At 55.4% G+C, this 112,168-nt stretch carries 112 protein-coding genes, 1 tRNA gene, 1 CRISPR repeat array and 1 riboswitch (2 of these 115 running past the window's edge); of the genes, 49 read left to right on the forward strand and 64 right to left on the reverse strand.

Annotated features, from left to right (window positions below):
- The 3 genes in view from hydD to hydB are tightly spaced (at most 10 nt apart) and all read right to left on the reverse strand, a layout consistent with a single transcriptional unit that may run on beyond the window.
- Nucleotides 1-187, reverse strand: partial view of an NADPH-dependent hydrogenase/sulfhydrogenase 1 subunit delta gene (gene hydD / locus CS910_RS06785; RefSeq protein ID WP_099210546.1) — the 5' portion only. The gene continues 608 nt to the left of window position 1, outside the view; 187 of the gene's 795 nt are visible here — the first part of the coding sequence; its start codon is at nt 185-187; its stop codon lies beyond the left edge, outside the window.
- Between the two features lie 10 nt (nt 188-197).
- Nucleotides 198-1,082, reverse strand: coding sequence for an NADPH-dependent hydrogenase/sulfhydrogenase 1 subunit gamma (hydG, locus tag CS910_RS06790; protein WP_099210549.1), 885 nt, complete (start codon nt 1,080-1,082; stop codon nt 198-200).
- Nucleotides 1,079-2,182, reverse strand: coding sequence for an NADPH-dependent hydrogenase/sulfhydrogenase 1 subunit beta (hydB, locus tag CS910_RS06795; protein ID WP_099210551.1), 1,104 nt, complete (start codon nt 2,180-2,182; stop codon nt 1,079-1,081). The genes hydG and hydB overlap by 4 nt, the downstream gene beginning before the upstream one ends.
- A 225-nt stretch (nt 2,183-2,407) precedes the next feature.
- Between hydB and CS910_RS06800 the strand changes: the two genes are divergently transcribed.
- The 3 genes from CS910_RS06800 to CS910_RS06810 are packed head-to-tail and all read left to right on the forward strand — an operon-like array spanning nt 2,408 to nt 5,159.
- Nucleotides 2,408-3,553: a DUF5711 family protein gene (locus tag CS910_RS06800; RefSeq protein WP_223211975.1), complete on the forward strand. Its 1,146-nt coding sequence runs from the start codon at nt 2,408-2,410 to the stop codon at nt 3,551-3,553.
- On the forward strand, nt 3,535-4,452 hold the full coding sequence (locus CS910_RS06805; protein WP_099210555.1) for an ABC transporter ATP-binding protein: 918 nt from the start codon (nt 3,535-3,537) through the stop codon (nt 4,450-4,452). Before CS910_RS06800 ends, CS910_RS06805 begins: the two co-directional genes overlap by 19 nt.
- Nucleotides 4,440-5,159 (forward strand): ABC transporter permease, encoded by a 720-nt coding sequence (locus tag CS910_RS06810; protein WP_099210557.1) that lies wholly within the window; start codon nt 4,440-4,442, stop codon nt 5,157-5,159. The genes CS910_RS06805 and CS910_RS06810 overlap by 13 nt, the downstream gene beginning before the upstream one ends.
- Here CS910_RS06810 and CS910_RS11980 read toward each other — a convergent pair.
- From CS910_RS11980 to CS910_RS06830, 5 genes are all read right to left on the reverse strand, one after another.
- The gene (locus tag CS910_RS11980; protein WP_173866232.1) at nt 5,134-5,307 is read right to left on the reverse strand and encodes a hypothetical protein; all 174 of its coding nucleotides are present in this window, start codon (nt 5,305-5,307) and stop codon (nt 5,134-5,136) included. The genes CS910_RS06810 and CS910_RS11980 overlap by 26 nt on opposite strands.
- A gap of 38 nt (nt 5,308-5,345) precedes the next feature.
- Complete coding sequence (locus CS910_RS06815) at nt 5,346-7,238, reverse strand: ABC transporter substrate-binding protein (RefSeq protein ID WP_099210559.1); 1,893 nt, start codon at nt 7,236-7,238, stop codon at nt 5,346-5,348.
- 80 nt (nt 7,239-7,318) lie between these two features.
- Complete coding sequence (locus CS910_RS06820; RefSeq protein ID WP_099210561.1) at nt 7,319-7,885, reverse strand: CBS domain-containing protein; 567 nt, start codon at nt 7,883-7,885, stop codon at nt 7,319-7,321.
- A 257-nt stretch (nt 7,886-8,142) separates the two neighbouring features.
- A complete protein-coding gene (locus CS910_RS06825) occupies nt 8,143-9,009 on the reverse strand; it encodes a DMT family transporter (RefSeq protein ID WP_099210563.1) in 867 nt (288 codons plus the stop codon).
- Nucleotides 9,010-9,168: 159 nt separating this feature from the next.
- Nucleotides 9,169-10,905: a DUF2226 domain-containing protein gene (locus tag CS910_RS06830; protein ID WP_317450601.1), complete on the reverse strand. Its 1,737-nt coding sequence runs from the start codon at nt 10,903-10,905 to the stop codon at nt 9,169-9,171.
- 105 nt (nt 10,906-11,010) lie between these two features.
- Here CS910_RS06830 and CS910_RS06835 point away from each other — a divergent pair, with 105 nt between their 5' ends.
- Complete coding sequence (locus CS910_RS06835; protein WP_099210567.1) at nt 11,011-12,474, forward strand: DHH family phosphoesterase; 1,464 nt, start codon at nt 11,011-11,013, stop codon at nt 12,472-12,474.
- On the opposite strand, the gene CS910_RS06840 is transcribed toward CS910_RS06835, so the two are convergent.
- The 5 genes from CS910_RS06840 to CS910_RS06860 are packed head-to-tail and all read right to left on the reverse strand — an operon-like array spanning nt 12,471 to nt 15,090.
- Nucleotides 12,471-12,680 (reverse strand): PRC-barrel domain-containing protein, encoded by a 210-nt coding sequence (locus CS910_RS06840; protein WP_099210569.1) that lies wholly within the window; start codon nt 12,678-12,680, stop codon nt 12,471-12,473. The two genes, CS910_RS06835 and CS910_RS06840, sit on opposite strands and share 4 nt — an antisense overlap.
- Before the next feature lie 44 nt (nt 12,681-12,724).
- A complete protein-coding gene (locus tag CS910_RS06845) occupies nt 12,725-13,267 on the reverse strand; it encodes a hypothetical protein (protein ID WP_099210571.1) in 543 nt (180 codons plus the stop codon).
- Nucleotides 13,264-13,899: a DUF120 domain-containing protein gene (locus tag CS910_RS06850; RefSeq protein WP_099210573.1), complete on the reverse strand. Its 636-nt coding sequence runs from the start codon at nt 13,897-13,899 to the stop codon at nt 13,264-13,266. Before CS910_RS06850 ends, CS910_RS06845 begins: the two co-directional genes overlap by 4 nt.
- Entirely contained in the window at nt 13,896-14,477 is a 582-nt protein-coding gene (locus CS910_RS06855; protein ID WP_099210575.1) for an endonuclease V, read from the reverse strand. Before CS910_RS06855 ends, CS910_RS06850 begins: the two co-directional genes overlap by 4 nt.
- On the reverse strand, nt 14,470-15,090 hold the full coding sequence (locus CS910_RS06860) for a translin family protein (RefSeq protein ID WP_099210577.1): 621 nt from the start codon (nt 15,088-15,090) through the stop codon (nt 14,470-14,472). The genes CS910_RS06855 and CS910_RS06860 overlap by 8 nt, the downstream gene beginning before the upstream one ends.
- A gap of 327 nt (nt 15,091-15,417) precedes the next feature.
- Between CS910_RS06860 and CS910_RS06865 the strand changes: the two genes are divergently transcribed.
- Entirely contained in the window at nt 15,418-16,635 is a 1,218-nt protein-coding gene (locus CS910_RS06865) for a methionine adenosyltransferase (RefSeq protein ID WP_099210579.1), read from the forward strand.
- 45 nt (nt 16,636-16,680) lie between these two features.
- On the opposite strand, the gene CS910_RS06870 is transcribed toward CS910_RS06865, so the two are convergent.
- Nucleotides 16,681-16,893, reverse strand: a complete 213-nt coding sequence (locus CS910_RS06870; protein ID WP_099210581.1) for a hypothetical protein — start codon at nt 16,891-16,893, stop codon at nt 16,681-16,683.
- Nucleotides 16,894-17,022: 129 nt separating this feature from the next.
- Here CS910_RS06870 and CS910_RS06875 point away from each other — a divergent pair, with 129 nt between their 5' ends.
- Nucleotides 17,023-17,679: a metallophosphoesterase gene (locus tag CS910_RS06875; RefSeq protein WP_099210583.1), complete on the forward strand. Its 657-nt coding sequence runs from the start codon at nt 17,023-17,025 to the stop codon at nt 17,677-17,679.
- Here CS910_RS06875 and CS910_RS06880 read toward each other — a convergent pair.
- The 3 genes from CS910_RS06880 to proS all read right to left on the reverse strand — a co-directional run bounded on the left by CS910_RS06880 (nt 17,676) and on the right by proS (nt 22,025).
- Complete coding sequence (locus CS910_RS06880; RefSeq protein WP_099210585.1) at nt 17,676-18,845, reverse strand: pyridoxal phosphate-dependent aminotransferase; 1,170 nt, start codon at nt 18,843-18,845, stop codon at nt 17,676-17,678. The two genes, CS910_RS06875 and CS910_RS06880, sit on opposite strands and share 4 nt — an antisense overlap.
- Nucleotides 18,846-18,944: 99 nt before the next feature.
- On the reverse strand, nt 18,945-20,549 hold the full coding sequence (locus CS910_RS06885) for a carbamoyltransferase family protein (protein ID WP_099210587.1): 1,605 nt from the start codon (nt 20,547-20,549) through the stop codon (nt 18,945-18,947).
- 24 nt (nt 20,550-20,573) lie between these two features.
- Nucleotides 20,574-22,025, reverse strand: a complete 1,452-nt coding sequence (proS, locus tag CS910_RS06890; RefSeq protein WP_099210589.1) for a proline--tRNA ligase — start codon at nt 22,023-22,025, stop codon at nt 20,574-20,576.
- Nucleotides 22,026-22,143: 118 nt separating this feature from the next.
- Between proS and CS910_RS06895 the strand changes: the two genes are divergently transcribed.
- The 9 genes from CS910_RS06895 (at nt 22,144) to CS910_RS12055 (ending at nt 30,097) form a co-directional block, all read left to right on the forward strand.
- Nucleotides 22,144-23,145, forward strand: coding sequence for a 2-hydroxyacid dehydrogenase (locus tag CS910_RS06895; protein WP_099210591.1), 1,002 nt, complete (start codon nt 22,144-22,146; stop codon nt 23,143-23,145).
- Between the two features lie 10 nt (nt 23,146-23,155).
- Nucleotides 23,156-24,151 (forward strand): M42 family metallopeptidase, encoded by a 996-nt coding sequence (locus CS910_RS06900; RefSeq protein ID WP_099210593.1) that lies wholly within the window; start codon nt 23,156-23,158, stop codon nt 24,149-24,151.
- Nucleotides 24,152-24,178: 27 nt separating this feature from the next.
- On the forward strand, nt 24,179-24,943 hold the full coding sequence (locus tag CS910_RS06905; protein WP_099212459.1) for a sulfite exporter TauE/SafE family protein: 765 nt from the start codon (nt 24,179-24,181) through the stop codon (nt 24,941-24,943).
- Nucleotides 24,944-24,974: 31 nt separating this feature from the next.
- Complete coding sequence (locus CS910_RS06910) at nt 24,975-25,727, forward strand: sulfite exporter TauE/SafE family protein (RefSeq protein ID WP_099210595.1); 753 nt, start codon at nt 24,975-24,977, stop codon at nt 25,725-25,727.
- A 4-nt stretch (nt 25,728-25,731) separates the two neighbouring features.
- Nucleotides 25,732-26,004 carry a hypothetical protein gene (locus CS910_RS06915; RefSeq protein WP_099210597.1) on the forward strand — a complete coding sequence of 91 codons (273 nt, stop codon included), beginning with the start codon at nt 25,732-25,734 and terminating at the stop codon, nt 26,002-26,004.
- Between the two features lie 55 nt (nt 26,005-26,059).
- Nucleotides 26,060-27,214 carry a hypothetical protein gene (locus tag CS910_RS06920; RefSeq protein ID WP_145955376.1) on the forward strand — a complete coding sequence of 385 codons (1,155 nt, stop codon included), beginning with the start codon at nt 26,060-26,062 and terminating at the stop codon, nt 27,212-27,214.
- 24 nt (nt 27,215-27,238) lie between these two features.
- On the forward strand, nt 27,239-28,072 hold the full coding sequence (locus CS910_RS06925) for a helix-turn-helix transcriptional regulator (protein WP_099210601.1): 834 nt from the start codon (nt 27,239-27,241) through the stop codon (nt 28,070-28,072).
- Between the two features lie 133 nt (nt 28,073-28,205).
- Nucleotides 28,206-29,102, forward strand: a complete 897-nt coding sequence (locus tag CS910_RS06930) for a hypothetical protein (protein WP_099210603.1) — start codon at nt 28,206-28,208, stop codon at nt 29,100-29,102.
- Between the two features lie 2 nt (nt 29,103-29,104).
- Nucleotides 29,105-30,097, forward strand: a complete 993-nt coding sequence (locus CS910_RS12055; protein WP_223211939.1) for a helix-turn-helix transcriptional regulator — start codon at nt 29,105-29,107, stop codon at nt 30,095-30,097.
- Between the two features lie 158 nt (nt 30,098-30,255).
- Here the strand turns inward: CS910_RS12055 and metG are convergent, their stop codons facing one another.
- The 10 genes from metG to CS910_RS06980 all read right to left on the reverse strand — a co-directional run bounded on the left by metG (nt 30,256) and on the right by CS910_RS06980 (nt 45,902).
- Entirely contained in the window at nt 30,256-32,475 is a 2,220-nt protein-coding gene (gene metG / locus CS910_RS06940) for a methionine--tRNA ligase (protein ID WP_099210605.1), read from the reverse strand.
- Nucleotides 32,476-33,050: 575 nt separating this feature from the next.
- A CRISPR array of direct repeats spans nt 33,051-34,773; the repeat unit is 30 nt; unit sequence GTTGCAATAAGACTCGAGGAGAATTGAAAG.
- A 115-nt stretch (nt 34,774-34,888) separates the two neighbouring features.
- Nucleotides 34,889-35,905, reverse strand: a complete 1,017-nt coding sequence (locus CS910_RS06945; RefSeq protein ID WP_099210607.1) for a M42 family metallopeptidase — start codon at nt 35,903-35,905, stop codon at nt 34,889-34,891.
- Between the two features lie 45 nt (nt 35,906-35,950).
- Nucleotides 35,951-36,448, reverse strand: a complete 498-nt coding sequence (locus tag CS910_RS06950; protein ID WP_099210609.1) for a hypothetical protein — start codon at nt 36,446-36,448, stop codon at nt 35,951-35,953.
- 3 nt (nt 36,449-36,451) lie between these two features.
- Entirely contained in the window at nt 36,452-39,004 is a 2,553-nt protein-coding gene (locus CS910_RS06955; RefSeq protein ID WP_099210611.1) for a hypothetical protein, read from the reverse strand.
- A 33-nt stretch (nt 39,005-39,037) separates the two neighbouring features.
- A complete protein-coding gene (locus tag CS910_RS06960; protein ID WP_099210613.1) occupies nt 39,038-39,487 on the reverse strand; it encodes a hypothetical protein in 450 nt (149 codons plus the stop codon).
- A 5-nt stretch (nt 39,488-39,492) separates the two neighbouring features.
- The gene (locus tag CS910_RS06965; RefSeq protein WP_099210615.1) at nt 39,493-40,047 is read right to left on the reverse strand and encodes a hypothetical protein; all 555 of its coding nucleotides are present in this window, start codon (nt 40,045-40,047) and stop codon (nt 39,493-39,495) included.
- A gap of 96 nt (nt 40,048-40,143) precedes the next feature.
- Complete coding sequence (locus tag CS910_RS06970) at nt 40,144-41,022, reverse strand: AEC family transporter (RefSeq protein ID WP_099210617.1); 879 nt, start codon at nt 41,020-41,022, stop codon at nt 40,144-40,146.
- A gap of 89 nt (nt 41,023-41,111) precedes the next feature.
- Entirely contained in the window at nt 41,112-41,564 is a 453-nt protein-coding gene (locus tag CS910_RS06975; RefSeq protein WP_099210619.1) for a type II toxin-antitoxin system VapC family toxin, read from the reverse strand.
- Nucleotides 41,552-41,725 (reverse strand): hypothetical protein, encoded by a 174-nt coding sequence (locus CS910_RS11900; RefSeq protein ID WP_158523821.1) that lies wholly within the window; start codon nt 41,723-41,725, stop codon nt 41,552-41,554. The genes CS910_RS06975 and CS910_RS11900 overlap by 13 nt, the downstream gene beginning before the upstream one ends.
- Before the next feature lie 118 nt (nt 41,726-41,843).
- Nucleotides 41,844-45,902 (reverse strand): MMPL family transporter, encoded by a 4,059-nt coding sequence (locus tag CS910_RS06980; protein WP_099210621.1) that lies wholly within the window; start codon nt 45,900-45,902, stop codon nt 41,844-41,846.
- A 100-nt stretch (nt 45,903-46,002) separates the two neighbouring features.
- On the opposite strand from CS910_RS06980, the gene CS910_RS06985 reads away from it, so the two are divergent.
- The 8 genes from CS910_RS06985 (at nt 46,003) to CS910_RS07020 (ending at nt 51,814) form a co-directional block, all read left to right on the forward strand.
- Nucleotides 46,003-46,494, forward strand: a complete 492-nt coding sequence (locus tag CS910_RS06985; RefSeq protein ID WP_099210623.1) for a PadR family transcriptional regulator — start codon at nt 46,003-46,005, stop codon at nt 46,492-46,494.
- A 117-nt stretch (nt 46,495-46,611) separates the two neighbouring features.
- On the forward strand, nt 46,612-47,022 hold the full coding sequence (locus CS910_RS06990) for an ArsR/SmtB family transcription factor (protein WP_014121890.1): 411 nt from the start codon (nt 46,612-46,614) through the stop codon (nt 47,020-47,022).
- Entirely contained in the window at nt 47,019-48,308 is a 1,290-nt protein-coding gene (locus CS910_RS06995; protein ID WP_099210625.1) for a hypothetical protein, read from the forward strand. The genes CS910_RS06990 and CS910_RS06995 overlap by 4 nt, the downstream gene beginning before the upstream one ends.
- 81 nt (nt 48,309-48,389) lie before the next feature.
- Nucleotides 48,390-49,046, forward strand: a complete 657-nt coding sequence (locus tag CS910_RS07000; protein WP_099210627.1) for a DUF4097 family beta strand repeat-containing protein — start codon at nt 48,390-48,392, stop codon at nt 49,044-49,046.
- On the forward strand, nt 49,036-49,692 hold the full coding sequence (locus CS910_RS07005) for a DUF4097 family beta strand repeat-containing protein (protein WP_173866277.1): 657 nt from the start codon (nt 49,036-49,038) through the stop codon (nt 49,690-49,692). The genes CS910_RS07000 and CS910_RS07005 overlap by 11 nt, the downstream gene beginning before the upstream one ends.
- A gap of 61 nt (nt 49,693-49,753) precedes the next feature.
- Nucleotides 49,754-51,022, forward strand: coding sequence for an MFS transporter (locus tag CS910_RS07010; RefSeq protein ID WP_099210629.1), 1,269 nt, complete (start codon nt 49,754-49,756; stop codon nt 51,020-51,022).
- Between the two features lie 53 nt (nt 51,023-51,075).
- Entirely contained in the window at nt 51,076-51,444 is a 369-nt protein-coding gene (locus tag CS910_RS07015; RefSeq protein WP_042689568.1) for a roadblock/LC7 domain-containing protein, read from the forward strand.
- Between the two features lie 10 nt (nt 51,445-51,454).
- Entirely contained in the window at nt 51,455-51,814 is a 360-nt protein-coding gene (locus CS910_RS07020; RefSeq protein WP_099210631.1) for a hypothetical protein, read from the forward strand.
- On the opposite strand, the gene CS910_RS07025 is transcribed toward CS910_RS07020, so the two are convergent.
- On the reverse strand, nt 51,807-52,322 hold the full coding sequence (locus tag CS910_RS07025) for a cob(I)yrinic acid a,c-diamide adenosyltransferase (protein WP_099210633.1): 516 nt from the start codon (nt 52,320-52,322) through the stop codon (nt 51,807-51,809). The genes CS910_RS07020 and CS910_RS07025 overlap by 8 nt on opposite strands.
- A gap of 89 nt (nt 52,323-52,411) precedes the next feature.
- On the opposite strand from CS910_RS07025, the gene CS910_RS07030 reads away from it, so the two are divergent.
- On the forward strand, nt 52,412-54,265 hold the full coding sequence (locus CS910_RS07030) for a DUF4350 domain-containing protein (protein WP_099210635.1): 1,854 nt from the start codon (nt 52,412-52,414) through the stop codon (nt 54,263-54,265).
- A 14-nt stretch (nt 54,266-54,279) separates the two neighbouring features.
- Here CS910_RS07030 and CS910_RS07035 read toward each other — a convergent pair whose 3' ends face one another.
- The 3 genes from CS910_RS07035 to CS910_RS07045 form a co-directional block, all read right to left on the reverse strand.
- Nucleotides 54,280-55,107, reverse strand: coding sequence for a translation initiation factor eIF-2B alpha/beta/delta subunit family protein (locus tag CS910_RS07035; protein WP_099210637.1), 828 nt, complete (start codon nt 55,105-55,107; stop codon nt 54,280-54,282).
- A 9-nt stretch (nt 55,108-55,116) separates the two neighbouring features.
- Nucleotides 55,117-55,815 carry an RAD55 family ATPase gene (locus CS910_RS07040; protein ID WP_099210639.1) on the reverse strand — a complete coding sequence of 233 codons (699 nt, stop codon included), beginning with the start codon at nt 55,813-55,815 and terminating at the stop codon, nt 55,117-55,119.
- A gap of 130 nt (nt 55,816-55,945) precedes the next feature.
- Nucleotides 55,946-57,793: a prolyl oligopeptidase family serine peptidase gene (locus tag CS910_RS07045; protein WP_099210641.1), complete on the reverse strand. Its 1,848-nt coding sequence runs from the start codon at nt 57,791-57,793 to the stop codon at nt 55,946-55,948.
- A gap of 98 nt (nt 57,794-57,891) precedes the next feature.
- On the opposite strand from CS910_RS07045, the gene ribD reads away from it, so the two are divergent.
- The 10 genes from ribD to CS910_RS07095 all read left to right on the forward strand — a co-directional run bounded on the left by ribD (nt 57,892) and on the right by CS910_RS07095 (nt 67,394).
- Nucleotides 57,892-58,974 (forward strand): bifunctional diaminohydroxyphosphoribosylaminopyrimidine deaminase/5-amino-6-(5-phosphoribosylamino)uracil reductase RibD, encoded by a 1,083-nt coding sequence (ribD, locus tag CS910_RS07050; protein ID WP_099210643.1) that lies wholly within the window; start codon nt 57,892-57,894, stop codon nt 58,972-58,974.
- On the forward strand, nt 58,955-59,521 hold the full coding sequence (locus CS910_RS07055) for a riboflavin synthase (RefSeq protein WP_099210645.1): 567 nt from the start codon (nt 58,955-58,957) through the stop codon (nt 59,519-59,521). Before ribD ends, CS910_RS07055 begins: the two co-directional genes overlap by 20 nt.
- An 82-nt stretch (nt 59,522-59,603) precedes the next feature.
- Nucleotides 59,604-61,055, forward strand: a complete 1,452-nt coding sequence (locus CS910_RS11985; RefSeq protein WP_223211940.1) for a hypothetical protein — start codon at nt 59,604-59,606, stop codon at nt 61,053-61,055.
- 10 nt (nt 61,056-61,065) lie between these two features.
- Entirely contained in the window at nt 61,066-61,692 is a 627-nt protein-coding gene (locus CS910_RS07065; RefSeq protein WP_099210647.1) for a hypothetical protein, read from the forward strand.
- Between the two features lie 52 nt (nt 61,693-61,744).
- Nucleotides 61,745-61,999 (forward strand): hypothetical protein, encoded by a 255-nt coding sequence (locus tag CS910_RS07070; protein ID WP_223211941.1) that lies wholly within the window; start codon nt 61,745-61,747, stop codon nt 61,997-61,999.
- Nucleotides 62,000-62,009: 10 nt separating this feature from the next.
- The gene (locus tag CS910_RS07075; RefSeq protein ID WP_099210651.1) at nt 62,010-62,660 is read left to right on the forward strand and encodes a hypothetical protein; all 651 of its coding nucleotides are present in this window, start codon (nt 62,010-62,012) and stop codon (nt 62,658-62,660) included.
- A 120-nt stretch (nt 62,661-62,780) separates the two neighbouring features.
- Entirely contained in the window at nt 62,781-63,410 is a 630-nt protein-coding gene (locus tag CS910_RS07080) for a hypothetical protein (RefSeq protein WP_099210653.1), read from the forward strand.
- 274 nt (nt 63,411-63,684) lie between these two features.
- A complete protein-coding gene (locus CS910_RS07085) occupies nt 63,685-64,845 on the forward strand; it encodes a bifunctional 3,4-dihydroxy-2-butanone-4-phosphate synthase/GTP cyclohydrolase II (protein ID WP_099212466.1) in 1,161 nt (386 codons plus the stop codon).
- 12 nt (nt 64,846-64,857) lie between these two features.
- Nucleotides 64,858-65,331, forward strand: coding sequence for a 6,7-dimethyl-8-ribityllumazine synthase (gene ribH, locus CS910_RS07090; protein WP_099210655.1), 474 nt, complete (start codon nt 64,858-64,860; stop codon nt 65,329-65,331).
- Nucleotides 65,332-65,447: 116 nt separating this feature from the next.
- Nucleotides 65,448-67,394: a hypothetical protein gene (locus CS910_RS07095; RefSeq protein WP_145955378.1), complete on the forward strand. Its 1,947-nt coding sequence runs from the start codon at nt 65,448-65,450 to the stop codon at nt 67,392-67,394.
- On the opposite strand, the gene CS910_RS07100 is transcribed toward CS910_RS07095, so the two are convergent.
- Genes CS910_RS07100 through thiC form a run of 4 tightly spaced genes read right to left on the reverse strand, consistent with a single transcriptional unit; the run spans nt 67,382 to nt 70,836 of the window.
- Entirely contained in the window at nt 67,382-67,966 is a 585-nt protein-coding gene (locus CS910_RS07100) for an IMP cyclohydrolase (protein ID WP_099210659.1), read from the reverse strand. The genes CS910_RS07095 and CS910_RS07100 overlap by 13 nt on opposite strands.
- A complete protein-coding gene (locus CS910_RS07105) occupies nt 67,963-68,895 on the reverse strand; it encodes a formate--phosphoribosylaminoimidazolecarboxamide ligase (RefSeq protein WP_099210661.1) in 933 nt (310 codons plus the stop codon). Before CS910_RS07105 ends, CS910_RS07100 begins: the two co-directional genes overlap by 4 nt.
- Nucleotides 68,892-69,551: a phosphoribosylaminoimidazolesuccinocarboxamide synthase gene (locus CS910_RS07110; protein ID WP_099210663.1), complete on the reverse strand. Its 660-nt coding sequence runs from the start codon at nt 69,549-69,551 to the stop codon at nt 68,892-68,894. Before CS910_RS07110 ends, CS910_RS07105 begins: the two co-directional genes overlap by 4 nt.
- A gap of 4 nt (nt 69,552-69,555) precedes the next feature.
- Nucleotides 69,556-70,836, reverse strand: coding sequence for a phosphomethylpyrimidine synthase ThiC (gene thiC / locus CS910_RS07115; RefSeq protein WP_099210665.1), 1,281 nt, complete (start codon nt 70,834-70,836; stop codon nt 69,556-69,558).
- A 92-nt stretch (nt 70,837-70,928) separates the two neighbouring features.
- On the opposite strand from thiC, the gene CS910_RS07120 reads away from it, so the two are divergent.
- The 3 genes from CS910_RS07120 to CS910_RS07130 are packed head-to-tail and all read left to right on the forward strand — an operon-like array spanning nt 70,929 to nt 74,922.
- Nucleotides 70,929-71,681 carry a sulfide-dependent adenosine diphosphate thiazole synthase gene (locus tag CS910_RS07120; RefSeq protein WP_099212468.1) on the forward strand — a complete coding sequence of 251 codons (753 nt, stop codon included), beginning with the start codon at nt 70,929-70,931 and terminating at the stop codon, nt 71,679-71,681.
- A gap of 4 nt (nt 71,682-71,685) precedes the next feature.
- Nucleotides 71,686-72,969 (forward strand): bifunctional hydroxymethylpyrimidine kinase/phosphomethylpyrimidine kinase, encoded by a 1,284-nt coding sequence (gene thiD, locus CS910_RS07125; RefSeq protein WP_099210667.1) that lies wholly within the window; start codon nt 71,686-71,688, stop codon nt 72,967-72,969.
- A gap of 39 nt (nt 72,970-73,008) precedes the next feature.
- Entirely contained in the window at nt 73,009-74,922 is a 1,914-nt protein-coding gene (locus tag CS910_RS07130; RefSeq protein WP_099210669.1) for an ATP-binding cassette domain-containing protein, read from the forward strand.
- Here CS910_RS07130 and mrtA read toward each other — a convergent pair.
- The 3 genes from mrtA to CS910_RS07145 are packed head-to-tail and all read right to left on the reverse strand — an operon-like array spanning nt 74,890 to nt 77,447.
- Nucleotides 74,890-75,480 (reverse strand): CPBP family archaeomyxosortase MrtA, encoded by a 591-nt coding sequence (mrtA, locus tag CS910_RS07135; protein ID WP_099210671.1) that lies wholly within the window; start codon nt 75,478-75,480, stop codon nt 74,890-74,892. The two genes, CS910_RS07130 and mrtA, sit on opposite strands and share 33 nt — an antisense overlap.
- A gap of 3 nt (nt 75,481-75,483) precedes the next feature.
- A complete protein-coding gene (locus tag CS910_RS07140; RefSeq protein WP_099210673.1) occupies nt 75,484-76,386 on the reverse strand; it encodes a hypothetical protein in 903 nt (300 codons plus the stop codon).
- A 41-nt stretch (nt 76,387-76,427) separates the two neighbouring features.
- Complete coding sequence (locus CS910_RS07145; RefSeq protein WP_099210675.1) at nt 76,428-77,447, reverse strand: FKBP-type peptidyl-prolyl cis-trans isomerase; 1,020 nt, start codon at nt 77,445-77,447, stop codon at nt 76,428-76,430.
- Between the two features lie 111 nt (nt 77,448-77,558).
- Between CS910_RS07145 and cysS the strand changes: the two genes are divergently transcribed.
- Entirely contained in the window at nt 77,559-78,989 is a 1,431-nt protein-coding gene (cysS, locus tag CS910_RS07150; RefSeq protein ID WP_099210677.1) for a cysteine--tRNA ligase, read from the forward strand.
- Between the two features lie 29 nt (nt 78,990-79,018).
- Here cysS and CS910_RS07155 read toward each other — a convergent pair whose 3' ends face one another.
- Nucleotides 79,019-81,478, reverse strand: coding sequence for a hypothetical protein (locus CS910_RS07155; protein WP_099210679.1), 2,460 nt, complete (start codon nt 81,476-81,478; stop codon nt 79,019-79,021).
- 94 nt (nt 81,479-81,572) lie between these two features.
- Between CS910_RS07155 and CS910_RS12160 the strand changes: the two genes are divergently transcribed.
- The gene (locus CS910_RS12160) at nt 81,573-81,698 is read left to right on the forward strand and encodes a hypothetical protein (protein WP_262926568.1); all 126 of its coding nucleotides are present in this window, start codon (nt 81,573-81,575) and stop codon (nt 81,696-81,698) included.
- Nucleotides 81,699-81,903: 205 nt separating this feature from the next.
- Here CS910_RS12160 and CS910_RS07160 read toward each other — a convergent pair whose 3' ends face one another.
- The 5 genes from CS910_RS07160 to CS910_RS07180 all read right to left on the reverse strand — a co-directional run bounded on the left by CS910_RS07160 (nt 81,904) and on the right by CS910_RS07180 (nt 85,986).
- The gene (locus tag CS910_RS07160; protein ID WP_145955379.1) at nt 81,904-82,482 is read right to left on the reverse strand and encodes a hypothetical protein; all 579 of its coding nucleotides are present in this window, start codon (nt 82,480-82,482) and stop codon (nt 81,904-81,906) included.
- Between the two features lie 121 nt (nt 82,483-82,603).
- Nucleotides 82,604-83,590: an SPFH domain-containing protein gene (locus CS910_RS07165; protein WP_099210683.1), complete on the reverse strand. Its 987-nt coding sequence runs from the start codon at nt 83,588-83,590 to the stop codon at nt 82,604-82,606.
- A gap of 1 nt (nt 83,591) precedes the next feature.
- Complete coding sequence (locus CS910_RS07170; RefSeq protein ID WP_099210685.1) at nt 83,592-84,086, reverse strand: hypothetical protein; 495 nt, start codon at nt 84,084-84,086, stop codon at nt 83,592-83,594.
- 9 nt (nt 84,087-84,095) lie between these two features.
- The gene (locus CS910_RS07175; protein WP_042689426.1) at nt 84,096-84,992 is read right to left on the reverse strand and encodes a zinc ribbon domain-containing protein; all 897 of its coding nucleotides are present in this window, start codon (nt 84,990-84,992) and stop codon (nt 84,096-84,098) included.
- A 1-nt stretch (nt 84,993) separates the two neighbouring features.
- Complete coding sequence (locus tag CS910_RS07180) at nt 84,994-85,986, reverse strand: hypothetical protein (protein WP_317450606.1); 993 nt, start codon at nt 85,984-85,986, stop codon at nt 84,994-84,996.
- Between the two features lie 192 nt (nt 85,987-86,178).
- Between CS910_RS07180 and CS910_RS07185 the strand changes: the two genes are divergently transcribed.
- From CS910_RS07185 to CS910_RS07195, 3 genes are read left to right on the forward strand one after another with little or no spacing between them, the layout of a single operon-like run.
- Entirely contained in the window at nt 86,179-86,493 is a 315-nt protein-coding gene (locus tag CS910_RS07185) for a hypothetical protein (RefSeq protein WP_099210689.1), read from the forward strand.
- Nucleotides 86,490-87,284: a hypothetical protein gene (locus CS910_RS07190; protein WP_099210691.1), complete on the forward strand. Its 795-nt coding sequence runs from the start codon at nt 86,490-86,492 to the stop codon at nt 87,282-87,284. Before CS910_RS07185 ends, CS910_RS07190 begins: the two co-directional genes overlap by 4 nt.
- Before the next feature lies 1 nt (nt 87,285).
- The gene (locus CS910_RS07195; RefSeq protein ID WP_099210693.1) at nt 87,286-88,059 is read left to right on the forward strand and encodes an oxygen-binding di-iron domain-containing protein; all 774 of its coding nucleotides are present in this window, start codon (nt 87,286-87,288) and stop codon (nt 88,057-88,059) included.
- Here CS910_RS07195 and CS910_RS07200 read toward each other — a convergent pair.
- The 3 genes from CS910_RS07200 to serK all read right to left on the reverse strand — a co-directional run bounded on the left by CS910_RS07200 (nt 88,047) and on the right by serK (nt 90,078).
- Nucleotides 88,047-88,712 carry an HAD family hydrolase gene (locus tag CS910_RS07200; RefSeq protein ID WP_099210695.1) on the reverse strand — a complete coding sequence of 222 codons (666 nt, stop codon included), beginning with the start codon at nt 88,710-88,712 and terminating at the stop codon, nt 88,047-88,049. The genes CS910_RS07195 and CS910_RS07200 overlap by 13 nt on opposite strands.
- A gap of 40 nt (nt 88,713-88,752) precedes the next feature.
- Nucleotides 88,753-89,184, reverse strand: a complete 432-nt coding sequence (locus tag CS910_RS07205; protein WP_099210697.1) for a DUF835 domain-containing protein — start codon at nt 89,182-89,184, stop codon at nt 88,753-88,755.
- A gap of 165 nt (nt 89,185-89,349) precedes the next feature.
- Nucleotides 89,350-90,078, reverse strand: coding sequence for an L-serine kinase SerK (gene serK / locus CS910_RS07210; protein ID WP_099210699.1), 729 nt, complete (start codon nt 90,076-90,078; stop codon nt 89,350-89,352).
- A gap of 163 nt (nt 90,079-90,241) precedes the next feature.
- Here serK and CS910_RS07215 point away from each other — a divergent pair, with 163 nt between their 5' ends.
- The 4 genes from CS910_RS07215 (at nt 90,242) to CS910_RS12060 (ending at nt 93,233) form a co-directional block, all read left to right on the forward strand.
- A complete protein-coding gene (locus CS910_RS07215; protein WP_099210701.1) occupies nt 90,242-91,387 on the forward strand; it encodes a DUF763 domain-containing protein in 1,146 nt (381 codons plus the stop codon).
- 72 nt (nt 91,388-91,459) lie between these two features.
- Nucleotides 91,460-92,587, forward strand: a complete 1,128-nt coding sequence (locus CS910_RS07220) for a DUF2079 domain-containing protein (protein WP_099210703.1) — start codon at nt 91,460-91,462, stop codon at nt 92,585-92,587.
- 164 nt (nt 92,588-92,751) lie between these two features.
- The gene (locus tag CS910_RS07225; RefSeq protein WP_099210706.1) at nt 92,752-92,952 is read left to right on the forward strand and encodes a t26-17p; all 201 of its coding nucleotides are present in this window, start codon (nt 92,752-92,754) and stop codon (nt 92,950-92,952) included.
- On the forward strand, nt 92,949-93,233 hold the full coding sequence (locus tag CS910_RS12060) for a hypothetical protein (protein WP_223211942.1): 285 nt from the start codon (nt 92,949-92,951) through the stop codon (nt 93,231-93,233). The genes CS910_RS07225 and CS910_RS12060 overlap by 4 nt, the downstream gene beginning before the upstream one ends.
- A 639-nt stretch (nt 93,234-93,872) precedes the next feature.
- On the opposite strand, the gene CS910_RS07235 is transcribed toward CS910_RS12060, so the two are convergent.
- Nucleotides 93,873-93,950: transfer RNA gene (locus CS910_RS07235), tRNA-Glu, on the reverse strand.
- An 87-nt stretch (nt 93,951-94,037) separates the two neighbouring features.
- Here CS910_RS07235 and trm10 point away from each other — a divergent pair.
- Nucleotides 94,038-95,147 carry a tRNA (guanine(9)-/adenine(9)-N1)-methyltransferase gene (trm10, locus tag CS910_RS07240; RefSeq protein ID WP_099212470.1) on the forward strand — a complete coding sequence of 370 codons (1,110 nt, stop codon included), beginning with the start codon at nt 94,038-94,040 and terminating at the stop codon, nt 95,145-95,147.
- Nucleotides 95,148-95,180: 33 nt separating this feature from the next.
- On the opposite strand, the gene CS910_RS07245 is transcribed toward trm10, so the two are convergent.
- Entirely contained in the window at nt 95,181-95,768 is a 588-nt protein-coding gene (locus CS910_RS07245) for a ferritin family protein (protein WP_099210708.1), read from the reverse strand.
- Nucleotides 95,769-95,878: 110 nt separating this feature from the next.
- On the opposite strand from CS910_RS07245, the gene CS910_RS07250 reads away from it, so the two are divergent.
- A complete protein-coding gene (locus CS910_RS07250; RefSeq protein WP_099210710.1) occupies nt 95,879-96,259 on the forward strand; it encodes a hypothetical protein in 381 nt (126 codons plus the stop codon).
- A gap of 48 nt (nt 96,260-96,307) precedes the next feature.
- Here the strand turns inward: CS910_RS07250 and CS910_RS07255 are convergent, their stop codons facing one another.
- The 10 genes from CS910_RS07255 to CS910_RS07300 all read right to left on the reverse strand — a co-directional run bounded on the left by CS910_RS07255 (nt 96,308) and on the right by CS910_RS07300 (nt 107,269).
- Entirely contained in the window at nt 96,308-98,128 is a 1,821-nt protein-coding gene (locus CS910_RS07255; RefSeq protein WP_099210712.1) for a proton-conducting transporter transmembrane domain-containing protein, read from the reverse strand.
- Nucleotides 98,125-98,730 carry an NADH-quinone oxidoreductase subunit B family protein gene (locus CS910_RS07260; RefSeq protein WP_099210714.1) on the reverse strand — a complete coding sequence of 202 codons (606 nt, stop codon included), beginning with the start codon at nt 98,728-98,730 and terminating at the stop codon, nt 98,125-98,127. Before CS910_RS07260 ends, CS910_RS07255 begins: the two co-directional genes overlap by 4 nt.
- A complete protein-coding gene (locus CS910_RS07265; protein WP_099210716.1) occupies nt 98,730-99,935 on the reverse strand; it encodes an NADH-quinone oxidoreductase subunit D-related protein in 1,206 nt (401 codons plus the stop codon). The genes CS910_RS07260 and CS910_RS07265 overlap by 1 nt, the downstream gene beginning before the upstream one ends.
- A complete protein-coding gene (locus CS910_RS07270) occupies nt 99,932-101,290 on the reverse strand; it encodes a proton-conducting transporter transmembrane domain-containing protein (protein WP_099210718.1) in 1,359 nt (452 codons plus the stop codon). Before CS910_RS07270 ends, CS910_RS07265 begins: the two co-directional genes overlap by 4 nt.
- 4 nt (nt 101,291-101,294) lie before the next feature.
- On the reverse strand, nt 101,295-101,912 hold the full coding sequence (locus CS910_RS07275; RefSeq protein ID WP_099210720.1) for a hydrogenase: 618 nt from the start codon (nt 101,910-101,912) through the stop codon (nt 101,295-101,297).
- Nucleotides 101,909-102,868: a respiratory chain complex I subunit 1 family protein gene (locus CS910_RS07280; protein ID WP_099210723.1), complete on the reverse strand. Its 960-nt coding sequence runs from the start codon at nt 102,866-102,868 to the stop codon at nt 101,909-101,911. Before CS910_RS07280 ends, CS910_RS07275 begins: the two co-directional genes overlap by 4 nt.
- A gap of 21 nt (nt 102,869-102,889) precedes the next feature.
- Nucleotides 102,890-102,954, reverse strand: a riboswitch (Fluoride riboswitch).
- A 52-nt stretch (nt 102,955-103,006) separates the two neighbouring features.
- Nucleotides 103,007-103,249, reverse strand: a complete 243-nt coding sequence (locus tag CS910_RS07285; protein WP_099210725.1) for a hypothetical protein — start codon at nt 103,247-103,249, stop codon at nt 103,007-103,009.
- Nucleotides 103,227-103,406 carry a hypothetical protein gene (locus tag CS910_RS07290; RefSeq protein WP_099210727.1) on the reverse strand — a complete coding sequence of 60 codons (180 nt, stop codon included), beginning with the start codon at nt 103,404-103,406 and terminating at the stop codon, nt 103,227-103,229. The genes CS910_RS07285 and CS910_RS07290 overlap by 23 nt, the downstream gene beginning before the upstream one ends.
- Before the next feature lie 46 nt (nt 103,407-103,452).
- On the reverse strand, nt 103,453-106,119 hold the full coding sequence (locus tag CS910_RS07295; RefSeq protein ID WP_099210729.1) for a valine--tRNA ligase: 2,667 nt from the start codon (nt 106,117-106,119) through the stop codon (nt 103,453-103,455).
- Nucleotides 106,120-106,123: 4 nt separating this feature from the next.
- On the reverse strand, nt 106,124-107,269 hold the full coding sequence (locus CS910_RS07300) for an MFS transporter (RefSeq protein ID WP_223211943.1): 1,146 nt from the start codon (nt 107,267-107,269) through the stop codon (nt 106,124-106,126).
- 122 nt (nt 107,270-107,391) lie between these two features.
- Between CS910_RS07300 and CS910_RS07305 the strand changes: the two genes are divergently transcribed.
- A complete protein-coding gene (locus tag CS910_RS07305; RefSeq protein WP_099210731.1) occupies nt 107,392-107,589 on the forward strand; it encodes a hypothetical protein in 198 nt (65 codons plus the stop codon).
- A gap of 434 nt (nt 107,590-108,023) precedes the next feature.
- Here CS910_RS07305 and CS910_RS07310 read toward each other — a convergent pair whose 3' ends face one another.
- From CS910_RS07310 to CS910_RS07330, 5 genes are all read right to left on the reverse strand, one after another.
- The gene (locus CS910_RS07310) at nt 108,024-108,689 is read right to left on the reverse strand and encodes a hypothetical protein (protein ID WP_145955380.1); all 666 of its coding nucleotides are present in this window, start codon (nt 108,687-108,689) and stop codon (nt 108,024-108,026) included.
- Nucleotides 108,690-108,732: 43 nt separating this feature from the next.
- Nucleotides 108,733-109,680, reverse strand: a complete 948-nt coding sequence (locus tag CS910_RS07315; RefSeq protein ID WP_145955381.1) for a hypothetical protein — start codon at nt 109,678-109,680, stop codon at nt 108,733-108,735.
- Nucleotides 109,681-109,834: 154 nt separating this feature from the next.
- Nucleotides 109,835-110,581, reverse strand: a complete 747-nt coding sequence (locus CS910_RS07320; RefSeq protein WP_099210737.1) for a class I SAM-dependent methyltransferase — start codon at nt 110,579-110,581, stop codon at nt 109,835-109,837.
- Nucleotides 110,582-110,611: 30 nt separating this feature from the next.
- A complete protein-coding gene (locus tag CS910_RS07325) occupies nt 110,612-111,586 on the reverse strand; it encodes an aminotransferase class I/II-fold pyridoxal phosphate-dependent enzyme (protein WP_099210739.1) in 975 nt (324 codons plus the stop codon).
- Nucleotides 111,587-111,702: 116 nt separating this feature from the next.
- Nucleotides 111,703-112,168 carry the 3' portion of a hypothetical protein gene (locus tag CS910_RS07330; RefSeq protein ID WP_099210741.1) on the reverse strand. 113 nt of this gene lie beyond the right edge of the window, so the window shows 466 of its 579 coding nt (coding positions 114-579); its start codon lies beyond the right edge, outside the window — the gene reads right to left on this strand; its stop codon occupies nt 111,703-111,705.

Raw genomic sequence — 112,168 nt, forward strand, 5'->3', positions numbered from 1 at the left:
CGCTACCCTCGATGAACGCGATATCGACGGGCTCGTCCTCGACGCTGTTCCTGTCGAGCATGTACCAGCAGACTATCTCGGCCCTTGGAAGGAGCTTGAGCAGTTCGTCCATCATCGCCAGCTGGAGCTGACAGCCGTAACAGCTCGTTAGAGCGTAAAACCCAATCCTGACTTTCTTCTCCTCCATCGCCACCACCTCAGTCCAGCAGGCCGGGCGTTGATATTATGTCGAAGTAGCCAAAGACCGGGCCATCTTTGCAGATGTACTTCCAGCTCGTGCTCGTTCCGGCAACGCAGTGGCCACATTTTCCTATTCCGCACTTCATTTTCCTCTCCAGCGTCACGTAGATGTTCTCCGGCCTGTAACCGTAGTTGATGAGCGACTCGAAGACCGACTTGTACATCCTTGGCGGACCGCAGATAGCCACTGCCGTCTTCTTCGGGTTGGTGTTGGCCTCGACTATGAACTTCTGGGGCCTTCCGTGCCTTCCTGGCCAGTCGGGGTCTCTGGTTACGCTCTGGATTATCTTGACGTTCTCAGCCTCCGCCAGGTCCTTCATGGCTTCAAGCTCCTTGTAGAAGAGCAGGTCCTTTCCGTAGCGGGCGGTGTTGATGAAGGTTATGTTACCGTACTTCCAGCGGTTGTCCATCGCGTAGAGGAAGACGCTCCTCAGCGGTGCCGTTCCGAGACCCGCCGCTATGAGGAGCAGGTCCATGCCCTCCCAGTCGTCAACGGGGAAGCCGTTGCCGTAGGGACCGCGGACGAGAACTGTATCGCCCGGCTGCAGTTTGTGGACGACGGTGGTGACCCTTCCGGCCTTCCTGATGCACAGCTCGAAGAAGCCCTTCCTCATAGGTGAGGAGCAGATGCTTATTGGAACCTCTCCGACTCCCGGAATCGTGAGCTGGACGAACTGGCCGGGCTTGAACGTCCAGGTCTCGGCTATCTCGGGGTCCTCGAAGCGGAAGAGGAAGAGCTTCTCCGTATCGGTGAGCCTGTAAACCTTGAGAACCTTAGCCCTGTGGAGGGCGTAGGGGTTATCGTCGGGCATCATAATCTCCTTGGGAACTACCTCGCTCATACGTCCTCACCCCTTATGTTTTCGGCGTAGGCGAAGCCCTTCTTCGGTATCTCCTCGGCTATCTTGGCCGGGCAGGAGCGCTCCTCAAGGCCGAGGATGACGCGCAGGTTGCGAACGAAGCTTATGCCGGCCGGACAAAATGCGGTACAGCGACCGCAACCGACGCAGAAGCTTAACCCGAGCTTCTCGTTGTAGGAGTTCTTACAGAGGTAGCGGTTCATGAAGCGGTCCTTTTTGGTGGGCCTGAAGTTGTGGCCACCGGCAACGAGGCCGTGGCTCCTGAACTGGCAGGAATCCCAGCGCCTCTCGCGGTAGCCGGTTACGCCGTCGAGGTTGACTATGTCCTGCACCTCGTAGCAGCGGCAGGTCGGGCAGGTCGTGTTGCAGATTCCGCAGGCGAGGCACTTCTCGGCCTCTTCCTCCCACATAGGGTGCTCCATCTCAAGCTCGAGCAGGTAGCGCAGGTCTCCCCAGTCCTCGTGGTACTTAAACGCTTGACTCCTCTTCCTCTCGAACTCCCTGAAGGCGCAGATGTCTTCGGTGGTGACCTCCTCGAAGAGCTTGATGTTCTTGTCAACTATCCTGTGTCCCTTGGGCGAGCCAACGCGGACCAGCCAGCCGTCGGGGAGCTCGTGGAAGAACAGGTCGAAGCCGTCATCGGCAAAATCCGTCTCGCGGAGGTTGCAGAAGCAGTACTCGTCCGGCATACAGCTGATTCCTATTATGATTCCCTTCTCCCTGCGAACCTTGTAGTACTTGTCGGGGAGCTCGTCGAGGTAAACGGTGTCGAGTATCTTGAGTCCAAAGATGTCGCAGGCGTGAACTCCAAAGAGCACGAAGGGCTCGACGTCCTCGATGGTCTCTCTGTATTCAGGCTTGCTGAGGTCGAACTCGAAGAGCTTCTCCCTGGGCTTGAAGAAGAACTTCTTCGGGGGCATTATAGTCCTGTTGTAGTGGAACTCCACCTTCCTGACGTCATCAACTTCGCGGAAGTCGTAGAACTTCTCCGATATCTTGACCGGGGCGTAGAGCTTGCCCCACTCCTTGAGCCTTTCAAGGAAGGCGTAGGTGTTTTCCCTTGGCAACTTAACGTATCTCAACCCCCACCACCTCCGATGAACATAAACATACACACGACCATTTTTGTTCCCTCAATAGGGACTTACCCGGAGCCTAAAAAAGCGTTTTTAAACCCGAGAATTCTAAACCAAAGGTTTACATCGTTTGTTTAGCCTAACGAGAGAAGAAAACAAAAGTGCTTTAGCTTAGACGCGTGCACCAGAAAGCTTTTTATTAGGCTGTCCGAACGAATGCCGGTGTGGGAGATGAAGACCCGAACGCTCGCTGCAATCGCGCTCATCCTGTTGGTTCAGCCTCACGTTCTCGCCCTTCAGCCGTCTCATCTCTGGAGCTACTCGGATACCTGCGCCGTGTTCTCGATGGCAATCAACGGGAACGGGACAATCGGCCTCGCCTTCGGCTACTACGCGGAGCTGTTGAGTCCCAACGGAAAACTCCTCTGGAAAGCGCCGACGCGTGGAATAGCATACTCCTCGGCGCTCTCCGAGGGCGGTATACTCCTAATCGGAACCGAAGGCAGGTGGCTTCAGGCTTTCAAGGGCGGAAAGGTCCTCTGGGAGAGGGAACTGAAAAACGCCGTCGTTAGCGTTTCAATCTCTCAGAACGGTAGCCTCGCCGTCGCAGGCGACGCTTCGGGGTGGGTTTACCTGCTTCGGAATGGGAAGCTCGCGTGGGAAAAGCGCGTTGGGAACTACACATGGAGCGTTTTGCTTCAGAACGATACTGTTTTTGCCGGCTCCGATTCGGGGCTCTACTCCTTCTCGGTCTCTGGGAAACTCCTATGGCGCGATAATCTCGGCCCAGTAAGGAAAGTCCTAACGGCCAAAAATGAAGTTTTAGCCCTCGTTGTTCCCCAGTCGGAATCGTGGAGCGGGGTTGTTGCTTATTCACCTAATGGAAAGGTTCTCTGGGAGAAGAAATTCAACGGCTACGCGAGGGCCATCTCAACCGACGGAAAGAGCGTTGCGGTTGCCGGAAACTTCGGCAACGTTACACTGCTCGACCTCGATGGAAGGGCTATCTACTCCGTCCCGCTGATTGGTTACGCCTACGACGTTGCAACGATGAATAACTATACGGTTGTCAGTTACGGAAAGACCGCTGAGCTGATTTCTCCGAACGGAACTGTTGTTTGGTTCGAACGCTTCAATGGGACGGCCTATCACGTCGCGTTCTCGCCGAGGGGCTACTTCCTCACCGAGTACGGCTCCCACGACGTCCAGAACTGCTACAGCGTCATAGAGGCGTGGGCCCTTGCGGGGGTCTCACCGACAACGCCCGCAACCCAAACCTCAACCCGTGAAAGCTTCGGCTTCAACCCGTACGTTGGCGCCTTCCTTACCCTGGCGGTCGTTCTCATGGGGGTCCTGCTATGGCGGAAGCGGTCGTAGCCAACAACCTCGTCAAGCGCTACGGCGATTTCGAGGCAGTAAGGGGAATCAGCTTCAAGGTCAAGAGGGGAGAGGCATTCGCCTTACTCGGTCCTAACGGGGCGGGAAAGACAACCACCGTTAGAATGCTGACGACCCTGACCTCAATAACCTCCGGTGAGGCCTACGTGAACGGCTTCAACGTCAAGACCGAGAGGCTCGCGGTGAGGCGCTCGATAGGCCTCGTTCCGGACGTTTCAAACCTCTACGACGAGCTGACCGTTAGGGAAAACCTGCTCTTCATGGCAAAGCTCTACGACGCCCCCCGTGAGAGGGTCGATGAGCTGATAAGGGAGTTCGAGCTTCCTGCCGATAAGAAGTTCGGCAGGCTGAGCACGGGCTTCAAGAGAAGGGTCACGATAGCCTCGGCCCTCGTCCACGAGCCGGAAGTGCTCTTCCTCGACGAGCCGACGAACGGCCTGGACGTTCACTCCGCGAGGGCCGTTAGGGCCCTAATCCGCGCCCTGAACAGGCGGGGGATGACGGTCTTCATAACGACCCACAACATGGTTGAGGCCGAGACGATTCCCCAGAGGATAGCGATAATGAGAGACGGAAGGATAGTCGCCGAGGGTAAGAGGAGCGAGCTCGCGAAGTTAGTGGGGAGAAAAACCGTCGTCAGACTCTCGGTCGAGCCCCTGAGCTCCTCCCTTCTGAGGGCCCTTGAACGTTACAATCCTTCCTTCGAGGAGGGGAAGCTCGTCTTCGAGGTTGATGATGTTGACGGCTTTCTGGGGGAGCTGTGCTCTCTCAAGTCTGAGCTCGGCTTCAGGGTTACCTCCCTGTGCACCGAGATTCCCGGAATTGAAGACGTTTTCGTCGAGCTGACTAAGTGCCCGTGTGGGGGGTGTCCCCTTTGAAGGTTCTGACAATAGCGGAGAAGGAGCTGAGGGAGTACCTGCTGAAACCCGGTTCAATAAGCTGGGGTGTCGTTTTTCCGCTCGTCTTCACGCTGGCCTTTGCGGTGCGCTTCGGCGACGTTGACCACCTCGCCCCCGGCCTTCTTTCCATCTCGGTCCTCTTTGGCACGACGTCATTCGTTTCCTCCTCCGTAATCTTCGAGAGAAGACTGAGGACGTTTGAAAGGCTCCTCGTTGCGCCCGTGAGCTACCTTGAGATTGTCCTCGCAAAGGTTCTGACAGGTTCCCTCTTCGGGCTCTTCGTCGGCCTCGTGAGCCTGCTCTTCCTGGGGTTCTTCATGGCCTACCCAATCTGGAGCACTCCTCTCCTCGCGGTCTATCTTGTTCTCACGGCCGTCGCCTTCTCCGCCCTTGGCCTCTATGTTTCCCTCGTCGTTGAGAACCCGATAAACGCGATGACGTGGCTCAACCTGATAAGACTGCCCATGATGTTCACGAGCGGGGCGATAGTTTCGCTCCTCCTCTTCCCGAGATGGTTTCTGGTTATTGGCCTGCTCACGCCGATGACGTACTCCGTTGACGGCCTGCGCTTCGCGATGCTCCACTACTACGACGTCGTCAACCCGCTCTACTCTCTCTTCGTCCTGCTCCTGCTTGCGATGGTCTTCGTTTACCTCTCGGTCACGAGGATTGAGCGCCTTTACTGAACCTGAGGGCGAAGAACAGAATTACCATGAAAACGGTTATATACTCGCTCCAGACGAAGGGGACGACGCCGACCACGCCGAGGGTGAAGATTACCGCGAGGATTATCACGACGACGAGCAGAACCCTGTAGACCATTTTCCTCTCCATGCCATCACCGGAAAAGAAAAGGGAACGGAGCTTAAAAATTAGCCGGTCGCGTTGGCCGTCGTGTTGGTGGAGCAGACGAGGGGTTGCGGCTGGTACTTGAAGAGCTCTGGGTGAAGCAGTTCTGCCATCTCTTTGATTGCCAGCACAATCCTCGGGCTTGGCCTCTGGAAGACGTTGGGGTCGCTCACGGTGTAGACCTTTCCGGCCTTTGCCGCCTTTATCGTCGAGAGCGGGCCTGAGCAGAATATCTTCGGGTCAACGTAGGCCGAGGCTATAATCACCACGTCGGGGTTTCTCGCTACAACCTCTTCCTCGCTCACGGCCTTCCAGCCGGTAACGTCCTCGAAGGCGTTCTTACCGCCGGCAATCCGGATTATGCTGTCGGCGAAGGTGTCCTTTCCGGCTATCCAGTAGCCGTTGTAGGTGCTGACGAGGTACATCACGCTCGGCCTGCTCGCGTTGGCGACGAGCCCCTCGATGTAGCTTATCTGGGCCTTCATCTCCGCCACGACGAGGGAAGCCTGCTCCTCCCTGTTGAGAACCTTTCCGAGGAGTTCAACCTGCTGGTAGATTCCATCGATGCTCTTCGGGTCGACGATTACCACCGGTGCAATCTTCTCGAGGTCCTCAAGGAACCCCTTCTTGTAGAAGACCGCGCTGTCGGCTATGATTAAATCCGGCTTGAGCTTTGCAATCTCTTCAAGGTTCGCGTAGGCTCCGTAGCCACCGACCTTGGTGATGTTCTTAACCGCCGGGGGCCAGTCTGCGTACTTCGTGACGCCAACGAGCTTGTCACCGGCTCCGAGGTAGAATATCGTCTCGGTGATGCTCGGGGCGAGTGAGACAATCCTCTGGGGCTCCTTCGGGATTGTGACGGTCCTGTTGGCCATGTCCTTAATCGTGAGCGGGTACCTGGTCTTGAAGGCGTCGGGGTGGAGGATTCTTGCCATGGTCTCGATTCCGCGGATTAGCCTCGGGCTCGGGTGGATAAGGTCGTTCTCGTTCTCAATCATGTAAACATGGCCGTTCTTCACCGCGTTGGTTCCGGCGAAGAGCTTGTAGGCTTCCTCGACGGTCATACCGCAGTGGGGGGTGAGTATTATGACGTCCGGGTTCCTTGCGAGAACCTCCTCAAGGCTGACCTGAGGCCAGTTCTTGGTGTCGTTGAAGATGTTCACACCACCGGCGATGCTGATGACGTCGCTTATGAAGGTGTTTCCGCCGGCGGTCATGAGGGGCTTGTTCCAGACGACGTAGAAGACCTTGACCTTCGGCTGGTCCTTCATGAGCTCCTTCATTGCATCGACCTTGGCGTTGAACTCGTCGATGACCTCTTTGGCCTTATCTTCCCTGTTGAAGACCTTGCCGAGGAGCTCTATCGCCCTGGGTATCTCGTCGAGGCTCTTGGGGGCCACGATTATAACCGGCGCAATCTTCTCGAGGTCCTCAAGGTAGCCCTTCTTGTAGAGGACGGCGTTGTCGGCTATAATCAGGTCGGGCTTGAGGCTCGCTATCTTCTCAAGGCTTGCGTAGGCTCCGTAGCCACCGACGGAAGTTATGTTCTTAACGGCTGGAGGCCAGTCCTCGTAACCGGTGTCTCCGACGACCCTATCGAGAAGGCCGAGGTAGTAGAGGTCCTCTGTAATTGCCGGTGCGAGGGAAACGACGCGCTTGGGTTCCCCCTTGATTGTAACCGTCCTGTTCGCGAAGTCCTTGACCGTTATCGGGTAGTAGCTCTTCTCCATCTGGGCCGTGTTTGAAGTCGTCGTTGAGGTCGAGGTTTGGAGGCTCGTCGTTGAGCTGGTCGGTGTGGCGCTAGATATGGCCGAGGGGGATGAGGTGGGACTCGTACTTCCATTTGAGGCGATACAGCCCGTCGCTACAACGGCCCCAAGCAAAAGCAGGACGACGAAGAGTGCGGTTTTCTTCATGGTTATCACCTGGACGTTTTGTCCGGATTAAATGTCCAGGGATGTTGAGAAGGAGGGGTTTTTAAAGTTGTGGGAGGGACTCAAGTCCGGCCGACTCTGAAGAGGTCAACCCTCGTGATGATTCCGACTATCTTGCCCTCCCTGTTCTGGACGAGAACCGCCGGGTTGTCCTCGAGGAGGTATTTAACAACCTCCAAATCCTCGTCCTCGTTGACTATCGGGAAGGGCTCCTCCATTACCTCCATGACCTTGCAATCGTAGATGTCCTCGTATTCGAGGCTCTGCCTCACGAGGGTTCTCTCTGTTACAGAGCCAACCACCTTGTTTCCAGAAACGACGGGAATCTGGGAGATGTTGTGCTCGTTCATCAGCTTGATGACCTTCTCAACCTTCTCGTAGGGCTTGACGAAGATTACGGGTGAGGACATAACGTCCTTCGCTCGAGGCTGGGCCTTCTTGCACTCAAGGAGGGCCTGGAGGATTCGATTCAGCGTTGAGAGCCTCGGGTCAACTTTACCGGCCTCGAGCTTCGCTATGTAAGCCTGCGTTACGCCGGCTTTTCTGGCGAGCTCCTCCTGCGTTATGCCGAGCTCCTTTCGAATTCGCTTGATTTCCCTGGGGTCAATCGGCCGGGGGATGACCACCATAAATAACCACCGGTTATTAAACCGGCTAAGGGGTTATAAGCCTTCCTCAGAAGGGCGTCGAATTGTGGGCCGGGCACAGAGGCCCGCGCTCATTCGCTCACGCGGGTGGATGCTCCCGGCCCTGTGGGCTCGGCGTGAGCACGCTCCGCTCATCGAACCCGACTGCCTCGCGGAGGCGGGAAAACCGAGCCCGTGCGAGGAGACGAATTGTCCCCTCGCTGTCGGCGGTTAAGAATAGGACGGGGGACTTAAAAGCTTTAGCCGATGGATATGAGAATCACGCCGAGGACCGCTAAGATGAGTCCCTCGAATATCCTCGCGTTCGGCTTCTCCTTCAGCAGGAGAACCGCGAGCAGGGACGCTATTATCGGGTTTATTGCCGAGACGGGAGCGGCTATCGGCGAGCCAACGAGGGAGACCGAGTAGACGAAGAGGTACTGGCCGAGGATTAGGCCGAGAACCGCCGCACCGACGAGAACTAGGGCTTCCCTCCTGCTTATCCTCCTCACCTCCTCCCCGTATCTCGGGAGGAAAACCGAGACCCCAAGGGCCGCGAAGACCATTCTAACTCCCGCCAGCTGGAGCGATGGTATGCTCTTCGTCAGGTAGTCCATTATCGTTATGGCGACGCTCCACGAGATTGGAGCCACGAAGGCGAAGATGAAGCCGAGCCTGTCGGCGTGCTCCTCTTCCTCGGCCCTCTTGACGATTATTATCGCCAGAACGACGAGAACTGCTCCGATGATTACGTGGGGCTTGACGCTCCTGCCGAGGAAGAGCATCGCCCACAGGATTGCCCAGAGCGGGTATGTTGAGGTTATGGGCACGGTCCTCGAGACGCCCATCCTCTTCAGGGCGTTAAAGTAGAAGTAGTCGCCGATAACGAAGCCGAACTGGGCGGATATAAAGGCTAAGATGAGCAACCTTGCGGGGAGCTTAAAGACGCTCAGGTTTCCTGTGAGCGCGAATATGAGCAGGAAGAGAGTTGAGGCGACGTAGAGCCTGAATATGTTGGCCCCTATGGGGGAGAGCCTTCTCAGCCCTACCCTGACGAGTATTGTTGATGAGGCCCATGAGAAGGCCGACGCGAGGGCGAGGAGGACTCCGAGGATTAGCGTTTGCATGGTTCTCGCTCACGGTGAAGCCTTAAAAAATTAGCGCTTTAACGTTTAGATGAAAGTATGAAAAAGGCCTTAATAATCACGCGCCAACTATCGGCGATGATGACCTCGGCAGGGCTGACGTCAGGATGATGACGATCTTGAGTGCTGAAAATAGAAAGGTCAGCGGAGAATTACGTTAACGTTCCTTGGCCTTATTGCAACGCTGTATTCGCTTGAGACATCGCGGATTATCCTGTGTATTGTCTCGGTTATGTCCTTCTTTATCCTATCGTCGGAGACGCCGGAGTAGGCGCCGAAAAGACCACCGACACTTTCCTTGACGAAAGAGGCCTCGATATCAACGTAGACCGTAGAGCCCTGAATCTCGTGGTTGAGCTTGAGCCACTTGAAGGTGACCCTGGGGATGAGTTTGAGCTCGGCATGAACCCTGTTTTTGAGGGCTTCTATCGCCGGTTCTATCCTGCTTCTCAGCAGGGTCTCCTCGGCCTCCTTCTTTTTCACTTCAGTTAGCGGGGCAAGCTCGTCTATTCCTGCCTCCTTTAGGAGCTTTTCAACTTCCTTCTCAAGGAGTTCCTTCTTGGCTAGTATCTCGGCTGCCTTTCCACTTGCCACGGGCTTCTTCGTGGACACCGGCCTGGTTATCGGCTTTTCCACCAGCTCGAGCTCAACGTTATGAACCGTGATGTAGCGGTTTATTGAGCTTGATAGCTGTTTGGCGTGTCTGCTGAGGATTGTCCTGATGGTCTTCTCTGTTGTGGGCTTATCGAAGGGACTCTCGACGGCTATTGAAAGGTTTATTTCGAGCTCCCTTCTCCCCTTCACGTCAAAGTACGCCTTGTTAACCTTAATTCCCGCGGTTTCAAGCTCTTTGACGACGGTCCTCGCGAAGTTGCTGAAGTACGGCCAGACGTCTTCAAGGACCGAAAGCTGAATCCTTCCATCCTTCGTTACGGCTCCTGTCTTCTTCTTGTCCTTCTCGACTATCTCCTGTGGCCTTGCCTCCTCGCCGTTGAGAACCACGCTTATGTCCCTGAGTATGGGCTTATACTCGGCCTCTCTGAGGATTATGGGCGCGTGCTTGCTGACGATGTGGAACAATCTCTTCTCGGCTATCTCGAGGCTTCTCTTGTCCGTGCTCTCTGAGCTTCCGTAAACGTGGACGTTAAGGTAAACCACGCCCTCACCAACGTTTGCGTCAAACTCTATCCTGTTTATTGAAACGCCCCTTATCCTACCGGCCTCTTTGATTATGTTCTCTGCGTACTTCTTGAAGGCTTCCTCGGGGAGTCTCCCACCTACGAAATTAACCACAACTTCAGGCTCACCGCTCTTGGTGGGCTTTGCTGGGGGCTTCTGAACTGGAGCCTGCTGTGGGACGGGTTCCTCTGAGGTTTTTTGAGGAGTTTGGGGCGCGGGTGTTCTTTCAGGTTCTTTCTTCTTTAGCTTCTCCTCTGGCGCTGGCTGTTGTTTGGGGACCTCAATCTCGGGTGGTTGGGCTGCTCCGCCTGAGAAGAATTCATCTAGAGGTATTTTTGGAGTCTCGGAGTAAACGTCAAGGTTCTCGGCTATTGAGAGCTTCATTTCAATCTCGTCGAGGGAGTAAACGTCAACGACCATCGGCCTGCCGAGCAGGGATTTTAGAAGGTTGACGGCGTCCTCTCCAACTAGCGTTTGCTTATTGTCAACCACAAGGCATTCTACGGCCAGCACCTTTGAGCTGTCGAAGAGAACCGTTACGTAGTACTTGGCGTTCTTGTCCTTGGCGAATATTTTAAGGAAGGCTCCCTTGCCCTCACTGAGGGCTTTCTTCACTAGTTCGGTGAGCTCGCCCGCCGACGTCACTACGGCGTTCTCGACGAGCGGTGCCTTGTCCGGTAGCTGCATCTCCACCACCATTAGCTATATATATCTCTATCCGCTTAAAGAACTCGGAAGGAATTCACGGCTTAGTATATCAAAGCCCCTATTTAAACATTGTTGTGCAGAAAGCGGGTGATGCTGATGAGAGTCCTCATCCTCGGAGGAGGGGCCCTTGGACGCTCGATAGCGGAGGCCCTCAAAGGAGAATTTGACGTTGTCATCGTGGAGAGGGATGAAATCCGTGCCCGGGCCCTTGAGGAGAGCGGTTTTCATGTCGTTCAAGGTGATTTTTCATACACGGCCACGCTCCTCAAGGCGGGTGTTGAGAAGTCCGAGCTCGTAATTATAACGACGATGGACGTGGATACAATCAAGAAAACGGTCTACGTAATCAGAACCAACAACAAGGAAGTTCCAATCCTAACGGTTCTCCCGGATGACATGGGTTTAGAGGACCTCATGGAGAGCATACGGGAGAGCTTTGAAGCCGATGTTAAGGTTGATTACGCAATCTCTCCAAGAACTGCCCTACGGGACGCTCTTATCGGGATAGTGAAACAAATAGGGGAGAAGAAGAACGTCAACCTGCTCGTGAAGAAGCTCCGTGAACTGAAAAACGAGGGGGACTCCCTCCTCATAGTCATGCATGACAATCCGGACCCGGATTCCCTCGCAAGCGCCGCCGCACTGAGCCTCATAGCACAGACCCTTGGATTCAAGACCAAAATAGTCCATGGGGGCGAGATAACCCACCACGAGAACAGGGCTTTTGTGAACCTCTTAGGGATTGAGGTAACGCGCGTTTCGAGGGGCTCCTATGAACTCAGACGCTATCCTTTCATCGCCCTCGTTGATTGCCAGCCTAACGGAAACCTCACAATCCTTGAGAGCTCAGACTACGAGAGAATTAAAATCGTCATAGACCACCATCAAATACTCCAGCATCTATCTGACGTAATCCCCGACGATGCTTTCCTGGACATTCGGCCGGACGTTAACTCCGCTTCATCCATCCTGGTAGAGTATCTTCGGGGCCTTAACATCTCGGTTTCACCACCGCTGGCAACCGCCCTTTTCTATGGAATCTACATAGACACGAAGAAGTTCTCGAAGCTGAGCCCCGTTGACCTCAAGGCGATAGAGTTTCTGGCGGGTAAGGTTGACTACGAGCTCCTTGACAAGATTGAGCACCCCGACATAAGCACCGAAACGGCTGAAATTCTTGCGAGGGCAATAATGCACCGGAGGATTTACAAAAACGTCATAATAAGCAACGTGGGCTTCATAACAAACCGCGATGCCCTTGCGGAAGCCGCTGACTTTCTCCTCCGCCTGGAGGGCATAACGACGGTCCTCGTCTTTGGCATAGTGGACGACAAGATTGAGATTTCCGCCAGGACGAGGGACGTCAGGGTAAACATCGGCGCGGTGATGAAAGAGGCCTTCGGAGAGCTTGGAAGCGGAGGAGGACACGCCCGGGCTGGCGGCGCGAGGATAAGCCTCGGAATCTTCAAGCTCGCCAAGGATAAGAACTCCCTGCTGAAGCTCGTGGAAGAAGCCGTCACGGAAAGGTTCTTGGAGGCATTAAAGGTGAAAGAGGGTTAATCCTCCTTGGCCTTGACGAGGACGATGTCCCCGATGGCCGTGACGCGGTCGTAGGGAACCCCGACCTTTTCCCCGGGCAGAACGAGGGCGAGGACTTTTCCCATCCCCCTGTCAATCTCGATTAAAACCTCATCAACGTAACCAACGTAGTAGCCCTTCGTGTTGTAAATCTGCTTGCCGTAAAGCTTTGAGAGCCGCATCACCATTTCAATCACCGCCTTAGGTTATCAATGAGCATATTTAAGCGTTGCTACTTGCCTTTCCTGCCGAAGTTCCTGAACTTCTCGAAGCCCCACCTGCCGAGTGCCCCGAAGAAGGTGAACGCCATTGCACTGCCGGTGACTATAATTATTGATGTGACCCCATGCTCGACTGACTGCAATGGGCCGTAGTTCTTCAGGAGTAGCAGGACCGTCGATGCCCCGCCGAGGTAAGTCGCTGGGCTTATCAGGGCGTCCGTGAAGTTCGTTGGCTTAACGAAAAGGCTCATCCCGAGGACAACTCCGAGCATCACGTTGGCGAAGGTCGCGTTTATCCCCATGTTCGCCCACCAGAGGGCGAGGGCGAGCGTCACGACCGCGCCGAGGACGAACGAAACGGCGGACGTTCTGAAGTTCCACTCTTCGTCGGCCCTTATGCCGAGAATGGCTCCGATGATGAGCCCTACATAGATTCCGTAGGCGAAGAGCTGGTTCTCATAGGGTCCGTATGCGAAGACCGCCAGCAGGAAGCCGAAGAAGGCACCCAGCCCGGCGAAAGTTAGGGTTGCCCCTACGTTTGCGTTTGTCTTCATTCTATCACCTCAATCCTTATCCTGTCACCGTCGTTGAGGCCGAGCTTTTCCCTCAGGTTTACCGGAGCCACTATCTCGGCAATCTTAGGGGGATGGACTGTTCTTGAGGGTATCACAATCGCCCCCTCCACGCCGTCAATTCTCACGCGGTAAGCCTTGACGTCACCGAAGGTCCTCCCCCCCTTGGTAAACCCTGGGATTATAACGGGTCTCGCGTTGCAGAGGGCATCGAAGACCGTCTTTGGAAAGAGAACTCGGACGTTCAGCGTTCCGGGATAGGGCTCAAAGCCGAGGTACTCCCTAATCAGGGGCGCGTACTGCCTGACGTAGTAGGCACCCTCCCCGAGGCCTGAAACGACCTCCCCGACAATCACGCCGGTCGAGAGGGCCTTTGAAATCTCGTCGCAGAGCCTCTGGAGGAAGCTCGCGCCCTCGGGTGTCACCTCGATGAGGGTCTTCTTGCCCTCCACCTTTCTCTCGATTAATCCCTCTTCCTCCATCTCTACAAAGAGCCTCAAAACGGTTTGGGGTGAGACTCCGAGCTCATCGGCGAGCTCCCTCACGGTGACCCTTCTCATCTTTCCAATCGCTCCCCTTCTCGCGAGGGAAACGAGGAGTTTTACGTTCTTCATCTTCTCACCTTCGAGAGCTTATCGGCAAGCTTGAGAGGTTTTGGATAGCCTTCGCCAAGCGCCTTCACGACCTCAACGGCAGACCTCAAATCGACCAGATGTCCAACGCTTACATAAGCTTTTCCTACCCTTTCATAGAGGTTCTCCGACACACCGCGGAGCGGTCTCTTCGCCACGCCGATGACGGGCCTTCCGAGGATTAGCCCGATGTGAGAGGCCAGCCCGTAGCCCCGAGGGTGCGCCCTCCCGTGCCCCTCCACGAGAAGAACGTCGAAGTCCGCGTTTTTGACGACCTTCAAAACGGGCATCGTCTCCCTGAGGAAGAAATAGGTGGGGATGTAAGGAAAAGCTACCCTGACCCTAACCGTTCTCGTCTCGATTGGCTCGCGCTCTGGAAAGGTGCATATTACGAGGGCCGAGACGGCATTGTCTCCCCGGTAGGAGACGTCAACCGCCCCAACGGTCTTCACCCTGCTGAGGTCGAGCGGTCTCTCGACTATCCTTCTTGAGAGCCTCCTCTGGAGCTCGGCTATCTTTTTGAGTTTTTCGGTGATTATGTAATTCTTTAATTCAGTCATTCTTTATGGCCTTCTCAAGTTTCTCCTCAAGGCCCCTGTTGAGCTTGGCCCTCGTGAGGTCTTCGAGGGTTCTCTCCAGGGCGTAGCGGGCCTGGTCTTGCTTCTGTCTCACGTTAACAAGTCCCTTTGGATACTCCAGCGTTATGAGGGCGTTGTAAACCCTCTCCATCTCGCGGTAAACCGTCTCGGCGGTGTCGAGGTCTCCCTCAAGGAGCCTGTGGAGGAAGTACCTTCTGAGCTCACCTATGAAGTCCCCGACGCCGAGAACGTAGTCCGTCTCGGGGACACCGAGCTCACCGGGAGTTGGATAGGACCTTCCGCGAACGTAGCTGAGAAGAAGGGACGCTTCGACGAACTCCTGATGGGCGGTCTGAACGTAGCCGGAGTAGTAGAGGTCCGGATGGTTTTTCAGCGTCTCCCTCAACAGTTCCACCCGCTTTCCGGCTTCGCTCAGCCTTTCCTCCGCGAGGTTTAACTCGTTCCGGTGGACGGCCTTGACGGCGTCCCCGCTGAGCCGCACTATTTCTCTCGTGACCTTGAGCGCCTCCTCCCTCAGGGAATCCTTCTCGTCGAGAACTTTCCTGACTGACTCCATTATCTCCTCTATCTCCATGTTCCCACCAGAGGAAGTTGGAGAACGGACTTAAAAATGTGGGCCCGGCCCATCCCCCACCATCATCGAAGGCGTCGCCATCCTCAGGCGGTCCGGAGGAGGCGGGCCCTGTCCGCCCGGCATCGTCCACGGGACTTCATCGAAGGCTCAGCCCACTCCGTCCGGCGGGCCAACCGGGCGGGACCGTCGTAGAAAATTCTTCGGCCAAAATTTTAAGGCTTTCGAAGTTAATAACCCTCAGGAATGTTAGTTTTCCTAATTCATGCCGAAAATTATATAAGCGTTCCACCGAAGCGGGCCTTGCTAAAAGGAAAGGTGGTGACGCTCATGGCTGAGAAGGTTAGGAACATCGTCGTTGAGGAGCTCGTCAGGACTCCGGTCGAGATGCAGGAGGTCGAGCTCGTCGAGAGGAAGGGCATCGGCCACCCCGACAGCATAGCCGATGGCATAGCCGAGGCCGTTAGCAGGGCCCTCAGCAGGGAGTACATCAAGAGATACGGCATAATCCTCCACCACAACACTGACCAGGTCGAGGTCGTTGGCGGTAGGGCTTACCCTCAGTTCGGTGGCGGTGAGGTCATCAAGCCGATTTACATCCTCCTCTCCGGAAGGGCCGTTGAGATGGTTGACCGCGAGTTCTTCCCGGTTCACGAGATAGCGATAAAGGCCGCGAAGGACTACCTCAGGAAGGCCGTCAGACACCTCGACATCGAGAACCACGTCGTCATCGATTCTCGCATCGGCCAGGGAAGCGTTGACCTCGTTGGAGTCTTCAACAAGGCCAAGGAGAACCCGATTCCGCTCGCCAACGACACCAGCTTCGGTGTCGGCTACGCCCCGCTCAGCGAGACGGAGAAGATAGTCCTCGAGACCGAGAAGGTTCTCAACAGCGACGAGTTCAAGAGGGAGTGGCCGGCGGTTGGCGAGGACATCAAGGTCATGGGCCTCAGGAAGGGCGACGAGATTGACCTCACCATAGCTGCAGCCATAGTTGACAGCGAGGTCGCCAATCCGGACGAGTACATGGCCGTTAAGGAGGCCATCTACCAGAAGGCCAAGGAGATAGTCGAGGCTCACACTGAGAGGAAGGTCAACATCTACGTCAACACCGCCGACGACCCGAAGAACGGAATCTACTACATCACCGTCACCGGAACGAGCGCCGAGGCAGGCGACGACGGTAGCGTTGGTAGAGGAAACCGTGTCAACGGCCTCATCACCCCGAACAGGCACATGAGCATGGAGGCCGCGGCCGGTAAGAACCCTGTCAGCCATGTTGGAAAGATTTACAACCTCCTCTCGATGCTTATAGCCAACGACATCGCCGAGCAGGTTGAGGGCGTCGAGGAGGTTTACGTCAGGATTCTGAGCCAGATAGGAAAGCCCATCGACGAGCCCCTCGTTGCGAGCATACAGATAATCCCGAAGAAGGGATACTCAATCGATGTCCTCCAGAAGCCCGCCTACGAGATTGCTGACGAGTGGCTCGCCAACATAACCAAGATACAGAAGATGATTCTCGACGACAAGCTGAACGTCTTCTGAATTCCTCTTTTCTTCTACTGTTTCGGGAATCCAAAAGTTTAGAAATCAGTAGGGGGCGCTCTGCTTCAGGGCCCTGAGGAGTTTGGCTTCTTCCTCCATTATGGCGAGCTTCTCGCTCTTAACTTTCGCGAGTTTGACGGCCACATCCTTCTTCTGCTTGGCCATCCTAACGAGCCTTGCCTCCTCAAGGACGAGGAGCTCCTTCCTCTTCTTAACGACCTCAAGCCTCCTCTGGAGGATTGACTTAACCCTCTCCATGGTATCACCTACTCCATTAGGGGGCCCTAAACCTTATAAGGTTTTCGGTGAACGTTAAAGTTGATTTCGTCAATCAGCGAAGTAAAGCTTAAGCGTATCGAGTCTTCCCGGTTACGGGGGGTGAAAGGAATGAGGCTCGTCGCGATAACAGACCTTCACGGCAACGTGAAGATGAGCCGGAAGCTCGCCGGACTAATCGCAGGGGAGAGGCCGGATATCCTCCTAATAGCGGGCGATATAACCCACTTCTCCGGGGCAGAGACAGCCCGGAAGGTTCTCCAGCCCCTCATTGAAACCGGCGTTCCGATACTCTCGGTTCACGGCAACTGCGACGGCAGGGACGTTCCGGAGTTGCTCGACGAACTCGGAATATGGATTCACGACAGGAGGAGGGAGCTCAACGGAGTTGGCTTCGTTGGAGTTGGAGGCTCAAACATAACGCCCTTCAACACAATCTGGGAGCTCAGCGAGGGCGAAATCCGCGAAATCCTGCTGAGGAACTACCATCCCGGCGATGTCATCCTCTCCCACGTTCCACCGAAAGACACGAAGGCCGACCGCGTCCACTCGGGTCTCCACGTTGGGAGTTCCGCGCTGAGGGAGTTCATCGAGGAGAAGCAACCACCGCTTGTCATCACGGGCCACATCCACGAGGCGAGGAGCGTTGACAGGGTTGGGGAGACGGTCATCGTGAACCCCGGCCCTCTCTTCAGGGGGTACTACACGGTAGTTGAGTTTGAGGAGGGGGAGAAAAGGGTGAAAAACGTCGAGCTCGAAAAGCTTTAGACGAGCTTTTTCTCCCTCAAAACCTTCTCCATCCTGTCCATCGCTTCCTCAAGCTGCTCGTAAGCTGTTGCGTAGCTTATCCTTATGTACCCCTCGCCGGCCTTTCCAAAGGCCGAGCCCGGAACGACCGCGACCCTGGCTTCTTTCAACATGAGCTCGCTGAACTCCTTGTCGGTTAGGCCTGTGTCCCTAATCCTCGGGAATATGTAGAAGGCCCCCTTGGGCTTCACCGTTGGGAGACCCATCTCGTTGAGGCGCTTCCAGACGAGGTTCCTTCTCCTATCGTACTCCTTCCTCATCTCTTCGACCGCCTTCCAGCTCCTCTCGTCCTCGAGGGCCTTCGCGGCGGCGTACTGGACGAAGGTAACCGGACAGGTGGCGTTGTACATCTGGAAGCGGGTCATCTTTTCGATTATCCAAGCCGGGGCCGCGACGAAGCCGAGGCGCCAGCCGGTCATGGCGAAGGTCTTGGAGAATCCGTTTATGGTTATCGTGCGCTCGAACATGCCGTCGAGAGATGCTATGCTGTGGTTCTTGACGCCGTCGTAGACGAAGTGCTCGTAAACTTCATCGCTGAAGACGATGAGGTCGTGCTCAACCGCGAAGTCCGCAATCTCCTCAAGGTCCTTCTTAGTCAGAACCGCGCCGGTCGGGTTGTTCGGGGTGTTTATGATGAGCGCCCTGGTTTTGTCGCTCACGTGCTTCTCAAGGTCATCAACGGAAAGGCGGAACTCGTTCTCCTCGTAGGTCGGAACCTCAACCGGTTTTCCTCCGGCGAGAATAACGGCCGGGGCATAGCTGACGAACATCGGACTCGGGATGAGGACTTCTTCCCCGTCCTTAAGGAACGTTGCAAGGCCCATAATAAAAGCCTGGTTCGCCCCGACGAGCACCATTATCTCGCTCTTCGGGTCGGCCTCGATGCCGTTCTGCTCCTTAAGCTTCCTCGCTATAGCCTCGCGGAGCATCGGCAGGCCTGCGTTCGGGCCGTAGTGAGTCATGCCCTTGTCAAGGGCCTCCTTGGCGTACTCCTTTATATGCTCCGGCGTGTCGAAGTCAGGTTCGCCGATTCCAAGTGATATGAGACCCTCAACGCCCTGGGCAAGGTCGAAGAGCTTTCTAATCTCAGAAGGGTTGACGAGTTCGAGTCTGTCGCTCAGCGCCATGAACCTCACCGCTCTTCCTTCTCGGCGATGTTTATAACCTTACCTCACCGAAAAGATGGACATCGAAGTGCTGATATGGACGTTAAAGTCTTAAAGGGTTCAGCCAAACACTGTGAACCCCTCAACTACCAGAACGTCCAGTTCAGCCTTTCTAAACGTTCTTAGCGCGTCCTCCGGTGAGCAGACTATTGGTTCACCGTGCATGTTGAAGCTCGTGTTCAGAACGGCCCCGATGCCAGTTTTTTTCTCGAAGGCCTTGATGATTTCATAGTAGCTCGGGTTCACCTCTTTCCTCACTGCTTGAGGCCTCGTCGTGCCGTCCACGTGAACGACCGCCGGAGCGAGCTTTTGGAACTCTTCGCTTGCGGTGTAGCTCATCGTCATGAACTCGTTCGGCCTGCCTTCGAGGTCTTCAAGGTATTCCTCAGCCTTCTCCCGGAGCAGAGATGGCGCGAAGGGCTGGAAGACATCCCTTTTGAGCGCCAGATTGAGCCTCCCCCTGACGCTCTCGTCGGAGGGGTTGGCCAGAATCGAGCGGTTGCCAAGGGCCCTCGGTCCGAACTCCATCGCCCCCTGGAAGAAGCCGACGAGTTTCCCCTCGCTAAGAATATCGGCAACGAACTTTTCGTTGACTTCCTCAAACTCGAGCCCCTCTTTTCTCAGGAACTCCTCAACGTAAGCCCTCCCGTAGGACGGGCCGAGGTAGACGTGTTTGAGCTTGAATGGCTTCCATCTTCCGTCGAGCCTCTCGAGCTGGGCTCTGACGAATATCGCGGAGCCGAAAGCTAATCCCCCGTCGTCCATCGCGGGAAAGACCCAGAGATTGTCGTCTCCAAAGATTTTTCTCAAAACCGCGTTGGCCTTGACGTTCTGGGCAACACCACCGGCGTAGGCTAAAGGAAGGCCCTTCGAACTCAGCTTAACGCCGAGCTCCTCGAGGAGCTTCTCAAGGTGTCTCTGAGCGCTCGCCGCTATCTCAATGGCCTTCCTCTGGAGTTCGCCGTCGAGCTTTCCGCGCTTCATCTGGTTGGCAATTTCTTTCGCCCTTGAGAGGGGATAGCCGAAGAACTCGGCCAGCCTTTTGGTCGCCTCAACGCCGATGACCTTGAGGTGGTTGTCAAAGGTCAGTCCATTCAGCTCGATTATCGCGCTCAAATCGTAGGTCGGCCGTCCGTAGGAGGCGAGGCTCATCACCTTTCCCTCGTGGCGCATCGGCTTAAATCCTAAAAGCTCCGTAACCGAGGCATAGAAATCGCCGAGGGAGTCTATGTATGTGCTCTGGGCTATCCTAATCATCTCACCGTCCCTCGCCACGTAAATCGAGGAGCTTAGACCGTCTCCAGCCGCGTCGATACTAACCGCTAAAGCTTCGCGCCAGCCTGAGGTGTAGTAGGCCGATGCAGAGTGGGCGAGGTGGTGCTCGATGAAGAGGACCTTCCTCTTGAACTCCGGGCCGAAGATGGCCTTCAACCTTCTTTCAAGCTCGATGAGGCGCTTCTGCTTTCTGAAAATCCCGGCGACGGCTATCACCTCAACGTCCTCCGGGTCAGCGTTTGCCATCTCGAGAACGGCCTTGATGCTCAGCTCGGGGAAGCCCCTGTACTTCTTGACCCGGTTCAAGCGCTCCTCGTTCACCGCGAAAATCCTCTCGCCGTCTATCAGAACCGCCCCGGCGTCGTGGCCGTCGTGGACTCCGAGAATCATGGAAACCACCAAAAGGGAAAAGAATCAGTAGGTCCTCGCGAACCTCGCCACGAACTTCGCCTCCCTGCCGCAGACCGGGCACTTCTTGCCTTCGATGCCCTCTCTGGCCTTCTCCTCCGGGTAAGGCGTTCCGAGCATCTTCGCGTCAAGCTCCTCTTCCATTTTAAGCCCGCACTCCTCGTCACCGCACCAGGGAATCTCGACTATGCCGCGCCTGTCCTCGAAGACGGCCTTGGCTTCCTCAATAGTGTCAACGCGCTTGATGTGACTCTCAAGGAACTCCTTGGCGCGGTTGTAGAGGTTTTCGTGAATCGCGTCGAGGGTCTTCTTCACTTCCCCGACGATGGCATCGCGCTCGACGGTTACCTTCTCGAGGGTGTCGCGCCTCGCGAGGACGGCTTTCCTTCCCTCGACGTCCCTCGGGCCGACCTCTATGCGGAGGGGAACGCCCTTCAGCTCCCAGTCGTAGTACTTCCTCCCCGGCCTTATGTCGCGCTCGTCAACGTGGACGCGGAAGCCGGCCTTCCTCAGCTCTTCAGCAATTTCCCTCGCGTAGGCGAAGACGTCAACGCTCGCGTCTTTCTTCGGAATGGGCACGATAACGACTTGAATCGGCGCTATCGTCGGCGGGAGAACCATTCCGCTGTCATCGCCGTGAACCGCTATGACCGCCGCTAAAAGGCGCTCGCTCATTCCAAAGGTCGTCTGGTGGGCATACTCGTGGTCGCCACTCTCAGTCTCGTACTGGATGTTGTAGGCCTTGGCGAAGTTCTGCTTGTAGTTGTGCATCGTACCTATCTGGAGCGTCCTCCCGTCGGGCATCATTATCTCGGCGCCGAGCGAGTAGAAGGCACCGGGGAACTTGTCCCAATCGGGTCTCTTGGAGATTATGTAGGGTAAAGCTAAGAACTTCGCGAGGCGGTCGAATATCTCAAGGTCCTCCTTTATCTGCCTCTCGGCATCTTCGAAGCTGTCGTGGGCAGTATGGGCCTCAAAAAAGCGGCTTATCTCGCGGACCCGAATGAGCGGCCTCGTGTGTTTGGTTTCGTAGCGGTAGACGTTGACTATCTGGTAGACCTTGAAGGGCAAATCCGCGTGGGAGCGAATCCAGAGGGAGAACATGGAGTACATGGCAGTTTCGCTCGTGGGCCTCAGAATGAGCCTGACGTCGAGGGGGTCGAGACCTGCATGCGTTACCCAGTAAACCTCGTCCTCGAAGCCCTTTATGTGCTCAGCCTCCTTCTGGAACTCGGTTTCAGGAATGAGCGCCGGAAACAGAACTTCCTCGTGCCCGGTCCTGTCCATCTCGGCCCTTATGAATGCCTCGATGTTACGCATGATTTTCAGCCCGTACGGAAGCCAGACGTTCATTCCCTTGACCGGGTAGCGCTTGTCGATAATTCCTGCCGTTTCGAGAAGCTCGTTGTACCACTCGCTGAACTCGTTGCTCCACTTCTCACGCTTTACCTTCCCCATCTGCACCACCTAAAGGGAGAACTGGAAGGAGTTTTTAAGCTTTCTCGGGCCGGGCTTGACATTCGTCCAGCCGGAAACCTTATTAGGGACGTTTCGATAGACATCTTAAGGTGATAACATGAGGCCGAAGGTGGCCGTCCTCTTCAAGATGAAGAGCAAACCCCTTGAGGAACTCAAGAAATGGGCGGACGTTGACGTTATCCTCTACCCGAGCGTTGAGGAGCTTAAAGAGGTCATCGGGAAGTACGACGGGCTGATAGTTTCCCCGCTCAACCCGGTTCCAGGCGAAGTCCTTGAGAAAGCTGAAAGGCTGAAGGTCATAAGCTGTCACTCGGCCGGCTACGACCACGTTGACATCGAGACTGCAACCAAGAAGGGAATCTACGTCACCAAAGTGGCCGGTGTTCTCAGCGAGGCGGTGGCGGAGTTCGCCGTCGGCTTAACTGTAGCGCTTCTGAGAAAAATAGCCTACGCCGACAGGTTCATTCGCTCTGGAAAGTGGGACTCCCACAGGACTGTCTGGAGCGGTTTCAAGGGCATCGAGACGGTTTACGGCAAAAAGATTGGAATCCTCGGTATGGGGGCGATAGGAAAGGCAATAGCGCGGAGAATGAAGGCGATGGGGACGGAGATACTCTATTGGTCTCGCTCGCGGAAGCCCGATATCGAGGAGGAAGTTGGTGCGAGGTACCTTCCCCTTGATGACGTGCTGAGGGAGAGCGAGGTCGTGATTTTAGCCCTCCCAGCGACGAAGGAAACCTATCACATCATCAACGAGGATAGGCTGAAGCTTCTTGAGGGGAAGTATCTGGTGAACATCGGGCGCGGAACCCTCGTCGATGAAGAGGCCCTCGTTAAGGCCCTCAAAGATGGTAAGCTGAAGGGCTACGCGACCGACGTCTTTGAGAACGAGCCGGTTCAGGAGCACGAGCTTTTCGACTACGAGTGGGAGACTGTTTTAACGCCCCACTACGCCGGCCTCTCGAAGGAGGCTATGGAGGACATGGGGTTCCAGGCCGTAAGAAACCTTCTGGCCGTTCTGCGCGGTGAGGTTCCGGAGACGCTCGTGAATCGCGAAGTCCTGAAGGTTCGTCCGCCTGAGGAAGTAAAGATGCTCTGAGGTGGTTTGAATGCTTGTCGAGGAATTGAGGGAGATAACAGCTATCCCTGGAATTTCCGGCTACGAGGAAAAGGTCAGGGAGAAGATAGGCGAGTGGCTCGAACCCTACGCCGACTACACCGTCGATACAATCGGCAATCTCATAGTTGAACTCGGCGAAGGCGAGCTGAAAGGCATTTTCATGGCCCACATGGACGAGATAGGGCTTCTGATTACCGGAATAAGGCCCGACGGGAAGCTCACCTTCAGGAAAGTTGGCGGGATAGACGACAGACTGCTCTACGGCAGGCACCTCGACGTTGTAACCGAGAACGGAAAGCTCGACGGCGTTATTGGAGCACTTCCGGTTCATCTCAACCTCGAGAGGAAGTTTGACACCGTTCCGTGGAGCAAACTAGCGATAGACATCGGGGCTGAAAACCGTGAAGAGGCCGAGAAGCTCGGCGTCAAAGTCCTCGATTATGCTGTCTTCAAGAAGCACTTCGCGGTTCTCAACGACCGCTACGTCTCGACCCGCTCCCTCGACGACCGCTTCGGGGTTGTGGCACTGATTGAGGCGATAAAGGACCTGGTCGACCACGATTTGGACGGCAGGTGGATTTTCGCCTTCACCGTTCAGGAGGAGGTCGGGCTTAAGGGTGCCAAATTCCTCGCGGAGCGCTACTCGCCGAAGTACGCCTTCGCAGTGGATTCCTTCGCCTGCTGTGCGGAGCTAACCGGCGATGTCAGGCTCGGTGGAGGAGCCGTCATAAGGGCCGTGGACAACTCGGCCATCTACACGAGGAAGCTGGCGAGAAGAGTGGCGGAGATAGCCTCGCGCAACGGGATTCCCCTCCAGGTAGGAGTTACGGGCGGTGGAACTGATGCTTCCGCCTTTCAGCACAAGAGCGAGGTTCTGGCTTTGAGTGTCCCGATGAAGTACCTCCACAGCGAGGTCGAGACGCTCCATCTCGGCGACCTCGAGGCACTGATAAAGCTGATTGAGGCCATAACCTTCGAGCTGTAGCCAACCATTTGGTGGAGGAGTGTGACGATGCTGAAATACCTCGGCTACTTCGCTGTCGGTGTCTTCATTGGAATCCTCGCGGCACTGTTCGGCCTCGGAGGGGGCTTCCTGATAGTGCCAACCCTCAACCTGCTCGGCGTCGAGATGCACCACGCGGTAGGAACTTCCAGCGCGGCGGTTGTTTTCACTTCGCTTAGCTCGGCTATTGCATACTCAAGGCAGAAGAGGATACACTACAAGGTCGGACTTCTGCTGGCTTCGACCGCCGTCATAGGCGCCTACATAGGGGCATGGCTCACATCGTTCATCAGCGCCTCCCAGCTGAAGGTCATCTTCGGGCTAGCGCTCATCGTTGTCGCCGTCAGGATATACAGGAAAAAGACTGCCGAGCCGAGCGAGGTCAAACTCGAGGACGTTAGGGTGAACTACAAGCTCGTTCCGGTCGGTGGATTCTTCGCGGGAATCGCGAGCGGTCTGCTCGGCGTTGGTGGCGGAATAATCAACGTGCCCTTCCTGACCTACCTCGGCCTGCCAATTCACTACGCCGTCGCAACCTCAAGCTTCGCGATTGTCTTCACCGCAACGGCAGGAGCTCTCAAGCACTACGCGATGGGCAACGTGGAGACGCAGTGGCTCGTCCTCCTCGTGCCGGGTCTAATACTGGGGGCGCAGGTAGGGGCCAGAATAGCCAAGAGAACGAAGGCGAGCAGTCTGAAAAAGGCCTTCGCCGTCGTGATGTTCCTCCTGGCCCTGAGGATGATTCTCAAGGGTCTCGGCTTCGCGGTTCCGTGAGGTTTTTAAGAGGCCCCCTTAACTTTTTCCCATGAGCAATTACGCCCTCTACTTCGCCGTGGGTGTAACTGTTGGAATCGTTTCTGCCCTCTTCGGCTTAGGCGGTGGCTTCGTCCTCGTTCCGGTTCTCAACATCCTTGGCGTCAGCATTCACCAGGCCGTCGGGACTTCGAGCGCGGCAGTGGTCTTCACGGCCCTCAGCTCGACGATAGCCTACTCGAGAAGGGGAATGATTCACTACAAGACAGGCGTCCTGCTTTCGATTCCTGCCATCATCGGAGCCTACCTTGGGGCTGTCATGACAACCTACGTGACCCCCGGTGAGCTCAAGGTAATCTTCGGTGTGACCCTCCTGTTCGTCGCTTACAGGATTTACACGAAGGAAACCGCGGAGCTGGGTGATTTGGCGGTTTCAGAGGTAAAAATTGACTATCGCCTCGTTCCAATCGGCGGGTTTTTCTCGGGGATTGCCAGCGGTCTCCTGGGGGTTGGTGGCGGAATAATCAACGTACCATTCCTCGTGTGGCTCGGCATGCCAATGCACTATGCCGTCGCGACTTCGAGCTTTGCCATAGTGTTCACCTCCGCGAGTAGCGCCCTCAAGCACTATATGCTGGGTAACGTTGAACTCCACTGGCTCGTCCTCCTCGTGCCCGGCCTGATAATCGGGGCACAGCTCGGCGCGAGGCTCGCGGAGAGGGTTAAGGCGTCCTCCCTAAAGAGGGCCTTCGCGATTGTGATGGTAATCCTGGCTTTGAGGATGATAGTGAGCGGTTTGAGGTGATAACATGGAGGAGCTCGTCGAGAAGGTTCGCGAGAAGTTCGGCCTTGAGGTCAAAGACATGGCCGACGCTTGGAAGCTCGTTGAGTGGCTCGAGGAGAGAGAGTGGGTCGTTTACATCATAACCGCCAAAAACAGGAAGCAGGTCGATGCGTGGCACCCGCGCTACGGGACGCTGTTTGCCCAGTTCGGGGAGGTTCCGAACTTTGGGAGCATCTTTGAGGGCATCTTGACCGTTGCGCTCTTGGCCAAAGAGCTTGAGGAAAAAGGAACGATTTGAAACGCGCGTTCCACCGCGACCCTAAAATATTCGGGCCCCCAAGAGGGGGACGGTGATGGCCGTGAGGAAGTTACTCGTGGTAATACTGACGGCCCTGCTCGTGGGGAGCGTGGTGCCCTTCGCCCTCGCGAGCGGGTCAGAGAACTCCACCACTGAGACAAACGAGGTTCCGCAGGAGAAGGTCGTCGCCCAGAAACTCATAGACAACCTCAAGAGGCTCGCCGAGGTCACCGAGGCGAAGGTTCCCGAGAACATGACGAACTCGACGTACCTAACCTTAGCAGAGGAACACTACAACAAAGCCCTGAGCGAGTTCCAGGCGGGGAACTACAACGCCTCCATGGTGGACGCGCTGATGGCGATGCACTACTACCGGCTCGTGCTGTCGGAGATTGGAGCACCGATGAAGGGAGCCGGTGCCAACGTGGAGGCCCAGTTCAGGGCTCAGGTCGAGAGAACCAGGGCTTACCTGCGCTACGCTGAGAGGCTCATCAACGTTGCCGGTGAGAAGGGACTAAACGTCACCGAGGCGAGGGAACTATACAACGAGACCCTTGAGGCGTTCAAGCTCGTAATGGAGGACGTACGCTCTGGAAACATGACGAAGGCAAGGGAAGACTACGAGGTTGCCCTCCAGAAGAAGGCCGAGCTCGACTCCGCGTTGAAGGAACTGAGGCTCCAGATGCTCCACCAGAATGCGGAGCAAGTGGTTGAGCGCTTTCTCGTGAAGGGCGAGAGGGCAATCCAGCTCGCCAACAGGACCCTGAGCGAGAACCCGAACCCGGAGCTGAACGAGACCTACACCGCGTTCCTTGAGCTCTACACGAGCGTCAAGACCCTCGCGGACGAGGGCAGGTGGGACGAAGCCCTTAACCTCATAATCGAGAAGAGGGACGTGGTCAAGGAGTTCCAGATGACGCTCACAAGGGGAAGGACCATGGCAAGGGGCCACTTCAAGTGGGAAGGGAACTTCGAGAAGCTCAAGGAACTCCACGAGAGGATAATCCACGACGGCAGGGAGCTCATGAAGCTCAAGCGCGAGGGCGTTGACGTCTCGAAGGCGGAAGTTCAGCTGAGGAGCGCAATGAACGAATACAAGCTCGGAATCCGCCTGCTCCGCACCGGACAGCCCGAGAAGGCGAAAGAACACTTCGAGGCCGCCGTCACCCTCCTGAAGGAGGTGGAAGCCTTCATCAACGCGCACTCCTGACCCTTTCATTTTGGAGGTGGAGGAATGAGAAGGCTTCGATGCACGGCGCTCGTCTTCGCACTGCTTCTGCTGGCTTCCCCGGTCCTCGCCCAGGAGACCGTAAAGCTCTTCGTTTACGAGGACGGTTACGTCAAGGTGGAAATTTCGATAGTGCCGAATAACTACACCGAACCGCTAATCGTGCCGGTTACCGAACACGCCCAAGACATCATCGTTGAGGACTCCCGGGGAAACCCCATCGATTTCCAGGAGACCAACGGGTCCCTTCTGATTTATCCCGGAAATGCTGAGCTCGTTAGGATTTCCTACTACACCCCCGACCTCACCTCCAAGAGGGGAATAGTCTGGACGGTTAACTTCTCCTCCGAGGTCCCCTTTGAGGTTGTCCTCCCCGATGGTGCCGTCATCGTTGATTTGAGCGATATCCCCCTTCGAATAAACGGAACCTCCATAACGATGCCTCCGGGCAACCAGAGCGTCTCCTACATCATTGAAAACCCCCCAACTGGCAAGAACCAGAAAAGCGGTGCCCCCGAAGTCCTCCTGGCCTTTGGCGGGGCTGTTCTTGTCGGAGGAGTGTTTTTCATATGGCGGAGGAACCGGTCCGGAAACGATGGCGGTGAGACCAAAGCTGACCCCATTGAAGAGGCCCTTGAAAGCGACGAGCTGAGGGAGGAGGAAAAGCTTGCGCTGAAGTACCTGCTGGAGCACGGCGGACGGGCCAGTCAGGCGGAGATAAGGGACGCGCTCGGCATTCCGAAGACAACCGCCTGGAGGATGTTCAAGCGCCTCGAGGAGAAGGGACTCGTGAGAATCATCCGGGGGAGGAAAGAGAACTGGGTGGAGTTGAAGCGTTAGAGAAAACGTTATATCCCCCTCGCCCCTAATTCTATCCGCCTGAAATCGAAAGGAACTTGCGGAAACGTTTTAAGTCCTTTGTTCCACCGCTTCCCTAATTAGGGATGAGCCGTAACTTAAAGCGGTGATAATTGTGAGGAGAATCGCGTTCATGATTATCGGAATACTGCTCGTCTCACTTGTCCCGGCAGTCGGCGGGGTTAGTTCCGAGACCGTCTCGGCATCAACGAGAGCAAACGGACTGCTCCTTGCACTGGACCGGCTCGCCAACTACACCCATTCCGTCAACTGCACCTCCGAGCAGGCTGATGCCCTTCGCGAAAAGGCCTGGGAGCTGTACAGGGCAGGGAACTACAACGAGAGTGCCGAGGAAGCGCTTAGGGCAATGGACCTGTACCGCTCCGCGCTCGAATACTGCAAAACAGCGGGGGAGGAGAACATGACGCAGGACTGGGTCTCGGTCGCTGAGACTGAGCTGGCAATCACAGCGAACGTCCTTGAGTATGCCAAGAAACTCATCGATTCGGGAGAACTCAGCGGAAGGGACCTTGAGAGTGTTGAGGTCGAGTACAACCAAACACTCAAGGTGTACGAGGGGCTTAAGGAGAGCCTCGCTGAGAACGATACTCAGGACCTTCCCCACAAGGTGGCTTTCCTGCGTACATCCCGGGAAGGGCTTGAACGGGCAATCAAACTTGCCGTGGGGGATTCCCTCAGGAAAACCGCCCCAAAGATGGCTGAAATCCAGCTCCGTATGCTCGACGAGCTCGTTGAACGTGGCAGGTTAAATGAAACGGAGGCAATAACACTAAAAGAGCAGATTCTGGAGGCTATTCAGACTGGGAATTCCGGTGAGGTTTTAAAGGTCCTGCGGGACGTGGATAAGGTTCTCTCAAAGACCCTCAGGGGACACAGGCGCGGAAAGAAAGAGAAGCCTCATCCGGAGGTCTCTCCCAACAACCAGACGAGTTCGGGGATGACCCAAACTCCCGAGAAGAACGAGACCAGCACCCACCGCGGCAGGGGATAGGGGTGAAGCCGGTGAAAAGGTGCCCGATGCTTTTGATTGTGGTTCTCCTGCTCGCCCCTCACGTGGCTGCCCAATCAATAAAATCGGTTGAAGTTTCAGTCTACACAAGCGGTTACGCTAAGGTTACCGAAGTTCTCACCCCTCCAAACTACTCCGTGGCCGTCGAGGTGCCCCTTCTAAGCGAGAACGTTACAGGCCTCTCCGTTCTGGACGAGAACGGAAAACCGCTCCTCTTTGAGAAGAACGGGAGCGTTCTAACGGTTTACGTCCTCAACTCAACCACCCGGATAACCGTTACCTACTTCACCGACTCCCTGACTTCAAAGGAGGGAAAGGTCTGGAACCTGACCTACAGCTTCCCGTACCCCGTTACAATCAAGCTCCCGCCCGGTGCCGTTGTTGTTGATTTGAGCGACGTTCCCCTCACGATAACCTCGAACTCGATAACGATGCCCCCGGGCAACCAGAGCGTCTCCTACATTCTCCCGCCCCCGACGACATCAACGACGTCATCCCCCTCGCCCACTCAAACACCCACCACGACCACCACGTCGAGCACGTCATCAACGTCCCCGAGCACGACCTCAAGCACATCCTCACCAGTAGCAACTCCCTCAACGAGCACCACCCCCAGCGAGCCGAGCACTCCCGCGTCCTCCGGCGGAAGGAACATGCTCCCGATAATCGGCTTCCTGGCGGTCGTGGGCATTCCCGCGGTTGCATACTGGGCGAGGAACAGGAAACACCCGGGAGGTCTTCCAATCTCAAAGGACGAGCTCAAGGAAAAGCTTGAAGCGATGGGTCTTACCGACGAGGAAATCAACGCGCTCCTCTACGTCTACGACCAGGGCGGAAAGGCCAAGCAGGCCGACGTCAGGAAGGCACTCGGGATTCCGAAGACGACTGCCTGGAGGATGTTCAAGCGCCTCGAGGAGAGGGGCCTCGTGCGTGTCTATAAGAGGGGGAAGGAGAACTGGGTGGAGCTGGTACTTTAAGGTGCCGGCCTCTCTGGAACCTTTCTGCTTTTATGAAAAGTTGTTGGCCGAGTATAATACCCGCACCATAACTTTTGTCGTTGACCTTCAGAAGCACAATAACCGTCTAAAGAGTGGATTTGAAGAGTGAAGAGCACAAACAAAAGGAGGGAAAAAGTTCACCTAATCCTCGCGCCGAGCTTTACCTCCTTGTCGGGCATCAGTAAAGCCACGTTCTCGCCGTCATCAGCGGCCAGAAGCATTCCCTGGCTCTCGACACCACGGAGCTTCTTGGGCTCGAGGTTCGCTATGATGACGACGGTCTTGTTGAGGAGCTCTTCCGGCTTGTAGTACTTCTTAAGGCCAGCCACCAGCTGTCTGACCTCGTCTCCGAGGTCGACCTTCACCACGTAGAGCCTGTCGGCGTTCGGGTGGTCCTTGACCTCGATTATCTTTCCAACGCGGAGGTCGAGCTTCGCGAAGTCGTCAAAGCTGACGTAGTACATCTTTCCACCCTCCTTTTTCTTCACCTTCTCCTTCTTCGAGGCCTTCCCGGGCTTTTCGGACTTGACCTCGAGTTCCTCGCCGTAGACGCTCTTAAGGATTGCGAAAGCTTCCTCCCTGTTCTTGAAGCGCTCAAGGGCGACCTTCACGACATCGTCGCGCTTGTAGTACTTGTCGAGGAGTACCCTCGCGCTCTCCGGGTTTCCGCGCGCTATGTAGTTGAGGATGAAGTAGATGATGTCCTCGTCGGTGACCTTCCTGAACATCGGAGTTGCCTTCCTGACACGGTGGCCCGCTGGAATCTCGGTGAACTCCCAGCGCTTGAGCTCCTCAAGGTTGAGCAGGTGCCATATCTTCTCGCCGGCATCGGGCAGGAACGGCTCAAGGAGGATTCCTAGGGCCTTAACTATCTGGAGCGAGACGTTCACGGTGGTTGCAGTCCTCTCGCGGTCGGTCTTTGCCGTCTTCCAGGGCCTCTGGTGGTCGAAGTAGCGGTTGCCGAATATTGCCAGCTCCATGACGCGCCTGAGCGCGTCCTTGAAGCGGTACTGGCTTATAAGCTCGCCGACCTCCTCGAAGGCCTTCTGGATTTCTTCGAAAGCCTGTTTGTCCAGCTCGTTGAGCTCGCCCCTCTCCGGCACGATCCCGTCAAAGTAGCGGTTCACGAAGGTGAGCGCACGGTGAACGAAGTTGCCGAGGTTGTTCACCAGCTCCTCGTTTATCTTCACCTTGAAGTCGGCGAAGCTGAAGTCGCTGTCGCGAGTTTCGGGCATTATCGCGGTGAGGTAGTAGCGCAGATAGTCGGCTGGGAATGCATCTAAGAACTCGTGCACCCAGATTGCCCAGTTCCTGCTCGTTGAGAACTTCTTGCCCTCGAGGTTGAGGTACTCGTTGGCGGGGATGTCGTAGGGCAGGTTCCAGTCAGCCTCGACTTCCTCGTCCTTATACTTGCCGTGGGCCATCAGGAACGCCGGCCAGAATATCGCGTGGAAGGGTATGTTGTCCTTGCCGATGAAGTGTATAACCTTCGTCTCGCCGTCGAGGTTGAGCCAGAACTTCTTCCACTCCTTCTCCTTTCCGGCGCGCTTGAGGGCCTCGATGGTTATGGAGATGTAGCCTATCGGGGCCTCGAACCAGACGTAGAGGACTTTCCCTTTAACGTCCTCGTCGTCGAGCGGGACCGGGATTCCCCAGTCGAGGTCGCGCGTTATGGCCCTCTCCTCCAGCCCCTCGTTAATCCAGCCGAGAACGGTGTTCTTGACGTTTGGTTTCCAGTGCTGGCTTTCGACCCACTTTTTCAGTTTCTCCTCGAAGTCCCCCATCTTGATGTAGTAGTGGGCCGAGTCCTTGAACGTTATCGGGTTGCCGCAGATGTTACAGCGCGGGTTGATTAGGATTTCCGGCGTTAAGGGCCTTCCGCAGACCTCACACTGGTCGCCACGCTGGTTTTCGGCACCGCAGTAGGGGCAGGTTCCGATGACGTAGCGGTCCGGGAGAAACATCTTGTCGTGCTCGCAGTAGGCCTGCTTGGTGACCTTCTTGACGAGGTGGCCGTTTTCAAGGGCCTTGAGGAAGAACTCCTGGCTTATCCTGTAGTGCACCGGTAGCTCGGTCCTGCCGAAGTAGTCGAAGCTTATCTTTGCCCGCCCGAAGGTCGTCTTTATGTGCTCGTGGAACTCGTCGACGATTTCCCTCGGGCTTCTGCCTTCCTTGAGCGCGCGGAAGGTTATCGGAGTTCCGTGCTCGTCGGTTCCGCAGATGAAAAGCACTTCCTCGCCCTTCAGTCTGAGATAGCGAACGAATATATCTGCCGGGAGATACGCTCCCGCCAGGTGGCCCGCGTGAATCGGCCCGTTCGCGTAAGGGAGTGCCGAGGTTACCATGTAGCGCACCATTTCAACCACCGATGGCCGTTGTTCCCGGCGCTTATAAGACCTGCGGGTTTTAAACATTACGATGGGTTATTAAGTTGTTGGAGAAATATGTATGGTTTGATATAAAATCTGCCTGCACTTTCCTCCGGGCCACCACGATGAGAAAGGGCCAAGACCCGAAAGGCCCCTTTAAAAGGGAAAACTCGAAAAGAGAGAGCCAGAGGGACGGCTGGAAATCGAATTTTACAAATTCAAGAATGGGACATAATGTTTCAAATTTTCTATCAAATGTCACGAAATTTTTTCGGAAAGTGCAATAACGCCCGCAGAGCCGTTTTTTCAGGAGGAACCCCATTGAAATCCGATTATTTACTCGAATAAACGAAGAAGATGGTTTAAACAGAAATTAGAGAGATTTCTAGTGCTTGAAAATCGCAAAGGGTCCCTACAATGTGGCGTCTAAACCTGTTTCGACTTATGTGGGGGCTCCCCTTAGGTAGCGCGATGTTGCCCCGATGAGAGGATATTTCCAGAAAGGCTTAAATATTGGGAGGTCCTTCTCCTTCTGTTGGGCGAAAGAATGAATTTCGCGCCCTGTTGCAATAAGACTCGAGGAGAATTGAAAGTACCAGTTGGCTACACGCTCAACAGGGGCACCCTTGTTGCAATAAGACTCGAGGAGAATTGAAAGGAGATTCTTAATCCTCCTCCCATACACCGTGGCCTTTTGTTGCAATAAGACTCGAGGAGAATTGAAAGCTGAAGTCCTCGGCGGTTATGTAGAAAGCGAGGTAGTGTTGCAATAAGACTCGAGGAGAATTGAAAGATGCCCAAAAGGTCTTTGGCTTCGTCCACCGCGCTTGTTGCAATAAGACTCGAGGAGAATTGAAAGTCGTCAAGGAGTCTAACAATATCCTCCAGCTTCTCAAGGTTGCAATAAGACTCGAGGAGAATTGAAAGCTTATTGCTTGGGCTGAGCGTATTATTGCTGATTAGGGTTGCAATAAGACTCGAGGAGAATTGAAAGCTGAAGAAGGGACGGGAACTTATAGAGATGATTAGGCGTTGCAATAAGACTCGAGGAGAATTGAAAGTCCGCCGGTTCATTACTCCCCGCCACTCACGGACGGGGTTGCAATAAGACTCGAGGAGAATTGAAAGGTGGGCATATGCCGGCCACAACGCTGGTCCTGGAGTAATACTTAGGTTGCAATAAGACTCGAGGAGAATTGAAAGAACGCTGTGAGTGAAAGCGACCCCAACAAGGTGTTCTGTTGCAATAAGACTCGAGGAGAATTGAAAGCACCTCCTCGTCCCCCAAGAGATCCCCCAAGAGAGACGTTGCAATAAGACTCGAGGAGAATTGAAAGAAAGCGGGATAACCTCATTAACCACCGCACGCGGGAAGGTTGCAATAAGACTCGAGGAGAATTGAAAGCGCTCTTCGTTATGCCTTCATCTCCCACCTGACCAAAGTTGCAATAAGACTCGAGGAGAATTGAAAGAGGCCATTGCGCAGGCGCAGCAGACTCATCAGAACGTGTTGCAATAAGACTCGAGGAGAATTGAAAGGCGGTTACGTGGTTCAGGAAGCCATACCAGTTGGCTGTTGCAATAAGACTCGAGGAGAATTGAAAGCTTTTTTGTGTAGTTCTGGTTGAGGAAACCGTTTCCTGTGTTGCAATAAGACTCGAGGAGAATTGAAAGGGGTGGGACGTCTACTATTACTCCTCTCGCAATCGAACAAGTTGCAATAAGACTCGAGGAGAATTGAAAGCTCTGGGTAAGGTAATCTTTTGTTCCCGAGAAGTGTGGGTTGCAATAAGACTCGAGGAGAATTGAAAGCTTTTGGACCCTCGCGAGCCTCCTCGAAGGTGCTCCGTTGCAATAAGACTCGAGGAGAATTGAAAGCTTCACACGGGAACCCGTAGTTTACATAGTAGAAGAGAGGTTGCAATAAGACTCGAGGAGAATTGAAAGAAAGAAAACCGACGACATCACGAAAGCCGTCCGCTTAAAGGTTGCAATAAGACTCGAGGAGAATTGAAAGGAGAAATCTGAGGTAATGCTAATGACCGCAGTCTTAAGTTGCAATAAGACTCGAGGAGAATTGAAAGAGGTGAGTGCCGTTCTGAGAGTAAAAATTGAAAGTCAGGTTGCAATAAGACTCGAGGAGAATTGAAAGATCCCTGATACGTGCGGCAAGTTCCCAGCGAAGGCCGGGCTGCAATAAGACTCTAGGAGAATTGAAAGTCGTCATAGAAGACTTTGACCTTGTAGTAGACGGTAGCTGCAATAAGACTCTAGGAGAATTGAAAGGAGGTCGACCCCAAGTAGGTTGGTGGAGGGGTTTGAAAGGTTGCAATGAGACCTTAAAAGAACTTGGTTTGAAAAAACTAAAAGGCTGGGAGCTGTTAGCTGCTCTAGCAAGTGTTCACTGGCTGAAGCGCTCTTCGATGTATTCTCTTATGAGGTTCTTCGTCGCGAGAAGGCCCTTGACGTGCGTTCTCTCCATCCCGTGGCTCGCGTGGACGCCGGGTCCAATGAGTGCAACGCGGAAGTCCCAGCCGGCCCTTAAGGCGGCAGAGCCATCCGAGCCGTAGTAGGGAAACACGTCGACAACGTAAGGAATCCCTTTCTTCTCCGCCAGTTCGATGAGTGTTGTCGTCATCTCGTAGTCGTAGGGCCCACTCGAGTCCTTCGCCGCTATCGAGACCGCCGTTTCCTTTCCATAAACTCCTTCGCCGACGACGCCCATGTCGACGACGAGAAGCTCCCTTGTTGTTGGCGGATAGCCAGCGGAACCTCCGTGGCCGACCTCCTCGTAGGGCGAGAAGAAGAACGCCATCGGAAGCTTTTCGAGCTCGTCCGCCAGCTCGAGGAGAAGGTCAATCATGACCGCAACGCTCGCCTTGTCGTCAAGGAAGTGAGCCTTAACGAAGCCGTTCACGTACTCGAACTTGGGGTCAAAGGCTATGAAGTCGCCGGGCCTTATACCGAGCTTCTCAGTATCCCCCTTCTTCTCTACCTCGGCATCAAGGCGGATGTACATGTTCTCCTCCTTGCGCTCCTTCTTGCTCGCGTCCTTGTTAACATGGACGCTCGGATTCTTGAGGAGAAGCGTTCCGCGGTAGCGCTTCCCAGAGCGGGTTATTATCGTGCAGTACTCTCCCTCGAACGTTGGCAGAAGCAGCCCCCCAACCCGAGTGAAACTCAAGTGTCCATCAGGAAGAATGCCTCTGACCATGGCGCCGAGTGTGTCCACGTGGCCCGCTATGACAAGCTCCGGCTCCGGGTGATTGTAGGCAAGAAGGGCACCTTTGGTTGTGTAGTGGGTCTTTATTCCGGCTTCGTCCAGCTTTCTCTCAATGTGTGTGAGGACCTCTTTCGTGTATCCAGTTGGGGATGGAATCTCCAGAATCTCCCTCAGAATCTCGACGACGCGCTCCATCTGAACCACCATTAAAAGAGAAATCGAAAGGGATAAAAACTTATCTCAAAACACCCAGAGCCTTGCTTCCTTGTACTCCCTAAAGGGCAGGGTCTGGAGCTTGGGCTTTACCTTCTCGAAGGTTTCAGTGGCAACATAGAACCTCACCGAGCCGTTCGGGGCCTTAAGCTCGACTGGAGTTTGTCCGTTGGCCTCGTTGCCGAGGAAGCCCTTTCCGCGCTTGACCGAGGTCTCTTCAATTCTCGCCACGAAGCTCCTCGCGCTCTCCTTTGCGTACTCATCAGCGCGTCCGACGAAGTCCTTTGGAAGTTCGAGGGAGGAGAGGTACCTCTCTACTGCCTCCTCGTACTCGGTTCTGGCCCTCGCCGCGGTGTAAATCGAAATGTAGGCTCCCCCGTAAATGAGCCCCCTCTTGAGCGCATCGCCCCACGTTCCCTCCCGCATCCTAATATAGTAAACTTTCTCCCCGATGACCGCCCAGACCCCGAACTTGGGCTTTCCCCTCGCTATCTCCTGAACCGGGACTATCAGCTGGGCTTCCATAGGTCACCACCTCACCTCGAAGTTGTAGAACGAACCATCTGTTCCAAGGCCCAGAATCCGAGTCCACTTTATGTCGGTTCTGTAGTCGAAGGTCAGCCTCACCAGTGGCGCCGGGAGGTACAGGTTCTTCCTGAACGCGAACTCGTAGCCCTGTTTTTGGTCGTTCCAAACATGTTGATACACCGCTAGCGTCCCGTCGCTGAGCGATAGTGCTATAAACTCATCTTGGTCGTTGGCCCCGTAGAGGCCGACTACGCCAGGAACCGTTGCATAGGGCCCCTTCCCCACGCTCACCTTGCCGTCCGAGTAGTCCGGCGCGAGGCCGTAGAGCTTGCCGTTCGAGTATGCTAGTAGCTCGTTGAGGTACCAGTAGTGGTAGGCCCCGATTAGGTCCACGCGGCCATCAATCCGGTAAACGTTTGTGTCGTCCTTGTAGCGTCCGACGGGGTTGGGGAGGATATAGGTGCCCTCGTCGGTTAGAACGACGACGAACTGGTCTGCTATGTAGGGGTTGACCTCCTTTATCCTTCCGGGCAGGCTGTAAACCTTCGGCTCGACCGTTACGTTCGCTTCACCGTTCCACATCTTGGAGGCAGTGTCCGAATCGTAGATGTAAACCCTCAGCTCGCTCCCCTTCCATGCGAAGACCAGGTAGTTCGACCAGAAGCTCTGGGCAACTATTCCAGAGGCGTTGAAGTTGTAAACGGCGTCGCTCATGAAAGTGTACCATTCAATCTCGTCTCCGATGTGCCTTTCCAAACCCATGAGAACGTGGAGCCTCTCCTTCTGGTCCACCATTGCGGCGTAGTCTCCATTTGGAAGAGAGTAGTAGAGCCTCGCCTTCGCGGGGAGCAAGATTAAGTCAACGGCACCCGTGTCGTAGGGGTCGATACTGGGTTTATCGGTCGTTCCGTCGAGGAAGTCTGAGTCCCAGGGGACTATACTGAGAACCTTGTCCCCGTAGACCAGAAAGATGACTGAGTCGTAGCCGTATGGGAAGTAGTACAGTCTGCCCAGCTTTGGTGTTATCTTTATTCCGCGGTAGCTGTGACCTTCCCTGGTGTAGACGAAACCCTCAACGGTGTAGGCGTTCTCGAGGAAGTATTTTAGACTGCCCTCTGAGTTGTTTGATGTCGATGGGGTAGAAGTTGATTGAGTTGAAGTTTCCGTTTCGGTTCCTCCGGAGCCGTTCTCTGTTCCAGAGCCCCCGGAGGTTTCAGAGGTTCCAGTTTCGTTTGAGCTCCCCGGCGTTCCGCCGCCTTGGCCAGTCGTTAGATTGGCGGCGAACTTGTAGTAGTTGCCGTTTTCGTCCCAGAGCACAACCGTTGCGCCAGCGTAGGGGTAGGAGCCTTCAAACCACTTCGCCGCCGCAGGGAGCTCGACGTAGCCCATGCGCTCGAGGCTATTGCTTCCAAGACTGACGTCGTAGAAGACCATCTCCTCTCCTTTAACGGCGGTTACGTCGATGTCGCCCGACCTGACGTACACCTGAACCCTTTCAAAGCCCGTGAGGGGGTAGCTTGCCTTCTCCTTTACCCTTCCTTTGGAGGCCCTCATCACGAGGACGGTGCTTCCGTTGTAGAGCGCCACGTAGTCGTAGTTCTCGCCCGTGTCCAACGACATCTGTCCCGCGCCGGCGGCATCAACCGTTTCGGTGATACCGAGGCTTCCCGGTCCGTCGGCGATGTTGATGATGTAGAGCTTCCCTCCACTCAGGACGTAGATTCCGTCGTCCCCGATGAGAACGTCTTTTATCCCGGAATCAAACGTGAACTCCCGTGCCTGGGGCTTGCTCCCATCCCCGCGGGCGAGTTTTAGCGCCTCCTCTGCGGTCATCCCAATGACGTAGGCCTTGTTTCCACCCCATGCGACGTAGTAGACGTACTCATTGCTTCCGTCTGAGCCGGCAACGACGTTCTCAACTCCCAGCTTCCATGTCTCGTGGACCTTTATCTTCTTGAAGTACGCTATCTTTGGCTTGTCCTCCGGCCACTTCTGGTACTCGTCGGTGTCGTAGGAGATGAAGTGTAGGGTTCCATCGTCTGACACGACGAGTATCGAGCCGGAGGGACCTCCGAGGATGAAGTCCACTCCCTTGACGGGTATCGCGAGGACGATGAATGGGTACGCCTTTAGGGTGCCGTCCTCGTAGGCGTAGGAAAAGCTCTCATCGGCATACTGATAGACGTAGAGATTTCCGCCGGAGTAGAACATCGGGGCGTAGTCAAAGCGCGTGTTGTACGCGTTGCCGTTGCTCACCCACGAGGAACCCTCAACGTAAACCTTTATTCCCACGCCGTTTCCTCTGAACAGCTCGACGTGGCCCAGACTGGCTATTTCCTCAAGACTCGTTACCGTTCCCGAGGGCCCTGTTGAGGTCTCTGCGGTGCCGCTGGAGGTAGTTTGACTTCCGCCGGTTGCCCCGTGGGTGGCCGATGAGGAGGTTGCAATCGCCGTTCCGCCTTCACTTGATGTGGGCTTCTCCGTCGTTCCCCCCATACAACCGGCCACCAGTACAACGGCGACCATTGCCAGCACGAGGAGAACCTTTCTCATACAACACACCTCCAGAGATACGACAAGGGCCGGCTAGCCCACAATCAGGCCCTCCTTCTCAAGCATTTTCTCGTAGTTGGCCTCGGTCATACGAATCTTGACCTTGTCCCCCTCCCAGAAAGTTAGCTTCTTTCTTTCGATGGTGTCCTCCCTGCGGTAGTCGAACCATCCCCTATCCTCCTCTTCCTCTTCGTATTCATCGTAGGGCTCTGTTTCCCGGTAGCACTCCACGAGGATTTTCTTTTTCCTAGACTTCCGGAGTATCCCGACCTCGACCTCTTTGACAGATACGTTCTCGATGATGAACCAGTCGGAGGTATTGTATTTCCCGCCGTAGCCGCTCTGGGCTTCAATTTCAATGCCATAGTGTTTGAGCTTCTCCCACTTCTCTGCGAGCTCTTCTGCTCGTATTTTGAAGGTCTTGTGGCGTATTGACTTGACAAAACTTGAAGCGGCGCTCTTTAGGGAATCCATAAACCCCATTTAACTCACCCCGGCAATTCCCCAAGCCAGCTTTTCAAACTGAAAAAGCTCAATCTCAAGATTTGGACGCGGTCAGCAAAGCCGCCGCAAAATGCGACGACCTCAACGGTTGCAGAAAACATTTCGTTCCATTTGTAAAACCAACGGACGAAACGACAGGACGTCCCCACCTCCAGAAAGTTCATAGCCGGAGGAAACGCCCCCACGAGAAGGCCAAGAAGGGCGGCTTCGGTTCCCCACCACCGGCTGGCTTGAAGTGTCCGCTGGTACTGAGGTTCATGGTGGCTGTTGGCACCCAGGGGAACCATTGAACCTGTGAACGCGGTGGGGTGAACCTCTGGAAGCCTTGGCTTTGATTCCTCGTCAATCCGGGATTTTAAAAGCTCATCGGATGGACGTTCAAGAAACTTAATGAGAATGGATTCGGGGTCGGGACTATCCTCGTCGTTTCTTGGAATCACCTCGCGCCCCGGCTCCCTGATGCATCCAGCGTAAACCGCTCCAGCGACGGCCCCGAGAACAATCAAAAGGGCGACCGCCACTGCGAGTACCTTCCTCATGGGGGACCCTCCAAAGAACCGAAAGGGTGCCCAAGCATGCATTAACCAAACTTGGCGCTAGGGATATATTATCCTTTCCTTAGGGCACCCTAATTCTCAAATCAGAAAGCGCAGGGCGACGAAGAGCCCGATGACGATGAGCGTGAGCACGAAGGTTACGCTTATCGCTTCCTCAGCCTTTAGCCGGTATTGAGCCAGAATCGCGTTGGCCGCTATTGCCGGGGGCATGCTCGCCTCGACGAGAACCGAGTAGAAGACTTCAGGTCTGGCCCAGCGGAGGGTGAGGAAAACGAAGGCGAAAGGAATCGCAATCCTGAAGGTTCCGACCTCTAGGAGCTTTCTGACGTCGAAGGCCCTCAGCGTTATCCTCGAGCCGAAGTAGATGAGGAGGAGCGGTATGCTGAGCCAGCCGATTGTTTTTACCGGCTCGATGATTCCGGCGGGGAGCTTTACCCCCGCGATAACGAGTGCCAAGGCGAGAAGGTTCGCCAGCGTCGGCGGGAACTTGAGGGCCTTCAGAAAGCTCTCCCTGACGCTCGCGCCACCGCTGGAGTAGTGTGCCGCTATGAAAGTCACAATCGGTATGACTATCATCGAGTTGGTCGTCGAGTAGAGTATCGCCGGCGTTATGTCGCTGAGGAAGAGGCTCGCCATTGGAAAGCCCAGCGCGGCCGTGTTTGGATAAACCGAGAGCACCATCAGTGCGCCGGCCCAAGGGTCGTCTTTGAGCTTAAAGCGGCCGTAGAGGTAGGATGAAAAGAGGGTCATGCTGATTACGAGGAAGACGTAGAGGAAGACCGTCTTTATTCTGAGGAGATAGGACAAATCCTTGCTCGCGACGTTGCCAAAGACGAAGAGTGCAAGGAGGACGTCGTTTATGAGAACTCGAAGGCAATCGAAAGGTTTCTCTGATTTAATCAGCCTTTTGAGAACGTAGCCCAGAGCAATGAGCGCGAGCATCTCGGCGATGTTCATGGTGAAAGCTCCGACTTAGCGTTTAAAAGGGTGTCGAAGCCGTAACTTAAAATCCTCCAAGGATTGTGCTGAGCCTGTTTCGAGATTTTCTACAGGGACTGGAGGTATTCAGCGGGTGTGGTTATTCTGTATTTGGGAATCTCGCCGTTTAGCCTAAGGATGTTTGAGTCCCACGTTAAAAGAGCATCAAGTCCCATTTCAACGCAGTTGGCCAGTATTATGGCGTCTCCGGGAAGGAGACCATAACTCTCAATGAGTCCCTCCGCCTCCCACAACGTGTGTTCACTTATGAGGGAGTAATTGAGAACTTCAAACAGCCTGAGAGCTGGCTTTAGAGCAGGTGATGATTTAACAACAAGCTCCGGCTTCTTTTTGAGTGTGAACGGCCTTTCACCGGTCTCATTTCGAATGATTAGGTACAGAACCTCGGAATAAACGATGTCGTTGTAATACGGCTCCGTGAGAGCGAGAAGCTCGGAGATATTCCACTCACCGAAAAGATGCTTCAGTATAACGTTAGAATCAAGCATCACACGGTCCATGCCTCATCGGCCTCGGCGATAAGCTCGTCGGTGTTTCTCTTCGGCTTGAGAGTTCCAAAGGTCTCGTTGGCGACCTTCAGCCTCTTCAGCGCCCGTTCTATAGCGAGCTTTGCGAGCCTTTCATCTACTCCGTCCGGTATTTTCACAACTATCTCACTCATATGTGGGAGTAATCTCCAGACGATAATAAACCTTTCGCGTGGATTCTTGCCAAACGTCCGTTCACGAAACAAAACGAGAAACGGAATGGGCAAAACCAAAAAGAAAAGGGGTTGGGGGTCACTTCTTCTCCTTCTTCTCGGCCTTGTGGAGTGGCCACCAGGCCTTCTCGCCGAAGAGGCTCATCATGGCCGGGCCGAGGAAGTACACGGCGAGCGTTGCCGTTATGAGCACTCCAGCGGCCAACGCGAATCCTATCTCCCTCGTTCCCCAAGTCGAGCTGGTCATCAGCGCCCCGTAGGTCGTCGCCAGCACCGCCGCGAGGCCGATGACGACGAGGTCCATGCTTCCTGCCGCGACTATGAGGGCCTCCTTCGGCGAACGGCGCTCGAACTCATCGCGGGCTTTGACGAGGTAGAAGCTGTTGTAGTCTATGCCGACTCCCATGAGCACGATGAAGACCATCAAGGGCAGGAACCACATGATTTCCTGGCCGAAGACCTTCTGGAAGAGCCACGTGGATATCGCTATGCTGAGGAGCACTCCGGTGCCGATTGTGGCCATCGTCGAGATGACCGCCGGAATTCCCCTGAGCGTCGGTATGAGGGACAGGAACATCAGCACGAGCGCCACTGGGAAGATTCTGTGCCAGAATATGTTGTTTATGAGGTTGCTGAGGTCGAGGTCCAAAGCGGCTCCACCGCCGACCATGCCCTTGGCTATCTTTCCGCTGGATTCGTAGCCTTTTATGAGGTCCCTAATCCCCTTGACCATCTGATGGGCTGGCTTCGTCGTTGCCTCGTACTTGCTGACGACCTCTATGAGCACCATGTTTCCAGTTGTCGAGATGTACTTGTCCCCGCCGATGGCCTTGAGCTTGTCAAGGCTCGCGTTGACCGGCTTTCCGAAGGGCTGGGTCACGGTGTAGACGTACTTGACGCCGTCAATCTTCTCGATGTCCCTGACAATCTGGTTGATTGTCGCGAGGTCCTTATCGGTAACCGGGTGGTTGAACTTGATGAGGACGTAGGTTGCGCCCATGACGTCGGCTCCAAGCTTGCTCTGGCTCACCTCAAGGAAGTGGTAGGTCTCGCTGTCCTTCGGGAGGAAGAGCTTGACGTCATGGGTTCCGTTGAAGTTGGCGAAGGCGTAAACGGCCGGCGCGAGCAGGAGCAGGAATATGAGTATGACCGCCTTGGCGTGTTTGATTGACCACTTGGCGATTCTGCTCTCCTCGTGCACGTTGGTTTCCTGAACGTGCCTGATGTGCCTCGGCCACCAGAATATCGGCTTGTCGCCTATGAGGGCCGTTATGGCCGGGATGAAGGTGAGGCTCGCGATGAGAACGACTATAACGGCCACTGGGGCTATGATACCCATCTGCTTGAATATCGGGAACTCCCAGGCGAGTATGAAGCTCGCGAAGGCTATGATGTCGGTTGAGGCGCTCGCGAGGACGGCATCCTTAGCCCTCTTCAGCGCCTCGCTCGCGGCCTTGTTGTGGTCGTAGCCCTCAGCGAGGTACTCCTTAAAGCGGTGCAGGTAGTAGGTTGAGTAGTCTATTCCCAGTCCGAGGGCCGTCGTCACGGTAATCATCTGGGCCCAGCTGCCGACGTTGATGATGTCTCCCTTAGCGAGCAGGTAGAGGATTCCAAGGGCGGTTAGTGTTGCCGTCGCGACACCGGTGAACGGCAGGAGCGTCGCGAGAAGCGCAAAGCCGAGGATTATGAAGAGCACTATCAGAGCTCCGGCGAAGCTGAACTTCGTGGTCTTGTTGTTGTCCTCCTTACCGTAGTGTATCATCTCGTAGGTCTGAACAGGCGTTCCGCTGATGTAGGCCTTTGCATCTGGGAAGTACTTCTTCATCTCCTTCAGAAGGACCTCCTTGGCCTTGAGGGTGTTTTCGTACTGGAACTTGCTCTGCTTCTCCAAGTTGCTCACGTTGGCGAGACTCTTTGGAACCATCGTTATCAGCATTGTCGTGTTGTCCGGGCTCTTGAGCATGCCGATGTAACTCTTTGCGAGGCTATAAATGGACGGGTAAATCTGCTCCTCTATCGGCTTAACGTCCTCCTTGGTTATCTTGCTCGGGTCATCCTTGAACTTGAAGGCTATATCAACGAGCTCGTTAGCGTTTACGTTTATCTGAACTCCGAGGTTGATTTCCTTAACGAACTTCTCGACGAGCTTCGCGGTCTTCTCCTTTACTATGGCCTCAATGTCGGAGTCGGTCGCGGGGTAATCCTTCGCAACGGCGAGCATTATCTCCTTCAGGGTTTCCTTGACATCGGCGGGGGCGTTAATCTTGGACAGCTTCTCGTTGACGCCATTCTCGAAGAGTTCGTAAGCTATCGTATAGGCGTCTTTTCCGGCGTAAATCTCGTCAACAACCTTTCCGAGGTCTATCGGCGCGTTTCCGGCGAGGCTCTCGATAATCTCCTTAACGGCGTCCTTCACACCGACTCCCTTCGCGAGCTCCTCGGGGTTCTTGAGAACAACGCTAACAATGGTCTCAGCGGTTTTCTCGTTCCTGAGCTTCTCGGCGGTCTTCTGAATTAAGATTTCCTTAGCTATCGGCGCGACGTTTCCGTTGGAATCGTAGACCTCGCTTATGACGCTCTCGGGGAGCTCAACTCCCCTCTCCTTAACAAGCTCCGTGAGCAGTGAAACGGTTGCCTTCTTCAGCAAAGCCGGGTTCTTCGCCAGAACGCCGGTGGCGTTGGCATCGAAGGCAACGACCGTCTTTGCAATCGGTTTGGCCAGAGGCTTCTGTTCTGCTGGAAGCTTCTCAGCCAGTGCCCCGGCGAGGAGGTTCTCCTCAAGCTCCTTAGTCGGGCCGTAGACGAGGAGCGTCCTCAGGACCTCGTCGGCGTTGGGCATTTTAAGGAGCGGACTGCCAGCCATAAGGGCCTTCGCGACCTCGATTGTGGCGTTCTCAACGGCCAGAGCGCTTGGGTTTCTTCCGAGGCTTATCGAGACGTTTACGATGTAAGCAAGGGTCTTTGCGGGAACCTCGCCAAAGCCTGGGACGCTATAGCTTCCACCTGCCATCTCAATTACTGTCGGCAGGTTCTTTAGGGCGTTGCTCGCTATATTCTCAACTGGCTCCACCGCGTTCTCGCCGAGCTGAATCAGGGCGTAGTTGTTTCCAGCCTGCTTATCAAATGCAAGAATCCCCCTGTAAAACGCAACCGAGTAAGCCTCCGCGAGGCTCTTCTGCATTGGGTCGCTTATCTGGCTCAGAACCATGGCCTTCGTGACGTTGGCAAGGAGCGCGTCGGTTATGGCCGCCGTCCCGTAGGCGGAGTAGACCTGATAAGTCGCGTTGTAGACCGCGTAGACGAACTCAACGGGAACACTGAGCTTGGTCGCTATGGCCTGAGCAGTCATTTCGTTGAGTCCGCTCTGATAGGCTCCCGCCTGAACGAGTGCACCGTAGGTTCCGAGGACGCCAAGGTAGGTCTTCGCGTAGGCGTCGCTCAGGTTGTAGAGGCCAACGTTGAGGCTCGCTATCGTAGAGTTCAGGTTTTTCAGCTGCTCACTCGCCGTTGTGAGGTTCTGGTGAAGCCCGACGTAGGCAAGGTCAGTCTGGTTAAGCGCCTTCCTGAGGGCGAGGCTCTGGTTGTAGAGGGTCGTTAAGTTGGCCTCGAGCGCAAGGTACGCCCTCGCCAGGTCCGGAACGGTATCGTTGAGGACCTTCACTTGGTTGGTGAGGTTCTCCACCTGGAGCACGGTCATTCTGTAGGCGTTGCTTGCGTTGAGGGCGGCGTTGTAGAATATTCCGGTGAGGTTGGCGGTTGTCTTCGTTAGGTTGAGCGCTATCTCGTAGGACTTATTGTGGAGCAGGTCGATGGCATCGTAGTATGACGTGAAATTGCTCCCATAGGGCTTCGCCTCGGTCTTAAATCTTTCGTAGGCTTCCTTTGCCTTCGGACTGCCAACGTTTATATTGGTCACTATTATGTACGTCATATTGTCGTTCTGTGAGAATCCCGGGAAGTATTTTGTCATATTGTTCTGAACCTCTATGCTCTCCACGTGCTTGGGCATGAACTGACTCATGCTGTAGTTGGTGACGTTGCTGAGCTTCATCGCCAGCGGTGTCGCGAGCACTATGACAACTATCCACACCGCGACGATGAGCTTTGCGTGCTTCACAACCCACTCGTTCCACGCCATGATAACCACCTATGTTGCCTTTCAACACTTCTTTTTTAAACATGTCTATTTTCGACATGTCATGTGAGGGAATAGTTTATAAAGGTTTTTGGTCATCCACATGTTAGGGGTGGTTACGACGGAGTTTGAGAGGAAAATTATAAAGGGTCTATTCACAGTTCCGCTGAAGAACATAATCCTCGTCATCGTTGGACTGAAGGGGGAAACCCACGGCTATGAGATACTCAAGGAGCTGGAGAAGTTCACGGTTGGAATCTGGAAGCCGAGCCACAGCAACCTCTACACGCTCCTCAACAAGATGGTGGAGGAAGGTCTCCTAGAACCGAGGGAGGAGTACCGCGGTAAGGTGAGGCGCGTAAAGTACAGGCTCACGGACAAAGGGTGGGAGTACCTGAGGACGTCGAACGACTTAGCTCTGCGCTCCCTCTACACCGCGATAAGCTACCATGAGAGGCTCAAAAAGAAAATTGAAAACATGGGGAGGGAGAGGAAAATTGACAAGGAAACACTGAAGGAGTACCTCGAGCTTCTAAAACAGATTAGGGACCTTCTCGACGATGAAATAAAGGCTGTTGAGTCGCGGCTCGAGTGAGTTTCACAATCCGAGCCGCCCAGTCCCTTCTTCGACATAACCGATAAACTTTTATATACCTTCATCGCTAGTTGAGTACAGAAAATTGTACTACAAAAGTCTGTACCTGGTGGTAGCATGGACGAGCTAAAGGCTCAGCTTGAGGAACTGCGGAGGAAGCTGGCCCTGCTTGAGGAGAGCGTTGACCCGGTTGACGAGGTCATGCTCTCCATAAAGGAGAGGCTTAGGAAGAAGCTGAGCGACGGCCAGCTCCCGGAACTCGACGAGGAGAAGGCAGCAAAAACCCTCAAAGCACTCGCGAACCCAGACAGGATTAGAATCCTAAAGATGCTATCCAAGAGGCCGATGGGCTTCAAGGAGATTAAGGAAGCCCTCGGCGTTGAAAGTCCAACCGTTTCGCATCATCTCAAGCTCCTCCTCAGGACGAGAATGGTCAGGAAGGGAGACAAGTACGAAATCTCGCCCGACGGACGTTTGTTTTTGCGCCTGCTTGAGATTATAACCGCTTTAGAGGAGGTGGAAGAATGAGCTATCCATTTTATGCTGAGGAGAGCCCGCGCTTCAAGGCCGCGGAGTACCTGAAGAAGGTAACCGCCGTTCTGCTGATAGCTTGGCTGTTCAAGGGGTATCTCGGTCTCGAAAACTACAACCGCTACATGGTCTACGCGATAATCGCGCTGATATTCACCTTCGAGTTGCTGAGCGTTGGCAAATGGGTTGGGGTGACCGTTACGGGAATCGTCTTCGCGCTCGCCAAGGGCTTCCTGTGGACGAGTGTTTTTCTCTACTTCGGCGGGTGGCTTGGAATGCCCGGCGACCTGCACGACTTAGCTGGAAGGGCCTTCGCTTACGCCGTCGTCCTCTCAATAGCGGGACTGCTCATCGGAAAGGGCGAGGAAAAGCGGTTCACGTGGAAGGTCGAGAAGAAGGCCTACGAGTTTGAGGGAGCGAACTTCGGAGACGTGGGACTGAAGGGACGCGGGAAGGCCTATCCGGTCAAGTTCGGAAACAAGAGGGTTGGCTGGGTCATAGACGGTGAGGTGGAGGTCGAGGTGGAGACACCCCTCGGGACCATAAAGAAGGCCCTCTCAAGCCCCGTGGCGGTCTGGGGTGAGCTGACCGTTGGGAAGAAGACGAAGGCGGATGAGAACTTTGTCGCTGAAGCGAGCAGGCTAATCAACCCGGACCGGCTCTACAGGAAGGTGAAGAAGGGCTCAGCGGCGGTGGACCTCGGCATCGTCAAGGTATACGAGGGTGAGAACTTCGAGTACGTCAAGGTTCCCTTCGTGGAGGTCATCGAGACACCCCACGGAGAGGAGGTGAAGATAGGACCCTTCAGAATCCGCGATGGAAACCCGAGGAAATCGCCACGGGATATGCTTACGATAAGGGAGCTCCGCAACGGCTTCCAGCTCACAAAGGTTGGCGACCGGCTAAAAATCCAGACCGACGAGTTCTCCATTGAAGTCGATGGGGATAGGGTTGTTTACAGGAGCGGAAACGAAACGCTCAGCCTCGGCGAAGCCGTCTCGCTTCGCTCCGGGGATATCTCAGTCACTGTCGGCAAAGGACGGGCAAAGATACGCATCGAGGACGTTGTAATCTCAGCCAGGAACGGGATCATCAAGATTAGGGCCGGCGGCAGAACCCACACTATAGAGAACGACGAAGCTTACCGCCTAGTGGTCAGGAAGGCGAAGGAGATAGTGGACGAGCAGAGCGCCGGCCTCATCGAGGGGCTCGGCGTTGACAGGACCATGCTCACGCGGCGCGTTAAGGAGCTCCTCGACGAGCTGATGAACTACGTGGGGTGAGGGTATGGAGCCGGAGAAGCATCTCAATGGCGCCGAGGAGGCCCTCTTCGACTTCCAGCCCGGGCCGCTGGAGGGATGGCTGTGAAATTCGAAGACGTCAGGGAAGTCTGGATGAAGCTCGTCGATGCGGATGTGGATGTACTGCCTTCATCCGACGGAACGGTTTACGTTGAAGCCGCGCCGGAATCGGCGTTTTCCCTGAAGGAACACTCCGGGAAACTCAGCATCCTTACATCCACCTGGTGGAAGCTCAGAAACCTTCCGAGGAAGGACAAAGAGCGCGTCCGGCTGGTCGTGAGAGTTCCAGAGGGCGTGGAAATATCGGGGGGCATGAAAAGGGTCTCTCTGCACGCCGAGGGGACGAGCTTCGGCTCCCTTGCTGTCGGAGAGGCCACCGCGGAGCTCAGGGACTGCACCGTTAGAAAACTCGCCGCTGGCTTCACCCGGCTCAGCGGCTCCCTTTACGTCTGGGAGAAGACGAAGATAGCACTCTCCATGGGGAGCCTTGAGCTCAAGGTGCTTGAACTGGAGGCACCAATCGACGTCTCGGTAGTTATGGGCTCCCTCAGGCTGTCCCTGCCCGAGGACTGTGACGCTTTTGTGGATGCTGTCGAAAACATCGACGGGGTTATTCTAAACCCCAGACAGCTCTTCGGGAGCGGTGAACACAGGATTAGGCTCTCGAACATGAGGGGAACAATCGTGGTTGGTACCTGGGGTGATGAAAATGATGTTTGAAAACGTCCGGGAGGTTGACCTGAAGGCCACGAACGGTCGGGTTGAGATTGAGGGCTGGGATAACGACCACGTTGAGGTTCACTACGTCAAGCACGGCGAGGTGGAAGTGATAATCGAGAACGAAAACGGGAAGCTCGTCATAAGGGAGGAGCCGAAGAGAAGGTTCAAGTTCATGGGCATCGTCAAGGCCAAGGAAGGCTGGGTCGAGATGGAGCTCAAGGTTCCAAAGGGCGTCCCCGTCAGGGCCAAAAACGTCAATGGAGAGCTCATGGCTGAAGGAGTTCGCTTTACGGAAGTGACCACGGTGAACGGGGAGATAAAACTGAAGAACTGCGAGGCCGAGCTGATAAAGAGCGTGAACGGCGAGATAGAGGCCCGCCTTCCCGTTGCCGGCCCTCTGGAAGTTTCCACTGTGAACGGGGACATAACAGTGGCCGTTGAAGAACTTGAGGGGGACGTCTCGGTGAACTGCGTCAACGGCGACATAACCCTTCAGCTAACGGAGTTCTGCGACGCGAGGGTTGAGGCGAAGAGGGTCAACGGTGACGTGGAGCTGGTCGGGATTCCCGACGGCGTTATCGGAACAGGGGACTTCCTAATTCGGGTGAAGGCCGTGAACGGAGACGTGAGGGTCGAGCTGGTTTGATTCTTTAATTGTTTGATTACTTAATTCATCAATTAAAGAGTTAAAGAACGCGGTGGTCGGTATGGAAAGCTCCAGAGGCCTCGGCCGGAACTTCTGGCTCTTCGCCATCGGTCGCTTTATCTCCCAGCTCGGCTGGGCGGTTCAGGACGTCGCTCTGCCCCTCTACGTGCTCGACCAGACCCACAGCGGTTCGATGATGACGCTCTTCATTCTCGCCGAGATAATTCCCTCAATCATTGTCATGCCCTTCGCCGGCGTCGTCGGCGACCGCTACAACAGAAAGTGGCTCATGGTCGGCTTCGACCTGCTCAGGGGAGTTCTCCTCTTCGGCGTCATAGCCTTCAACTTCCTTGGCATCTACCAGCTCCTCGCCGTTCAGGTCGTCATGGCAATCCTCGGCTCGTTCTTCTCCGCGGGAACGGGGGCGATGTTCCCGGATTTGGTGGATAAGGAGCTCCTCGAAAAGGCCAACTCGACGGTTGCCTCGCTCACAATAGTGGCGCGCCTCCTCGGGCCTGCCCTTGGCGGTTTAATCTATGGAATCGGCGGGATTAAGCTTGCAATCCTGATAAACGCGGCCAGCTTCTTCGGCTCGGGTCTGTTTGAGATTCTCATTCGCTACGAGTGGAAGGCGAAGCCGATTGAGGGACTCGGCCAAGTGTTGAGCGACATAAAGGAGGGTGTCCGCTTCATATTCAACCACAGCTACCTTAAGACCCTGATGACCTTCGCGATATTCATGGGAATCTTCGGGGCGCCCTTCGGAGCAGTGCTTCTTCCCTACGCGATGAGGGAAGTGCTCAAGTTCACGAGCGTCCAGTTTGGCCTCATGGAGAGCTTCTTCATGGGTGGGGCCCTGCTCGGAAACGTTATCATAGCGGTTAAGTTCGGCAAGAAAGCCGGGCGCTTCCTCTTCAGGGCGATGTTCGTCAACGGCCTCGTGATGATGGTGTTCGTCTGGTTGATATCGCCCGCCTCTAACCTGGACAGAAACGGGGCCTTCGCCCTCCTGATGGCCGTTGCAATCGTCATGGGGGTGGCCGAGGCCTTCATAGACATTCCGATACAGTCGAAGATTCAGCGCGCCGTTCCGAGTGAGGTTCGCGGTAGGGTCTTCTCAGCCCTGGGAATCCTCACGAGGATTGCCACTCCCCTCGGCCTCGTCCTCGTCGGTCCCCTTCTGAACATCTACCCGGCGTGGCTCGTGGCGTTCGGGATGTGGTTTGGTATGGCCGTTGTGGTTGTCTACTACTGGGTGAAATACCGGGATGTCCTTCTAAAAGATGTTGGCGGGCCACTTGAGGGAGAAGTGATGAATCCGAGGCCGTAAAACTTTTAAATACTTTTTGTAACTTTTGTTGACGAGCTCGTGGGGGTGGTAAAATGAGCGCGGTTGACCTCGTGATGGGTAAAATACTCACGGACATGCTGGAAATCGACGGGGTCATAGGAACGATAGTGGTCGACAAGGACGGCCTCGTCATCGAGTCGGCGATGAAGAAGAACCTTGACCGCGAGGCCATTGCCGGGGTCCTCCACGAGCTCGTTTCTGCCATAAAGCTGATGGGCGACCAGTTCGGGGCAGGAGAGCTCAAGGAGGCCATTCTCGAGTTCAAGAACGCCAGGATGTTCACCAACCCGATAGGAAGCGACTACTACCTGATAGTCATCGGCGACGCCGACCTCAACCTCGGCAGGATGAAGCTTGAGCTCAGGAAGGTCCTTCCAAAGCTCGAGGAGATGCTCTACTGAGGTGGTCGCCATGCCCATCCGTCTCCTTTCCTTTTTGTGGAAGGACAAACCAGAAATCTATGAGATGGTCATCACCCAGGACGGCCTCAGCCTTGAGGGCAACGAGAGGCTCGGGGCGCACATAGAGGACGTTCTGCACTATATCGAGAAGAAGGCTGAAGAGCTGGGCCTTGAGGGGAACGTAGAGGTCTTCATCCGCAACGGGAAGAAGGTGATAGCGATAAAGCGAATCGGCGGGCTCGGAGTTGCCGTCGTCAGCCCGAGCCTTGAAGAGGCCGAGAAGGCATTGAAAGACGTGGAAAGCAGGGCAAACGAACTCCTCAGCGACCGCTACAAGGAGGCTATTGAGGAGTACCGGCGCTCTATCTGACCTCCTTCAGCTTCCCCTCGCGCTTCTCTATAACGCGCGCCATCACGAAGAGCAGGTCGCTGAGCCTGTTGAGGTAAACCAGAGCCTTTTCCCCTATGCCGACCTCAAGGTAGAGCTTCGCGACCTTCCGCTCTGCCCTTCGCGCTATCGCCCTGCAGACGTCGAGCTTCGCACTCGCCACCGTTGAGCCAGGCAGGACGAAGGCCCTGAGCTGGAGTTCGTCTTCGTACTTCTTAGTGAGCTCCTCAAGCCAGCGAATCTCATTATCCCCGACCTTCGCGTACTTTCCCTTGCTCGCGAGTTCTGCCATCAGGTCATAGAGCTGAACCTGAACCTTCTCGAGAATTTCAACCATTTCATCAGGCACGTAGTGCTTTGCCTCGCCGATGAAGCTGTCGAGTTCGTCAATCGTTCCGTTTGCCTCCATTATCATTGAGTTTTTGATGATTCTCTCGCCGGTGAAGAGGCCGGTCAGGCCTTTGTCACCCGTCTTAGTGGTTATCGGCATGTTACTCACCGGTGTTTTTAACTTTTGGATGTTTATTAGGCTTCCGGAAGGCTTTTTAAGGAGACGGCTGAAGACGAGCGGGTGATGCCATGTCGAATAAGGGCCTCTGGTCGCTGGTGATAGTTCTGCTTCTGCTCGGAGGTCTCGTCGTCCATCCCGTCTTTGCCCAGGACACCCAGTACGAGGTCAAGGTACTTAGACTCTCGCCGAGCGACGATACCTATGTCAAAAACGGCAAATACAGCGAGAACAACTACGGAACTGCCTACAAGCTCTACGTTGGAAACTACAAGGGAAACGTTGAGAGAATCTACATTAAGTTCGACCTCGGGGAGCTGAAATCAATACTGCCACAGGGGGCAGAAATCGTCAGCGCCACCCTTCACATGTACACTTACCACGGCACGAACGAGGAAACGATTCGTGTCGATGCCTATGAGGTTCTGGATGATTCATGGAGCGAGAACTCGCTCACGTGGGAAAACCAGCCCGCCCACGGTAGCCTCCTCGACAGCGTGGCGGTTGGACCCCAGGGTGAGGAGTGGTCCGTTTGGAACGTCACCTCCTTCGTGCGCTCCAAGCTCAGCGGGGACGGAAAGGTCAGCATTGCCCTCATAGCAGAAAACGAAACCGAGATATCGGACTCGGCTGGCTACACCTCAAAGGAGAGTAAGTTCACGAACGACCACCCGTACCTGGAGATAGTTTACAGGGTGCCGGTTGAGAAGAAGGAACCGCTTCCAAAGCCCAAACTGGGAACGAGGGGACTTGGGCTCAGTTTGTACTACTCCAGGGAATACGCGGTGTATAAGTCAACTTTTGAGGACCTCGTAACGACGGTTTCAACCCTGCTGGGAGAGCTCAAGGCCGCAAACGCAACAATTCCCGAGAGCCTCATGGAGGAGATTGAAAGTGTGAACCACACGATTGCGGAAATCCAGAAGGAGTACTCCCTCTATGAGAACTTCTCCATTGAGGCGCACTCCAAAACTCCCCTCCTATACGTCCCTGCGATGATTCACATACGACGCGCCACGGTTCTCTTAAAGTCTACCCTGCCAGAACTCCGCACACTCGCCGCCGAGCTGAAAGACCTCTACAAAAAGGTTAGCGAAAGCCCCAGCACTCCCGTTTCGAACGAGACCGGCCAGACCTCGACGAATCAGACGACGGAGAACGTGACAGCGCCTTCTAACGTCACCTCCAATCAAACGACCGTCAGCAACGCGACAGCGACCCACGTGACCCGTGTTCTCATAGACCTCTCGCACGGCCAGCACTACTTCACCAAATACGGCTTCAAGGGCCTTGTTGAGGACATAAAGAAGCTTGGCTGGAACGTCAGCGTTACCCACTCTCCGCTCACCTACGATGAGCTGAAGAAGTACGACGTGGTTATACTCGCCAATCCCGGAACGAAGTTGAGCAACGAGGAGATAAGCGCCCTCAGAAAGTACGTTGAGGAAGGAGGGGCCCTTTTCGTGGCCGGCGACTGGTACAAGTACCTCAACCCGACCCTCAACGAGCTCCTCGAGGGTACTGGCGTTCAGTTTGAGAAGACCGAGCTCATGGACGACGAAAAGAACAGTGGAAGGCCCTACTATCCGTTCGTTGGAATCTACAACAGGGATTGCCCTGTAACCAAGTTCATTCCCGAGGACTGGAGGATGTACTACAACGGTGACACCCTCAACGTTACCGGCGATGCCGTATGGATAATCCGGGGCTACAAGAGCTCCTACACGGTTGACGCCACCAAGAACACAGTTCACGAGAGGGGAAGCGAGCCGGTCGTTGCGGCGGCAGTAACCTTCGGAAAAGGTAAGATAGTAGTTTACGGCTCGAGCAAGGCCCTGAGTGATGCATACTATGGCAAGTACATCAAGAGCAACTGGCCGTTCATCAAGGGCGCTCTCCTCTGGCTCGTCGGGGAGGAGAGCTGATTTCCTTCCTTTTCTTAAATTTCCCTCGGCGGGACGAGAATTCCAAGTTCGGTTATTATGCCCCTGATGTATTTCCAGGGCGTGATGTCGAAGAGGAAGTTTCTCACGCGGTAGCCCTGCCTCGCGTAGGGCCTCTCGAGGATTTCGACCTCGTCGCTCTTGAGTTCTGGGTGGAGCTTGAAGCTCTCGGTTGCGACGTAGAAGGGAACGCCGTTCTCGTGGCACGCCAGGGCGAGGAGGTAGGTACCGGCTTTGTTCACAACCGCCCCGTCGCGCGTCACGTTGTCCGCTCCCACAAGGGCTATCGTGGCGTTCCTCGCGAAGAGGCCGAGCTGAGAATCCGTTATGACCTCGAAGCGGATTCCTTCCCGTTCGAGGGCGCTCGCCAGCGCTATTCCCTCGTAGTCCGGGGCGCTCTCGGTGAGGATTACCTTGAAGTTCACCCCCTTGGCCTTTGCCGTCCGGAGTATCTCGAAGACCGCCGACGAGAAGGAGTGCGTTATAACCGTGTCGCCGTCCTCTATCAGCTCGCTACCGATGTTGCCGATTGTCTTCTTTGCCTCGTCAATCAGACGGAGGAACTCTTCCGCCCGGGACTTGACGAGAAGGGGGTTGTCTGTTACCGGAATGAAGCGCGAGAGGTTGTAGAGCGAAGCCATCGTTGGGTTTATCCTTGGAAGCTCGTGTCTGAGCTCGATGAGGGCCTTCCTCAGCTCGTCGCCCTCAAGAAGGTCTGCCAGAATCAGGTAAGCTTCCGCTCCCCGTCTGGCCATCCAGCTCGCACCGCGTATCCTCTCGGCGCGGAGTTCTTCAAGAACGGATTTGACCTCTGGCGGAAGCATTTTGGACCCTCACGGCACGGTTCTGTCGGGATGAACAACCATGCCGCTCTCCGTTATCTCGTAGGGCCTTATGACGTTGTCGAAGCCGCTTCCGCGGAACTTGGTGATTTTGATGGCCCTCATCAGCTTTCCATCGCGCTCGAGGAGCTTCATCTCGATGACACCGCTCACAAGGTACTCCTCGATGTCGGTCCTTTCGAGCTCTGAGGTTATAAGGACCGTCGCCTTAAGACGCATCATGCTCTTGACGAATGTCAGAAACGCCCTGCGGTAGTCAATCTCGTCTTTTGTGGCGAGCTTCAACATCGTTATCGGGTCAACTACCACCCTCGAGTAGCGCCTGACCCTGAACTGCTCCTTTATTGATTCGGTGAGCTTGTTGAGGTTCTTGGCGAAGGTCTCAAAGAAGTCTTCAACCAGAACGTAGTGCTCGGTTGTTGGGGTTGCGTCTATGAGGGTGAAATCCTCGTGGTAGACGTCGAAGCCCATTCTCCCAAAGTCCTCCCTTATGTTCTCCGCCGGCTCTTCGAGGGTTATGTAGAGCACACTCTCCCCGTTCGCCACTCCTGCCATCGCAAAGTGCATTGCTAAGGTCGTCTTTCCGGTTCCGGGTGAACCTTTAACGAGGTAGACCCTTCCTGGAATCAGCCCACCGTGAAGCATCACGTCAAGCCCAGGAACGCCCGTTGAAATTCTCCCCGCAACCATAGTCTCTCAGCCATAATTTTTAACGGCGTTCCCAATATAAGCTTATCTCTTTCCGTGGAGGCCGAATACCTTTCGGAAGAACTTTGAAAAAAGGAAGGGGCGAGAAAGGGAGGACTAACCCACGTGGAAATCATGAGAGAGCCTTGAGCACAAAGGCGAGCAAATCCGTTAGTTCTTTCGCCCTCGTCTCGGGTGAAGCGCCCATGTGTCCGCTCTTGGTCTCAACGCGGAGGTAAACCGGCGCTCCAAGCTCCTTCAGCCTCAAGAAGAATTTGATAGCGTGGGCGGGATGCACGCGGTCGTCGTGGAGGCCGGTGTAGATGAGCGTCGGCGGGTATTCTGCCGGCCTGACGTTGTGGTATGGAGAGTACTTCAGCAGGAACTCCCTGTCCTTCTGGTCATCGGGGTTGCCGTACTCCGGAACCCAGACGCTGCCGATGTAGAGCTTGTGAAAGCGCATCATGTCTATGACGGGGTAGCCTATCAGTGCCGAGTCCATTACGTCCGGCCTCTGGACGAGGGTTGCCGAGACTAAGAGGCCGCCGTTGCTCCTCCCCCACGCCGCTACCCTATACCCTTCCTTCTTCAGCTTCTCAAGGACGGCTATGAAGTCGTCGAAGACGTTCTGCTTGTTCTCCCTCATTCCTGCCCTGTGCCACTCCTCACCGTACTCGCTTCCGCCGCGCAGGTTGGCCATTCCGAAGGTTCCCCCGCGCTTTATGAAGGGAATTGCCTGCGGGAAGAACCTCGGCGTCAGTGAGATGTTGAAGCCCCCGTATCCGAAGACCCAGGCTTTCTTCTCATCTTTCTCGCCCTTAACGAGGAAGTAGTGAACCCTCGTCCCGTCCTTCGAGACCGCGAAGTCCTCCTCGACCCTGAAGCTCCCCTCGATTTCTTGCCCCTCGACGAGCTTGAGCTCTCCGTCGAACTCGTAGAGCCTGTAGGGAACCGTGAAGCTCTCGTAGCGGAGTAAAGCTCTCTTTCCATCGGTATCGAGCGGGTAGACGCTCCCAGGGAGGTCAAAGGTTATCTCGTCGAGCTTTTCTCCGTCGAGCGAGTAAACCTCAAGCCTGTGACTTGCGTGCACGAGCCTGCCCGCAAGGATTTTGTTCCCGACCAGAACGGCCCACTCAAGAGGGAACTCACCCTCAGGGATTACCTCCTCGACTTCTCCGTCCCTGACCGCGATGAGCTTTCCTAATCCTTTTCCCTCCCTCGTCAGGAGGTAGAGCTTTCCATTGATTACGTCAACCGGCTCGACCGGAACCTCAGCGGAGTAAACCTTCTCCCACTTCCCTGGCTCGTCTATAGGACCGACGTAGATTTCCGCACTGTTCCAGCCGAAGGTTACCGTGACCATCGCCCACTTTCCGTCGGTGCTCTTCCTCAGCGAGATGAAGTAGCCGGAGCCGAGGCCCTCTCCAAAGACGAGTTTTTCTCCGCTCGCATCCTTCCGGAAGAACCTCTCAGCCGGAGCCTTGATTCCGTCAGGCGTTTCCCCGTGCCTGTAGAAGCGGGCGAAGTAGTAGCCGTCATCGAGGAAGGTGATGTTCCACACCGACGGCCTGAACTCCTCGATTAGCTCGCCGGTCTCGAGGTCGATGATTCTCGTTATCCCCTCGTCGGCACCGCCTATCGAGAAGCTGTAGGCCAGAAATCTGCCTTTTCTGTCCGCAGTGAAGCCCTGAAGGAGAACCTCGTCGTTGAGCTCCGTTTCAAGCTCCTTCGAGTCAACTATGACTTCTCCACCGAGCCACCTGATGATTTGCCGGTTCCTCTCGCGGTACATCGATATAACGCCTTTCTCCGTCAGCTTCGCAGAAACAAGAGTTGGAATCGAGTAGTACTCCCAGACCTCGGGGAAGAGCTCGTCGCTCAGCTCTCCTACGAACTCTCTGAAGCGTCTGTTCTCCTCCTCGACGAGCTTCAGAACGCGCTCGTCCTTCAGGTTCTCGGCCCATATGTAGGGGTCTTCCATGAAAATCACCGTCTTAACGTTCGGCCCAGGCCATAAAAATCTTTCGTTGTTCCGAGTAAGGAACAAAAAATTTAAAATTTTGGAACAAATGTTCAACCATGAGCAGTGAAGATAAGAGGTTCATGCGCCTGGCGCTCGAACTGGCGAAGCGCGGTGAGGGCTGGGTCAATCCAAACCCGATGGTAGGAGCGGTTATCGTCAAGGACGGGGAGATAATAGGCGTCGGCTGGCACCGGCACTTCGGCGAGAAGCACGCGGAGGTTAACGCCATAGAGGACGCGAAGGGCAAGGGGCACGACGTGAGGGGCGTAACTATGTACGTGACGCTCGAGCCCTGCTCCCACTGGGGGAAGCAGCCGCCATGCGCCGACAGGATAATCAGGGAGGGCTTCAAGCGCGTCGTCGTCGCGATGGTCGATCCCAATCCCCTCGTCTCGGGAAGGGGAATCGAGAGGATGAGAAAGGCTGGAATAGAGGTAGAAGTCGGTCTGCTTGAAGACGAAACCCGGAAGCTCAACGAGATTTTCATCAAGTACGTGACGAAGAAAATGCCATTCGTCTCAATCAAGCTCGCCATGACGCTGGACGGCTTCATCGCGACGGAGACCGGCTCCTCCCAGTGGATTACCGGCGAGAGGGCGAGGCTTAAAGTTCAGGAGCTCAGGAGAAGGCACATGGCGATAATGGTCGGCTCTGGAACGGTTTTGGCCGATAACCCGAGGCTCAACTGCAGGCTGGAGAACTGCCCCGAGAAGGTCAAGGTAGTCCTCGACCGCTCCGGCAGGGTTGCAGGGGCGATAAAGTCCGGGAGGAAGTTCCGGCTTTTTGAGGACGGCAGGGTCATCTTCTTCACCGAGAGGCCGGAGCTCTTCGGGGGAATAGCGGAAGCCTACCCTATAACCGAGCCCGGGGAAATCCTCAGGAAGCTCGGTGAACTCGGCATCGACAGCGTCCTGATTGAGGGTGGAAGGATAGCCTGCCAGTTTTTAAGCTACGCGGACAAGTTCTACCTCTTCTACGGGCCGAAGCTCTTCGGAAGGGGAATCAAGCCCTTCGAGTGCCTGAACGTTAGGGACGCGAACGAGGCGCCATTGCTGAGGGTTGACTCAATCGAGAGGCTCGGCGAGAGCTTTCTCGTAACGGCTTACCCAGGTGGTGGAGATGTTCAGCGGAATCGTTGAGGGAACTGGAAGGGCCCGCTACTCGGCGGGAAAGCTTTACGTTGAGCTTCCATTCGAGGTCAAACCGGGCGACAGCGTAGCGGTGAACGGGGCATGCCTGACCGTCGTAGAGTTCGATGGAAAGAGAGCGGTCTTCGACGTCGGCGAGGAGACCCTGAGGAGGACCAACCTGCGCGAGGCAAAGCTGGTGAACCTCGAGAGGGCCTTGAAGCTTGGGGACAGGCTCGACGGCCACATAGTTACGGGCCACGTGGACGGGACGGTTCGCTTCATCACCGCGCGGAGGAGCGGAAACACGACCTGGATGGCCTTCGAGATGCCCCGCGAGAGGTGGGGAGTTGCTGAGAAGGGCTCGATAGCGCTCAACGGCGTTTCTCTAACCGTCGCGAGGGTCGAGGCGAACCGCTTCTGGGTTCAGGTCGTTCCTTATACGCTTGAAGTGACGAACCTCGGCTCCCTGAGGCCCGGAGACAGGGTGAACTACGAGATTGACGTTCTGGCGAGGTACGTAAAGCGCATCTTGACGGTTGGTTTCATATCCGGCTGATTTTTTACTTTTTGCTTTTAACTTTGTGTTTACGAAATTCTTTTAAATTTGAATTATTAATCCAAATTGAAACCCTTCGGAGGTGGTATCTTTGGACCGCCGATGGGTTGGAGTTCTGGTGCTCCTTTTAGTGTTAGCCCTCCCAGGTGCCGCCGCATCCTCCTTCCCCTGGTCAGGGTTCCCCGTCCCGGGAGCGAGCGTCGGAGCGTATCCAATCCGCCTCGACGGCGTTGAGCAGAACGGAAACTTAGCAGTCGTCACGTGGGATGTCCCGCCGAACTGTTTGAGTGGCTACGGAACCGTCCTCGTAAGCAGGGACGGGAGCAGCGTCAGTGAGCGCGTGAGCCTCGGGCGCTTAAAACCCTGGGGCAAGAAGGTGGCCGTCTTCTTCAACGTTAGAGAGCCGATTTACGTCAAGCTCCTCATCACCGCGGGAAACGGCGTTTTCATGAGTTCATGGGTAAGGCTTGAGCCCTCTTATGGGCCATACACCGTCCCGGCGGCTTACGGAACCATCAGCAGGGAAGTGAGACCGCAGTTCATTCCCGCTTTGATTGGGGCGATAGTCATCGTGGGAACCACCGTGTGGAACCTGTACGATATGTACAAGGCGTGCACTAAGTACGGCGTCGATTCCGTGGAGTGCAGGCTTCAGGGTGCGTTCGTTGTGGTGGGCCTCGCTCTCTCTGGCGAGGAGGACGGGTTTAAGATTGTCTCGAAGCTCGGCGAGAAGTTCGGAGTGTCCGAGAAAATTTACAGCGTTCTCAAGCGGGTGGGGGTAGTAGATGACGAGGACAACGTTCTTAGGAGGTTCTTCGGAATCTTCGATGACGTAGTCAAACACGGCGATGACGCCGCGGAAGCCCTCGACGACCTCGCTGAGGCAGGCGTTTCAACGGAGGCAATTGAGGAAGCCGTCAATGAGGGCGTTTCACTAAGCGCGCTCAAGGATGTTGTGGAGCACGGCGCCACACCGAAAGAGGTTGCCGAAGGAATTCAGGAGGCTAAGCGCGTCGTTGCCAAACATGCCCTTGACGAAAGGATTACCAGCAATGGGCTGCTGTACGTAGTAGGGGAAGTCAACGGTTACGCCGTGGGCGTAATAGGGGACAGCGAAAGCGAAGGCCTCATCCACATACTCCTGAGGCACGTCTGGGGGTACAAGATGACGAGTCCGAGTAACCCCATTACAACATTCTGGCCTTTGGGTCAGCGGATTGTCGTGAATGGCGAGGTTAAGCAGCTTCCCATGGTCTTTGACAGTGAGGGGGAGCTGATGGAGTTCCTTAATGACGTGCTGAAGAAGGCGCTTGAGGATTCGGATTACAGAAAACAATTCTTTAAGAATGGAGTACCCAACAAGAACTTTAAAATTCTGGTGGACCTTAAGAAGCTTGGAATGCATGTTGACGGCATTGACGTGGTTAAGCTGGAGTTCAAGTTCGAGGATGGGGCGTTTGTCTTGAAGACGGCATATCCTAAGGAGGGTTGGGCGGTTGAGACGTTTATCCCTGGTAACGGGGGCTGGCAGTGAGGTGGTGAGAATGTGGGTTACGGTGAAGGGAGAACACCTAACAGTGAAGATAGACCTTGACAGGTATGACCCCTCCCCAAATCCCTTCCTTTTGATTTTTACTGTCGATGAACATATACTCTTAGGAGCCTGCTGGAAAGGAAAAATAGACGGAGATGAGTCAAACGTTTACGGGTTTTTTGAGAGTTTGTTAACTGCCTGCTATTATTTTTTACAGCCAGAACACCCGCACGTTCAGGAAATAACTAAATTCGACAAAAAGAATGCGAGGAGGTATGGGTTTGAGTTGAAGGATGAGGTTGTGGTGTATCAAGTGCCTGAGGGGTCGAGTCTTTACTACTTCTGCTCAAACGGAAAAACTGCAAGAATTTACTACCACAATGAGCTCCTTGAATTCACGAATTGCCCTGAATTCAAGGGCAGGCACAAGGGTGTTGTCGAGCTTCCCCTTAAAGAGTTCGTTGAGGACGTTTTGAAAATCAGCCGGGAGTTTTTGGAGAAGTACGCTCCGCTCATCGAAGAAATCCTGCATAAGCATGGAAAATGGTTCGATGACTACGACTTCCTCCAAAAGTTCTATCGCGAAGTGGAGGAGCTGTACAAGAAGAAGTTCGGGTCAGAAAATCGTCGAGCCTAAAACTGGAATGGTCGTCCAGCTTCCAAAAGTCTTCAGGAACGAGGAGGAGCTGGTGGAGTTCCTTGATGAAGTTGTGAAGAAGGTGCTCAAGGATCCAGATTATGCGAGAAAGTTCAATGGTGGGGGCAAGGTTACATTGACTGTCAATCTTAAAAAGCTCGGCATAAATGTGGAAGGTATTGACCAAATTGAATTAGTATTCCTGAAGGAGAAGGGCTCATCTACCATATACTACCTGAAGACAGCATATCCTAAGAAGGGCTGGGCTGTTGAGACGTATATCCCTGGAAGGGGCGGCTGGCAGTGAGGTGAAGGGAATGTGGGTCACCATGAAGGGAAGGCACTTGGAGTTGCGGTACGAGATCGGGTACTTCAAGGACGTAGAAGTGTGGAATCCCTTCCACCTTCTAATTTTTATTGACGGCCACACGCTGGTAGGATACGCATTCAAAAAATACAACTGCAAGATAATGGGAGAGGGAGGAGACCCGTACGGTTTCTTTGAGGACATTCTATATTGCCTTAACTTCATGCTCGATGAGAGAGAAGCGCTTGGAGGGGGGAATTATATCGGTGATCTCAGAGAGGAGGCTAGGATGCTTGGGTTTGTTGTTGGGGATTCGACGAAGCTTTACTGGTCGCATCTTGGGGCGGCTTATTCGAGGACGATTCTTGAGCTTGATGGTGAGCTTTTGAAAGTCCATTATTATAATGACTTGCTCAGTTACACTGACTGCCCCGAGTTTGAGGGCAAGCATAAGGGTACTGTCATCATTCCTTTCAGTGAGTTCGTTGAGGATGTGCTAAAAATGGCCAAGGAGTACATTGAGAAGTGGTTCCCAGTAGATGCTAAAATCAGGTTTGATGTGGATGATGACTTCACTCCAGAGGATTATGAGGACTGGAGAAGTCATATAGGCAAACTCCTCGAGCATGTTGAAAAACTTTATCAGAAAAAGGCGAAATGAGACTGGCTTCAATTCAGCTTCAGCTTTGAGGATGGGAAGTTCGTGCTTAAGACAGCGTATCCGACGAAGGGCTGGGCTGTGTGGGAGTATAACAGGTATCTTGGGTGGGGGGGTTAAGAGATGATTGAGTATTTTGATTTGAAGGGGAGGCACATGTTCGTAAGGGTCTGGACTGAGTACGTACCCTCCCCAGACCCCTTCACTTTAGTTTTTATCATCGACAACACAATACTCCTCGGAACCTGCTGGAACAACAAACTAGAAGGAGCTGCTGTGGCTGTTCATGGGGTTTTCCAGGAGTTGTTGATGGCCAGCAGTCACATGTTGAGGCCGGATGACCCGGAGGTTCAGAGGTATTCCCAGTCTGAGAGAAATATTGCCAAGTGGGATAAGTTCCAGCTGGGAGATGAGCCGGTAGTGTTTAGGACGACTCTTAATTCGGAGGGGGGTGCATTGTACTACTTCTGTGCCACTGAAGACACTGCAAGGATTTACTATTACAATGACCTCCTTAAATTCACGAATTGTCCGGAATACAAGGGCAAGCACAAGGGTGTTGTCGAGCTTTCCCTTAAAGAGTTCGTTGAAGATGTTTTGAAAATCAGCAGGGAGTATCTGGAAAAGTACGCTTCAGTCATCGAGAAAATCAGGCTTGAGCACGGGGAAGAGCCGGACGATTATGACTTCCTCTGGGAACTCTACAGGGAAGTGGAGGAACTGTACAAGAAGAAGTTCGGACTAGATTCATGACTTTCTCTGCTGGTGGATGGAAGGATGCTGGACAGGGCATTGTCCGGCCCCAGCTACAGCGATGTTGGGCCTTCCGGTCCAACAGTACTGTGATGGGCATAATAGTCCGTCGGTTTAATGTGTACCTTTTTCTTTTGAAAGCCTCGCCCTAAAGGGTGGGGGAGGTCAGTTTGGGGGCTTCCTCGTCCTGGACCTCGTCGTCCAGCCTGGGTGATTTTTCCATTTTTGGAACAAATCTTTAAAAATGATGTTCTTTTTACGGAACATGATGCCCATGAACCTTGAAGAAATCCGGAGGGCAATCCTCGACGGAAAACCCGTCGTGCTGGTGGACGATAGAAGGGAGTTCGAGGCCGATTTGGTTTTTCCGGCGGAGCTTGCCTCTGCCGAGGTTGTGAACTTCATGCTCTCTGCCAAAGGCCTCCTATGCCTCACGATGGACATGGACGAGGCCCTGGGGAAGGGCTTCTTCCGCCTGCCGAGCAAAGAAGGTGAGACGAACTTCCTCGTTCCCGTTGACTACAGGGAAACCTTCACGGGCATAACAGCGGAGGAGAGGGCGTTAACAGCCAGAAAGTTCGCCAAGGGGCTGGGGGTTGAGGCCTTCCACTACCCCGGCCATCTGCACCTCCTCGGCGGGATAGGGCTCAACAGGCGCCGCGGGCACACCGAGAGCTCGCTCGAGCTCATGGAGTTCCTCGGATTCAGACGCTACGCCCTGATAATCGAGATTCTCGACGAGAATGGCGACTCTCACAACCGCGGGTACGCCCTCAAGTTCGCCGAGGAGCACGGCCTGCCGGTTATCACGACGGACGACGTCTGGAAGGAGTTCGTGAAGAGGAAGCAGCTGATTAGAGTCTACGCCAACGCAAGACTGCCGACCCGCTATGGAGAGTTCAGGATAATCGCCTTCGAGAACGAGCTGGACTTCAGGGAGCACGTCGCGATAGTCAAGGAACCATACGGCGACGTCCCGCTCGTCAGGGTGCACTCGAAGTGCCTCACCGGCGACACGCTCGCCTCCCTCAAGTGCGACTGCGGGAGCCAGCTGGCCAATTCGCTGAGGATGATAGCGCAGGAGGGCGGAATACTGCTCTACATGGACCAGGAAGGGCGGGGAATCGGCCTGAAGGAGAAGGTTAAGGCCTACGAGCTCCAGGACAGGGGATTGGACACCGTTGAGGCCAACGAAGCCCTGGGCTTTAAGGCCGACGAGAGGACCTATGAGGCCGCCTTCCAGATGCTTCGCGCGCTGGGCGTTTCAAGGATAAGGCTCATAACGAACAACCCGGCGAAGGCCAGGGCCCTGGAGGAGTTCGGGGTTGAGGTGGTTGAGGTTATCCCCGCTCTGGGGGAGGTCACCGAGCACAACAGGCCCTATCTTAGGGTCAAGACCGAAAAGCTCGGCCACAGGCTTCCTTTTGAGGTTTAGGGGGGTGTTGCTGTGGAGGTGAGGACGTTTGAGGGGAGTTTCAAGGGGGAGGGTCTCAGGATAGGCGTCGTGGTGGCGCGGTTCAACGACCTCCTCACGGAGGAGCTCCTTAAAGGTGCCCTTGACTGCTTCGAGAGGCACGGCGTTGAGAGGGTCGACGTCGTCAGGGTTCCTGGTTCCTTCGAGATTCCGCTGATGGCCAAGAAAATGGCCGAGAGTGGAAACTACGACGCGGTCTTGGCTTTGGGGGCGGTCGTAAGGGGCGAAACGATGCACTTTGACCTGGTCGCCGGCGAGGTCGCCAAGGGCGTCGCGAAGGTCTCGCTCGACACGGGCGTTCCGGTCATCTTCGGCGTCATAACGGTTGAAGACGAGCTCCAAGGGCTGGACAGGGCCGGAATAAAGGCCAACAAGGGCTTCGAGTACGCGATGGCAACCCTTGAGATGGCAAATCTGGGGCGCTCGCTGGGCATATTCGGGAAATAATCCTGTATATTGGACATTTTTTATAACTTTGGACATTCTTGTATACATGGAAATTCTTATAAGATTGTGCGAAAATATGCAGATTGCCGCATGCAAATCCAAGGAGGTGCTTAAGAGTGCGCAGGTTTGCATCCGTTTTGTTGATGGTAGTGATGCTTTTGGCCCTCGTGCCGCTGTTCCATCCATGGGCGGGGGCCGCCCCAAGTGAGCCCATGAGCGTCCAGCACAGGGACTGGGGCACTGGGGGAGAGTTTGACGTCCAGCTCAACCTCGGGGGCAAGTATGACTGGAGGGTCTACGTGAGGCTTGTGGGCGCCAACGTTTCCGGCCAGTGGAGTGTTGAGAAATCGAGCTGGAGGGGCTGGACCGTTTTCACACCCCTAAGCTGGAACCGCGGACCGTACGCGAGCTTTGGGTTCCTGTACTCGGGACACCTGAAGAACGCAACTTTCGTTCTTGTCGTTAACAACGAGGTCTGGGCTGTGTGGCCGAAGGGTGCACCAGTTCCGCCCTTAAGCCCAGGTAACGGTACGAACCCGTCCCCCTCCCCGGTCACGGGTTCTTGGGTAAACGTCACCAACCCCGATAACTCAACATCCCTCTACGTTGCCTACAAGGTCGCGAGCGACAACGGGTCAGTTTTGACGGTTGATATTCGTCTCGCCAACCTCAACAGGAACTACACGTGGGACGGCTACTGCTTCGACCTCAGGAACATCAGCTTCGAGACGAACGGAAGGGTTCTCTCCGTCGAATACGCGGACGGGGAGAGCCCGAAGTACCACATCAACGGCAGTCGTGTGACCCTTGATCTCACTTGGAGAAGTGTCTTCCCCCTCAACACCTCTGTCACAGTAGTCGTCAGGATCGCGAAGTCCGGCTCTGATCCGGTTCCCCACAACTTCAGGATAAACTACCTCCGCGGTCCCGTCGTCTATCCGAACATCGGAAGCCTCCCCGCGAGCTGGAAGCCGGGCAACTTCACGCTCTCCGATCTTATCGGCAATCCCTCAGAGTACTACAGCCCAAACTTCACGCCTGAGCTCAACGGGGTTATCGTTTACCACCTGCCCAGCAGGACGCAGATAATTATAGGCCTCGCCAACATAACCTACCCTCTCAACCTCGCCCACGGTGCCAGGATGTGGGTTCCGAACAAGTACTTCGCCATGGGACTTGCACTTGCGTACGCTTGGTTCAGGATAAACCCCAACTATCTTATGGCGCTCGCCGCCAAGGAGAACTGGGGAACCGCGGTTACAAAGGACCCCTCCTTCAAGGGATTCAACGTCACAATCAACGGCCAGACTTACCACTGGCCTGTTCTCATAGACCATCCGGACGGCATATTCCAGATTGAGAGCGAGAACTTCATTCAGCTCACCAAGTACTACCCGGACCTGTTCCCGACCAACGCCTCCCACAACGCCTACCTTCAGGTCTCCCTCAACCCAAAGAACCCTGCATGGATACGCTCACCCATAACCGCCGCCATAAGCCTGACCATGGAGCGCGAGCTCCTTTACGCGGCAGTTGGCGAGAAGTACAACGAGTTCCTGCGTGAGGCTAAAGACCCGTGGGCCGAGACTGAGATACTTGACTACGGATACAACAGGGGCATGGGCTCTGTCGCCGCTCTCAAGGTATTCTCAAGCAACTGGGAGAAGGCCGTAAACGCACCTGTCCTGTGGAAGGCCCTCAACATGGAGGGCTTCGGCGGCCACGTGCCGACCGTCGTCAACATAACTGCAACGATGGACATGGAGACAAAGGACGTCTACGACGCCAACATAACGTGGAGCGACATCGTGTACTTCTTCAACATTGTCCGCACCAGCTTCTTCAGGGAGGAGGCAATAAACCAGGAGCAGTGGGACGAAATTATGGAGAACGTCCACCGGGCCTACGAACTCCTCTCACAGCACTGGGGCGGCGACCACATCTCCTACCGCTACGACTTCCTCACGATACTCAGGGTCGCCATGAAGTTCTGGCCCAAGCCCCTCATACCGAGGCCGACGGGCGACGACTGGTACTACCAGGCCAGCAACTACAGCCCGTGAACTTCCCATCCCCTCTCCCCTTTTACCACCCCTATCGCGAGCACCTTCTTCTCGAAGGGAAGCTCCAGAGCCTTTCTCGCAAGCTCCTCGGCGCCTTCAAAGGCCGGAAACTCAAGCTCGGTGAAGCCAAGGTTGTACGTTGCCGTGACGAAGGCCTTCCCTTCCCTCAGCTTCAGCTCCCTCACCCAGAACTCCTCTTTTCCGGCGAATCCGAGCCATCCTCTGCCGTTTCTCCCCACGATGCCCGCTATCCTCGGCGTGCTGTATTCATCTCTCTCGTAGTCGAGGGCATCAAGAACGTGGATTAGGGCCTTCTTCGGGCTTTCCCACTCGAGGGCCGGGGCTATGAAGTCCGTCTGGAGGCCGTTCGTGACGACGGCGTATTCGCGGAGGAGCCTCACCACCGGATAGCTCACGTAGGGGTTGTCCGTCTTCGTTAGGTTCTCGATGTAGACGGCGTTTCCCCTTACGATTGCCCTCCTCCTCGGAAAGGAGCGGGAGCAGAGGAGGTAGAAGGCGAAGGGCTTCCCCCTCATCAGCCCGACCCCGAGGGTTCTGCCAGTGTAGGTCACGTTACCACCTCCCCGAGCCGGTCTTCATCGATGGCCAGCCTGATTTCCCGCGCTATCCTCCTCCCGACGCTCATGGGCTCGTCCCAGTAGAGCCTTCCGTACCAGTGGAGGGCGTTCGAACCGCCGTCGATGCGCGAGGCGAAGCCTATCGCCCTAAATCTACCGTCGTAGGCGAAGTGGAGCGCGAAGGGGCCGATGATTCCGGGCGGTTCGAGCTTCTTCATGGCTTCCACGAATGCCAGACCGTAGTCGTAGAGCCTCGGAAGGAGTGACTCCCTCAAAGCGACGCTAACGTTTCCCGCTATCGTGTAGGGGAGCGGTTTCACCGGCCAGCGGGCGTTTCCATCGGCTATAACAACGCGCTCGTCGACGCCGAGGAGTTCGAGCCTTTCCAGAATCGGAGAGTAGAAGAGGTGGACGTAGAGGTAAACGCCCGGGACGAACTCCTCTATCCTGTGGGGTTCTTTAAGCTCCCTTAACTTCCCCTCAAGCTCCTCTCCGCGCGCTATGAAGTGCCCGCTCCCTCCCCTCGGCCCCTCAAGGCGGACGAAGTAGAGCTTCCCCGGTTCAACTTCACTAGGCTCGATGACCCGAACCCTCGGAATTCCCGCCTCCTTGAGAGCTTTATCCTGAAGTTCAAAGCTGGTTTCCCACTTGAGGAAGCGTCTGTTGCCGAAGAACTTTGTTTTAGCTCTCTCTATTCTCTCAAGGCCGAGGTAGGCCACGAAGGAGCCATGGGGGATTACTATTCCGTCGTCGTCGAGAATCGCGCCCATGTCTTCAGTGACCACAAGCTCGTCCGCGAGCCTCGTGGAGGCGTAGAAAGCTTTTCTTTCGGGCTTCACGTAGAGTCTCGTCCTGAACCCCTCGTCTCTGGCCCCGAGGAGAATCTGAAGGGAGGAATGAGACGCTATCGTCGAGATTATCATCCAACCACCTCCGAGAGTTCCTCGCGCGTCAGAATCCTCCCGTTCCTCGCGACGCGCATGGTATCCCCGCTCAGCTCGTCTATGACGATTAGCTCGCCGTCAAGCCTGCCGAACTCGAGCTTAAAATCAACGAGCTGGAGGCCCTTCGAGGAAAAGAACTCCCGCAGGATTCCCGCGACCTTTCTGGTGGTTTTCTTCATCGCCTCAACCTCTTCTCTGTTCGAGATTCCGAGGGCAATTACTGCTTCCTCCGCTATGAGGGGGTCGTCGAGCGAGTCGTCCTTCAGGGTGAACTCTACTATCCCAAGCCTCTGGAACGGCTTCACCCAGCCTTTGTAGCGCCGAAGGAAGCTCCCATAGGCCAGCTCGCGGTAGATGACCTCCAGCGGAATCCTCTCGGCCTTCAGGAAGCGGACTTTTCTATCGTCAATCCTCTCCACGAAGTGCGTCTTTACGCCGTTCCCCTCAAGCAACCTGAAGAAGAACTCTGTCTGCTTCAAAATGAGGCTTCCCTTCCCTGCTTTCTCACCGATTACCTCGTTGCCCCCGCTGTCTTCCCTGCCTTCCCTTCCGAGAACGGCGTCCTTGAAGTGGAAGATGAGGTAGGGGCCGTCCTCGTAAACGTCCTTCGTCTTGCCGGAGTAGACGAGCCTCAAGCTCTCACCCCTTCCTCAGCATGTCGTTGATGAGCTTTATCGCGCATAAATCACCGCACATCGAGCAGGCCTCGGTTTTTGTCGGCCTCTCCTTCCTTATCTCAATGAACTTCTCCCTGTCCTGGCTCAGTTCGAACTGTCCAGCCCAGTCAAGCCTTCCGCGCGCGAGGCTCATGAGGTAGTCCTTTTTAAAGTCGGCCTCGAAGCGAGTCAAATTGACCGCGTGGGCGGCTATCTTCGCCGCTATAACTCCCTCGCGGACGTGCTCAACAGTCGGCAGTCCGAGGTGCTCGGCTGGAGTAACGTAGCACAGGAAGTCCGCGCCGTTCAAAGCCGCTATCGCTCCCCCTATGGCAGACGTGATGTGGTCGTAGCCAGGGAATATGTCTGTAACGATTGGGCCGAGGACGTAGAAGGGTGCGTTGTCAGTTGCAATCTTCGCGAGCTTTATCTGGGCCGGAATCTGGTCAATTGGCACGTGGCCCGGCCCTTCGACCATCGTCTGGACCCCGGCTTCCCTCGCGCGCCTTACGAGCCTTCCGAGGGTGTAAAGCTCGGCAATCTGAAGCTCGTCGCCGGCATCTGGAAGGCCGCCGGGTCTAAGTCCATCGCCGAGGCTCAGAACAACGTCGTACTCCCTGGCGAGTTCAAGCAGGTAGTCGTAGTCCCTGTAGAACGGGTTCTCCTCGCCCCAGTGGAGTATCCACGCCGCGAGGAAGGTTCCTCCGCGCGAGACCATGCCAACGACTCTTTTCACCCGTTTCATCTTCTCGACGACTTCTTTAGTAACTCCGACGTGAATCGTCGTGTAGTCAACGCCGTCCCTGAAGTGCTTCTCAACGGCCTTCCACATGTCGTCCTCGGTCATCTCGATGATGGCCTTTCCTTTGGCTAACATCTCCTCGGCGACTTGGTAGATTGGAACTGTGCCGATGGGCACGTCAACCGCCTTCATTATAGCCTTCCTTATCGAATCGAGGTCACCCCCTGTGGAGAGGTCCATTATCGTGTCGGCGCCGTATTTCACGGCGACCTTAGCCTTCTCTATCTCCGCCTTAACGTCCACTATGTCGCGCGACGTTCCAATGTTGGCGTTGACCTTAACGCGGACGACGTTGCCCACCGCGACCGGCTTAACCCAGTCGTGGCGGACGTTCCTGAATATCACAGTGTGCCCCTTTGCCACGCTCCTCCTGAGCTTTTCGGCGCTTATCCCCTCCCGCTCGGCGATAAACTTCATTTCCTCCGTGATTACTCTGCGCCTTGCCTCCTCAAGCTGGGTCATTCCAATCACCCGGTTTTAAAACCTGTTTATAACAAAGTTTTTAAATTTCAAAATTTAGTTTTAGACGAACCTTAATAAGGTTTTGGGTGGTGATCATGAGGGAGATAGAGATAAGCAGGGCGATAATAGAGGCCTACACCGCCGAGCTTCTCGAAAGCCTGAGCCTCGACGTTGCTATTGTAGGAGCTGGCCCCTCGGGGATGGTAGCAGGCTACTACCTTGCCAAGAACGGTGCGAAGGTGGCAATCTTCGAGAAGAAGCTCTCAATCGGGGGCGGAATCTGGGGCGGTGCGATGGGCTTCAACAAAATCGTCGTTCAGGAGGAGGCGAGAGAAATCCTCGACGAGTTCGGGATAGACTACAGACCATCCGGAAACGGCCTCTACGTTGCCGACGCCATCGAGACGGCTACGACGATAGCGAGCAGGGCCGTAAAGGCCGGCGTGAGGTTCTTCAACATGGTTGAGGTTGAGGACTTGGTTCTCAAGGAGAACCGCGTCGCGGGAATCGTAATAAACTGGACGCCGGTGATGATGACGGGCCTCCACGTGGACCCGCTCACGGTCGAGGCGCGCTTTGTGATTGACGCCACCGGTCACGGAGCGCAGGTTACGGGACACCTCGTCAGGCGCGGTTTCCTCCAGGTTCCGGGGGAGGGGCCGATGTGGGCCGAGAGGGGGGAAGAGCTAACAGTGAAGAACACGAAGGAAATCTTCCCGGGCCTCTACGTTACGGGAATGGCCGCCAATGCCATCGCTGGAGCGCCGAGGATGGGGCCGATATTCGGCGGAATGTTCCTGAGCGGAAGGAAAGCGGCCCTCGAAATCCTTGAGAAGCTGAGGTGATGGGATGGCCGTCCTGATTGTAGCGGGCCTCGACACTGGTGGAGGAGCCGGTTTAAAGGCCGACATCGAGACGGTCTCCGCTCTGGGCGAGCACCCGCTCCCGGTTCTGACGGCGGTGACCTACCAGAACCCCTCCGAAATGAGGGGCTACCACACCCTTCCACCCGAGGTTGTAAGGGAGCAGATACGGGCTGTTAAGGACGGCTTCGAAGTTAAAGCGGTTAAAATCGGGATGCTCGGGAGCGGTGGGGTTGCCCGGGTCGTGAGGGGAGAGACTGAAGGCTTTATCCGGGTTTTCGACCCGGTGATTGCCTCAAGCACCGGAAAAAAGCTCATTGACGACGTCAAAGTGCTCAAGACCCTCGTCCCGGGCTCGATAGTCACGCCCAACGTCCCGGAGGCCGAAGCGCTCACTGGAGTTAAAATCAGCTCGGTTGAGGATATGGGAAAAGCCGCGAAGGCCCTCGTGGAAAAACTTGGCGCCGAGGGCGCGGTCGTAACGGGGGGACACATTGACCTCACCGACGTCCTCTACTGGCGCGGGAAGCTCTACGAGTTCCCGGGAGAAAAGGCAGAGGGCTTCACCCACGGAACCGGCTGTGCTTTCTCCTCGGCTCTGGCGACGTTCCTCGCCAAAGGACTTGAGCTTCCGAAAGCCGTCGAGATGGCGAAGCGCTTCGTTGAAGGGGCAATAAGGTTCTCAAAGGTCAAGGCAAAGGCGGTTAATCCACTCTGGGAGCTGGAGAGAAACTCTTACCGCTGGAAAGCTGAGAAAGAGCTTGAAAAAGCGGTTGAAGGGCTGGTGGCCTTTGGAGAGAGGCTCAACCCGCACGTCCCGGAGGTGGGAACCAACTTCGCCCTCGCGACGCCCTTTGGAGAAGTCTTCGCCGTCAAGGGCAGAATCGTCCGCTACGGGAAGACCGTAAAGCCCGTCGGCCCCGTTGAACTCAACGCCAGCGACCACCTGAGGAGGGCCCTCCTCAGGATGCGCGGGTTCTATCCGGAGCTTAAAGCGGTTCTGAACCTCCGCTACTCGAAGGAACTGATAGAGAAGGCGGAGGAACTCGGCCTCGTCGTTTCGTTCTACGACCGCAGGGAAGAACCCGAGGAAGTTAAGAGGGCAGAGAGGGGGACGATGGAGTGGGGCATCGAGACGGCAGTAAAGAGGGCCGGAGAAAGGCCCGACGTAATTTACCATCTCGGCGACTGGGGAAAGGAGCCGATGGTTCTGGTCTTCGGGAGGGACGCGGGGGAGGTCGTGGAGAGAGTGCGGAAGCTCTTGGGCTAACGTTTTAACTCCCTCTTCCCTATTTATCCCGGTGATTCCATGCTCATTAGGGGGAAGGTTATCGATAGCGAAATCCCGCGCTTCAAGCACCGCTGGTTCGGAATCCTCGAAGTTGAAGCCGGTGGAGAAAAATACCGGCTCTACATGACGGGCAACGTCGCCCAGTGGTTTCTGAACGGTGATGAGGTTGAGGTCGAAGTCCTCCATAAGCCAAAGGAGAAGGATGGCGTCAAGGTTCTCGACTTCGATGACTACAAGCTCTGGAAGTTCTACGAGGGCGATAGAATTCCGGTGTGGCCCCTCTTCGAGAAAACCGTCGAGGCCAAGCGCTACTCGCCTTTGACCGGGGAGCTCCTCTACACCTACAAAATCAGGGCGAGGGAGGCGAAATACGAGTCCGACTTCGAGGCGATAGCCGAGCTGGAGCAGTACCACTACGCGAGCCAGAAGGAGAAGGTGGCCTTATGGCGCTGTGAGAACGGCCACATCTTCGAGGCGAACACGAAGCAGAAGTGCCCAATCTGCGGGGCCGAGAGCCACATACTCGAGATAAAGGGTTCAACTCCAGCGTCGCGCTTTCTCATCTTTGAGCTCGTCGAGAGGGAAGAATACGAGCCCAGGATTCTCAGCTACGTCCGCGTTGACCCGCCGATACCGCTCATGCACCGCCGCTTGCCGAACGGCGAAATTGAGAAGAACATCCGCGAGAAGGTCTTTCCCGAGGAGTGGTTCCACCCGGCATTCTGGCCGGAGCGCATAATGAAGGAGCTCTACGAGGAGCTGAAGAGGAAGTACGGGAAGAGGAGAATAGCCCGCTCCTACCTCTGGGAGCAGGCCAAGTGGAGGGCCCTGGCCGAGACCAACACCGCTGGAGCAAGGATTGCGCGCGTCGTCGTTCACCCCGACTACCGCTCCGACGGGCTGGGTCAGTTGAGCGTCAAGTCGGCCCTCGACTGGATAGCCGAGCGCAGGATTCCGGAGATGAGGAAGAGGAAGCAGGTCGTCGAGACCATAGCGCAGATGGCCCGCTACAACCCGTTCTTCGAGAAGGTCGACTTCAAGTTCCTCTGGGAGACCGCGAGCGGAAGGCCGGTTCTCTTCTACCCGCTGACCGAGGAGGCTAAAGAGTACATCGAGCGCTTTTTGAAGGAGGACCCCTACGCTCCAAAGGACGGAAGGCTCTGGAAGCCGAGCTACGGAAAGGTTGAGCCCTTGGCCGGGCCGATAGTCTTCAAGAACGTCAGCAAGGTCTTCGAGAGCGAGCTCGACATAAAGGGCCTGCCCGAGGAGATTCAGGAACTGCTGAAGGCCTTTGGAGTGAGACACCGCGTTATCCAGAGGCCCGTTCTGAGGAACCTGAACTTCGAAATCCAGCCGGGCGAGCTTATAGCCGTTGTCGGCGCGAGCGGGGCGGGGAAAACGACACTGCTGAGGCTCATCCTTGGAGCGGCCAACGGCTGGTGGGAGGAGCACTTCAGGCCGACGGAGGGTGAGATTGAGGTTCCAGACAACGCCAAGGTCTCGGTCATGATTCCTGGCGAGTTCGAGCCGACCTTTGGAACCGAGAGCATCTTAGAGCACGTTTACAGGAAGATAGGCGACCTCAACGCCGCCGTGGAGATACTCAACAGGGCGGGTTTGAGCGATGCCGTCCTCTACAGGGCGAAGTACGGCGAGCTGAGCACGGGCCAGAAAGAGAGGGCGAGGATAGCCTCGCTCTTGGCAGAAAAGCCCAACCTGCTCCTGATAGATGAATTCTCGGCCCACCTCGACACGCTGACGGCAATGCGCGTCGCCAAGAAGGTCGCCGAGATAATCCGCGAGGCTGGCATAACCGCCCTGATAATCACCCACAGGCCCGAAGTGCTGAAGGCCCTTGACCCGGACAGGGTGCTCTTCGTGGGCTACGGGACGGCGAGGCTAAAGAACGCAAAGGATGTCGAAAAACGCTGAGCCGAGCCAGTGAAGGAGGAAGCTCGGGGCAAAGCTCTCCCCTTCCAAATCCATTTTTGCGAAGATTATTCCTGCCGCCAACGCGTAGGGCACCTCTATTCCGGGCTTCCCTAAGTGGACGAGGGTGTAGGGGATGTCCTGGAGGACTATCGCCAGCCACTCGTTCTTTCTGGCGAGAGGGAAGAGAAGGAAGCCCCTATAAAAGGCCTCGTGGGCAAGCATTATCAGCCCCATGCCGAGCTCCCCGAGGAGGAAGCTTCCCGGGCCCGAGTAGGGGAAGACCGGGTAGTAGTTTCGCATCGAGGGAATAGTGGCACCGTAGAGGCTGAGCGGAATCGAGAGGGCGAGGAACAGGAGGAACAGCTTAATGCCTTTGCGGTTGGGAAACCTGAGTCCCAGCTCCTCCGGCCTGAAGCCGAGGGCCGTTGAGATTGCCAGAGGAACGATTAGGTATGCAATTAGGACAACGGCAACGTGCTCCCAGAACGAGGCGGGGATTAACCAGGGGACGAAGCTCAGTGGAAAGAGGAGGGCGTAGAGAAGCGAAGCTTTGCCCATTCCTCACACCATGAAGCTTATCTGGACCGTGTTGGCGTAGCGCCTGACTTCGATTCCGCGGTTTGTGAAGGCTATTCCTATCTCCAGGGGCCTCTTGGGGTTCGCCCTTCTGATGACGCGGATTCCGACCTCGTCGCCGATTCTGTCCTTGTTGAGCCTGTTGATGTGGTCGTAGAGCAGTCTGAGGAAGTTCCGGTAATCCTGCATCTCCTCCAAGAACTCCCTCTGCTCCGGGTTTAGCCTGGGGTAGAGGTAGCGGTGGAAGAACCAGTCGAAGGAGCTGTAGGTCTCGGAGGCGTGGGCGAAGAGGAGCTTGTAAAAGTCTATGTTCTTGTTGCCGAAGGCCGAGTCCATGTACTCGATGGCTTTCCCGAGGTAGCTCGCGGCCTCGCTGAGCTTCATCCTTATGAGCCTCACGTCGAGGTCGTTTCCCCTAAGCAGAAGCTGGATGTAGCGCCCGCCCCCATAGTCCATGTAAATCGTGTTGTAGAATAGCACCAGACTGGAGGGGCGAACCGTCATGTACTGAGTGAGCCTTCTTATGACGTCCGAGAGCCGGTTCAATCCCCGTGGGTCCCCGATGAGGAGCGCCTCCATCCCGTAGAGGTTTTCGTGGATAACGACATCGTTGTCGAGCCAGAACTCAACCTCCCTTCTCCAGCCCGGCATGTTGTAGCGGTTCAGGATTCTCAAGTCGAGTATCGAAACGGGGACCTCCTTCTGAACCCTGCCGAAGCGCTTCTTGAAGATGACGACGGGGTGATAGCCGCTCGCAGGGTTGAGGTACGAGACTGGAATCTCCATAACGCGCCTGAGGGCCAAGAGAGCGTCCCTAATCTTCGGAACATCGTCCTTTGTGAACCTGCTTCCCAAGTCCTGAAGGAGAACCTCAAAGCGACTCGCCATGCGCACCCCCAGAAAAGAAATGAGGTTGGGGGTTAAAAACCTCACTCCGACTTCTCTTCCTTCTCCTCTGCGGCCTTGGTCTTCTTCTTGCTGGTGGTCTTCTTGGTGGTCGTTCTCCTGGTCTTCCTGCCCTTGGTGCTCTTCCTGGTTCTCTTCTTGGGCTTCTCCTCCTTCCCCTCGGCCTTCTCCGCTTCCTCCTTCGGCTCCTCTGTCTCCTTGGTTTTCTCCTCGGCAGGCTTCTCCTCCTGGACGGTTTCGGTGGTCTCCTCGGTGGCTTCGGCAGTCTCAGTGGGCTCGGCTTCTTCAACCTTTTCCTCAACGACCTCTTCCTCTGCTTCAGCCTCCTCGGGTGGCTTGAGGAGCTCCTCGATGTTGGGCTTGAAGGTTATCTCCTCGTAGCCAAGGAACTTGAGGTCGCTCTCGAGGAGCATCTCGCCGATGGCCAGCGTTCCCCTGTCGACCTCGTCGAGGACCGGGGTGAAGTCAACGACGACGTCCTTCTCGCCGACCTCGATGACGACCTTGTTGGCGTCAACCCTCGGGAGGCGGAGTTCAATCATGGCCTTGACCTTCTCTATCGGGTCCTCGACCTTCTCGACTATCTCAACCTCATAGATAAGGTGCTTGCCGGCGTAGGGGTGGTTGAAATCGACCCTGACACGGCCCCCGCTGACGGTGAGAACCCTTCCCTTGAGCTTCCTTCCGCCCTCGGTCTCAATCTCGACCGGCATTCCGGGGAACGGGATTATACCCTGCCTCCTGAACTGGCCGAGGGTGAAGGTCTTGATGAGCTTTCTGTCGCGCTTTCCAAAGCCCTTCTCGGGCGGAATCTCTATCTCATACTTCTTACCGACCTCAAGGCCCTCAAGGGCTTCGTCGAGACCCTGAAGGACGTGGCCTGCCCCAACCGCTATCGGAACGGGGCCGTAAACGCCGTTTTCCTTGTAAATACCAGCCTGCTTGGCTATCTCCTCATCGGTAGTGTCGAAAATCTCGCCGGTTTCCTTAATCCTTCCGGTGTAGCGGAGCCTTATGACGTCTCCCTTCTCAACCTTGACCATCTTTACAACCCCCTTTTTCAGGCTCTAACCGGAGTTGTGGAGTTGGTTTTTAAGCTTTCCCGCAACGATAAGCTAATAAAAAGGCCCTCCCAAAAGGCCCCGGTGGTGGGAATGGCGATTAGGATATACAACACCCTCACGAGGCAGAAGGAGGAGTTCAAGCCCCTTCGCGAAGGCGAGGTTAGAATGTACGTCTGCGGTCCGACGGTTTACGATTACCCCCATCTCGGCCACGCGAGGACTTACATTGCCTTCGACGTCGTCAGGCGCTACCTTGAGCACAGGGGTTACACGGTTCTCATGGTGATGAACTTCACGGACATAGACGATAAAATCATCAAGCGCGCCAACGAGACCGGAGAAGACCCAAAGGAGCTCGCGGAGCGCTTTTTGAGGATTTTCCTCGAGGACATGAAAGCTTTAAAGGTCAAGCCGGCCGACGTCTACCCGCGCGTCACCGAGCACATGGACGAGATAATCAACTTCGTGAAGAAGCTGGAGGAGAAGGGCTATGCCTACGAGGGCTCTGACGGCGTTTACTTCGAGGTCAGGAAGTTCAAGGACTACGGAAAGCTGAGCAAGATAAAGCTCGAGGACCTCGTGAAGGGCGCTCGCGTCGAGCCCGGTGAAGGCAAGAGGAACCCCGAGGACTTTGCCCTCTGGAAGAAGGCAAAGCCCGGCGAGCCCAAGTGGGAGAGCCCCTGGGGTGAGGGAAGGCCCGGCTGGCACATCGAGTGCTCCACGATGAGCAGTAAGTACCTCGGCGAGAGCTTCGACATCCACGGCGGAGGAAACGACCTCATCTTCCCGCACCACGAGAACGAGATAGCCCAGAGCGAGGCCTGCTTCGGCCACGAGTGGGTTCACTACTGGATGCACACCGGCTTCCTGATGGTGAACGGCGAGAAGATGAGCAAGAGCCTCGGTAACTTCGTAACCGTTAGAGAACTCCTCAAGCGCTACGACCCGGAGGTTATAAGGCTCTTCGTCCTCCAGAGGCACTACCGCTCGCCCCTCGACTACAGCGAAGAAGGTATAGAGCACGCCAAGAACAACCTTGAGAGGCTCTACAACACTCTCGAAAACATCCGCGTGGCGATGGAGAGGGCTGAAATATCCTTCCGCTGGGACGAGCCCGAGTTCAGGGCCTACGAGGCCATAAGGGACGCCAGGAAGAAGTTCTACGAGGCCATGGACGACGACTTCAACACGGCCGAGGCCTTGAAGGCGGTCTTCGAGGTCAGCAACGCGGTCAACCGCTACCTCACCGAGGTGGAAAAGCCGAAGGAGAGCATCCTCAGGAAGGCGTGGGAGTTCTTCAAGGACGTCGGCGAGGTCTTCGGCCTGTTCGAGGACTACTTCAAGGAGCAGAAGGCCGGAAACGAGGAGGAACTCATAAACCTGCTCGTTGAGGTAAGGAGCCAGCTCAGGAAGGAGAGGAAGTTCGATTTGGCCGACAAAATCAGGGACGAGCTGAGGAAGCTCGGAATCCAGCTGGAGGACACACCGCAGGGAACGGTCTGGAAGAGGATTAAGGTTTGAGCGTTCTTTTTTAAAAATTTAAAGGGACGTCACCAGGGATACCTGATGACGTTACCCGGTCTAACCTTCTCATCTATGAACTGCTGGAGGGGAACCCCCGTCCAGCCGCTCACTCCCTCTCCCGTGAACTTCGCTATCTTCATGCCCGGCGCAAGGCTCTCAAGGTGCTCAAGGAGCTTTAAGAGCCCGTCGAATGTGAAGGTCGTCCTTATCATGCCGTCGTTGTACGGTGGCCAGTCCACGAGCATCGCCCAGCCGTTCTCTGTGATAATCTTCTCAAGAAGAATATTCGGGTCAGCCTCAAACTCGTTGAACTTGTTGTCCCACTTTAAGTTGTTAATCGTGCCGTACTCTTTTCCCATAAACACCGGGACGTTTGCGTGGCCACCTATCATGTTTGTATACTGCATACCTGCGATGTAGTATTCAAGGCCCGGCACGTCAGCCAAGCGGAGTATTCCAGCCGCCATGGTGGACATCATTATGCAGTTTCCACCGTGGCTCAAGAAGCCGTCGTCTATCGTCATGAAGAACAGCTCGGAGTGGAACCACAGGTCGAGTCCAGCTATGTGCAGGTTCACTCCCTTAATGACGTACCACTGCCTGTCCCCGAAGACGATGCTCATCATGGTGTCAAGGCTTTGATTTTCCAGTTTCCTCATGAGCCCGGCAACCATTGCAGTTCCAGGGGAGAGTTCGTTGCTTATCATTGCAACGTATGCGTTCTTGCAGTACATCACGTTTGGACCATGGGAGCTTTTATAATTCTCCCAGCGCTCGTATTCTTTTGGATAGAGCCTTTCCATGATTTCCGGATAATAGGGCCAGACAGTTGCGTGGAGCCTCGCGGCAAAGTACAGGGCCCACAGCTCATCAGTTTCGTTGTTGAACTCCGTGTTTTCCTTCAGGACCTTTATAAGGCTCCGCTCCTCCTCCGTTAGGTTGGGGAGGTCGTCTTTGGTTGCGTACATCCTCACAACCTCGGCGAGCCCAGGGTCCTTCGAGGTGTCGTTCCTTCCCATGAGAGGGTACCAGACGTAGCGGTCGTTGAACACCAGCACGACGTTCTTGGGCTTATCGTTCACAACCTTTCCGTCGTAGCGAACGAGCTTGACGGTTCCACCCGATTCGTAGGCGACGAAGGCGCTTCCATTCCCGGTCACGACGAGGTACGGGTTCACTCCCTCGGACTTGTACTTGAAGTAGAGGAACTCTGCCATCGAAAGCGGCGGCGCCCTCCAGCCGGCGGCCTTCAGCGCCGAGCCGAGGAAGTAGAGGCGGAGGTCGATGAAGGGGAGGAACGCGGAGGTGTTGTAATAAATCTCGCGGTATCCGATTGGCTTGAACTGGTTTATACTGAACCGTCCCCATGAGAACTTGTCAGCGTAGCCTTCGTTTATTTTCTCCTGTATCTCCTTGTAGAGCCTCTCTTCTTCATAAAAGTTGTCCGTCCTCACCATGTAGTAGTCCCACATGCCCGGATGTGTAGTGAGGAGTTCGTTGAAGAGCTCGTCCGCCTGGAGGTATATCTCCGGGTGGTCCACTGCGAGGGTTCTCGATTCGTATATCGCGTACTTGTACTGGGGCAGTTCCCCGGCTTTCTCGGCTATATCCATCCACGCGTTGAAGTGCATGGTGCGAACGAGTTCCTTCCACGACTTTGTTAAGCGAAGTTTTTCAAAGGATTGCTTTGTGAAGTAGTCCATTGACAGAACAACGTTGTCCTTCCAGACCTTTGTTTCCTTCGATTTCTTTACGTTTATATCAAAGTATCCGCTTTGCGACGGACCGTACCTGAGCGTTATAGCCTTCTCAAAGAAAACCTGCAGTTTAAACCTTCCCTGTGAGTTTACGATACCACTCCCCGCCTTGCCCACCCTGCAGTAAGCCACCTGAACACGATAGCCGACGGCAGGGTTTACGAAATCCAAGGTCAGTACGCCGGAAATCGTTCTGGGCTTGAGGTTTTTCACCTGAAGGGCCCTAGCTTCAAAATGACTCCCATCGCTTGCGTTGAACTCGAAATCAACAAGACCTGCTTCCTTTGAGAAGTAGGCAACTCCCCTTCCCCGGAGGTAGTCCCACCTGATGGACGTGCTGTCGATGTTCACCCGTACGCACTCTTTGCAGTGAACGCCGTTGACGGTTACGTTGCCAAGCAGAGTTGCTGTGTACCATGCGGACTGCCAGCTCCAGGATGAGCCGTTTTCGGTCGAGAGGGGTAGATAAATCAGGAACCAGTAAGAGGCAGGAAGTGCTGAAGGACATCCAGCTCTGATGTAAATTGCATTCCTAATAACTCCGCTGAGTGCAGAATCCATGAAATAGCCTGTACCGTTTATACCCGTGAACGTCAGCAGGAACTCGCCCGAGGACGCGTATTGAGAAACGACCTCAACCGTGTAGTTTAGGCCCCTTTTCTCGTCCGTCATGCGGTAGAGGATGTAATGCCCGGGGTTCGTCGGGAAGTATTCCACAAAGTTTATCATGCCTTCATTCAACTGCTGTGATTCACTTGGAGTGCTTGTGGCGTTCGAAGTCTGAGACTGGTTCTCGGAGACATTGGAGGACGATGCGGGTGGAGTGGAGGTCGTTGTTGTCTCGTTTTCCGCTATCTGTGGGGTGGTCGTGGTTTGGGTCTGCGAATTCTCCAGATTCTTCGTTGCGGTTGTAGTGGAGGGAGAAGGGTTTGAGGTTGACGAAACCTGAGACGTACTCGACGAAAACGTGTGTGGAGTTGTGGACGTCGTTTCCGTGGCTACCTGACTCTGACTGAGGCACATGGAAACGAAGGTCATGGCAACCACAACTATCAGAATTGCGGCGAGGGTCTTTTTCCCCATTGTTACCACCCGTTGATAGTCCTTCACTGTAGGGTACGGATGAATAAAAATATTGCTGAGTATCCAATAGGTCACACTGACGTCATGTTTAGGTTAATAGAATCAACGAGGCCGAGAACGATTCCTGCCACTATCAGGACGGCGGTTGCGGTTTTCAGGGGTAACCTAAGAGCAACGGCCGGCAGGAGGACCCGAACGAGAAACCCGAGCGGGGACGTGAAGTCAACCCACCACAGGGGAGGCTTTTTTAGGCTGGAGAGTGCGTCTTCAACGCTACCCTCAAAAACGTCAGTGTTGATGACCCCGGCGAGGACCCCCATCCTCGTTTCGACTTCGCTTGGGTAGCTCCCAACGTAAACGAACCTTGGCAGTCCCCTGGAAGGAACTTTGCCTCCTCTAAGAACCTCCGCAAACCTTTCGTCGTCAGTGAACACGCTCGCCCTCCCGACTTTTACCTCAAAGGGGGCGCTTCTGATGAACGGCAGAATCCTAACCTCCCGGTAGACTCGGTACAAAACGACTCCAAGCCCCATGAAGAGCGCCATCACGAGCGCAAACGTTGGGGAAAGTGGTTCAAAGACCCAGAGAAGGAGGAGCATGAATCCAACGTTGAGGCCGATGAACTCTGGAACCGCCTCCATTTCAACCACCTATTGAACCGCCCGGGGAAGTGATTAAAAAACACTCACGTACGTATTTAAGTGTTTCTCCCCGTTGCTGGGAGTTTTCTATCGGCAATTACTGTTGACATCAAGGGGAAGAAAGAAAGGCTCATTCAATCTTCGCACCGCAGACCGGGCAGAACTTCGCCCCCTCGGGAACTATGTGGCCGTTGGGACAGCGCTTGATTTCATGCCCGCAGTAGGGGCAGAAGCGCGCTCCGGGGGGGATAGGTTTGCCACAGTAGGGGCATATCTCCTGTTGCGCTGGCTGGGCAGGGGCTGCTTGCTGTGGTTGCTGGGGAGCTGGTGGAGCGGCGTAGGGCTGGGCCGGGGCCTGCTGGACGGGCTGCTGGAAGAGCTGGGGAACGAGCACCATTCCCGTCCCGACACTCGCGCCGGGGCTCTTGCCGAGCTCTGCCGCGACCTGCTTCACCGTGTCCATCTGCATAACCGCTTGAGCGTTGCCCGTCTGCATTATCCAGAACAGCCTCTGGCGCCACTCATCGGTGGTGTTAACGCCTTCAATCTTGACATCGACCAGCTCGAGGCCGAGCCTCCTGAAGTCCTCCATGAGCTTTATCTTAACCTGAGTGCTGACCATGTCGAGGTTCTGGAAGAGGTCGACTATCGAGTAAGCGCTGAGATGCTTCATCATGCCCTCGTTGAAGTAGGCGCGAATGAACTTGGTAACGTCGCTGGCATCATACAAGCTCTGGCCACCAACGACTTCCGTGATGAAGAGAACCGGGTCCGCGACCTTGAACCAGTAGACGCCGTAGTACTTGACCGGTGCCAATTCTCTCGTCTGCGTTTCGCCACCGTAGCGCCCCTGGAACTGCTTCATGCTGACGAAGATTATCGTTGCTTTGAAGGGGCTGTTGCTCCCGCCGACGAGCTTGTAGAGGAGTGGCAAATTCTGCGTCGTCAGCGTGTGCCTTCCGGGCCCGAGAACGTCGTAGATTTTGCCGTCGCGCATGAAAACTGCCACTTCGTACTCGTGGACTATCAGCTGGGCGCCCCACTTTATGACCTCGTTTGGATACCTCCAGATTATCTCATCTTCCCCCGGGTTGACCCATTCAATTACCTCAACCATTTCACTCACCCGCCGCGAAGCTCATTCTCTGACCGAGGACCTCCTCAAAGTTCACGAGCTTGTCATCGAGGTTGAGAACCGCCATGCCAAGGGCCTGAGGGTTCGCCACCTGGGCGTTTAACGCTTTGGCCTCGTTGAGTATCTCCTCAGCGAGCTCAATCATCTTGGCGTCGTACTCGATGAGCCTTTCAAGTTCCTTCTCCTTAAACTTGACCCGGTCGAAGTAACCGCGGTAGCCGGCCTCGGCGTGCTTTACCCTGCTCTCAAGCATCATGAGCTTCTTCCTCAGGTTTTCAATGCCCATCAGCTGTTGGCAGTTCACCATGGCGCATCTCTGCAGGGCCCTCTCAAGTTCCCTCTTTGCCTGTCCCAGAAGGTCGGCCACCTTTCCCCTAATCAGCCTGTCGTCTTCCCTGAGGAGTTCTTTCTTCTTGTAGCCGTGGAATCCGGGCACGATAAGTTCAAGCTTCTCCACAATCGAGGTTTCCTTCCCCATCTTATCACCTCAAATCGGCTGGAAGTAGAGGTTTCCGGAGCGACCCTTTATTACACCGCTCACGATTCTCTTCTTCACGGCGCCTTTAGAGCCTATCCCCCACGCGCCGACCGCCCCGGGGATTAGGCCACCCAGCAGGCCGAAGGGCGTTCCGAAGATTGCCGACGCTATGAACCCGAGAACCGCCCCGGCCCCGATTACTCCCATAGCCATCGCACTGGCTTTCTTTCTGGCACCGCTTTCAAGGGGGTATTCTGCCGAGATAACCCTTCCATCGGTTCCGTCAACGTAGCCCCAGTATTCCTTTCCAGCATACTCATAGCGGAGCTCCCAGAGCGGGTAGTGAACGAGACCGAGGTATCTTACTTCAAGTTCGAGCTCGTCCTCGCTGACGCTCTTGTCTTCCTGCCTCGCCTCTCCAATTAGGGCGTTTATCAGCGCAACCCTCGCGAGCTCTTCGGCCTTCTCCTTCGGAACCTCCGGCTCGTAGTAGTGGCCCTTCTTGACAACGTCCTCACTGAAGAAGACCTTGCCCCTAATCGGGAACGGGTAGCCCTCAAGGAGGGTCTTGAAGGGCGAGCCCGCTGGAATTCCCATGAACTGAACCTCCTCAACGGTCGGCCAGAGCCTGCTCCTTCCGTGCAGGTAGAAGAAGTAAACAGGAACCCAGTGAAGTTCTTTCTTGGTTATCTTCGCCCCGGTTATATCAGCCGGAGCGCCGTATTGCCTTGAGAGGAACTTCAGCAGAACACCGCCGGCGTCCTTCTTCATCGGCGGGAAGAAGAAGTGCTCACCGGTTTCCTTCGTGTGAACGTGGAAGGTCGTCCCGCAGTAGGGGCAGGTGGCGACCTCAACCGTGTCGGGAACCTTAAAGGTCGCGGAGCACGTGGGACAGGTAACCTCCATTTCAACCACCCCTCTCAACGCGCTGGCCTTCGAGGACCTTGAAGCCGAAGTACCCGCTCAGAACCGAGCCGAGCCCTATCGCTATCCCCGTCAGCGCGTAGGCACTCGCCGCGGCACCGTAGGCCCCACCGATAGCCCCTATCAGGATTCCAAGGGCAACGCCACCCATGTACTCCGCCCGCCTGAGGGTTGACATGGGCTCCGTCGAGGCGACCCTCTTCCCGTCCCAGCCCGCGAAAACCGAGTGGTATATCGAGTTCTCGAACTTGTAATAAACCGTCCACATCGGCAGAAGAACGAGGCGCACCTTGCTCGGTTCCTCGGCCTTCACGTCAAAGCGGTCTATCCTGTCGGCCTTGGCGGAGTAGCGGTTTCTAATGACGTCTATTGCATCCTCACGCATCATGAGCTTTGCCTGCTCCTCATCCATCTCCGTGTTGAGTATCTCCAGCTTGAGCTTCTCCCACTGCCCCTCGTCGAGGTCGAGCAGGCGCTTTTCTTCCGGCTTCGTCTTGGAGTAGTGCTTTATGATGTCGTCAACGCCGAAGCTTGCCACCTGCCTCCTGGCGGGACCTATCAGGTGGAGGGTCTCGCTCACGACGTCGTGGTAGTGCCTCTCAACGGTGTGGCACCGCGTTTCCGTGTTTCCCTCGCTGTCGGTGTAGGTTTCACACTCCTCCTCGCGGACTGTGTAATCCACATCACCGCTCACATAAACGTCCCCGACCCAGTACGGTGCGTAGTGGCCCTCAACGCCGACAACCTGAATCGAGTCCTTAATCTGCTTGAGGTCGAAGTCCTTCTCGACCATTCTCCAGAACGCTTCCGCGATTTGGTTCTTGTTGAGCGAAGGAACCAGGAACATGTCCTCCGTCCTGAGGTTCCCGGTCAGGTGGTTAGGGAAACCACAGTACGGACAGACGGCAACAATCGTTTCCGGGGTCACCTCAAGGGGTGCCCCGCATCGTTCACACTTGAAGGCCTCCATGGGCATCACTCATCTTAGTTATGTTGAAACTCCTTTTAAGGATGTCTTGAGGGGCTTCGAACCTCACTCAAACATCTGGTTTGAACTTCAAAATTCGAACTTTTTTCCAAGTTTGGGCAAATCTAGAAACCAGAAGGTTTAAGAAGCGAACTTCTTGATATTGTTCATGAATCTACAGGTGCGTTTAGGTGATGGACAATGATGGTAACGGGAACCAAATCATCTGGAAGGGGCACATTCTTATGGAGAATCAATCCCTTTGAGGTTATAGCTTCAACCTGGAAGGACGTCGTCGAGGGCTCCAAGGTCGCGGTTCCCCACGCCGTTGGCACCATGAAGACGAGCCACGGTTCAGTGGTGGAACTCGAACTCAGCGTGGTTCTCTACCCCTCGGAGAAGAGGCTCGTCGTGAAGAACGGTGACGAGGTGTACTTCCTGTTTCCGGTGAGCCCAGCCGAGGGCCCCGAAGGACTCTACGTCAAGCTGATAGAGGCGCTGGGGATGGTAGCATGAAGCGCAAGGAAGCCAGCGTTGAGATAAAGTCCGGCATGGACTCCGTTGAGGCCATACTCCACGACCCGGTGCAGTTCATAACAAACTGGCCCTACGTGGTCAAGGTAAGGGGCAGAAACCCGGTCGTGGCCGAGATAATGCTACCCCGCTTCGTCTTCAAGTTCAGGGACACCTACGAGTTCGAGTTCCACGAGGACTACAACAGCCACATCTACGAGGGAAGGGGAAAGAGGGGCAACCTGACGGTCGTGATAACCCTCAAGGAATGGCGGAAGTACGTTTCTGCCAATGTGGAGCTCTCCTACTCCGGTAGGGGTGAGTTCTTCCTCGGGAAAACCCTGGAGATACTCGTCGAGGGGATAGCCAGGAACCTCAAGGAGCTGGCGGAGGCGTCCAAGCCAATCGAAGTTGGCAAGAAGACCGAAAAGGCCATACTCGAAGTGGACTTCTCCGACCCCATGAGCGTCGCCAACTTCCTGGCAAAGGCCAAGATGGTTCACAGTGGTCTACACGTCATCCCGGAGGGAGGCTTCTTCAACGTTCTCAACGAGATTCTTGAAAAAGCGGGCAGTGAGGTTCTCTACCTCTCGGGAATAACGTCCGATGGAACCAGCGGTTTCAAGGTGCTCGTCAGGGGCAGTCAGGTTCTGGCTGTGGAACTCAGGAACGGAAGTGACGTTAAGACCATCAAGGTCGAGGGAGAGGACGGTGTTAGGGAAGCCGTTGAGCTCCTTTCAAAGGTTTCCGGGGCCTACATGGTGAACGCATGGGTTCCGGCTGGAGGTGTTTGAGATGATTAGGAACATGAACAGCTACCCGCTCTACGACGACGGTAGCCATAAGGTTTACTGGCTTGGAATTGAGGAAAGCGAGGACGAGAAGGGGATACTGACCAACCAGTACCTCGTCATTGACGGAAACGAGGGCGCGCTTATAGAGCCCGGCGGGTTCTTCGTGTTCTCCCGCGTTCTCAAGAACGTCTCCTCCCTGATTCCCCCAACGCAGATTAAGTACCTCATGTACTCGCACCAGGACCCCGACGTAGTTGCGGGCTTGAACCTCTGGTTCGAGTACGCACCGCTGGCGAAGGTTGTCATCTCGGAGCTGTGGGTGCGCTTCATTCCGCACCTGGCCGTAATGAGCGCGGGCAGAACTGTCGGAATCCCGGATAAGGGAGCAGAGTTCAAACTTGGAAACTCGACCATAAGGGCAGTTCCGGCCCACTACCTCCACAGTCCCGGTAACTTCGCCTTCTACGACGAGAAGAGCGGAATCCTGTTCAGCTCGGACATTGGAGCCGCCGCATTCTCGAAGGACGAGTGGTACCTCTTCGTTGAGGACTTCGACGAGCACACTAAGCACATGGAGGGATTCCACAGGAGGTATATGAGCTCAACGAAGGCCCTTAAGGCATGGGTCCGCTCGGTAAGGAAGCTGAAGCCCAAGATGATAGCGCCACAGCACGGGGCAATATTCAGGGACGATGACGTTGGCAGGTTCCTTGACTGGCTCGATTCGCTTGAGGTTGGAATCGACGCCTTCGAAGAGGAGTTCTACGGGGACTGAGTCCCCAGCTTTTTTACGAGCTCAAGCAACTCCCACAGGTTTTCGACGTAGTAGTCGGCCCCCTCAACCCGGCCGAAGCGGGTGACGTTGACGACCCTGGCGCCTGCACGATGACCGGCCAGAACGTCGTGAACGCTGTCCCCGACGACGAGGACCTCTTCAGGCTTCAGTCCGAGCGCTCCAAGGGCCTTGTTTATGAGGTACGGGCTGGGCTTGACGCCGTCGATGTTGGAGTAGTCCTTACCGATAACGACGTCGAAGAACTCCCTGAGGTTGAAGAGGTCGAGAACGAACTCGGTGTTCTCCTGCGAGGCGTTGCTGACCGCGGCCATCTTGAGGCCGAGCTTTCTCAGCTCCCCGAGCGCATCAACGTCCGGAAACGCCTTTATCTTCCCCTCCCTGGCCATTGCCTTTCGGTACTTGTTGTTCGCTCTGTCTATGACCTTCCACATCTCGACCGGCTCTATTCCGAGCCTCCTCACGTAGCTCCTTGGGAGTTCGCCGCTAACGGTCTTCCTGTAGATTTCGTAATCGATTTCTATCCCCGCCTTCTCGAGCGCCGGTTTAACCCACTCCTCGAACCACTTCCTGTGGTCGTAGCCCTCGTAGTAGACAAGGGTCTCGTCAACGTCGAAGATTAAACCGCGGAGCATCTCAACCCCCATGGGGAGTTAGAAGAGGGGTTTTAAATGTCTAATCCTCGAGCCTCTTAAGGAGGGCGAACTCCCTCGGGTCCCAGGCGAGTTCGTCGGTGACGAGGTAAACCCTGCCTCCCAGGAGAATCGCGTAGTCGCGGACGTCGTTGAGGAACTTCACAACTGCAGTAAAACCGTTGTGGAGCGCGAGGTACTCCGGACACGCTATGACGACCGCTTTATCCGGGTCGCTCTTGAGACTTGCCACGATGCCCTCGAGAATCCTGTGGAGTTCCCTCGGGCCAAAGAAGCCCCTCGCGGCGCTCACCGTCACGAGCTCCCACCCCGGAGGGACCCTCGCACCGGCCCTGCCGATGACGACCGCCTTCTCCTCTGGAACCTCTTTGAGGGAGTGGACTATTCTGAAATGCCCCATCCCAGGCTTGTCCACAAGGGCCCCCGCGAGGAGGGGAGTGAACGCCTTCAGCATCTTCCCACCGTCCAGTTTTGGGAGTTGGAGTTTATATCCCTTTTTTGTAAGTGGCTATGTAGGTGCATCCTCGGTCAAGGCCGATTTCATCACCCTTCAGCTGGTTAATCCATCGTCATCGGAGCTAATGAATAAAAGACACAAAATTTAAAAACTTGTTGGAACTCAGAAGAGTTCCTCGAGCTTGACGTCAATCTTGTCCGGGTTGAATGGAAGCACGTGCCTCGTGGTTTTCGGTGAGAATACTTCCCCGCGCTTGACAAGCTCCATAACGTCCTCCTTGGTCGGGGCCTTCCTGATGAAGACGTAGTCAATCTCACCCTTGGCCATGTCCTCCCTCGCATCCTCTTTGAGGCCGTAGTAGATGAGCTCTATCCTGCCCTCCTGGTTCATCTCGTCGAGGACCCTGCTGACTACCTTCTGCTCGTCGAGGCCTCCGGGGATTGCAAAGCTCTTCTCCCCGACTATGGCGAAGGCAACCTCGCCGCGCTCGGCCTTCTCCTCTGCCTCGGGGTCCTCAACGACCTCAAGGCCCTCCTTCCTGAGTCTCTCGATGACCTCGTTGAGGTCGCCCTTGAAGGCAGGATACCAGGTGTAGACCTTGACGTCGTCGCTGAAGTAGTCGAGTATGACTGAGGGAGCCCTCTTCGCGCCGAGCTTCTGAAGGCCGGCCCAGCGGTGGTGGCCGTCGACGATGAGATACTCATCCGTCCCCGGAATCTTCGCGAGGAGCATCGGCTTCCAGAATATGCCTGAGCCGGTGACGCTCTCGATGAAGTCCTCGAGCTCCTTCTGAACGAGCTGCTCGTGGGGCTTCATTTTGTCAAGTTCAATAAAAACGTAGTCAACCTTAACGGTCGGAATGTCGTACTTCGGAACCTTTTCAACTCCCATGGCAAACCCCCCGTGACTATGCAGATGGAAATCGAACCGCTCAATAAAAAGCCTTTCCGTTGAAAATTCCAACACTTTTATGGAGAATCATTGAGGTTTCTGAGTGTCTCTCGAAAATTCTCCCGCAAAAAAAGTTAAAACCTCGAAGGGTTATCCAACTCAGATGAGGAACGTTGCCGAACTGCCCCTTCACGGCGGCCACGTTCCCGCGTGGCTCGCTCAGAGGATGCGGAAGCTGACGAGATTAGTTCTAATACTCGCCGTTGACGAGTACGGGACGAAAGGCCTCCTTGAGAGGCTCTCCGACCCGGTCTGGTTCCAGGCCTTCAACAACCTCATCGGCATGGACTGGGACTCCTCTGGCTCGACGACGGTAACGGTGGGCATGATAAAGGAGGTCCTCTCGCGGGAGGAGCTCGGCGTTAAGGTCGCCGGAGGAAAGGGAAAGGCAAGCAGGAGAACGCCGGAGGAGTTGAAAACCATAGCGGAGCGCTACGAACTCGACCCTGAACCGTACGTCAGAACATCCCGGCTCGTCGCGAAGGTTGACACCGTTGCCTTCCAGACAGGCTACCAGCTCTACCACCACGCCTTCTTTCTCGATGAAGAGGGCAACTGGGCGGTGGTACAGCAGGGAATGAACGAGAAAGCCAAACTCGCGAGGCGCTACCACTGGTTTGACGCCGAAACCTTCACCCTCAACCCCCATAAGGCGATAGCGGGAATCCGTGGGGAGCTCGCCCTCAACACTGTCTCGGGTGACTCCAAGGAGTTTCAGAAGACGCTCCTCGACCTCGTGAGCGAGGGGCCGGAGAAGGTGGCGCGCGAGGTTGAGACGATAAAGGCCATCGCGAAGGGTTACCGCCCGCTGGTGTACTACCGCCCAAGGGACGTCGATGAGAGAGCAATTCTGAAGCGCTACGAGAGCCTTGGGAAGCTGGAGCTCAACAGAAGGGCCCTTGAATTCGCGAGGGAGCTGGGCGTCGGGAACTACGAGGAACTCCTTCTCCTCAAGGGGCTCGGGCCGAGCACGCTGAGGGCACTTTCGCTCGTGGTCGAGCTGGTCTACGAGACGCCCCCGAGCTGGAAGGACAGGGTGACGCACCCACCGGACCCCTTCAAGTTCACCTACGCCGTTGGCGGAAAGGACCGCGTTCCGTTCCCGGTCGAGAAGGGGACCTACGACGACCTAATATCTTTCCTTGAGAAGCTCGTCGAGAGAAACCGCGAGGAGAGGGCACTCGTTAGAAACGTCGTGAAGATTACCAGAAACTGGAAGTTTCCGGAGGACGAGAAGCGGCCAACGTAACGCGACTGTGGTGGGTTTATAAGGACCCGACCGCATCCGTCCGTTGACAATCTTAGCAGGGGGAGCTGGGTCATGGCTTCGAAGTACGTTAAGGCCCTCTGGGTGTTTGTGGTCGTTTACATCGCGTTCTTCTCTGCTTACTCCGTATTCAGGCTCTACGCCTTTGAGCACTTCTACGCACCTGGATACGTTCTCTGCGATACGCACACGTTTTACAGTGACTTGATAAACACACTCCATGGGAACGGCTTCTTCTACAGTCCCTACGAAGGAACTTCCCACTTCGCGGTTCACAACTCGCCCATTCTCTTCCTCCTCCTTCCAATCGTCGCGCTGTTTCCTCACATCGAGACGATACTAGTGGTGCAGTCTATTTTCATAGGGCTCGGTGCGGTTGGCCTCTTCTATTTTGCTAGAGCGGTGCTAAAAAACGAAAAATCGGCGCTACTCCTTGCCTCGATGTACCTTATAAACCCCTTCATTCACGGGATAAACAAGGCAGATTTTCACGCCTGTGCTCTGGCGATTCCCTTTGCCTTTCTGACCGCGTACTTCTACGAAACCGGGAGAACCAAGCCCATGCTCGTGTCGGCGGCCCTCGTGCTCTCCGCAAGGGAGGACGCCGGCCTCTTCCTCATCGCCCTCATGTGGATGGGGGTTATGCGGAAGGATTCCCCAATGGGTTCACTGAAACCGCGTACCTGGTTGAGGAACCGGCTTGAACTGACGATGGTTCTCCTTGCCGTTCTTTGGATGACCGTCAGCTTAGTTCTGATATTCTGGTTCAACGGGTGGGTCCCTCCGAGATGGATGGCCCGCTATCACGGAACCCCCAACTTCCTGAGGGAGAGGGGATGGTCCTTTGTGGCGTTGGTTCTTCTCTCCATGGGGTTCCTGCCCCTCCTCCAGCCCCGTTTCCTCCTCCCATCCGCGCCCCTGTGGGCAGAGCTCCTCCTTGGGGCTTCCTGGGCCATGGTTAGCTACGACTTCTACTATACCTACATGCTCGTGCCGTTTCTCTTCATCGTCTCAGTCTACGCTGTCTCCGAGAACCCACGGATGCTGAGAAAGGGATTCTTAATAGCGCTCGTTTCATCCATTCTGTTCTCGCCCGTCTACGGGGTCACCAGGATTGGGCCCTACGACAGCGTTTACTTTTGGGCGAGATTTCTCGGCAGGATGCTGCATGGGACGGGCTAAAAACGCAAACATCCCATGCCCTCCGCGGGACAGCCATACTTTGCGAGGATTGCATACCTTGAGAATGGCGTGAATTCTTAGAGCCGCTATGTTGCTATCATACTAATACTTCTACGGTAGAAGATTTTATAAAGGCTGACCTCTACCGTATACTGGTGGGGCCGATGCTCAAGGTTCAGGTTCGCAAGCAAATCAAGAGGCAGAAGAAGAAGGGCAAAATCTACAACGTCGAGCAGAGGCTTATTTACATCCCCTCAAAAGCAGAGCTTCCAGAGGAAGTTTACATCCTCACTCCAGAGGAACTCAAAGAGCTCGCCGAGCTCATTCCAAAGGAGAAGAGGCCGAGCTGGCTGGTGATGGTATGAAGCGCTTTAAGAACCTGATTGTTATAATCGACAGAAGCACCGAGCACGAAAGCAGAAGAGGCTTTACAGTGCTCGCATTGGTTGGAGTTTGGGACTCTGAAGTGGGCCCTCTCAAACGGATAGTATTCAGAGACCTTAACCTCAAGCACGCCAAGAAATACGGAAGCGTGAAGAAAGCCAAGATGGACATGCTGAAAGCTGCCCTTAAGGGCGAGCGCTCTGACCTTACCGACCATATATATTTCATTCCGCGAGAGAGACCTCCCACAGCGCTTCTATGACGACTTCGAACAGCTTTATCCAGACTGCAAATTCATAATCGGAGATAAAGACGTTATCTCAATCCTCAAACGACGCTACCCTGACCTGAGGACCATCGAAGAGAAAGAGAGCAGGACTACAGCAAAACAGTACAAACACCTTCATGCTTCTCGTGGATAACATTGCCTACTTTGCGAGAATTGCATACCTGGAGAATGACCTTGAATTCTTAGAACTCCTGAGAAGAGGACCATGAAGGCGTCCCTTTTCATCTTCATCGGGCACGGTCGCTCATCGCCCGCACCCTCTCGGGACGCCAAAGCCCCTCTCACGGTGCATCCCCGGCTTCATAAGGGTCTGCCAGGACCACCACTCGAAGGGCCCGCCAACTCCGTCCCCAACGGGACTTCATGCTCATGCGGCTCATCGCCCAATCATTCTCACGGGCTCAATATCGTATACGCAACGTGCACTTTTAAAGGTTACTGAAATGATACGTCATTTCTCCCAAAGTTATAAAAAAGAAAACCTCACTGTCTCCGGCTCAAACTCAAAAAGGGTATCTACCGCGACTTATAACCGGTCTCGTTTCATAGAAGATGCCGTTTTGGCGAGGCTCTCGCTTGGAGAAGGTGCAGATAAGGCAGGCAAGAGAATTCTGGTGCCCGGGCCGGGATTTGAACCCGGGGCGCGGGCTCGAAAGGCCCGCATGTTTGACCGGGCTACACCACCCGGGCGCGTCCGTTCTTAGGGGGCCGAGCGGACTTAAAAACCTTTCGGCCGGTAGATTTTTAAACATCCCCCCGAGCCCCCCATCGATGGCCATGAAGACTCTCGCGGACGTTCTCAGGGAGGCACTGAGGGAGAAGGGGATAGAGAGCATAGGAACGCTCTCGAAGCGCTTCCGAAAGTCGAAGAACAAACTCCAGGACATAGCGATTGAGATGGTCCACGGTAAGGGCGCAATCTTCCGCGTCCCCGAGAAGACTGCAGTTGCGTGGGACCTGAGCGGAAACCGCGTTGAAGGTTCTTACTACGCCTACGCTCCCCTCTGCATGGCGGATAAGTTCGAGATGGTCCTCTCCCCGGAGGAGCTACGCTCAAAACTTCCGGAGTGGCCTTATTTCATAATCGACCTCCAGCTCTGGGACAAACACACCCAAAAGGAAAAGGGCAAGGTCTGCCTCCAGATTAACCAGAGCTACGGCCTTCTGCGCGACTACTTCACTGGGAGAGAGCTAGCGGTGACGTGGGCCAACGAGGAGTTCCGGAAGATGTTCCACGGTCCCCTCGATAGGATTACCGCTTACGAAGGTTCGACCTCCGAGTTTTTGAGGGGGGAGGGAATAGACGAGGTCGTTCTCCTCGACCCCTGGGCCGACGAGGTTTTAAGCGAGGAGGACTTCGGCGTTAAGGCCTTCGTAATAGGCGGAATCGTCGACACCGGTGGAGATAAAAAGCTGACTCCCAAAATCGGCGAGGAGCTTGAGGGAGCTGGAATAAGGGTCAGGCGGAGAAAGATAGTTCTCAGGGGCGACGTGATAGGGGTTCCCGACAGGATAAACAGAATTCTCGGCATACTCCTCGAGATGCTCGTTGAAGGCAAACCGATGGACGAGGCCGTCTACGAGTTCCAGGAGCCGCTCCACGCGCGCTGGAGGCTCAGGAAGGAGCTGCCAAGGAGGGCAATTCGGTACAGAATCGACGGGAAGGACTTCCGCGTCGTCGAGAAGGAGCTCTTCGACGAGTACTCGAAGTGGCTTAAAATCCGCCCGGAGGACTTCGTTAAGGTCCTCAGAGAGCTGGATTTGATTGCTCTCGACAGGAGAAGGATACACCGCCTTAACAAGCTCTCGGTTCCAAGGGTAATCCGCGGTAGGCTCTACCGGGTCATACTCCTCAAGAAGGCTGCGATGCTGTGCTACAACTGTTAAAAGGTGATTTAAACGTGATACCTGATTGGATGCTTAGAGTCTCCGTTTCTTGTCCCTCTTAATTTCCTCAATGAGCTCTTTTAGTGCCTTCTGGCGCTCGACTTTTGAGTAGAACTCATATTCATCCTTTAGAAACTCGTAGTGCTCTCTCTCATCCTCAGCGAGGCGCTCCATGAGCTTTTTGTGCTCTGGATTTTCCAGGAGCTCTGCGAGGAGCAGGTAGAGCATCTCGGAGAGCTTTTCGGCGTCCATCCCTATCTCAAGAACCCGCAGGTAATCTCCGACAGTTCTAAGTCGGTAGTCTTTTTCTGAGAAGACCCTTGCCCAGCTCTTCAGATGAACCTTCGGAACATCCTCGCCGGGAAACAGGCTCTCGAACAGCCGGGAAACCTCCGAGTCGTGGTCCTTCTCCATCTCCAAGAACTCCCTGAACTTGTCCCGTGGGTAGCCGTCCGGCAGGTTCTCGTAGAGGAAGCGGTACAGGTTCGTTGAGTCCACTTCCCCCTTGAGGATGTATGCCATTATCTCCTTCAATGATTTTTGAGACAGCTCCCTAACGGCCTTTCGGATTTCCTCCCTCACGCTGGCTTTTTCCATGAAGAGCTCTAAGGCTCTGCCCATGGCATCACCCTCCTCAGATTAGGCGGAATCGTATAAAACCCTTGTCATATATCGAAGGTTGAGCCAACAGGTTCTTAAGCTCGGACTCCAAACCAAGCCAGGGGATTGCCATGGGAGTCAGTGCCCTTATAATGTTCCGGAACTACAACATAGGAACCCAGCAGGTTATGGGAGGCTCGCCCTCGGATGTCATCCCGAGGATTTACTCGAAGTTCAGGAAGGCCCACTGCCCGGAGCAGGCTATACTCAACCTGATACGGGAGAACGGCAACGTTGTCTTCGGCGAGGGCGACAACAAGATGTTCACAGGCTACGACTTCGTCTACAAGGTATGGTACACAGGAAAGACGCTGTTCATAGAGGACGAGGACGTCCTAGAAGACGACATGATTCAAGAGGTCCTGGACGAGCTTAAAAAGGAGTTTGGTGACGTTAAAGTTGAAGTCATACAAGAGCATGACGCGACCTTGTTTGAAATCCACTTGAAGTGACTCTCACCTTTCTCCTTTTCTCCTTTAACCTACGCAAAAGAGAAAGGGTCAAAGGACCCTGAGCAGATATACGAGACCAACTATCAACGCCAGCAGGATGTACGCGACGTAAACGCTGTCCGAGCCCCTCATCAGCCCGTGCCTGAACCACTCCGAGAAGTTCAGATAAGCTCTCGAGAGCTTTTCGTAGGCGATGTTCACCCTTTCGCGCCAGTAGAGCCTTCCGTTCTCCTCCCTCGTACCGTAGAGCCAGCCCTCGGTTATGAGGAGTATTGCGGAGTGGGCTATCGGCGGGTACTCCGGGTTGCTCAGCCCGCCGCTCCAGGCCCTGACGCGCCTGACCCTCTTGAACACGGTCAGCCTTGCTATAACGTAGACGCTGACGCCGAAGACCGTCACGAGGCCGGCTAGGTAGGTCGGCGAGATTCCGCCAAAGTCCTTGGCCACAACAAGAAAGCCGTCCTTTATGCCGAGCGCCCCGCCTATGAAGGACGTCGCCTTTATTCCGGCGAGCGAGCCGACGACGCTATCAACGAGCTCGAAGACCGCCAGCGGGAGAACTCCCACCATCACCAGCACGGCACCCATGAAGGCGTAGGCGATGTCCTCCGCGGAGAGCTCCCTTCTCCCTCCGGCGCGCTGGATTCCGTGGGTTATTATCTTGCTCATCGCGACGCCCGCGACGCCCGCCGTTAGCGCAACGAGCGACCCCACGAGGACCATGAGGACCTTGAGCCTGGCGTCCGGTATCTTGAAACTCTGGAGGAGCGTCTCTATGCCCATCCATTCGCCGAGGAAGCCCGGGAACGGGGCTACGCCGGCCAGGCTGAGGGCGGAGACATAGCCCGCGACGACGCCGACGGCGGTGAGCCTGCCGGCCCTGACCTCGGGGAAGCGCCCGGTTCCGTTCTCAAGCCTCCCCGCGAGCAGGAAGAGCAGGCCCTTTGCAACGCTGTGGGCGAAGGCGTAGAAGAGAAGCGCCAGCAGTGCAAAGGAAGCCAGCGTCCTGTTGCCAGCGTTCAGGGCGACGACGGTTCCGCCTAAGAGCGCCAGCAGAACGCCGTCGTTCTCGACGGTGCTGTAACCTGGCAACTTCTTGACGTGCTCGGTGCCGGCCGCGTAGGCCGCTCCAAGTATGGCAGTCAGCCCACCGAGCAGGAGGAAGAACGAGCCCACCCACGTGGCAGGACTCTCAATGAGGAGCAGTCTGACGAACCCGTAGACCCCCATGAGCGTCAGAACCGCGCTCAGGAGCGAGGAAAGGTTCGCCGGGGCCTTGCCGTGTGCATCCGGAAGCCAGACGTGGAACGGAAACATGGCCATCTTAACCGCGAAGCCGAGGCCTGCCAGGAAGAACGCAAGGCTCCAGAGTTCAGAGCCCTTCCATGCTGAAAACACCGTGGAGCCGGTCTCAACGGAGAGCAGGCCGAAGCCGGCCAGGATTAGGAGCGCGCTCAGCTCGCCGAAGGCGAGGAACTTGTAGGCTTCCCTCCTCGAGTTCTCCCTCGCGGTTATCCCGAAGTAGCTCGCTATCGTCATGACCTCCCAGCCGACGAGGAAGCCGACGGCCCCCTTTGCGAGGAGTATCATAAGCATTCCGGCGATGCTCATAGCGAACGAACCGGCTAACAGCCTCGGATAGTGGTCGTCGTAGCTCAGGCTGAACAGCGAGGCCCCGAGCCACACTATTCCAGAGACCACGAGGAAGTAGCGGGAAACGTCGTCTATTCCCTCCGGCCGGACGAGGGCGAGAACCAGCAGGCCGGCCGAGAGAATGGCCGAGAGCGCGTAGCTTGCTTTCCTTGAGAGCACCGCGAGCAGGGAAGCGACGATGAAGCCTATGGTTATCGCGTAGAACGGGTTAATCATTCGACATCCCTCCCGGCGACCTTGAGGAGGCCCTCTATAATCTGAACAGGACTGGGCGGACAGCCCGGAACGTAGCCGTCAACCGGAACGAAGTCCTCCACCTTCCTACCGCACAGCGCGCCGTTGGCGCAGGCGCCCAGAACCAAGACCCGCTTGGGTTCGGGCATCAGCTCGTAGGCCTCCTTCAGGACCGGAATCATTCCGTCGGTCGGACAGCCCGCAACCAAAAGAACGTCCGCGTGCTTCGGCGTCGGCGTGAAGAATATCTTGAGCCTGTGGATGTCGTAGTTCGGACTGTGGAGGAGCGCAACCTCCCTGTTGCAGGCGTGGCAGGTTCCGACGTCAAGGAAGAAGACGTGGAGTGACTTCCTGAATGGAAGGGGGTTCTCAACCTCGCTCAGCCCGGTTTTCTGGCCGAAGGGGACGTTGCAGAGACGGCAGTTGATGCACTTCCTGTAGTCAAGTCTCCCGTCTTCAACGGCCCCGAACGGGCACTCCGCCGGAGCCTCGAGCGGGAAGCTGAAGGGAAGCTCCTCCTCGCTCACCCTCTTGGGATACTCGCTCGTCAGAACGCCCTTTCTGAGCCCCCTGATAATCCACATCACTCCTCACCCCCCTGCCAGAGGTCTGCATCCGCGAAGTTCAGGCCAAAGCTGTGCAGTCCGAAGGGGAAGTCCGTGAAGATGTTCCCTGTTATGCCCCTGCAGAAGGCCACGTAGTTTATCCTCGACGCTCCCCTGAGGCCAATCCACGAAACTCTGCCGTCCCTCAGCTCCACGAGCGTAAGAACGTCACCGTGCGGGGCCTCCGCCAGTCCGAGGTTGAGGCCCCCCTTAACCGCAGGGTCAGAACTCAACGCCCTGAAGTCGATTCCCTCGATAATCTCGAAGGAGCGCTCTATTTCCTCCATGCGGACCATGAGCCTCGCAAGGGCGTCTCCGTCCTCGCACGTCACCGGTTTGTAGGAGTAGAACCTGTCGAAGGCCCGAACATCCCTCGGGACCCCTGAACCCCTCGACGCTATCCCAACGGCGTCGAGCTCGATTACGTCCTCCCTGCTCAGCCGGCAGGTGTTGTGGAGACGGTCGATGAATATCTTGCTCTCAAGCAACTCCTCCCTCAGCTCGCGGAACTCCTCCTTGAGCTTCCCCAGCCTTTCAACGGCCCTTCCGTCGAGGATTCTAACCCCTCCAGGAACGTTCGCGCCGAAGCCGTAGCGGTGGCCGGTCAGCCTGTTGAGAACCCTGAGCGTTTCTTCCTCGAGCCAGTGGAAGTGCATCGTCGCGACCTTCTGAGATGCATCCCCAGCGAGCTTGTGGATGACGTTGAAGTGGTTGTAGAGCCTCTCAATCTCGAGGAGGCCCTTCCTGACCTCCCAGACGTCTTCGTCGGGGTTGGCCTCAACGGCCCTCAGAAAGGCGTAGGTGTAAGCTAAGGCGAAGTTCCCGACGGCCCTCTCAAGGACTGCTATGGTCTCCTCCAGCGGGCGGTTTATCAGCCTCCCCTCGATTCCCCGTCTCTTGTAGCCGTAGACGGGCCTTATCGAGACTATCCTCTCGCCGTAGGTGAGTATCTCGAAGGCCCCGGCCTGCCCCAGGCCACCGGCGGCGGGACCGAAGGTGAGGGGAACCGCGTTGCTTCCCGGCGGGATTCTGATGTAAGGCGTGGTCTCACCAACAAGAGCGGGCGCAATCTTCCTGTCCGGCAGTCTCTCCTCTTCCCTGATGAGCGCCTCGCCCGTGTCGTAGTCGAGCCAGACCGTTAGATAGTTCCCGTTCCTCCTGAAAACGGCCGAGAGAGCCATCATATTACCAGACCCCCGGTGAGTGCAAGGTAGACCGCGTAGAGGCTTACCCCGAGCGCTACGAGCGTCATTATCAGGGGTATCAGCTCCTCACCGCGCTGGAACTCCGCTCCCTTCCCCCCGCCGAAGAGCATCTTGGCCGAGTGCCAGTTGAGGGCCAAGAACGAGAGGAGCAGTCCCGTTCCGATGAGGAGGGCCCACCAGCGGTTTATCGAGAGGGCCACCCCGAGTATCGACAGCTCCGCGAGGAAGGTTCCGAAAGGCGGTGCACCGGTCACCGCCAGGGCCGATAATCCGAAGGAGTAGCCGAGTGCCGGACTGTCCTTCATAAGGCCGTTGATTTCCCCAATCTCGTGGCCGTATCTACTCACCGCGCTTCCGGCTGAGATGAAGAGGGCACCCTTGGCGAAGGCGTGAACCGCGACGAGGACGAATACGAGCTTGAGCAGGCTCGGCCTGTAGTAGCTCAGCGCGATGCCTATGGTAGCTACACCCATCATGTCCATGCTCGAATAAGCCAGGAGCCTTTTGACGAACCTCTGCGAGGCCATCAGGATTGACGCCACCAGGACCGTCAGGATTCCGACGGTTAGGGCTATGTAGACGGCCTCCTTTCCGAGGCCCGTCGATGCCTTGAAGAGGCGGTAGTAGACGAGGAGCGCCGTTGGGAGGAGCGTTCCCGAGAGCATAGCGCTGACCGGCGAAGGGGCGCTTCCGTGGGCATCTGGAAGCCAGCCGTGCATCGGGAAGAGGCCGACCTTTGTTCCGAAGCCGACTATGGCAAGCAGTCCGATCACGGCACCGGCCTTCTCGGAGAGAACGAGGTGCCTGACGTCGAGGGTTCCCGCGAAGCTGTAGGTTATGACAACAGAGAGGAAGGCAATTCCAAGGCCCGCGGAGGCGATAATCATGTAGCGCCAAGCCCCCTCGACGTTCCGCTTCTTGCCGTCTGTGATTATGAGTATCGCGCTGACGACGGTCGTCGCCTCAAGCCCAATCCACATCCAGCCGAGGTTCGAGACGACGGCGGTGAAAATCATCGAGAGCGCGAAGAGCGAGAGGAAGCTCCAGTAGAGCCTGAGCGGGTAGAATGGCCTCTCGACCCTCTCGACGTAGTAGAGCGAGGCCAGGGAGGCAAAGAAGTAAATCCAGGCTATCGTCGTCGCCAGAATCATCGAGTACCAGTCGGCGTAGAAGTAGTGGCTCGAGACGGTGTAGCCCCTGATGAGCATGTCGGTTGCCATTGATGCCGTTATGAAGGCCAGCCCGGGGACGATTGCCCTGCCGAGCCTCTCCGAGATGAGCGGAAGGAGCGTTGCTATGAGTGGTATCGCGAGCAGGTAAACCACGGCCTCCATGCTATCACCCCACCAGCTCCTCGACTTCCAGCGGTCCGTAGCGCTTCTCGGCACCTAAGACGACCGCGAGCAGGACGAAGGCTATCATATCGAGCAGTATCCCGAACTCAAGGACCATGGGCATCGGCGAGAGCATCACCGCGAGGTAGAGGAGCGCGTTCTCCTCGCTGAGGTAGCCGACTATCTGGGCCAGGGCGTTCCTCCTCGAGGCTATGATGAGCATGCCCAGGAAAAGCAGGACGAAGGCTATGACCCCGCTCCAGTTGTCCGTTGCCCTGTAGATCGGGATGTAGAGGAAATACGCGAGAACCGCCACGACGAGGCCGAGGACTATCGCGTGGTGCGTCGTCTTAATCTCCCTTCCGCGCCAGATTCTCTCCTTCCTGACGTCCCTCTGGAGGAGCCAGGGTATCAGAAGTGCCCTGAACGCTATCGTGATTCCGCCGAGGATTATGAGCTCAGGAATCCGCTTTTCCCAGCCGACTATTCCGATAATCAGACCGATTAGGACGGACTGGAACGCAACCGCCTCAATCAGCGAGTGCATGTAGGACTCGGTGAGCATGAAGAAGGCCGTGAGGAGGACCACCGAGCCTAGCAGGTTTAGGATTTCGTTGATCACGGCGCACCACCCCCGAGGAGGAAGCTGATAACGCCCATTATCGCCAGGAGGAAGCTGGCGGAAAGGTAGTCGATGATGCGGAAGAGCCTTATCTTCGCCAGGGTCTCCTCAACGACGACGAAAGCCAGGATGAGCCCGAGCATCTTGACGAAGAGCGTCGCGATTCCCTTGGCAATCTCGACTAAACTTGCGCTCGTCGCGAGGCCCCATGGGACCGCGAAGACGTTGAGGAAGACCGCCATCAGGATGAAGGACTTCATGTAGCCCGCCCAGGAGTTGAGGGCGTAGAGCGGGCCTGTGTACTCGAGACCCTTTGCCTGGTCGAGCATTCCGAGCTCGTTGCTTCCGTGGGACTCGATTGGGAGCTTTCCCGTATCGAAGAGCAGGAGCATGAAGAACGCGGCCGTGATGAGGATGTGCGTCGGGCTGAGGTACCAGCCTTCCGCCGTTACCCTGTGGTTCATCAGGAACGGGTTGTTGGTTCCGGTGATTATCGCCACTCCGAAGAAGACCATTATGAGGACCGGCTCCGCGAAGGCCCCAAAGTTCACGGAACGGGTTGCCCCTATCCCGGTGTAGTAACTTCCCGTCCTCTCGGTGGCCAGAACCGAGGCCATCGCGGCGAGGCCGAATATGAAGGTCCCGCCGAAGAAGTCCACCGTCGGGGCCAGCCAGCTCGGGAAGTTGCCGACTATCGGGAGCACCCAGGGCAACGTCAGCATTGCACCGAAGGCTACGAACGGCGCGATGACGAAGAACGGGCCGACTCCCTCTGGAATCAGCGTCTCCTTCCTGAAGAACTTCGCGAGGTCGTAGTAGGGCTGGAAGATGCTTATTCCCTTCCTCGACTCGATGCGCGCCTCTATCTTCTTAAGGATTCCTACCATTAGGGGTGAGAGCAGGAGCACCACTATAACCTGAACTAAACCGATAACCACCCTGTCTTCCGGGTTCAAAGGCGTCACCTCCCCGATATGGAGAGAACAGGCGTCATTAGCCCCTGTTCGGGGCAGTTAGGGCGGACGCCATCGCCCGGAAATTTGCCCGGCGGTTTTATGAGGCTGGGTTTTTAAAGGTTTTGAGAACTCGGGAGTTCACTGATGGACGTCTTTGGGGGGATGCTCCTCTTTTCTCCCTGCCTTGAGGTACTTGTCCATGACATTAATCGCTTCCTCGTCGCTCCAGTTTCCTCCGAGCATTCTGTTCTCGGCTATGTAGCCGGCCAGCTTGATTGCAAGGGTTCTGTTCTCGTTGAAGAGCTCGTACATCTTGTAGTTGAGCACCGCCTCCTTCTTCGAGAGCTCGAGCAGTCTGTCACGGAGTTTCTCCTCTTCCATCTCCCTCACCCTTTAAATTCTCGTTTTCCCTTTGGAGCTCTCTGAGGGCTTTCCTCAGAAGCTCGTTGTCCCGCTTCATCTCAGCGTATTTGAGTTCCATAAGCTCAAGGAGCTTCTCCATTTCCTCGATTCGCTTCTTCAGCTCCTCTTCCCTCAAGGTTCTCCACCGGGTAAGAATAGAAGGGGAGGCGTAAAAACCTAACTCAGAAGAACACTATAACCGCGTCCCCAACTACTGCCGTCTCGACCTCTTCGCCCTCACTGAACACCGCCTTCCTGATGATGACGTCGTCTTTGCTCAACTCGACCTTCTGACCGTCGACCTCGAACTCGACCTTTCCGGCCTCCTTGAGCGCCTTGGCAACCTCTTCCGCGTGCTCCTTGAGGTAGGTGGTAATCTTCGGCACGAGCTTGCCGTATCTCGGCCCAACGGTTCTGAAGTTGGGCTTTATCTCGGTTATGCGCTCCTCTAAAGCCGGCTCACCCCTGATGACCTCAAGCCTCTCGATGTTCATCGTTCCGGCTATGTCCCTCTCGATGGTCTTGAGCTTCTCGTAGGAGTCCGTTGCATAGATGGCTACGTGCTTGAGCTTGGCGTTGAGGGCGAGGCCGTGAGAGTTCTTGTAGCGCCTTATCGCACCGACTATTTCCCTCGCCAGCTCACCGAGCTTCTCGGCCTCTTCGTCGATTCTGTCCTCTCTGAACTTCGGCCATTCAAGGAGGTGAACGCTTTTAACGCCAACCCGCTCGCGGAAGAGGTTCTGGTAGAGCTCCTCGGTGATGTGCGGGACGAAGGGCGCCATCAGGAGCATCAGGTTGTAGAGGAGCTCGTAGAGCGCCGTCTTAGCCTTCAGCTTGCTCTCCTCGTCGTCGCCGTAGAGACGGTACTTAATCATCTCAATGTAATCGTCGGCGACCTCGTGCCAGACGAAGGTTATCAGCTCTCTCGTCAGAAGGTTGAAGCGGTAGCGCTCCATCTCCTCGGTGGCGAACTTGATGAGCCTGTGGAGTCTGCTGAGAATCCAGCGGTCGAGCGGTTCGAGCTCCTCTGGCGCTTTGTCCGGGTCGAAATCAGCGAGATGTCTCTCGGCGAAGCGGTAGATGTTCCAGACCTTCTGCAGGAAGCGGAAGTTGTAGTCTACGGTCTCCCACTTGAACGGGTGGTCCTCTCCGGGTGGGGCGAGGGCCGTCCAGAGCCTCAGAGCGTCGGCGCCGTACTTCGGAATGACCTCATCCGGGGCAACGACGTTGCCGTAGCTCTTGCTCATCTTCCTTCCATCGGGCCCGGCGACCATTCCGTTGATGAGGACGTCGCGCCAGGGCTTCTCGCCGGTAAGTATGTAGGTCCTGAATATCGTGTAGAATGCCCACGTCCTTATGATGTCGGTTCCCTGGGGCCTGAGCGCGGTCGGGAAGTTGTGCTCGAACCAGCGCTTGGCTTTTTCGTCGCCCTTGATGGCCTCGTGCCACTTGGTTATTATCAGCGGGGTTATGCTCGAGTCAACCCAGCAGTCGAGGACGTCGGTGACGGGCTTCGGCTCGCTTCCGTCGGAGCACTTCCTCGGAGGCTTGTCAAAGCGCGGGTCAACCGGAAGCTTATCCTCGTCGGGCAGTATTATCTCGCCGTTATCGCAGACCCAGAATGGGATTGGAGTTCCGAAGACCCTCTGCCTGCTTATGACCCAGTCCCAATCCATGCTCTCGGCCCAGTCCTTGAGGCGGAGGAACATGTCCTCGGGATACCAGTCGATTTCCTTCGCGACCTTCACTATCTCGTCCGTGAAGTCCTTGACCTTTATGAACCACTGCTTCTTGGGGAGTAGCTCAATCGGGGCCATACAGGAGCTCCTCTCGGTGTGTCTGAGAACGCGGTGCCTTATCTTCTCCTTCTTGTAGAGGAGACCCATTTTCTCAAGGTCTTCCGCAATCTTCTTCCTCGCTTCCTCGGTCTTGAGGCCGGCGTAAGGCCCGGCGTTCTCGTTCATGGTTCCGTCCTCGTTGATGGCTATGATGACCGGCAGGTTGTAGCGCTTCTGCCAGACGACGTCCTGCTCGTCACCGTAGGTACAGTTGTAAACCGCTCCGGTTCCAAAGCTCGGGTCAACGTCCTCGTCAGCCAGAACCGGCACTTCCCTCTCGAATATCGGGAGCTTGACCTTCTTGCCGACGACGTCTTTGTAGCGCTCGTCCTCTGGGTGGACGAAGACGGCAACACAGGCGGGCATGAGCTCGGGCCTCGTCGTCGCTATCGGGACGTGACCACTTCCGTCAGCTAAGGGAAGCTTGATGTAGTAGAGGAAGCCGTCCTCCTCGACGTAGCCGACCTCGGCCTTGGCAAGGCTCGTCCTACAGCGCGGGCACCAGTAAACGGGGTGCTCGGCCTGGTAGAGGAGGCCCTTCTTGTAGAACTCGAGGAGAGACTTCTGGACTGCTGCCTTGTACCAGTCGTCCATCGTGTGGTATTCCAGGTCCCAGTCGGCCGAGTAGCCTATCCTGATGAACTGGTTGCGCATGGCCTCGATGGCCTGCCAGGTCCACTCAACGCACTTCTGGAGGAACTTCTCGGGCTGGTCCTTGCTGATTCCGAACTCCTTCTCGACCTTCAGCTCCGTTGGAAGCCCGTGGTTGTCGAAGCCCTGGGGAAAGAGAACGTTGTAGCCGGTCATTCTCTTATAGCGCGCGATGATGTCAATCCAGGTGTGGCTGAGCACGTGACCGAGGTGAAGCGTTCCGCTCGTGAACGGGGGCGGGGTGTCAATCGCGTAGCTCGGCCTCTTCTCGTCGAGCTCGTACTTGTAGATTTTCTCATCGAGCCAGAACTTCTGCCACTTGGGCTCAATCTCATTCGGGTCGTAGTTCTTCGGGAGCATCCTATCACCTTCCACCGGGTTTTTCCGGGATGTTACCCCCTTCGCCGGGGGCGCTTAAAAAGGTTAATCCCCAGATTGGCAGGGCCGAAAGGGCCCCGGTCAGGCCGGCCACGAGGTAGGCCGTGCCGAGCCCGAACTTTCCGGCGAGCAGGCCTATCGCAACGTTTGCAATCGCCGTGAACCCGCTTCCCATTGTGCCCAGCGTCGAGCTGACCGTCGAGCGGACTTCCGAGGGAATGAGGTCGTTCCTAAGGACTGCCATCAGCGGTCCCCTCGCCCCGAGGGTAACCTCTACCGCGAAGAGGAGAGCCACGCTCCCCCAGAGGTCGGGTACGAGGCCAAGGAGAGCAACCTCAACGCCGAGCAGGGTAGACGTCAGGGTGACTGTTTTCGGGGACGGTTCAAGTTTCCTCGCCAGCAACGCGCCGAGGGAAGTCGAGAGCAACATCGTCGCGAAGAGAGGCCCAAGGGCTTCGTCCGGTAGTCCCCGGCCCTTCAGCAGGAGCATCCAGAACGTGAAGAACGCCCTGCCCGTGAAGCTCAGCAGGAACGAAGAGAGGAGGAGCAGGTGCAATCTTCTGTCTCCAAGGACCACATGCAGGCCCCTGCGCAGTATTCCAGAGTAGCCGAGTTCCGCCTTGCCCCTGTTGTCTGGCAAGAGGAGGGAGGCCATAAGGCCAGAAGCCATCGCGAGAATTCCTGCGGTAACCACCGGGGCGTTCGGGGCGAACCCGGCGAGTGCACCGCCGAGGAAGCCACCAGCAAACCTGACCGGCCCGGAGAGGGCCTTCAGCCTGCTCAGAACGTCCTTTACCTGCTTTCTGTCTCCAAGGGCGTCGTAGAGCCAGGGAACCATTGTCCCGCTGACGAGGGCGCTTCCGAGGCCGGAAAGGGACGCACCAGCGAGGACACCCCAGAGCCCTCTTAAAAGGCCTACCACGATCAGTCCGAGGCCGAAGAGGGAGCTTCCGATTGAGTAAACCCGGACCCTGCCGTGCCTGTCCGCGAGACCGCCGGTTGGGAAGTCCGTGAGAAGCTGGGCAAGCTCCGAAACGCTCTGAACCAGTCCAATCTCAGAAAAGCTCAGGCCAACCGACTTAAGCCAGAGGCTCAGGTAAGGCCCAAGAACCGCGGAGCTCAGCGAGCCCACTAAAGCCGTCGCCGTGTAGCGCCATTTCAGACCACGCTCCCGTCTTCCGGTGGACGATAGGCATCACCCGTGCACTGAAATGGGGAGGAGTTTAAAAGGTTTGGGGTGCCCATCAGCGAGCCATGGTCATCGGGCACTTTCTCCTCATCCCGCACTTTTCGCAGGCACTCCGGTGGAGAGCGAAGTTAATCGGTGTCAGCAGGAGGAACAGGAGGAGAAGTGCGAGTATATGCCGCGAAGGGGTGAGGAAGTACGCGGCCGAGATTCCGAGGACCGGCACGGCGGTTGCGAGCGCCCAGGTTATTTTGGCGAGCTTTTAAACTCTTCCCCCAATATGTCTTTCAAGGTTCTAACTTCTCTGTCAAGCCAGTTTGGGAGTTCGTCTATATTGTTAAAACTCCATCCGTATGACTTCACATTGTCAGGAATTTCATCAACTGTGGCATAAAACGCAAATCGGAGAAGCTCATAAAGAAATTCATTAAAGTGGACAGTCGCATTAAACACTTTCTCTCCCCAGCAACGGGTGATGACATCGTATTCGCTAAGTGCTATCTCTACTATTGATTCGTTTGAATAACATATTCCTCCCCCACAATTATTGCCTCTTCTGCTCTCTTTTCCAAAGGTCCAAAGGACTCATCAAGGGTAAATATGACTTCGAGCTCTCGCATTTTGTACCACCCTTATGGAGTGTAAAAATTAAATACTAGCACCAGCAATTCCCAGATGAGCACTGTGGGAGTCATATGTCTCACTGTTTCTCGAGCACGTATTTTGTTATCAATTTCACCCACTGGATTTTGGGATATAGAGCCTGCAGGGGTGTGAACATCTTTAGGGCTTCTTCAACCTCACGCATTCCTCTCATAAGGTCTTCCCAAATTCCCTCCACGTATTCATCAACTCCCACTCTGATGGTTACCCCGTTGTTTGGGGACTCAATCTCAAGAATTTTGGCATGTCTACGGTACCGGATGAACTTTATTGGGTCAAAAGTACCAAAGAAGAGTTTAAGAGATCCTCCAGGAAAAAGAATATCCTCTATGGACATGTTCTTGGTGACAGGGTTGTTCCTGAGTGGGTTTACTTCTACTGGAAGACTCATGAGTTTGGCAATTGCATCCTTTCCTCCCACAGCATAAACAATCGAGAGTGCTACATCCTCAAAAAATTCAATTAAGTTCCCACAGGCGGGCGCTATCAGTTCTTTGCCATCAACCTCTAGCCCATACTTAACGTCGTATTCAAATGCCCTAGAGAGGATGCTTTTGAGAAGTTCGTTAAAATCTTCCTCGTCCCCCTCCCTAACGGATTCAATGTAAGTTTCAACAGCATCTGAGAGCGATGATAGAACGGCCTCTTTCAGCTGCTCCTTGGTTGGAAGGATGTACCAAAGATGAACCCCAACCATGCTCATCACCTAACGACATTTAAATAAAAATTAAAAAATGGGAATCAACTTAGTGAGACTTTAACAGGTATACTGTGAGAACTTTATAACTTTTGTATCCTATCCTTTGAAGTATTACTCGCACTCTACCAATTTCTGTGTTTACTTCCAATGCTATCTTGCCCCCATTGGGGTTCGTCTTGCCACAGTTCACTTCACCGCTTGTTATTGCTTTCTTAATAACATCGGCCAGCCATTTCCCAGTTATACTCTTTGGAAAGACAGTGGCATCGGGTTCTCCGTAGTAAACTTTCCCTTCATAATGTCTCCTAATAATGTGTCTCAAATCACTCTCAAAAAGTTTCACTTTCCCTGGAGGCCAGTATCCACATGACGTATACCTTCCGTTGAACTTTGGTAGGGTTCTAGTCTCTTTATATAACTCTTCTGTGAATTCCTTCGCCTTGTTAGCGTCCCATCCGTTTAGATATGCTTGACCTAAGAGCTGTCCGAACTCTTTTGGAGTGAAGAGGTCGTTAACTTGGTCAAGCTCGCTTTTCTTTACTTCCACTATTGTCTCAGAGCCGTCCTTGATAACGACCTTCTCGGCTATCGGCAGTGGAATGAACCAGAGCTTCTTGAGGTGAACCTCGACATTGGGATGACTCATAGAGTATCCGGCAGCATTAAGGAACCCATCACTGAACTCTGAGAGTTGCTTGAAACCCGTCGCACGCAGAATGATGTCTGCCACCTTGCCACCATACTTCTCAATTACCTTGTACAGGCCCATCGTCATGAGTGTCGCGAGACTGACAGTTATCGCCAGTAATTCTGTACTGCCAACCACTATGCTTATACCAGCCAAAACAGCAGGTATAAACTGTGGCCGAACTTCATTTCCAGGTTTCTTCTCCGGACTAAACTCCTGAGGAACCGTTACTGTACTGTTCGTCGTCGCGTTAACGAAGCTTGCCGCAGCGCTGGCACCACTGACCGTCATTCCAAGGAAGAGCACCACCAAAGCCAAGGCAAGAACCCGTCTCCAGCCCATGCGGTTACTTTCTTAGAGTTGTTCATATGAATAACAAACTTAAACTTTAAAAGTTTTTCTATTAATAGTATTGACATAAAAGAAGCAATTAAAAGAAAATTACTCATTGAAATTGCATTCACTTCACCGCCACCAGCCAGTACCTCCTGTCGTTGGGCCTCAGCTCGTGAAGGTTTCCGTGGATTTTAACCTTCCTGAAGTGCCTCCCGGCCAAAAGCCTCATCTCCCTCGGCGTGTATATGTTGAGTTCGTCGTCCACCATGACGGCCCTAACGCTCCCGTCCGGCTTAACTATCTGTACGAGCCTCTTGAAGCGGAGCTTCTGAAAAGCCGGCTCCACCTCGCGCCAGTCGGTTATGACCAGCCTCTCATCGCCCTTTCGCTCGTCCCATACTATCGGGCCGTCCCTTCCGCCGTAGTACCAGCACGGGAAGTCCGCTATGAAGACCCCGCCCGGTTTCAGCGCCCGTTTTACAGAATTAAATAATTGTTGAATTGCGGAATCATCGAAATACATGATTGATGAGAAGAACATAGTTACTGCATCAAACTCTTCCTCGAAGTCGAGCTCAAGCGCGTCTCCCCGGATAAACTCGATGCTGAGCCCTTCCCCTTCGGCCTTTCTTCTCGCAACTGCCAGCATCTCCTCGTGGAGGTCGAGGCCGGTAACCTCGTAACCGCGCCTCGCGAGTTCAAGCGTCGGAATCCCTGTTCCGCAGGCAAGGTCGAGGATTTTCTTTACTCCCCTTTCGGCCTCTTTCCGGAACAACTCCTCAACGAAATCAATCTCCTTAACAACCCGCTCAGCCCTTCGCCTGTAAATCGCGTCGTAGTACTCGGCCAGAACGGTGTAGAGCTCGTGCATGATACCACCTAAGTGAAATTGTGTTCAAGCTTAAAATATTTCTCCCCCTCCCAGCTCCCTGAACGCTCCAATAAGCCTGTCGTTCTCTTCTGGCTTCCTCACCGAAAAGCGCACGTATTCCGGCAGTCCGAAGCTCGCACAGCTCCTCACGAGGATTCCGCGCTTCTTCATGGCTTCAACGAACTCCTCAGCGTTCCCGACGCGCTTGATGAAAAAGTTTGCGTCGCTTTTAACGCCCAGCGCTTTTTCAAGCCTCCCCTTTTCGCGCCAGATGAGGGGTATCGTCTTCCTGAGGTGCTCGAAGCCGTCTTCAATGAGGAATTCGAGAAAGGCAACTCCCGTTGAGCCTATGCTCCAGGGCATTCTGACGCTTCTGAAAGCCTCTTCAAAACCGAGGACGTAGCCGACTCTTATTCCCGGCAAACCGTAGCTCTTGGTGAAGGTCCTGAGCTTTACGATGTTCTCCCCCTCCGGACTCTCCGGCTTTTTCACGAAGTCTATGAACGCTTCATCCAGAACGAGGAGCGCCCCTCTGTCTTCCACCGCATCGAGGAGTGGCTTGAGCTCCCTAACGCGGTAGAACTTTCCGTCCGGGTTGTTGGGGTTGCAGAAGAAGACGACCGAGCCTCTCTCGACGAGTTCTGCCAGCTTTTCCGGTTCGTTCGGGCCTTTGACGACCCTCGCTCCAAAAATTCGCGAAACTCTCTCGTACTCGCCGTAGGTGTGCTCCGGTATTATCGCCTTCTTCCCGCGGAGCGCGAGGATTCTAACCAAATAGAGCGCCTCGGTGATGCCGGCCGTTAGAGTCAGAGGCTCGCCGACAAGTTCGGCGAGTTTCCCCTCAAGCCTCTCGTAGTAGGGGTAGCGGTCGCTTATCTCCCTCGCGCGTTTGAACATCTCGTCGAGCCACTCAGGGGGGTAAGGATTGAGCGACGCCGAGAAGTCAAGCAAACCTTCCTCCCTTGCGCCTCCGTGATAGGTCGAGAACTTCACGGGCTCAAGCATTGCAGGGGTACATACCCGCTAAGCATTTTTAATGCTATCCCCCGAATAATTCCACGGCAGGGGTGCCGCCTTCCACTTCCGTAGCAGTGATCAAAATTGAAACCAAAGGCTGTGAGTCACTGCTCCAGCACCAGCCACAGGTTTCCGGCGTCACTGTGCATAAACACGAAGATCAGCGCGTTGTTGTCTTTGAGGGTCACCGTCTTGGATGTTATCGCGAGGCAGTAGGAGTCCATCTGAACCGGGACGTACCAGTACGTAAGCGAACCAACGAGGCTGCCGTCTTTATAAATCCTGAAATCGATCCTCTGCCCGCCGGTCGTTGTGCTGTTCCTCGGCTGCCCCCAGGCGATTGTATACTCCCCTATCCGGGCCTTTCCAGAGAAGCTGACGTTTCCAATCCCTAAAACAGCGTATCGGTATTTCTTTCCTCCCACCTCAGCCGTCGTGCTGTTCAACACGCTCATATTCAAATACTTAAGGCCCTCTCCCTGCACTAAAATCCCTTTTGAGCCCGTACCGCATTTCTCAAGACGTTCCTTGACACTGGTGAGGAATGCCGTGATGTCCTTGGGGGAAGAA

It is taken from the genome of Thermococcus henrietii (genome assembly GCF_900198835.1).
Classification (GTDB): domain Archaea; phylum Methanobacteriota_B; class Thermococci; order Thermococcales; family Thermococcaceae; genus Thermococcus; species Thermococcus henrietii.

Coding starts and splice junctions, on each gene's coding strand:
- hydG (WP_099210549.1), bottom strand. CDS start 1,082: ATGAGCGAGGTAGTTCCCAAGGAGATTATGATGCCCGACGATAACCCC.
- CS910_RS06800 (WP_223211975.1), top strand. CDS start 2,408: ATGAAGACCCGAACGCTCGCTGCAATCGCGCTCATCCTGTTGGTTCAG.
- CS910_RS06805 (WP_099210555.1), top strand. CDS start 3,535: ATGGCGGAAGCGGTCGTAGCCAACAACCTCGTCAAGCGCTACGGCGAT.
- CS910_RS11980 (WP_173866232.1), bottom strand. CDS start 5,307: ATGGAGAGGAAAATGGTCTACAGGGTTCTGCTCGTCGTCGTGATAATC.
- CS910_RS06815 (WP_099210559.1), bottom strand. CDS start 7,238: ATGAAGAAAACCGCACTCTTCGTCGTCCTGCTTTTGCTTGGGGCCGTT.
- CS910_RS06820 (WP_099210561.1), bottom strand. CDS start 7,885: ATGGTGGTCATCCCCCGGCCGATTGACCCCAGGGAAATCAAGCGAATT.
- CS910_RS06825 (WP_099210563.1), bottom strand. CDS start 9,009: ATGCAAACGCTAATCCTCGGAGTCCTCCTCGCCCTCGCGTCGGCCTTC.
- CS910_RS06830 (WP_317450601.1), bottom strand. CDS start 10,905: ATGGTGGTGGAGATGCAGCTACCGGACAAGGCACCGCTCGTCGAGAAC.
- CS910_RS06835 (WP_099210567.1), top strand. CDS start 11,011: ATGAGAGTCCTCATCCTCGGAGGAGGGGCCCTTGGACGCTCGATAGCG.
- CS910_RS06840 (WP_099210569.1), bottom strand. CDS start 12,680: ATGGTGATGCGGCTCTCAAAGCTTTACGGCAAGCAGATTTACAACACG.
- CS910_RS06845 (WP_099210571.1), bottom strand. CDS start 13,267: ATGAAGACAAACGCAAACGTAGGGGCAACCCTAACTTTCGCCGGGCTG.
- CS910_RS06850 (WP_099210573.1), bottom strand. CDS start 13,899: ATGAAGAACGTAAAACTCCTCGTTTCCCTCGCGAGAAGGGGAGCGATT.
- CS910_RS06855 (WP_099210575.1), bottom strand. CDS start 14,477: ATGACTGAATTAAAGAATTACATAATCACCGAAAAACTCAAAAAGATA.
- CS910_RS06860 (WP_099210577.1), bottom strand. CDS start 15,090: ATGGAGATAGAGGAGATAATGGAGTCAGTCAGGAAAGTTCTCGACGAG.
- CS910_RS06865 (WP_099210579.1), top strand. CDS start 15,418: ATGGCTGAGAAGGTTAGGAACATCGTCGTTGAGGAGCTCGTCAGGACT.
- CS910_RS06870 (WP_099210581.1), bottom strand. CDS start 16,893: ATGGAGAGGGTTAAGTCAATCCTCCAGAGGAGGCTTGAGGTCGTTAAG.
- CS910_RS06875 (WP_099210583.1), top strand. CDS start 17,023: ATGAGGCTCGTCGCGATAACAGACCTTCACGGCAACGTGAAGATGAGC.
- CS910_RS06880 (WP_099210585.1), bottom strand. CDS start 18,845: ATGGCGCTGAGCGACAGACTCGAACTCGTCAACCCTTCTGAGATTAGA.
- CS910_RS06885 (WP_099210587.1), bottom strand. CDS start 20,549: ATGATTCTCGGAGTCCACGACGGCCACGACGCCGGGGCGGTTCTGATA.
- proS (WP_099210589.1), bottom strand. CDS start 22,025: ATGGGGAAGGTAAAGCGTGAGAAGTGGAGCAACGAGTTCAGCGAGTGG.
- CS910_RS06895 (WP_099210591.1), top strand. CDS start 22,144: ATGAGGCCGAAGGTGGCCGTCCTCTTCAAGATGAAGAGCAAACCCCTT.
- CS910_RS06900 (WP_099210593.1), top strand. CDS start 23,156: ATGCTTGTCGAGGAATTGAGGGAGATAACAGCTATCCCTGGAATTTCC.
- CS910_RS06905 (WP_099212459.1), top strand. CDS start 24,179: ATGCTGAAATACCTCGGCTACTTCGCTGTCGGTGTCTTCATTGGAATC.
- CS910_RS06910 (WP_099210595.1), top strand. CDS start 24,975: ATGAGCAATTACGCCCTCTACTTCGCCGTGGGTGTAACTGTTGGAATC.
- CS910_RS06915 (WP_099210597.1), top strand. CDS start 25,732: ATGGAGGAGCTCGTCGAGAAGGTTCGCGAGAAGTTCGGCCTTGAGGTC.
- CS910_RS06920 (WP_145955376.1), top strand. CDS start 26,060: ATGGCCGTGAGGAAGTTACTCGTGGTAATACTGACGGCCCTGCTCGTG.
- CS910_RS06925 (WP_099210601.1), top strand. CDS start 27,239: ATGAGAAGGCTTCGATGCACGGCGCTCGTCTTCGCACTGCTTCTGCTG.
- metG (WP_099210605.1), bottom strand. CDS start 32,475: ATGGTGCGCTACATGGTAACCTCGGCACTCCCTTACGCGAACGGGCCG.
- CS910_RS06945 (WP_099210607.1), bottom strand. CDS start 35,905: ATGGAGCGCGTCGTCGAGATTCTGAGGGAGATTCTGGAGATTCCATCC.
- CS910_RS06950 (WP_099210609.1), bottom strand. CDS start 36,448: ATGGAAGCCCAGCTGATAGTCCCGGTTCAGGAGATAGCGAGGGGAAAG.
- CS910_RS06955 (WP_099210611.1), bottom strand. CDS start 39,004: ATGAGAAAGGTTCTCCTCGTGCTGGCAATGGTCGCCGTTGTACTGGTG.
- CS910_RS06960 (WP_099210613.1), bottom strand. CDS start 39,487: ATGGGGTTTATGGATTCCCTAAAGAGCGCCGCTTCAAGTTTTGTCAAG.
- CS910_RS06965 (WP_099210615.1), bottom strand. CDS start 40,047: ATGAGGAAGGTACTCGCAGTGGCGGTCGCCCTTTTGATTGTTCTCGGG.
- CS910_RS06970 (WP_099210617.1), bottom strand. CDS start 41,022: ATGAACATCGCCGAGATGCTCGCGCTCATTGCTCTGGGCTACGTTCTC.
- CS910_RS06975 (WP_099210619.1), bottom strand. CDS start 41,564: ATGGACCGTGTGATGCTTGATTCTAACGTTATACTGAAGCATCTTTTC.
- CS910_RS11900 (WP_158523821.1), bottom strand. CDS start 41,725: ATGAGTGAGATAGTTGTGAAAATACCGGACGGAGTAGATGAAAGGCTC.
- CS910_RS06980 (WP_099210621.1), bottom strand. CDS start 45,902: ATGGCGTGGAACGAGTGGGTTGTGAAGCACGCAAAGCTCATCGTCGCG.
- CS910_RS06985 (WP_099210623.1), top strand. CDS start 46,003: ATGTTAGGGGTGGTTACGACGGAGTTTGAGAGGAAAATTATAAAGGGT.
- CS910_RS06990 (WP_014121890.1), top strand. CDS start 46,612: ATGGACGAGCTAAAGGCTCAGCTTGAGGAACTGCGGAGGAAGCTGGCC.
- CS910_RS06995 (WP_099210625.1), top strand. CDS start 47,019: ATGAGCTATCCATTTTATGCTGAGGAGAGCCCGCGCTTCAAGGCCGCG.
- CS910_RS07005 (WP_173866277.1), top strand. CDS start 49,036: ATGATGTTTGAAAACGTCCGGGAGGTTGACCTGAAGGCCACGAACGGT.
- CS910_RS07010 (WP_099210629.1), top strand. CDS start 49,754: ATGGAAAGCTCCAGAGGCCTCGGCCGGAACTTCTGGCTCTTCGCCATC.
- CS910_RS07015 (WP_042689568.1), top strand. CDS start 51,076: ATGAGCGCGGTTGACCTCGTGATGGGTAAAATACTCACGGACATGCTG.
- CS910_RS07020 (WP_099210631.1), top strand. CDS start 51,455: ATGCCCATCCGTCTCCTTTCCTTTTTGTGGAAGGACAAACCAGAAATC.
- CS910_RS07025 (WP_099210633.1), bottom strand. CDS start 52,322: ATGCCGATAACCACTAAGACGGGTGACAAAGGCCTGACCGGCCTCTTC.
- CS910_RS07030 (WP_099210635.1), top strand. CDS start 52,412: ATGTCGAATAAGGGCCTCTGGTCGCTGGTGATAGTTCTGCTTCTGCTC.
- CS910_RS07035 (WP_099210637.1), bottom strand. CDS start 55,107: ATGCTTCCGCCAGAGGTCAAATCCGTTCTTGAAGAACTCCGCGCCGAG.
- CS910_RS07040 (WP_099210639.1), bottom strand. CDS start 55,815: ATGGTTGCGGGGAGAATTTCAACGGGCGTTCCTGGGCTTGACGTGATG.
- CS910_RS07045 (WP_099210641.1), bottom strand. CDS start 57,793: ATGGAAGACCCCTACATATGGGCCGAGAACCTGAAGGACGAGCGCGTT.
- ribD (WP_099210643.1), top strand. CDS start 57,892: ATGAGCAGTGAAGATAAGAGGTTCATGCGCCTGGCGCTCGAACTGGCG.
- CS910_RS07055 (WP_099210645.1), top strand. CDS start 58,955: ATGTTCAGCGGAATCGTTGAGGGAACTGGAAGGGCCCGCTACTCGGCG.
- CS910_RS07065 (WP_099210647.1), top strand. CDS start 61,066: ATGTGGGTTACGGTGAAGGGAGAACACCTAACAGTGAAGATAGACCTT.
- CS910_RS07075 (WP_099210651.1), top strand. CDS start 62,010: ATGTGGGTCACCATGAAGGGAAGGCACTTGGAGTTGCGGTACGAGATC.
- CS910_RS07080 (WP_099210653.1), top strand. CDS start 62,781: ATGATTGAGTATTTTGATTTGAAGGGGAGGCACATGTTCGTAAGGGTC.
- CS910_RS07085 (WP_099212466.1), top strand. CDS start 63,685: ATGAACCTTGAAGAAATCCGGAGGGCAATCCTCGACGGAAAACCCGTC.
- CS910_RS07105 (WP_099210661.1), bottom strand. CDS start 68,895: ATGATAATCTCGACGATAGCGTCTCATTCCTCCCTTCAGATTCTCCTC.
- thiC (WP_099210665.1), bottom strand. CDS start 70,836: ATGACCCAGCTTGAGGAGGCAAGGCGCAGAGTAATCACGGAGGAAATG.
- thiD (WP_099210667.1), top strand. CDS start 71,686: ATGGCCGTCCTGATTGTAGCGGGCCTCGACACTGGTGGAGGAGCCGGT.
- CS910_RS07130 (WP_099210669.1), top strand. CDS start 73,009: ATGCTCATTAGGGGGAAGGTTATCGATAGCGAAATCCCGCGCTTCAAG.
- mrtA (WP_099210671.1), bottom strand. CDS start 75,480: ATGGGCAAAGCTTCGCTTCTCTACGCCCTCCTCTTTCCACTGAGCTTC.
- CS910_RS07140 (WP_099210673.1), bottom strand. CDS start 76,386: ATGGCGAGTCGCTTTGAGGTTCTCCTTCAGGACTTGGGAAGCAGGTTC.
- CS910_RS07145 (WP_099210675.1), bottom strand. CDS start 77,447: ATGGTCAAGGTTGAGAAGGGAGACGTCATAAGGCTCCGCTACACCGGA.
- cysS (WP_099210677.1), top strand. CDS start 77,559: ATGGCGATTAGGATATACAACACCCTCACGAGGCAGAAGGAGGAGTTC.
- CS910_RS07155 (WP_099210679.1), bottom strand. CDS start 81,478: ATGATAAACTTTGTGGAATACTTCCCGACGAACCCCGGGCATTACATC.
- CS910_RS07165 (WP_099210683.1), bottom strand. CDS start 83,590: ATGGTTGAGGTAATTGAATGGGTCAACCCGGGGGAAGATGAGATAATC.
- CS910_RS07170 (WP_099210685.1), bottom strand. CDS start 84,086: ATGGGGAAGGAAACCTCGATTGTGGAGAAGCTTGAACTTATCGTGCCC.
- CS910_RS07175 (WP_042689426.1), bottom strand. CDS start 84,992: ATGGAGGTTACCTGTCCCACGTGCTCCGCGACCTTTAAGGTTCCCGAC.
- CS910_RS07180 (WP_317450606.1), bottom strand. CDS start 85,986: ATGCCCATGGAGGCCTTCAAGTGTGAACGATGCGGGGCACCCCTTGAG.
- CS910_RS07185 (WP_099210689.1), top strand. CDS start 86,179: ATGATGGTAACGGGAACCAAATCATCTGGAAGGGGCACATTCTTATGG.
- CS910_RS07190 (WP_099210691.1), top strand. CDS start 86,490: ATGAAGCGCAAGGAAGCCAGCGTTGAGATAAAGTCCGGCATGGACTCC.
- CS910_RS07195 (WP_099210693.1), top strand. CDS start 87,286: ATGATTAGGAACATGAACAGCTACCCGCTCTACGACGACGGTAGCCAT.
- CS910_RS07200 (WP_099210695.1), bottom strand. CDS start 88,712: ATGCTCCGCGGTTTAATCTTCGACGTTGACGAGACCCTTGTCTACTAC.
- CS910_RS07205 (WP_099210697.1), bottom strand. CDS start 89,184: ATGCTGAAGGCGTTCACTCCCCTCCTCGCGGGGGCCCTTGTGGACAAG.
- serK (WP_099210699.1), bottom strand. CDS start 90,078: ATGGGAGTTGAAAAGGTTCCGAAGTACGACATTCCGACCGTTAAGGTT.
- CS910_RS07215 (WP_099210701.1), top strand. CDS start 90,242: ATGAGGAACGTTGCCGAACTGCCCCTTCACGGCGGCCACGTTCCCGCG.
- CS910_RS07220 (WP_099210703.1), top strand. CDS start 91,460: ATGGCTTCGAAGTACGTTAAGGCCCTCTGGGTGTTTGTGGTCGTTTAC.
- CS910_RS07225 (WP_099210706.1), top strand. CDS start 92,752: ATGCTCAAGGTTCAGGTTCGCAAGCAAATCAAGAGGCAGAAGAAGAAG.
- CS910_RS12060 (WP_223211942.1), top strand. CDS start 92,949: ATGAAGCGCTTTAAGAACCTGATTGTTATAATCGACAGAAGCACCGAG.
- trm10 (WP_099212470.1), top strand. CDS start 94,038: ATGAAGACTCTCGCGGACGTTCTCAGGGAGGCACTGAGGGAGAAGGGG.
- CS910_RS07245 (WP_099210708.1), bottom strand. CDS start 95,768: ATGGGCAGAGCCTTAGAGCTCTTCATGGAAAAAGCCAGCGTGAGGGAG.
- CS910_RS07250 (WP_099210710.1), top strand. CDS start 95,879: ATGGGAGTCAGTGCCCTTATAATGTTCCGGAACTACAACATAGGAACC.
- CS910_RS07255 (WP_099210712.1), bottom strand. CDS start 98,128: ATGATTAACCCGTTCTACGCGATAACCATAGGCTTCATCGTCGCTTCC.
- CS910_RS07260 (WP_099210714.1), bottom strand. CDS start 98,730: ATGTGGATTATCAGGGGGCTCAGAAAGGGCGTTCTGACGAGCGAGTAT.
- CS910_RS07265 (WP_099210716.1), bottom strand. CDS start 99,935: ATGATGGCTCTCTCGGCCGTTTTCAGGAGGAACGGGAACTATCTAACG.
- CS910_RS07270 (WP_099210718.1), bottom strand. CDS start 101,290: ATGGAGGCCGTGGTTTACCTGCTCGCGATACCACTCATAGCAACGCTC.
- CS910_RS07285 (WP_099210725.1), bottom strand. CDS start 103,249: ATGGAAGAGGAGAAACTCCGTGACAGACTGCTCGAGCTCTCGAAGAAG.
- CS910_RS07295 (WP_099210729.1), bottom strand. CDS start 106,119: ATGCTCCCGAAGAACTACGACCCGAATGAGATTGAGCCCAAGTGGCAG.
- CS910_RS07305 (WP_099210731.1), top strand. CDS start 107,392: ATGGTCATCGGGCACTTTCTCCTCATCCCGCACTTTTCGCAGGCACTC.
- CS910_RS07310 (WP_145955380.1), bottom strand. CDS start 108,689: ATGAGCATGGTTGGGGTTCATCTTTGGTACATCCTTCCAACCAAGGAG.
- CS910_RS07320 (WP_099210737.1), bottom strand. CDS start 110,581: ATGCACGAGCTCTACACCGTTCTGGCCGAGTACTACGACGCGATTTAC.
- CS910_RS07325 (WP_099210739.1), bottom strand. CDS start 111,586: ATGCTTGAGCCCGTGAAGTTCTCGACCTATCACGGAGGCGCAAGGGAG.